This window comes from Streptomyces sp. NPDC032472, from assembly GCF_040636955.1.
Lineage (GTDB): Bacteria > Actinomycetota > Actinomycetes > Streptomycetales > Streptomycetaceae > Streptomyces.
The window spans coordinates 1-113,041 of record NZ_JBEZVK010000020.1 but is presented as its reverse complement, the minus strand read 5'-3'; the positions used below and the strand labels follow the sequence as shown (position 1 = coordinate 113,041).

Here is a 113,041-nt window from a genome sequence, read left to right as displayed (position 1 = left end):
GATGACAATCGGCTCATCGTGATGGTGATCGCGGCCGTGGCCCTAGCCGCACTCGTCGTCGCGCAGATCCTGGTCCGCCAGGTCCTCGCCGCCGGCGAGGGCACCGACAACATGAAGAAGATCGCCGCCGCCGTGCAGGAAGGCGCCAACGCCTATCTGGGCCGGCAGCTGCGCACCCTCGGCATCTTCGCCGTCGTCGTGTTCTTCCTGCTCTTCCTGCTCCCCGCGGACGACTGGAACCAGCGGGCGGGACGTTCCGCCTTCTTCCTCGTCGGCGCGCTCTTCTCGGCGACCACCGGCTACGTCGGCATGCGGCTCGCCGTCCGCGCCAACGTCCGCGTGGCCGCCGCAGCCCGCGAGGCCACCCCCGCCGAGGGCCAGCCCGCCAAGGACCTCACCGACGTCGCCCACAAGGCCATGCGGATCGCGTTCCGCACCGGCGGCGTCGTCGGCATGTTCACCGTCGGCCTCGGCCTGCTCGGCGCCTCCTGCGTCGTCCTGGTCTACGCCGCCGACGCCCCCAAGGTCCTGGAGGGCTTCGGCCTCGGCGCCGCCCTGATCGCGATGTTCATGCGCGTCGGCGGCGGCATCTTCACCAAGGCCGCCGACGTCGGCGCCGACCTGGTCGGCAAGGTCGAGCAGGGCATTCCGGAGGACGACCCGCGCAATGCCGCGACCATCGCCGACAACGTGGGCGACAACGTCGGCGACTGCGCCGGTATGGCGGCCGACCTCTTCGAGTCGTACGCCGTCACCCTCGTCGCCGCGCTCATCCTCGGCAAGGCCGCCTTCGGCGACCTCGGCCTGGCCTTCCCGCTCATCGTCCCCGCCATCGGCGTCGTCACCGCGATGATCGGCATCTTCGCCGTCTCCCCGCGGCGCAGCGACCGCAGCGGCATGACCGCCATCAACCGCGGCTTCTTCATCTCGGCCGTGATCTCGCTCGCGCTCGTCGCCGTCGCCGTCTTCGCGTACCTGCCGGCCACGTACAAGGAGCTCGTCGGCGTCGAGGACACGGCGATCACCGGGCACTCCGGGGACCCGCGGATCCTCGCCCTCGTCGCCGTCGCCATCGGCATCGTCCTCGCGGCCCTGATCCAGCAGCTCACCGGCTACTTCACCGAGACCAGCCGCCGCCCCGTCCGCGACATCGGCAAGAGCGCGCTGACCGGCCCGGCCACCGTGGTCCTCGCCGGCATCTCCGTCGGCCTGGAGTCCGCCGTCTACACGGCGCTCCTCATCGGCCTCGGCGTGTACGGGGCCTTCCTGCTCGGCGGCACCTCCATCATGCTCGCGCTCTTCGCGGTGGCCCTGGCCGGCACCGGCCTGCTCACCACCGTCGGCGTGATCGTCGCGATGGACACCTTCGGGCCCGTCTCCGACAACGCCCAGGGCATCGCCGAGATGTCCGGCGACGTCGAGGGCCCCGGCGCGCAGGTCCTGACCGACCTGGACGCCGTCGGCAACACCACCAAGGCCATCACCAAGGGCATCGCCATCGCCACCGCCGTGCTCGCCGCGGCCGCGCTGTTCGGCTCGTACAACGACGCCATCTCCAACGCGGTCAAGCAGGTCGGCGCCAAGGCCGGCGAGATGAACCTCAGCCTGGACATCGCCCAGCCCAACAACCTGGTCGGCCTCATCCTGGGCGCCGCGGTCGTCTTCCTGTTCTCCGGCCTCGCCATCAACGCGGTCTCCCGCTCCGCGGGCGCCGTGGTCTACGAGGTGCGCCGCCAGTTCCGCGAGCACCCCGGCATCATGGACTACACCGAGAAGCCCGAGTACGGGCGCGTCGTGGACATCTGCACCAAGGACGCGCTGCGCGAGCTCGCCACCCCCGGCCTGCTCGCCGTGATGGCGCCCATCGCGGTCGGCTTCACCCTCGGCGTGGGCGCGCTCGGCGCGTACCTCGCGGGCGCCATCGGCTGCGGCACGCTGATGGCCGTGTTCCTCGCCAACTCCGGCGGCGCGTGGGACAACGCGAAGAAGCTCGTCGAGGACGGCCACCACGGTGGCAAGGGCAGCGAGGCCCACGCCGCGACCGTCATCGGCGACACCGTCGGCGACCCGTTCAAGGACACCGCGGGCCCGGCGATCAACCCGCTGCTGAAGGTCATGAACCTCGTGGCGCTGCTCATCGCCCCGGCGGTCGTGCAGTTCAGCTACGGAGCCGACACCAGCGCGACGGTGCGCGCGATCGTCGCGGCCGTCGCCGTCATGGTCATCGTCGGTGCGGTGTACGTCTCCAAGCGGCGCGGCGTGGCCGTCGGCGGCGACGCCGACGGCGACGCGGGACCCGCCGAGCGGGTGGCGCAGTCGGCCGACCCCGCGGTGGTGTCCTGACCGGAGTCCTGACTCACGCGTCCCGACCGGGGTCCCGACTCCGGTTCGAGCACGCGGGGACAGGTCCGAACGGCGGACGGGCGGCGCGGACTGACGCGTCGTCCGTCCGCTTTTCCGCTTACCCGGATGGCGGGTTGGTATCTTCCCGGCCGAGAGCCTTCGAAGGGACCAATCCGGTGAACAAGAAGCTTGCGGCCGCGGTGTCCGGCAGCGCGGTACTGATGCTCGTGCTGTCCGGCTGCGGCGGTGACGAGGGTGACAAGAAGGCCAACGCCTGGGCCAAGCAGGTCTGCGACAAGTGGCAGCCCCAGCTGAAGAAGATCGAGACGGCCAACGCCGACATCAAGCGCGTGTCGGGCGAGAACAGCAAGCCGGACGACGTCCAGAAGACCGACTCGGCCGCGTTCCAGTCCCAGGCCGACGCGTACAAGGCGATGAGCGCCGCCGTCGCGCAGGCCGGGGTCCCGCCCACGAAGGACGGCCAGGCGACCAAGGACGCGGCGGTCAAGGGCTTCGACTCGGCCTCCAAGGCCTACACGGACCTCAAGGCGAAGATCGACTCGCTCGACCCCAAGGACCAGAGCAAGTTCGCCGACGGACTCAAGGAGCTCGCGCCCGGCATCACCGAGGCGCAGAAGGGCAGCGCGGACGCCTACGGCCAGTTGAAGGCGGCCGGCCTGGACCAGGCGATGAACAGCCAGAAGGGCTGCAAGGTCACCGTGGCACCCTCGGCGTCGCCCGCGAAGTGAGCCGTCGGCGCGTGCGCCCCGCCCGCGCCGGCGTCTTGGCGGCACACGGGCCGGCGGTACACGGGTCCGCGGCACACGGCTCCGCGGCACACGGCTCCGCGCCACAAGGGGCCGCGACACAAGGGGCCGCGGCACAAGGCTCCGCGGCGCACCGATCGGCGGCGGCAGCCGACACAATGGACGCGTGAGTACCACCAGTCTCCCCACGCCCGACCGCGCCGCCGAGCTCCGCACCGCCCTGCTCGCCGCCGGCTTCACCGCCGACGGGCTGCTCGACCTGCTCGGCGCCCCCGCCTACGCGGCCCTGGCCCGCAGCGAGACGGTCCCCGCGCTGCGCGCCACCCGCAGCCGCAGCAACGGCCCCCTCGCGAGCCTGGTCCGGCTGTTCCTGCTTCAGGAGCCGGAGCCGTATGTGCACGTCTCGTCCGCGCTGCCCGTCGAGGCCCTCATCGCCGACGGCTGGCTGCGCCGGGAGGGCGACGAGGTGCACGCCACCGTCGACGTGCGCCCGTACGGCGGCCCGGACGGCGAGGACTGGTTCATCGTCTCGGACCTCGGCTGCGCCGTCGGCGGGGCCGGCGGGATCGGCAGCCGCGAGGAGGGCGTCGTCCTCGGCGTCGGCGGCGCCTCCACCACCCTTGCCGGGATCACGGTGCGCCGCCCCGTCGCCAGCGCCCTCGACCTCGGCACCGGATCCGGCATCCAGGCCCTGCACGCCGCGCAGCACGCCACCCGGGTCACCGCCACCGACGTCAACCCGCGGGCCCTGGAATTCACCCGGCTGACCCTGGCGCTGTCCGGGGCCCCGGAGGCCGAACTGCTCCTCGGCTCGCTCTTCGAGCCGGTCGGCGACGCCACGTACGACCTGATCGTGTCGAACCCGCCGTTCGTGATCTCCCCCGGCGCCCGGCTGACGTACCGGGACGGCGGCATGGGCGGCGACGACCTGTGCCGGACCCTGGTCCAGGAGGCCGGCGCCCACCTCAACCCCGGCGGCTACGCGCAGTTCCTCGGCAACTGGCAGCACGTGGAGGGAGAGGACTGGCGCGAGCGGGTCCGCTCCTGGGTGCCGCGCGGCTGCGACGCCTGGATCGTGCAGCGCGACGTACAGGACATCACGCAGTACGCGGAGCTGTGGCTGCGCGACGCGGGCGACCACCGCACCGATCCCGCCGAGTACGCGCGCCGGTACGAGGACTGGCTGGACGAGTTCGAGGCCCGCAAGACCAAGGCCGTCGGCTTCGGCTGGATCACGCTGCGCAACAGCGGCGCCGACGAGCCGTCGGTCGTGATCGAGGAGTGGCCGCACTCGGTGGAGCAGCCCCTCGGCGACGCCGTCACCGCCCACTTCGCCCGCCAGGACTACCTGCGCGCCCACGACGACGCCTCGCTGCTGGAGGCCCGCTTCGCCCTGGTCGCCGAGGTGGTCCAGGAGCAGGTCGGCGCCCCCGGGGCCGAGGACCCCGAGCACGTGGTGCTCCGGCAGAACCGCGGCATGCGGCGCGCCACCAAGGTCGACACGGTCGGAGCGGGCTTCGCCGGCGTGTGCGACGGATCGCTCACCGCGGGCCGGATCCTCGACGCGATCGCGCAGCTGATGCAGGAGGACCCGGTCGTGCTGCGCGACCGGACGCCGGAGGCGATCCGGATGCTGGTGGAGCAGGGCTTCCTGGAGCCGGTGGAGGCCTGATCCGCGGGGCCGGCGGGGTGCCCCGCAGGCCTCCTGCGACAGGCTCCGCTTCCCCTCCGCCTCCCGCCGTCCGCTTCCCTCCGTCCGCCTCTCCCCAACGCTCTCCCCGTGATGTAACCCACGGTTCGCTTTCTGTTCCCCCTCGGCTGGCAGGCTGCTGGCCAAGGGGGAAAGCCAGGGGTGTCCGTGGGTGTCCGGGGGGATCCGGGGGGACCCGAGAGCGGCCCGGGGAACGAAGGGGAACGGTATGGAAAGCGGTCCGGCGATCTTCGCGGCGACCGTGTTCCTGCTGTTCGGGACCGCTCTGCTGGCCTGGACAGGGGCGCGCGCCCGCCACGGTGCGCCGGTGGCCGAGGGCGTGCGCCCCTCCGTGGCCGTACCGCTGGCGCTGCTCGCCGGCGCGGCGTCGCTGGCCCTCGGCGCGTGGTGCCTCGCGCGACTGTGACTTCCGCGCACCGTTCCGTGTAGGACCGGCCGCCCACAGGGAGCGGCCCCGCGAGGGAAACCGGACGTCAGGCGGGGTGCGGGGGAGCGGCCAGACGGCCCCCTGGCCACTCGGGCCAGTGATCGGGACGGGTCCGGCGGGGTATCCGGGCGGCAGAAATGGCACTTGTCGGGTTACCGTTCGAGTGGCCGTTGCGGACTTGTGCCGTTTGACACGGGGGCGGGTTGTACCGTCACACTCCGCAGCGTCGCCGTACTGCGACCGAGTGCCGACCGGAGAGAAGAGCCAAGTTGTCCCCGACTAGCGAGACCGCACAGGGCGGCCGCCGACTCGTCATCGTCGAGTCCCCTGCCAAGGCGAAGACGATCAAGGGCTACCTCGGCCCGGGATACGTCGTCGAGGCGAGCGTCGGGCACATCCGCGACCTCCCGAACGGCGCGGCCGAGGTCCCCGACAAGTACACGGGCGAGGTCCGCCGCCTCGGCGTGGACGTCGAGCACGATTTCCAGCCGATCTACGTCGTCAATGCGGACAAGAAGGCCCAGGTCAGGAAGCTCAAGGAGCTGCTGGCCGAATCCGACGAGCTCTTCCTCGCCACTGACGAGGACCGCGAGGGCGAAGCCATCGCGTGGCACCTGCAGGAAGTGCTCAAGCCCAAGGTCCCCGTCCACCGGATGGTCTTCCACGAGATCACCAAGGACGCGATCCGCGAGGCCGTCGCCAACCCGCGCGAGCTGAACCAGCGCATGGTCGACGCCCAGGAGACCCGCCGCATCCTCGACCGCCTCTACGGCTACGAGGTCTCGCCGGTCCTGTGGAAGAAGGTCATGCCGCGGCTGTCGGCCGGGCGCGTGCAGTCCGTCGCCACCCGTCTCGTCGTCGAGCGCGAGCGCGAGCGCATCGCCTTCCGCTCCGCCGAGTACTGGGACCTCACCGGCACCTTCTCCACCGGCCGGGCCGGCGACCCGTCCGACCCGTCCACGCTCGTCGCCCGCCTGAACACCGTCGACGGCAAGCGCGTCGCACAGGGCCGCGACTTCGGTGCGAACGGGCAGCTCAAGAACGCCGAGGTGCTCCACCTCGACGAGGCGAACGCCCGGGCGCTGGCCGCCGCGCTCGCCGACAGCTCCTTCGCCGTGCGCTCGGTCGAGTCCAAGCCGTACCGCCGCTCCCCGTACGCCCCGTTCCGTACGACGACGCTGCAGCAGGAGGCCTCGCGCAAGCTGGGCTTCGGCGCGAAGGCCACGATGCAGGTGGCGCAGAAGCTGTACGAGAACGGCTTCATCACCTACATGCGTACGGACTCCACGACCCTCTCGGACACCGCCGTGGCGGCCGCCCGGGCGCAGGTCACCCAGCTGTACGGGGCCGACTACCTGCCGGAGAAGGCCCGCGTCTACGCCGGCAAGGTCAAGAACGCGCAGGAGGCGCACGAGGCGATTCGCCCTTCGGGTGATCGTTTCCGCACGCCCGCCGAGACCGGTCTGACCGGCGACCAGTTCCGCCTGTACGAGCTGATCTGGAAGCGGACCGTCGCCTCCCAGATGAAGGACGCGACCGGCAACTCGGTGACCGTGAAGATCGGCGGCACGGCCGCGGACGGCCGCGACGCCGAGTTCACCGCGTCCGGCAAGACGATCACGTTCCACGGGTTCATGAAGGCGTACGTCGAGGGCGCGGACGACCCGAACGCCGAGCTCGACGACCGCGAGCGGCGCCTGCCGCAGGTCGCCGAGGGCGACGCGCTCGCCGCCGACGAGATCACCGCGGACGGCCACGCGACCAAGCCGCCGGCCCGCTACACCGAGGCCTCGCTGGTCAAGGAGCTGGAGGAGCGGGAGATCGGCCGCCCGTCGACGTACGCGTCGATCATCGGCACGATCCTGGACCGCGGGTACGTCTTCAAGAAGGGCACGGCGCTCGTGCCGTCCTTCCTGTCCTTCGCCGTGGTCAACCTGCTGGAGAAGCACTTCGGCCGGCTCGTCGACTACGACTTCACCGCCAAGATGGAGGACGACCTCGACCGCATCGCGCGGGGCGAGGCCCAGGCCGTGCCGTGGCTCAAGCGCTTCTACTTCGGCTCGGAGGACGCTTCGGCGGTCGTCCCTGCGGCCGACGGCGACCACCTCGGCGGCCTGAAGGAGCTCGTGACCGACCTGGGCGCGATCGACGCCCGCGAGATCTCCTCCTTCCCCGTCGGCGAGGGCATCGTGCTGCGCGTCGGCCGGTACGGGCCGTACGTGGAGCGCGGCGAGAAGGACGCGGAAGGCCACCAGCGGGCCGACGTGCCGGACGACCTGGCTCCGGACGAGCTGACGGTGGAGTACGCGGAGGAGCTGCTCGCCGCGCCGAGCGGTGATTTCCAGCTCGGCAAGGACCCCGTCAGCGGCAACGAGATCGTCGCCAAGGCCGGCCGCTACGGGCCGTACGTGACGGAGATCCTGCCCGAGGGCACGCCGAAGACCGGCAAGAACGCGGTCAAGGCGCGGACGGCCTCGCTGTTCAAGTCCATGTCGCTGGACACCGTCACCCTCGACGACGCGCTGAAGCTGATGTCGCTGCCGCGCGTGGTGGGCTCCGACGCCGAGGGCGTGGAGATCACCGCGCAGAACGGCCGCTACGGCCCGTACCTGAAGAAGGGCACGGACTCGCGGTCGCTGGAGTCGGAGGACCAGCTCTTCACCATCACGCTGGACGAGGCCCTGGCGATCTACGCCCAGCCGAAGGTCCGCGGCCGCGCGGCGGCCAAGCCGCCGCTGAAGGAGCTGGGCACCGACCCGGTCAGCGAGCGCCCGGTCGTGGTGAAGGACGGCCGCTTCGGCCCGTACGTGACGGACGGCGAGACGAACGCCACGCTGCGGCGGGACGACGACGTCGAGACGATCACGCCGGAGCGCGGCTACGAGCTGCTGGCGGAGAAGCGCGCGAAGGCCCCGGCGAAGAAGACGGCCAAGAAGGCCGCCGCGAAGAAGGCGCCGGCGAAGAAGGCAACGGCGGCGAAGAAGACGGCAGCCAAGAAGACGACGGCGGCCGCGAAGAAGACGACGGCGAAGAAGACGGCAGCCAAGAAGACGACCGCCACTCCGCCGACGGAGTAATCCAGGCCGCGCGGCGTTTGAGCGCACCGGGCGCGAAGCGCCCGGGTCTTTCAGCCCCGTCGGCGTTTGAGGCGAACGGGGTCCGGGGCGGAGCCCCGGATTCGGGAAGGGGCGGGGTGGGGAGCGGCTCCGCGCAGCGGCCGCCTGCCCTGCGCCCCGCCGCCTGGCCTGCCTCCCCGGGGCCTCGCCCACCCGGCCCCCGCTCACCCGGGGGCCCGGCCCACCCGGGGCCGGGCCGGGCCGGCGGCAGCGGCGGCGTCGCGCCGGGCCCGGGGCGCGGCGCCCGGGTTATCCACAGGGCAGCAGCAACCGCCAAGCGCAGCGGATAGGCTGGGCGGATGACGCGAGCCGAGCAGCCGACTGGCGTGACCGCCCCCCAGAACCCCACCTACGACGAAGCCCTCGCCGCGGATTCCCGCGAGCGGGCGGTGCGCGCCCTGCTGCGCACCCCCAGGCTGCGCCGCCTGTGGAGCGCCCAGCTCGTCAGCGGCATCGGCGACGCCCTCGCCCTGCTCGTCCTGGTCCTCCTGGTCTTCCAGACGGCCGTCGCCGAGGAGACCTTCGGCGGTGGCTACCGCGGCTGGGCCCTCGCCGTCGCGGCCGTCTTCGGGGTGCGGATCCTCGCCACCCTCCTCTTCGGCGCGGTGCTGCTCGGCCCCCTCGCCAAGCTCACCGCCCCCGGCGGCGCGCTCGACCGCCGCTGGACCATGGCCGCGGCCGACGGCATCCGCCTCGCGCTCTTCGTCGTCGCCCCGCTCTGGCTCGACTGGATCCCGGCGCACGCGCTGACCGCGCTGCTGGCCACCGTCTTCGTCTCCGGCGCCGCCGAGCGGCTGTGGACGCAGGCCAAGGACAGCGCCGCCCCCGCCCTGCTGCCCGCGCCGCCGCCGGAGGGGGCAGCCGTACGGCCGCTGCCCGACCAGCTCGACGCGCTGCGCCGGCTGAACCTGCGCACCTCCTTCGTCGCCATGCCCGCCGCCGCGGCCGCGCTGCTCGTCGCGACGCTGGTCGGCAAGGCCCTCGGCATCGGCATCGACTGGTTCGCCGCGAACCGGGCCGCCCTCGGCTCGTACGTGGCGGCCGGCTTGTTCGCCGCCTCGCTGTCGCTGCTGCTGCCGCTGGTCCTGCCCACCGGCAAGACCCCGCGCCCGCGCTCGCCGCTGGAGGGCCTGCGCCCCCCGAAGACGGGGGACCGGCCGGACAGGGGCCGCACCGGCGCCATCCCGCTGTTCGTGCTGGCCTGCGCCGCCGTCGCCGGAGCGGTGGCCTCCGCCGCCGCCGTGGCCGTGCTGCACGCCTATGACCTCGGCGGCGGCCCCGCGACCTTCGCCCTGCTCGTCCTGGCGCTGCTCGGCGGTACCGGCCTCGGCATCCGCGCCGCCCAGGCCGGCAAGGTGCTGCCCGCGCTGTCCCGGCGCCGGCTGCTCGCCCTGGCCACAGCGGTCACCGGGACCGCGCTGCTGCTGACCGGCCTGGTCACGGATGCCGCGACCGTGCTGTTCCTGTCGCTGCTGGCCGGCACTGCCGCGGGCGTGGCCGCCAACACCGGGCACACCCTGCTCGACCAGGAGACCGAGGAGCTGCGCCGGGCCCGGGTCACCGAGCACCTCCAGGCCGTCGTCCGCGTCGCGGTGGCCCTCGGCGCCGTGACCGCCCCGGTGGTGGCCGCCGCGATCGGCCCGCACCGGCTGGCCGGCGGGAACCTCGTCTTCGAGCACGGCGGCGCCGCGTTCACCCTGATGCTGGTCGGCGCGCTGCTGCTGCCGGCCGCCGTGGTGGTCCTCGCCAAGGCCGACGACCGCGGCGGCGTACCGCTGCGCCGCGACCTGCGGGAGGCGCTGCGCGGCGGGGAGCCGGTGCAGGTGGCGTCCGCGACCGGCTTCTTCATCGCCCTGGAGGGCGGCGACGGCGCCGGCAAGTCCACCCAGGTCCAGGCGCTGGCCGACTGGATCCGGGGCAAGGGCCACGAGGTCGTCGTGACGCGGGAGCCGGGCGCCACCCCGGTCGGCAAGCGGCTGCGCTCGATCCTGCTCGACGTCTCCTCGGCGGGACTCTCGCACCGCGCCGAGGCCCTGCTGTACGCGGCGGACCGCGCGGAGCACGTGGACACGGTGGTCCGGCCCGCCCTGGAGCGCGGCGCCGTCGTCATCACCGACCGCTACATCGACTCCTCCGTCGCCTACCAGGGGGCGGGGCGCGACCTGTCCCCGACCGAGATCGCCCGCATCTCGCGCTGGGCCACCGACGGACTCGTACCGAACCTGACCGTGCTGCTCGACGTGTCGCCTGAGACGGCGCGGGAGCGGTTCACGGAGGCGCCCGACCGGCTGGAGTCCGAGCCGGCCGAGTTCCACCAGCGCGTGCGGGCCGGGTTCCTGACCCTCGCCGCCGCCGACCCCGGCCGCTACCTGGTGGTCGACGCCGGGCAGGACCCGGAGTCCGTGACCACCGTCGTACGGCACCGGCTGGACCGGATGCTGCCGCTCTCCGAGGCGGAGCTGGCCGCGCAGGCCGAGGCCCGCCGCAAGGCCGAGGAGGAGGCGCGCCGCCGCGCCGAGGAGGAGGCCGCGCGCAAGGCGGAGGAGGAGCGGCTGCGCGCCGAGGAGGAGGCCCGCCGGGCCCGCGAGGCCGAGGAGGCCCGCCTCAAGGCGGAGGCGGAGGCCGCCGAGGCGCGTCGTCGGGCCGAGGAGGAGGCCGCCCGCCGGGCGGAGGAGGAGCGGCTGCGGGCCGAGGAGGAGGCGCGCGCCCGGGCCGAGGCCGAGCGGCTGCGCGCGGAGGCCGAGGCGAAGGCCCGTGAGGCCGAGCAGGAGCGGCTGCGCAAGGAGGCCGAGGAGGAGGCCCGGCTGCGCGCCGAGGCCGAGGAGCGGCGCCGGGAGAAGCAGCGGCGGGCCGAGGAGGCCCTGCTGAAGGCGGAGGAGGCGCGCCGGCTGGCGGAGGCCCAGGCGGCCGCGGCGGCCGCGGCGGCTTCGGCTGCTGCCGCGGCGGCGGCACAGGCGGCTCCTGCGGCTCCTGCGGCTCCGGCTGCTCAGGCTCAGCCGGCTCAGCCGGCCCCGAAGGTGTCGATGGCCAAGGAGCCGCTGCCGGACGACGCGGTGACGGTCGAGACCCCGATGGTCAGGCCGCCCGCGGACAAGCGGGTCGTCCGGCCGGACGACGTCACCCAGACGGTGCCCATGCCGAAGGTGGACCCGGCCGCGGAGACCTCCGTACTGCCGCCCGTCACGGGAGCCGGCCCGGCCGACGAGACGGCAGTGCTGCCGCCCGTACGCCCGCAGGCCGACGGGCAGCGGCAGGCCGGGCAGTCGCAGCAGTCCCAGCAGTCGCAGCAGGCCGGGCAGGCCGGGCAGGCGTACTCCGCGGTGCGCCCGACGGCCCGGCACTCGGACGAGGCCCCGGCCGACCGGGTGCCGCCGGGCATCTTCCGGGACGCCGCCGAGGACGTGACCCGCGAACTCCCCGTCCTCGACCTCGACGAGGAGGGCCGGCCGCGCAGGACCCGTCCCTCGTGGGCCGAGGAGACCCCGCTGGACGACCTGCCGAGCCTGGCGGACGAGCTCCTGGGCCCCCACCGGGACGAGGACGAGCAGGACGGCCGGGGCGGCGACTCCGGCCGGAACGGCGGGGGAGGCCCGCGCCGCCGCCGCTGACGGCGACGGCGACGGACGGGAGCCGGCGGGCCCGGGGCAGTACTGGATTGTCGGTGGCGCACGCCACACTGGTGGCGGCGCAGGCGTGAGAGCCCGAGCTCACGCAAGGGCAGGGGCGGCAAGGAAAGGCGGTGGGCGGGATGCCCGTGTGGGACGACCTGGTGGGCCAGGAGCGGGTGCAGGCGCAGCTGGCCGCCGCCGCCCGTGATGCGGACGCCCTCGTCACCGCCGTCGAGGCGGGGCAGGAGCCGCCCGCCGCGTCCAGGATGACGCACGCCTGGTTGTTCACCGGCCCGCCCGGCTCCGGCCGGGCCACTGCCGCCCGCGCCTTCGCCGCCGCCCTGCAGTGCACCAGCCCGGACCGTGCCCTCGGCGGCGAGCCGGGCTGCGGCTTCTGCGACGGCTGCCACACCACCATGGTCGGGACGCACGCGGACGTGGAGATCGTCCGCACCGACCTGCTGTCCATCGGCGTCAAGGAGACCCGCGACCTGGTCCGCCGGGCCCAGCTCTCCCCGGCCGTGGGCCGCTGGCAGGTCATCGTCCTGGAGGACTCCGACCGGCTGACCGAGGGCGCGGCCAACGTCCTTCTCAAGGCGGTGGAGGAGCCCGCTCCGCGGACCGTGTGGCTGCTGTGCGCGCCCTCCCTGGAGGACGTGCTGCCCACCATCCGCTCCCGCTGCCGCCACCTCACCCTGCGCACCCCGCCCGTGGCCGCCGTCGCCGACGTCCTGGTCCGGCGCGACGGCATCGAGCCGGGCGTCGCCGCGTTCGCCGCCCGCGCCACGCAGGGCCACCTCGACCGGGCACGCCGGCTCGCCCAGGACGAGGCGGCCCGGGCCCGGCGCACCTCCGTCCTGAAGCTCCCGCTCCGCATCGACGACGTGGGCGGCTGCCTCAAGGCCGCGCAGGAACTCGTCGACGCCGCCGCCGAGGACGCCAAGGCGCTCGCCGAGGAGGTCGAGGTCAAGGAGACCGAGGAGCTCAAGGCCGCGCTCGGTGCCGGCGCCGGTACCGGCGGCCGGATGCCGCGCGGCACCGCGGGCGTGATGAAGGAGCTGGAGGACCGGCAGAAGCGCCGCCGTACCCGCACCCAGCGCGACAGCCTCGACCTGGCGCTGACCGACCTCACCGGCTTCTACCGGGACGTCCTGGCCCTCCAGCTCGGCTCGGCGCTGGCCATCGCCAACGAGGACATGCGGCCCGACCTGGACCGGATCGCCCGCGCCGGCGGCCCCGAGCGGACACTGCGCCGCATCGAGGCCATCAGCGCCTGCCGCGAGGCCCTCGACCGCAACGTGGCCCCGCTCCTCGCGGTCGAGGCCATGACGATGGCCCTCCGCGCGGGCTGACCGGCAGGTCGGCCGCCGGGGCCGGCCGTTCCCCCCGTCTCACGCGTCTCACCCGTACGAGCGATCCACTGCAGGCCGGGACCGGGCCGCAGCACGTAGGCTCCCAGAATGGATACCAGTCGCCTGCTGCGCACCACCGGAACCGTGATCGCAGCCGCCGGGCTGCTGCTCTCCGGCTGCACCGCGGGGGGTGCGGCGGGCCCCAGGGACGCGGCCACCTCCTCCGCGGCCTCCGCCGCCGCCCGGGTCGCGGCGCCGCCCGCCGCGCCGCCGCAGATCCCGGCCGCGCTGCGCCCGTACTACGAGCAGAAGCCGGTCTGGCGCGACTGCGGTGTCCCCGGCTTCCAGTGCGCCACCATGAAGGCCCCACTCGACTACGCCCACCCCGACGCCGGCCAGGACGTCGACATCGCACTCGCCCGCCGCCCCGCCACCGGGCCCGGCAAGCGGCTCGGCTCCCTCGTGGTCAACCCGGGCGGGCCCGGCGGCTCCGGCATCGGCTACCTCCAGGCCTACGCGGGCATCGGCTACCCGGCGGCCGTGCGCGCCCAGTACGACATGGTCTCCTTCGACCCCCGCGGGGTGGACCGCAGCAGCCCCGTCGAGTGCCTGTCCGGCCCGGCGATGGACACGTACACGCAGGTGGACCAGACCCCCGACGACGCGGCGGAGCGGACCGCGCTGGTCGCGGCGTTCAAGGAGTTCGCGGCGGGCTGCCAGTCCCGCTCGCAGCGGATCCTCCCGCACGTCTCCACCATCGACGCCGCCCGCGACCTGGACCTCCTGCGCGGCGTCCTGGGCGACGAGAAGCTGACCTACGTCGGCGCCTCGTACGGCACCTTCCTCGGCGCGACGTACGCGGACCTCTTCCCCGGCCGGGTCGGCCGACTGGTCCTCGACGGCGCGATGGACCCCTCGCGCTCCGCCCTCGACCTGAACCGCGACCAGACCGAGGGCTTCGAGACGGCCTTCCGCTCCTTCGCCAAGGACTGCGCGAAGCAGCCCGACTGCCCGCTGGGCAAGGGCGGCCCCGACGCGGTCGCCACGCGCCTCGGCGCGTTCTTCCGGCAGCTCGACGCGAAGCCGGTCCCCAGCGGCGACCCGCAGCGGCCGCTCGGCGAGGCCCTCGCCACCACCGGGGTGATCGCGGCCCTGTACGACGAGAGTGCATGGCCGCAGCTGCGCGAGGCGCTCGCGACGGCGATGGACGGCGACGGCTCGGGCCTCCTCGCCCTCGCCGACAGCTACTACGAGCGCGAGCCGAACGGCAGGTACGCCAACCTGATGTCGGCGAACGCCGCGGTCAACTGCCTCGACCAGCCCCCCGCCTTCTCCGGCCCGGACGCGGTCGACGCCGCCCTGCCCTCGTTCCGCAAGGCCTCCCCGGTCTTCGGCTCGGGCCTGGCCTGGGCCTCGCTGAACTGCACGTACTGGCCGGTCAAGGCCACCGGCGCGGCCCGCCCCCTGACCGCGAAGGGCGCCCCGCCGATCGTGGTGGTCGGCACGGTCCGCGACCCGGCGACCCCGTACAAGTGGGCCCAGTCCCTGGCCCGCCAGCTGGACTCCGGCGTCCTGATGACCTACGACGGCGACGGCCACACGGCCTACGGCCGCGGCAGCACCTGCATCGACACCGCGATCAACACCTACCTGCTCCAGGGCAAGGCCCCCCAGAACGGCAAGAAGTGCACCTGACCCCCCACCCCCGCGAAACCTGGTTCGGGGCACCCCGTTCGAGCCTGTAGACTAGGCGCCGCTGCTGATGAGCGCTCCCTCCCGAGGGAACACTTGTCTCCCGGCGGTGCCGCCTTAGCTCAGTTGGCCAGAGCAACGCACTCGTAATGCGTAGGTCTCGGGTTCGAATCCCGAAGGCGGCTCCAGTGAAACCCCAGCCCAGACCTCGTCTGAGCTGGGGTTTTTTGTGTCTGGGGACAGGCAGCGGTCGCCGGGGGGTGGGGTGCGGGCTACGTTGGGAAGGCTGGACCTGAGCGTCGCGTGGCAGGAGGCCAGGCATGACGAAACGGTTGCGCAGAGCGGCGGTGGGGGCGGCAGCAGTAGGGCTGGTGGTGGTTCCACTGGCGGCGGGTACGGGGTACGCCTCGCACGCGCCGGCGCAGCCGGCGGCCTCGGTCGCGGCGCCCGTCCGGGCCGATGACGCCTTCGTGCAGCTCACCCCCGCCGTGGCCGAGCAGTTGGACGCCGCGGTGCGGAAGGTGCTCGCCGAGGCCAAGGTGCCCGGTGTCGTCGTGGCCGTCTCGGCGCCCGGCAAGGGGGAGTACGTCCGGTCCTTCGGCGTGGCCGACAAGTCCACCGGTGCGCCGATGACCACCGGCATGAACATCCGGATCGGCAGCGAGACCAAGACCTTCACCGTCACCGCCCTGCTGGAGCTGGTGGACCAGGGCAAGGTCGGGCTCGACGATCCCATCGGGAAGTACATCAAGGGTGTTCCCAACGGGGATCGGATCACCCTGCGCGAGCTCGCCGGCATGCGCAGCGGTCTGTTCAGCTACTCCCAGGACCCTGACTTCTTCAAGGCCCTGACCACGAACCCGACGCGGCCGTTCACCCCGCAGGAGCTGCTCGCGTATGCGTTCAAGCACCCGGTGATGTTCGAGCCGGACGCGAAGTTCTACTACTCCAACACCAATCTGATCCTGCTCGGTCTGGTGATCGAGAAGGTCACCGGGCAGAAGCTCGGGGACTACATCCACCAGAACGTGGTCGTGCCCGCCGGGCTGAAGCACACGGTCTTCCCGACCGGCGCCGAGTTCCCCAAGCCGCACCCGCAGGGCTACACCGACCAGACCGCCAGTGGAAAGGTCGAGAACTCGACCGACTGGAACCCCTCTTGGGGATGGGCCGCCGGTGCGATGATCTCCGACCTTCCGGATCTGCGGACGTGGGCCAAGGTCCTGGCCACGGGCGAGCTGCTCAAGCCGGCCACGCAGGCCGAGCGGCTGAAGGTGGAGCCGGCCGGCAACGCGCCCGACACCGGGTACGGGCTGGGCATCTTCAAGGACGGGGGCTGGATCGGCCACAACGGGTCCCTGCCCGGTTACGAGGTCGTGGTGATGTACCTGCCCGAGGCGCAGGCCACGATGGTCATCATGCTCAACACCGACATCTCCGCCCAGGGCGAGGAGCCGAGCACGCTGTTCGGGCGGGCGGTCACGCAGATCGTCTCGCCGAAGCACGTGTACTGGCTGGAGCCTCAGAAGTCCTGAGCGGGGGGTTGCCCGAACTCCGTCCGTTGTGTGAGGTGCGATGTCCCGTCTGGAGAATGGGGCTTCGTGTCAGGCAGGCGGGCGGAGGAAGGGGAAGTGGGCGTGGGTGACGTGCGGGTGCGGGTGGCCGGCGAGGGGGACCTTGATGCGGCTGTGGCGCTGTTTCGGGGGTACCTCCGTTTTTATCGGGTCGACGTTGCGGATGCTGAGCAGCCCCGCGCCTTTCTTGCCGAGCGGCTGCGGAACGGCGACTCGTTGATCCTGCTCGCCGAGGGCGCCGAGGGCGCCGAGGGCGCCGAGGTCGAGGTGGTCGGGTTCGCGCAGGTGTACCGGACCTTCGCCTCGCTGCTGATGCGGCCGAGCTGGATCCTGCACGACCTGTACGTCGACCCCTCCGCGCGGCGTACCGGCGCCGGGCGGGCCCTGCTGCGCGAGGTGCTGCGCCGGGCCCGGGAGGCCGGGGTCGCCGGGGTGCAGCTGGACACGGCGTACGACAACCACGTCGCGCAGGCGCTGTACGAGGCGGAGGGGTTCGAGAGGGAGGAGTTCCATCTCTACTTTCACGGGCTCCACGGGCTGTAGTCACTTGGCGTCCGCGTAGCACTCGACCACGGCCGTGGTGAACGGGAAGCGGACCGGGGTCTCGCCGAAGGCGATGCGGGCCGCGCGGTCGGCGGCGGCGCGGATCGCCTCGGCCACGGCCGCGGCCTCCTCGGCCGGGCAGTGCACTATCACCTCGTCGTGCTGGAAGAACACCAGCTCGGCCCGCATCCCGGCCGCGTCGATGGCCTGCCGCAGGGCCGCGAGGAGCAGCAGCGCCCAGTCGGCGGCGCTGCCCTGGACGACGAAGTTGCGGGTGAAGCGGCCGCGGGCGCGGGAGTTGGTGGAGGCGTAGCTCGGGGTCCAGGCGTCGTCCCGGTCCGCGCGGTCCGGGCGGTCCGGGGGGTCCTGCGGGATGCCGGCCTCCTCGTCGGCGTCGGCGGCGCGGGCCGGGGGCGGGCAGGTGCGGCCCAGCCAGGTCCGTACGAGGCGGCCCTCCTCGCCCGCGCGGGCGGCATCGTCCACGTACGCCACGGCACGGGGGAAGCGGCGGCGCAGCGCGGCCAGGTTCTTCAGGCCGTCGCCGGAGGTCTGCCCGTACACGGCGCCCAGGACGGCCAGCTTGGCCTGGTCGCGGTCGCCGGAGAAGCCGTGGCGGGAGATGGACGTGTACAGGTCCTCGGGGCGGCCGGCCACCTCCATGAAGGCCGGGTCGCGGGAGATCGCGGCCAGGACCCGCGGCTCCATCTGGTCGGCGTCGGCGACGACCAGGCGCCAGCCGGGGTCGGCGACGACGGCCCGCCGGATCACCTTCGGGATCTGCAGGGCGCCGCCGCCGTTGGTGACCCAGCGGCCGGTCAGGGTGCCGCCGGGGACGAACTCCGGGCGGAAGCGGCCGTCGCGGACCCAGTCCTGCAGCCAGCTCCAGCCGTGGGCCGTGTAGATCCGGTACAGCTTCTTGTACGCGAGGAGCGGCGCGACCGCGGGGTGGTCCAGGCCCTGGATCTCCCAGCGGCGGGTGGAGGTGAGCCGGATCCCGGCCTCGGCGAAGGCCTTGACCACGTCGGCCGGCAGGTCGGGGCGCACGCGGCGGCCGAAGGCGGCGGAGATCTCGTCGGCCAGCTCGGCGAGGCGGCGGGGCTCGCCGCCGCCGGCGTAGCGCTCGCCGAGGAGCTCGGTCAGCAGGGCGCGGTGGACGTCCGCCCGCCAGGGCATGCCGGCGTGGTGCATCTCGGCGGCGATGAGGAACGCGGCCGACTCCGCGGCGGTGAGCAGCCGCATGCGGTCGGGGTGGGCGGTGGCGTCGTGCCGGCGGGCCTGGTCCTCGTAGACGGCGATCAGCGCGTCGAGGGGCAGGGGGGCGGGCTGTGGGTCGAAGAGGGAATCCTGTGCGCCGGGCGCGGCGGAACGCGCCGGGGGGTCCGGCGGGACCGGGGTGTTCGTGAGGCGGGCCCAGGCGGCCGCGGCCGAGCGGGGTTCGCCGGAGCGGCCTTCGTGGGCGAGGAGGAGCGGTTCGGCGGCCTCGATGTCGTAGCAGCGCTCGATGCGGATGCCGGCGGAGAGGAGGCGGGGGTAGACGGCGGCCGTGGAGCGCCAGATCCAGCGGGTGGGGGCGGGGGCCATGCGGATCGCTTCCGCGGGGTCGGTGACGGTGATGCGGCGGGGGGCCGGGGGCCGGGCTGTGGCTGTGGCTGCGGTGGTGAGCTCGGCTGCGTGCCAGTGGCCTTCGGCGTCCTCGGCCAGGGCCCAGCGGGGCGCATGCTCGCTCATGCATGCGAGTGTCCCACTGGGGTCTGACACCGCCGGGCTGCCGCACCGGCCGGGCTCGCAGCCCTGGCCCGGCGGGCCCCGGCCCCCTGGCCCCGCCCCGTTGCCGAGGCTCGGCGCCTCGTGGCCGGCGCCTGCGGCGCGGGGCCGCCTTGGGTGGTGCCGGTCGGCGGACCCGGCCTCGCCGTCATCTGGCGCGGGGCCCATGCAACCCGGCTCCGCCGGGCACCCGGCTCCGCCCGGACCCTCCCCCAGACTTCGTCCGGGGGGACCCCCACTCAAACGCCGGCGGGGCTGAGTGTGCGGCGCGGCGCTGCGAAGGCTGCGGTAAGCGAGGTTGGTTGGGCCGGCGGGCCGGGAGTCGCTGGGGCTCCGCCCCAGGCCCCGCGCCTCAAGCGCCGGCGGGGCTGGATTTGCTGGGGCGGGCTTCGACGGCGGAGTCGGGTTCCTTGGGGGCTCCGCCCCCAGGCCCCGGGTCTCAAAGCGCCGGCGGGGCTGGATGTGCTGGGCCGGGCTTCGACGGCGGAGTCGGGTTCCTTGGGGGCTCCGCCCCAGGCCCCGGGTCTCAAGCGCCGACGGGGCTGGGATTGGCGGGACCGGCTCTGGGGGTGGGGCGTGGGAAGCTTGGGGGGTGGTGGATGTGGTGGGGCGGGCCTGTGAGGTTGCGCTTTATGGGGATGGCGATGCCGGGCTGGATGCCGGGGCTTCCATGCTCGCGGCCGATGGCGGGGCCTGGGGCGAGGTGGCCCGGGGGCTGCTCGCGCGCGGGGAGGCGTACGTACGGCAGGCCTGGGAGCGGGGCTGGCAGCCGGCCGACGTGCAGCGTCTCGTGCGGCGGGATCTCGGCGAGCGGCACGTGCGGGTGTTCGGGGATCTGGTTGCCGGTGAGGCCCGGCGGTATGCGCGGGTGCCCGAGCGGTGGGGCGATGCCTGTGTGTGGTGGGGGGACGATGATGCCGCCTACGGGGAGCAGCTCGCCCAGCGGGAGCGGGCGGACCGGTTCGCCCTGGCCACCGCCGTGCTGGAGCTGTTCCGGCTGCTGATCCGGCTGCCGGGGATCGAGCCGGTGGGGCCCGTTCCGGGGGATCCCGCGGCCGATGCGCTGCAGCACGCGCACATCGAGCCCCGCATGCTGGGCCGGATCCGCGCGCTGCTCGCGAAGGCCGAGGCGACGACGTACCCGGAGGAGGCGGAGGCGCTCAGCGCCAAGGCCCAGGAGCTGATGGCCCGGCACACCGTGGACGAGGCGCTGCTCGCCGCCAGTGGGAAACGGGCGGCCCAGGCGCCGACGGCCTGCCGGATCGGGGTCGAGCCGCCGTACGAAGAGGCCAAGGCGGTGCTGCTCGATGCGGTGGCCACCGCGAACCGTTGTCGGGCCGTCTGGAACGGTGCTTTCGGGTTTTCCACCGTCGTGGGGTTCGAGAGTGATCTCGAGGCCGTCGAGCTGCTCTACACCTCGCTGCTGGTGCAGGGTACGGCCGCCATGACCCGGGCCGAGGCCGGCCAGCGGGCGGGCGGCCGCAAGCGGACCAAGACGTTCCGGCAGTCGTTCCTGCTCGCTTACGCCAGCCGGCTCGGCCAGCGCCTCGCCGAGACGGCCGAGCACACCGCGGCCGAGACCCCGGACCACCTGCCGGCCCTGGTGGCCCGCGATGTCGCCGTCACCGCCCGGGCGGACGAGATGTTCCCCAGGACGACCACCACCCGGCTGCGCGGGGCCAGCGACCTCGCCGGGTGGAACGACGGGACCGCTGCCGCCGATCGGGCCCATGTGGGGCGCGGCCAGGGGCGCAGGCCGCTGCCGCGGTAGGGCGCCGGCCGTACGCTCGGGCCATGAGCTGGCCGAAGGCGCTGAAGGACAGCGTCCGGACGGGGATGTCCGTCGAGCGGACCGGTCTCGAGCCGCTCGCCGCCCTGCGGTCCGCCGTCGGGCTCGCGCTCGTGATCGGGGCCGGGCTCGCCTTCCTCGGGCCGGGTGCGGCGGCCAGTTCCGCGTTCGGGGCCTTCATGGCGGCCATCGCCGCCTTCCAGCAGAGCTGGCGCCCGCGGCCGGTGCTCGCCCTCGCCTCCGGTCTGACCCTGGCCGGGTCCACGTTCGTCGGCTATCTGGTGGGGGCCGCGAACCTCGCCGCGTTCCTCGTCCTGCTCGCCGCCTGGACCTTTCTCGCCGGGCTGCTGTGGGCGGCCGGGCCCACGGCCGGGATCATCGCCTCCGGCAACGTCGCGATCATGCTGGTCACCGTCACGCTGCCCACCTCCGTCCCGCAGGCCGCCGGCCATGCCGCGATGATCGCCGCGGGCGGGGTGGTCCAGGCTGCGCTCATCGTCCTCTTCCCGATCCGGCGCTGGGGGGCCCAGCGCGATGCCCTCGCCGGTGCGCTCGCCGCCGAGGCCGACTACGCCCGCCGGCTGCGCGAGGACCCGCTCGCACCCTTCGACGCGCAGCCCCTGATGACCGCCCGGGACGCCGCGGCCGTCACCCCGCGCCAGGCCCGCCGGCGCCCCGCCGAGCTGCACGGGGCGCGCGGGCTGGCGGAGCGGATCCGGCCGGTGCTGGCCTCGCTCGCCGATCCGGTGGTGGGCGCCCCCGCCGCGGGGCCGGCCCGGGAGCGGGTGCGGGAGCTGCTCGCCGCGGCCGGGTCGGTGCTGGACGCCGCCGCGCACGCCATCCGCCACGGCGAGCCCGTTCGCCTGCCCGCACCCGACCTGGCCGTCCTGAAGTCCCCCGACAACCCCGACCTCCTGCACGGGGCGCCGCTGCGGGCCGCGCACCGGCTCGCCGCCCTGCTGGACGACGTACTGGAGACGGCCGAGCCCGGATCCGGTCGCACCGCCGCCCCCGGCGAGTCGAGGCTGCGGCCCACCCTGCCCGCCCTCGTGCCGGGGGTCCTGCGGGCCGTGCGGGCCGAGCTGCGCCCCGGCTCGCCCGTCCTGCGGCACGCCGTGCGCGTCACCGCCGCCGCCTCGGCCGGCTACCTGATCGGCCGCGCGCTGCCCTTCGGGCACGCCTACTGGGCGCCGATGGCCGCCGTCATGGTGATGCGGCCCGACTTCAGCCAGACCTACGCCCGGGCCGTCGCCCGCTTCTGCGGCACCCTGGCCGGGGTCGCCGTCGCCACGGCCGTCGTCCAGCTCGCCCAGCCGGGCATGTACCTGTCGGGGCTGCTCGCGGTCGTCAGCGCCGGGCTGATGTACGCGCTGCTGCGCACCGGGTACGCCGTCGCGCAGGCCTTCGTCTCCGCGTACGTCGTCTTCCTGCTCGGCATGGGCGGGACGCGCTGGGACCAGACCGTGCCCGACCGGGTCGCCCTCACGCTGGTCGGCGGGCTGCTGGCGATGGTCTCGTACGCCCTCTACCCGGCCTGGGAGACCCCGCGGCTGCGCACCCGCCTGGCCGACTGGCTCGCCGCCGACGGACGGTACGCGGCCGCGGTGCTGCGCCAGTACGCGGATCCGGCCGGGGCCCGGCGCGCGGACGTGCGCGAGGCGCTGCTGGCCGCCCGCGACGCCCGGATCGCCTGGCAGGAGGCGCTGGCCCGGGCCGAGGGGGAACCGGTGCGCCACCGCGGGCTGTCGCGGGCGGCGGCCGACGGGGCGGCCGAGGCGCTGGTCGGGCTGGGCCGCAGCGCCATGCTGCTGGAGGCCCACCTGCCCGACCGCGCCCATCCGCCGGTGCCGGGCGCGGCCGAGCTCGCCCGCGCCCTGCGGACCGCCACGGAGGCGGGGGCCAGAGCGGTGCGCGAGCGCCGGGTCCCCGAGTGGGACGCGGTACGGGTGCTGCTCGCGAACCCGGGCCCGGACGCCCGCCCCGACCCCGGGCCTGCCGCCGCCCCCGGCGCCCGCGTGCTGCGCGGTGCCGCCGCACAGCTGCTGACCTCCCTGGACGAGGTCTCAGCAGCGCTGCGGCCCTGATTGCCCCGGTCCGCCCCTCACAGTGATCAAGGAAGCACCCTCCGCGTGCACGTGCATCTGCCCATGCGGGTGCACCTGAACACAGCTATGATCCGGTGGAGTTGACATCTGCACTATCGGGGGCTTCCTGTGGACCACGCGTACAACGGGATGGCAGCTGCAGAACTCGACGGGGTGACCTGGCAGAAGAGCAGGCACAGCAACTCGCAGGGTTCCTGCGTGGAGTTCGCGAAACTGCCCGGAGGCGCTGTCGCCGTACGCAACTCGCGCTTTCCTGACGGACCGGCACTCGTCTACACGCCGGCCGAGATCGAGGCGCTGCTGCTGGGCGTCAAGGACGGCGAGTTCGACCACCTGATCAGCTGAGGAGCGGAAGGGGAGCGGGCTCGCATCCACTCAGGAACCGTGCCACTGATCAAGCCATGCACGTGCACTGGCCGGGACCGATCACACAGATCGGTCCCGGCCAGTCGTCGTGTTCCCGGCGTGCGTCGGCGTGCGTCCGGCGGGCGTCCGGCGTCCGTCCGCCGCCGTCGCCCGCTCAGTCGTGGAGCATGAACAGCGCCCAGACGACCTTGCCGGTCAGCCGCCCCGCGAGCGGGTGCCAGCCCCAGCTGTCGCTGTACGCGTCCACGAGGAAGAGCCCGCGCCCCGACTCCAGGTCGCAGTTCTCCTGCGTCCGCTCCGGTTCGAACGATCCGCCCGGTCGGTCTTCGCTGGGGTCGCGCACCGCGCACACCAGGCGGGAGCTCCACCGCATCAGATGCAGCCGCACGGTGGCCTCCGGCTCCCCGCTCCCCGGCCCCGCACCCGCCCCGGACCGCGGCGCCTCACCCGGCAGGGCGTGGCGCAGCGCGTTGGTGACGAGCTCGGAGACGACCAGGGCCACATCGTCGAAGCGGCCGTCCAGGCCCCACTGGGCCAGGGTCGACCGGGTGAACGAGCGGGCGCCTCGCACCGCCTCGAAGCGGGCGGGCAGGGCGCAGGAGGCAGACCCGGACACAGCCGTGGGGTCGACCGGGGGCAGCCCCTGCCGTAACGGCTCGAGCATGGTCGATCCATTCGTCCCCATGCGAGGCACTCCCGGGATTCGCGGACGGAGCGGCGGTGTGCGTCCAGAAAGAACAGCGGGGTGGGTCCGGCGCCGGCGCGAAGAGCACGCAGGTGCGCGGCACCATCGTTCCGAATGCAGAAGCTGGATGCAAGGGCAGATGCACGTGCACGCGCCGGACCTGTCCCCTCCCGTGATGGTTCTTGCTCATTTCTTCCTACGCACGCTTACGGACTTCTTTTGCGGCCGCCCGGATTCCGTTACAGAACGAGTACGGGCCGATGCGTTTTGGTGGCAGACTGCGGGGCCTGGGGTTCGGGGGCCCAGCGACGCAGCACACGCGCAGACCACGCGTATCCATGGCGATGGGGAGGGCAGGACAAGTGACCGCAGAAGCAGGCGGTTCCGTGGTGCGCCGCATCCTCCTGGGCTCACAGCTCAGGCGACTCCGAGAATCCCGCGGCATCACCCGTGAAGCGGCCGGCTACTCGATCCGCGCATCCGAATCGAAGATCAGCCGCTTGGAGTTGGGAAGGGTGAGCTTCAAGGCACGAGACGTGGAGGACCTCCTCACGCTCTACGGAGTCACGGACGGCACGGAGCGGGAGTCCCTCCTGGGGCTCGTCCGCGAGGCCAACGCCGCGGGTTGGTGGCACAGTTACGGCGACGTGCTGCCGGGCTGGTTCCAGACGTACATCGGGCTGGAGGGCGCCGCCTCGCTCATCCGGATCTACGAAGTCCAGTTCGTCCACGGCCTCTTGCAGACCGAGGCCTACGCCCAAGCGGTCGTCAGCCGCGGCATGCCCGGGGCCTCCCAGGCCGAGATCGACCGCCGCGTCGCGCTGCGCCTGGAGCGGCAGAAGGTGCTCGTCTCCGAGAGCGCCCCGGTCTTCCACGCCGTCCTCGACGAGGCGGCCCTGCGCCGCCCGTACGGCGACCGCGACGTGATGCGCGGCCAGCTGGAGCACCTGATCGAGGTCTCCCAGCGGCCCAACGTGCAGCTCCAGGTGATGCCGTTCTCCTTCGGCGGCCACGCCGGCGAGAGCGGGGCGTTCACCCTGCTGCGCTTCCCCGAGTCCGACCTGCAGGACATCGTCTATCTGGAACAGCTCACCAGCGCCCTCTACCTGGACAAGGACGAGGAAGTGGCACAGTACGAGCGGGCGATGGCGCGTCTCCAGGCCGACTGCCCCGACCCCGGCCAGACCCGGGATCTTCTCCGCGGTCTCCTTCAACTGTCTTGAATCGCACGTAGTATGACGTCTGATCAGTGCATGACCGATCGGTCTCCGGTGCAGCGCACGGGTGCGCGCTCGCAGTAAGGGATGGCATGTCCATATTCGAGGACCTGGCTCACCAGTACATCGACGGCAAATGGCTGGCCGGCACCGGATCGTGGGACATCATCGACGTCAACCCGTACAACGGGGAGAAGCTCGCGGCCATCACCGTGGCCACCGTCGAGCAGGTGGACGAGGCCTACCGCGCGGCCGAGCGGGCCCAGAGAGAGTGGGCCGCGACCAGCCCCTACGCCAGACGCGCCGTCCTGGAGCGGGCCCTGCGGATCACCGAGGAGCGCGAGAAGGAACTCGTCGAGGCGATGATCGACGAGCTCGGCGGGACCCGGTCCAAGGCCGAGTACGAGATCTACCTCGCCAAGGAGTTCCTGCGCGAGTCGATGCAGCTCGCGGTGCGCCCCGAGGGCCGGATCATGGTCTCGCCGACCCCGGGCAAGGAGAGCCGCGTCCAGCGGCTCCCGGTCGGCGTCGTGACCGTGATCAGCCCCTTCAACTTCCCGTTCCTGGTCACGCTGAAGTCGGTCGCCCCGGCCCTCGCCCTCGGCAACGCCGTCGTGATCAAGCCGAACCAGAACGCACCCGTGATCGGCGGCGGGGTCATCGCCAAGATCTTCGAGGACGCGGGCCTGCCGGCCGGGCTGCTCGGCGTCCTGGTCACCGACATAGCCGAGATAGGCGACGCGCTCCTGACGCACCCCGTCCCCAAGGTCATCTCCTTCGCCGGCTCCGACCGCGTCGGCCGCCACGTCGGTGCGGTCGCGGCCCGGCACTTCAAGCGGACCGTCCTGGAGCTCAGCGGCAACAGCGCCCTCGTCGTCCTCGACGACGCCGACATCGACTACGCCGTCGACGCGGCCGTCTTCAGCCGCTTCGTCTACCAGGGGCAGGTCTGCATGGCCGCCAACCGGATCCTGGTCGACGCCTCCGTCGCGGAGGAGTTCACCGAGAAGTTCACCGCACGCGTCCGGGCCCTGAGGACCGGCGACCCCCGCGAGGCCGACACCCACATCGGCCCGCTGATCAACTCCTTCCAGGCCGATGCCCTGACCGCCCTCGTGGACCAGGCCGTGGCCGCCGGCGCGCAGGCCCTCGTACGGGGCTCCACGCGCGGCAACCTCGTCGAGCCGACCGTGCTGGCGGGGATCCCCGAGGACTCCCCGCTCCTGGGGCAGGAGATCTTCGGCCCGGTCGCCCTGCTGATGGTCTTCGACGGCGAGGAGGAGGCCGTACGGATGGCCAACGCGACCCCGTACGGGCTCAGCGGCGCCGTCCACACCCGCGACGTGGAGCGCGGCGTCCGCTTCGCCCAGCGCATCGACACCGGGATGATGCACGTCAACGACTCCACCATCGGCGACGAGCCGCTGGCCGCGTTCGGCGGGGAGAAGGCCTCGGGGCTGGGCCGGCTCAACGGCGAGGCGACCGTGGAGGCCTTCACCACCCAGAAGTGGATCTCCGTCCAGCACGGCCGGAGCAACTTCCCGTTCTGACCGCTTCCGGGACCGTTCCGCTTCCCCCTCCGCGCGCCTCCGGGACCGTTCCGCTTCCCCCCTCCGCCCGCCTCCGTCCGCCCGTCGCTCTAGACTCGGCGGAGTCGGCGGCGGGCAGCGCTTCGGGGGAGTTTTCGAGTTGAGCAACATTCCGGAGACGGGGCGCACGCCCCGGGTCCAGAACCGCCTGGTGGTCATCCAGGTGGTCGTCTTCTCGCTGCTGCTCACCCTGGGCGGACGCCTGTGGTACCTGCAGATCCGCAACGGCCAGGAGTACACGGACGAGGCCAAGAACAACCACGTCCAGCAGGTGGTCCAGCCGGCCGTGCGCGGCTCCATCCTCGACGCCCGCGGGGTTCCGCTCGCGGACAACGAGACGCGCATGGTGGTCTCCGCGAGCCGCACCGACCTCAGCAAGATGAAGGACAAGGGCAAGGACGTCCTCACCCGCCTCGCCGGAGTCCTCGGACTCAAGGCGGAGGACGTCGTCAACAGCGTCCGGCTGTGCGACGCCAAGACCCCCAAGCCCTGCTGGAACGGCTCCCCGTACCAGCCGATCCCCATCACCGACGAGGCCACCACCGACCAGGTCCTGGAGATAAGGGAGCACTCCGAGCGGTTCCCCGGCATCACCGCCGAGCCGACCGCCCTGCGCCGCTACCCCGCGCCGGAGCAGGCCAACACCTCCCAGGTCCTCGGCTACCTCTCGCCGGTCACCGACGCGGAGATCGCCAAGGCGAAGAAGACCGACTCGCCCTACCTGCGCTCCGACCAGGTGGGCCGCTCCGGCCTGGAGCGCACGTACGACAAGGAGCTGCGCGGCAAGGCCGGCATCACCCGCTACGAGGTGGACAACCTCGGGCGGGTCATCGGCCAGGCCCAGGGGGACAAGCCCACCCCCGGCGCGAACGTCGTCACCTCGATCGACGCCCGCGTGCAGGCGGTCGCCGAGCGCGAGCTGAACAACGCGATGGTCGAGGCCCGCAAGGGCTACGACAAGAACACGCACCGCAACTACGAGGCCGACGCGGGCGCGGTCGTCGTCATGGAGGCCAAGACCGGCCGGGTCGTCGCCATGGCCTCGAACCCGACCTACGACCCCAACACCTGGGTCGGCGGCATCTCCGCCAAGGACTACGCCGCCCTCACCGCCAAGGACTCCAACTACCCGCTGCTCAACCGGGCCATCCAGGGCCAGGCCGCCCCCGGATCGATCTTCAAGGTCGTCTCCTCGACGGCCGCGGTCAACGCGGGCTACCCCTTCAACGGCCGCTACGGCTGCCCCAGCTCGTACTCGGTCGGCCGCCAGACCTTCACCAACTTCGAGTCCCAGGGCTACGGCGACATCACCATCGGCCGCGCCCTGGAGGTCTCCTGCGACACGGTCTACTACGCCATCGCCGACCAGGAGTGGAAGAAGGACGGCGGCATCAACCCCAAGAAGGAACCCGCCGACTGGTTCCTCAAGACCGCGCACGCCTTCGGCCTCGGCAAGGCCACCGGCATCGACCTGCCCAACGAGGTGAACGGCCGGGTCCCCGACCGCCAGTGGAAGAAGGACTTCTTCGAGGCCAACAAGGCCGCCTGGTGCCGCGACGGCAAGCAGAACGGCAGCTACGCCGAGAGGATCGCGTACGAGAACTGCCGCCAGGGCAACCAGCTGCGCGAGGGCGACGCGATCAACTACTCCATCGGCCAGGGCGACACCCTCGTCACCCCGATCCAGATGGCCTCGATCTACGCCGCCATCGCCAACGGCGGCATGCTGCACCAGCCCAGCATCGGCAAGGCGCTCATCAGCGCGGACGGCACGTCGGTCAAGGAGATCGCCCCCAAGGAGCAGGGCCGGCTGCCCATGGACGCGGAGCTGCGCGACGACATCGACGCCGCGCTCGCCTCCGTGGTCACCTCCGGCAGCGCCGCCTGGCGCTTCGGCGGCTGGCCGCAGAAGCAGATCCCGATGCACGCCAAGACCGGCACCGCCGAGGTCCAGGGCAAGCAGACCACCTCGTGGTTCGCCTCGTACACCGAGGACTACGCCATCGTCATGACGATCTCCCAGGGCGGCACCGGCTCGGGCGCCTCCGGGCCCGCCGTCCGCCACATCTACGAGGCGATGTACGGGCTCGACGAGAAGGGCGCCCAGGACCTCTCCAAGGCCCTGCTGCCCAAGCCGATGACGCAGCTCCCGGCTGTCCGCCCGGACAGTCAGAACTGACCGCGCCCGAAGGGGATTTAGGACAGGCGCTGACCGCAATCCTCCGTAGTGTGGTTCCTGTCAGCACGAGGACCCCCAGAAAAGGCGGTTGGTCATGGCTCACCTCTCCGAAGAGATCCCGGGCGACGAGCGCGGCACGCTTCTGCTCTTCGTCGAAGCCCAGCGCACGGCGATCCGCGAATCGCTGGCCGGACTCACCGAGGAGCAGGCGGCGAGCCGCCCCAGCGCCAGTGAGCTCTCCCTGTCCGGGCTGCTCAAGCACGTCGCCGAGGTCGAGCTGAGCTGGCTGCGGATGGCGCAGCAGCGGCCGAACGAGATCCAGCGCACCGCCGAGACCTGGGGCGATTCCTTCCGCCTCGTCGAGGACGAGACCATCCCGGCCGTCCAGGCCTTCTGGGAGGGGGTCACGGCGGAGCTGACGGCCTTCGTCCGGGCACTGCCCAGCCTGGACGAGACGTTCCCGCTGCCCGAGGCACCCTGGTTCCCCAAGGGCGCCAAGGTCTCGATGCGCTGGATGCTGCTGCACCTGGTGGAGGAGTTCGCGCGCCACGCGGGCCACGCGGACGTCATCCGCGAGTCCCTGGACGGCACCAAGGCCATGGGATAGCTCCGGCGGACGACTTGCACCTCACGCGGCGTGAGGCAGCAGAGTCGGTGCCGTACCGAGAAGAAGGGGCGGAAGCCATGAGCTACTCCGTGGGACAGGTCGCCGGTTTCGCCAAGGTGACGGTGCGCACCTTGCACCACTACGACGAGATCGGCCTGCTCTCCCCGAGCAGCCGCAGCCAGGCGGGGCACCGGCGTTACGACGACGCCGATCTCGACCGGCTGCAGCAGATCCTGTTCTACCGGGAGCTCGGCTTCCCCCTCGAAGAGGTCGCAGCCCTGCTGGACGACCCGGATGCGGACCCGAGGGAGCACCTGCGCCGGCAGCACGCCCTCCTGTCCGACCGGATCGACCGGCTCCAGCAGATGGCCAAGGCCGTGGAGCACGCCATGGAGGCACACAAGATGGGCATCAACCTCACGCCCGAGGAGAAGTTCGAGGTCTTCGGCGACTTCGACCCCGACCAGTACGCGGCGGAGGCCGAGGAGCGCTGGGGCGGTACCGAGGAGTACAAGGAGTCCGCCCGCCGGTCGGCCTCGTACACCAAGGAGGACTGGCAGCGGATCACGGAGGAGGCCAACGGGATCCACGGCCGCCTTGCGGCCCTGATGGACTCCGGGGCCGCCGCCGGTTCCGAGGCGGCCATGGACCTCGCCGAGGAGCACCGCGGCTGGCTCAACCAGAACCACTACACCTGCGCGTACGAGCTGCACACCTGCCTCGGCGAGATGTACGTGTCGGACGAGCGGTTCACGGCCTACTACGAGGCCATCCACCCGGGCCTCGCGGTGTTCCTGCGGGACGCGATCGTGGCGAACGCCGCCCGCAACGCCTAGCACGGGGCCTCCCGGGCCCTTGCGGCCCGGCGGTCCCCCTTCGGCCGCCATCCGGTACCTGGAACCGGGTGGTGGCCGAGTGCGTTGATAATTGAGACGATCCTCTTCGTCCGCCCCACCCCCCTCCACCCCCGCGGACGCCCCCCGATCCAGGAGAGACCCGCACCCGTGTACACGCTTGCGCTCGGCCCTGAATGGCTGTCCCCGGACTATCTGATCTCGCACTTCGGCCTGGTCGGCATCCTGGTCATCGTTTTCGCGGAATCGGGCCTCTTCGCCTTCCTCCCCGGCGACTCGCTGCTGTTCACGGCCGGTCTGCTGGTCGCCAACGGCGAGTACATCAAGCAGCCGCTGGCGGTGGTGTGCGCCCTGATCGCGGCCGCCGCGATCATCGGTGACCAGGTCGGCTACATGATCGGCAAGTTCTTCGGGCCGAAGCTGTTCAACCGGCCGAACTCGAAGCTCTTCAAGCGGGAGAACCTGGACAAGGCGCACGAGTTCATGGACAAGCACGGCCCGAAGGCCATCGTGCTCGCCCGCTTCGTGCCGATCATCCGCACCTTCGCCCCGATGGTCGCGGGCGCGGGCTCGATGAAGTACCGCACGTTCCTGACGTACAACATCATCGGCGGCGTCGCCTGGGGCGGCGGCATCACGCTCGCCGGCTACTGGCTCGGCCAGATCACCTTCATCAAGAACAACGTCGAGGCGATCCTCGTCCTGATCGTCCTGCTGTCGCTGATCCCGGTGGCCTTCGAGGTCCTCAAGGCCCGCAAGGAGGCCAGGGCCGCCGAGGCCGGCGCCGGCGGGGTCCCGGCCCCGGGCGAGCGCCGCCGCCACGCCAAGCGCTGACCGGCCTCCCGAGCCCGTACGCACGCCCCCTGCGCCCCGCCGGACCCGCTGCGGTCCGGCGGGGCGCAGGCATGTCCGGGGCCGGTCGTCAGCGGGGCAGGCCGTTCCGTGCGCGCAGGGCCGCCTCCAGCCGGGCGATGTCCTCGGCGTCCTTCGGCCGGCGCGGCAGTCCCGGCACCCAGACCGGGGTCATCCGCTTGATCTCGATCTGCGCGGCGGGGCTGACGATCGGGCACCGCACCGCCCCGAGGGAGGCGGGCGGGGCATCGAGCATGCCGTCGGGCCAGGGCTCTCCGGCCCAGGGGCCGCCGGCGACCACGACCCGGCCGGCGCGGTCGCGGTCGAGCAGGGCGAATTGGCTCTCCACGCCGTCCCGGACGAAGTCGAGCTGCCGGTCCGGCGGCGGACCGGGCAGCGGCCGGTGGCCACGGCGCAGCAGCTCCGCCGCCAGCCGCGACGCGTCCGCGGCCCAGGTGAACCAGTCGAGGTCCTCGTGGTCGCGCGTGGGCCTGCCGAGGAAGAAGTCCATGGCCCAGCCCCCGCGGAGCCAGACCTGCGCCCCGGCGGCTTCGGCGGCCTCCACCGTGTCGGCGATGAGCCGCAGCTGCAGTGCGGTGCGCTCGGTGTCCATGGGGGTGGAGGCTACGCGGCAGCCGCGGGCCGGGCATCCGCATTTCGCCCCGGCCGGCGCCGGCTGAGCGGTCCCGGCTGCGGTTCTAGTAGCCGCGGGTGCGCTTGGCGGCGGCGCGGCGGCTGGCGGCGGTCGCGGCTCCCGGGATCTTCATGAACAGCCGCGAGGCCTCCTGCCCGAGGTTGACGCCGATGGCGATGGCCAGGGCGATAGCGGCGGCGTTGGTCAGGGAGCCGAGACCCTTGTTGAGCTGGTTCTCGGCGATCAGGAGCAGCCCGTAGTACGTCGCCGAGCCGGGCAGCAGCGGGCCGATGGCGGCGGTGACGTACGGCAGCGCGGACGCGAAGCGGTAGCGGGAGAAGAGCTGGCCGAACAGGCCGACGAGCCCGGCGGCGATGGCCGTGGAGGGCACCGGCGGGATGCCGCCCGCGTAGTGCAGGGCCCCGAAGGTCACCCAGGCGACCCCGCCGTTCAACGTCACGATCCACACGGTGGACCGCTCCTGCTGGAGCAGGATCGCGAACGTGAACACCAGCACCATCGAGGCGGCGATCTGGATCAGCGGCCGCTGGGTGATCTGGAGGGCCTCCTCGGGCCGCGGCGCGGCGCCGAGCTGGAGCCCGAGGTAGAGCACCACCAGGACGCCCATGATGATGCCGATGAAGAGGTACATGACCTCCAGCAGGCGGGCCGAGGCGGTGATGTAGAAGCCGGTCAGGCCGTCCTGTACGGCCGCGACCAGGGCCCGCCCGGGCAGCAGCGCGAACAGCCCGCCGGTGATCACCGCGGAGGCGAGGGCGTTGATGTCGGACAGCGACAGGGCCACGCCGATCGCGGCGGGCGGCATGGCGGCGACCACGAACTGGTAGAACTCCGGCAGCCCGCGCCCGGCGCACAGCCAGGCCAGCCGGTCGCCGAGCATGGCCCCGATCGCGGCTGCGAAGAAGACGACCACGCCGCCGCCGACGAGGATCGAGGCGGCACCGGCGAGCAGTCCGGTGGCCGCCGTGAGGACCCAGGTCGGGTACGGGTGCCGGTTGCGCCGGATGACGGCGAGCCGCCGGTAGGCCTCCTCGAGCGTGACCTCGACCTCGGGGGCGCTGATGTCGTCCACCAGCCGGAAGACGGCCGCCAGACGGGTGTAGTCGGTGCCGCGGCGGCGCACGGTCCGGTTCGCCGACACGGGGTCGTCCACCAGGGAGGGCTGGTGGGTGATCGACAGCATGGTGAAGGTGACCGTGGGCTCGCAGCGGTCCAGCCCGTAGGAGCGGGCCACGGCGAACATCGCGGCCTCCACGTCCTCGGCGCCCTCGCCGCCCGCGAGCAGCAGCTCGCCGATGCGCAGGGTCAGGTCGAGGACGCGGCCCACGGCAGGTCCGGCCTCGCCGTGCTTCTGCACCGGCTCGGGCACCGGCCGGACGTCCACCGGCATGCGCAGCATGGTGCGCATGCGGTCCTGCCAGGGGGAGTCCGTCAGCGGGGAGAGGGGCAGGCCGTGGCCGGGCAGGTGGGCGGGCGGCGAGTGCTGGGCACTGTAGGTGGCCGGGAGTGTGAACGCGGAGCCCTCCGGCTCCGGACCGGACAGCACCGGGAGCCCCTGCGGCACCGTGAACTCCGAGGTCGGCTGCTCGTCCCCGCCGGCCTCCGGCTCCATCCCGGGCGGCGGCGTGAAGGCGCTGTGCGCCTCGTCGGATATCGGCTTCCGGTCCTCCGTGCCGCCGGATTCCCCGTCCTCCGCCACGCGTCCTCCCGTCCCTGACCGGCCCGGGTATCAGTATGCGGAATCGTTTCATCCACGGCGACCAAGGCCCCGGAGGCCGGTGAGGGGGCCCGTACGAACGCGAGCGGGCGGCACCCCGCTGGGGGGTGCCGCCCGCTCGGCGGTACAGGCTCAGGCGCTCAGGCGCTCAGGCGCTCAGCGGCCGACGAGCCCGGGCGCTCAGTGGCCGCCCTGCTCCTGCAGACGCTTGAAGGAGCGCTCGATCTCGGCCTCGGCCTCGGTGCGGCCGACCCAGTCGGCGCCCTCGACCGACTTGCCCGGCTCCAGGTCCTTGTAGACCTCGAAGAAGTGCTGGATCTCGAGGCGGTCGAACTCCGAGATGTGGTGGATGTCGCGCAGGTGCTCGACACGCGGGTCGGAGGCCGGCACGCACAGCAGCTTGTCGTCGCCGCCCGCCTCGTCCGTCATGCGGAACATGCCGATGGCGCGGCACTTGATCAGGCAGCCCGGGAAGGTGGGCTCGTCCAGGATGACCAGCGCGTCCAGCGGGTCGCCGTCCTCGCCGAGGGTGTTCTCGACGAAGCCGTAGTCCGTCGGGTAGCTGGTGGAGGTGAACAGACGACGGTCCAGACGGATCCGGCCGGTCTCGTGGTCCACCTCGTACTTGTTCCGCGAACCCTTGGGGATCTCGATGGTGACGTCGAACTCCACGTCCTGCTCCTCCATGATCAGCTCCGGCCCTGTGCCGGAGCTTGATGTGTTCCGAGTGATAGCGCGTCCGGCCCACCGCCCCCGGCTACCGCTGGGAGGTACCCCCAGCCGGGTGGGGTGCCATGCTCGCGGCAAGACGCAGTGGTTAAGTGTCCCTCACGCATGTGTGTGATCGCGAAAGGGGCTGGTCCGAGGTGCCATTGGTCAAGACGTGGCAGCTCATCGCGGGGTCGACCGTTGCCGGTCTCGCCCTGTCGGTGGCGGCGGTTTCCGCCGCCGGTCCTTGGGACTCCGGCCAGCGTAAGGCCGAGCGGGACCGGGCCGCCTCCTGGGGCCTGACGGGTGGCGCAGATCACGGCGCCGGCCCGCTGCCGCAGGCCGCGCCGAGCGCTCCCGGCGTGCTCGCCGGGATCGGTCCCGGCGCGCCGCGCCAGGCCGCGGCCGCCGACGGAGCTGCCGGTTCCGCGAAGCTCGCCGAGCTGCTGCGCCCCCTGCTGGCCGATCCCGCGCTCGGCAGCGTCCGTACGGCCTCGGTCGTGGACGCCGCCACCGGGCAGGTGCTGTACGAGTCCGGGCCGCGCGAGCCGATGACCCCGGCCTCCACGATCAAAATCGCCACCGCGGCGGCCGCCCTCGCCGCCCTCGGCCCCGAGCACCGCATCCGCACCACCGTGGCGGCCGGCCCGGAGCCCGGGCAGATCGTCCTGGTCGGCGGCGGCGACCCGTCCCTGACCGCCAAGAAGAAGAGCCCCGCGGGATCCGGCGGCAGCCTCGTCGCGCTCGCCGCCGACACCGCCCAGGCCCTCAAAGCCGCCGGCACCGACACCGTCACCCTCGGCTACGACGACTCCCTCTACACCGGAGCCGCCCGCCACCCGATCGGCGTCAACGCCAACATCGCCCTCGTCACGGCCCTGGCCGCCGACGAGGGCCGCCCCGACGACTCCACCTCCGGCCCCGTGGACCGGGTCGAGGACCCGGCCGCCGAGACCGCCGGCGCTTTCGCCGCCCTGCTGAAGGGGTTCGGCATCAAGGTCACCGCCGACCCGGTGCGGGCCAAGCCCGCCCCGGGCGCCCCGCCGCTCGCCGCCACCCTGTCCACGCCGGTCGGCGGCCTCGTCGAGCGGATGCTGACCAACAGCGACAACGACATCGCCGAGGCCCTCGCCCGGCAGACCGCCCTCGCCTCCGGGCAGCCCGCCAGCTTCGAGGGCGCCGAGAAGGCCGTCACCGACCGCATCGCCGCCCTCGGCATCGACGTGGCCGGCTCCCGCTTCGCCGACGGCAGCGGCCTCAACCGCGCCGACAAGGTCAGCAGCGGCCTGCTCACCGGCCTCCTGGCCCGGGCCGCCGACCCCCGCCACCCCGAGCTGCGGCCCGTCCTCACCGGGCTGCCCGTCGCCGGCTTCACCGGGACCCTGCGCGCCCGCAACGCCGGCAGTTCCCCGGCCGCCGGCCTGGTCCGGGCCAAGACGGGCACCCTGACCGGGGTGAACTCCCTCTCCGGCACGGTCGTGGACCCCTCCGGGCGACTGCTCGCCTTCGCCTTCCTGACCGCGAACGCACCCGACGGCGGGGCCGCGGAGAAGGGGCTGGACAAGCTCGCGGCCGCCGTGGCCGGCGCGCCGCGGTGAGGCGCGGGCCCACCGGGGCGTCCACAGGGGATCCGCATCCGCGCTGGTCCACGTACCGTTGACGCATGACGAGCATCGGTGGTGCGGAGATGGTCGACTGGAACCTCGCGGTGGCGACCGCGATCCGGCTGGTCCGGCCGGGTCCGGAGGTCAGCCGCGACGAGGCCCGGGCCGTGGTCGCGGAGCTGCGCAGGCATGCGAGAACCTCCGAGCGCCACGTCCGCGAGTTCACCCGGATGATCCCCGACGGCGCCGCCGTCGCCGACACGCCCGTCCTCGTCGTCGACCGGCCCGGCTGGGTCCGGGCCAACGTGGCCGGGTTCCGCGAGCTCCTCGCGCCGTTGCTCGGCAAGATGCAGGAGCGCCGCGCGGGCACCCCCGGCGCCGCCGTCCTCGGCGCGGTCGGCGGCAAGGTCACCGGCGTCGAGCTCGGCATGCTGCTGAGCTTCCTGGCCTCCCGCGTGCTCGGCCAGTACGAGACCTTCGCCCCGCTCGGCCGCGACCTGCCGGGCCCGCCCGCGGGCGGCGGCCGGCTGCTGCTCGTCGCGCCCAACATCGTCCACGTCGAGCGCGAGCTGGAGGTCCACCCCCACGACTTCCGGCTGTGGGTCTGCCTCCACGAGGAGACCCACCGCACCCAGTTCACCGCCGTCCCGTGGCTGCGCGACCACCTGGAGGGCGAGATCCAGACCTTCCTCGGCGCCACCGAGATGGACCCGGTGACCATCCTCGAACGCCTGCGCGAGGCCGCCCAGTCCTTCGTCGGCGCCCGCCCCGACTCCGAGCACGGAGACGAGGGCCGCTCCCTCGTCGAGCTCGTCCAGACCCCCGAGCAGCGCGAGGTCCTCGGCCGCCTCACCGCCGTCATGTCCCTGCTCGAAGGCCACGCCGACTTCGTGATGGACGGCGTCGGCCCCGAGGTCGTGCCCTCCGTCGCCGAGATCCGCGAGAAGTTCCAGCAGCGCCGGGCCAGCGGCGCGGGCCGCCTCGACGCCGTCCTGCGCAAGCTGCTCGGCCTCGATGCCAAGCTGCGCCAGTACCGCGACGGCGAGCGCTTCGTGCGCGCCGTCGTCGGCCAAGTCGGCATGGAGGGCTTCAACCGGGTGTGGACGTCCCCGAACACGCTGCCCACCAAGGCCGAGATCGCGCGCCCCGCGGACTGGGTGGCCCGCGTTCACCGCAGGGGGAGCGAACCGAGCGAAGGGGAGTGACCCAGGGGGCGTAAACCTGTCTCCCTGGGGGAAGAAGCGTCACCCGTCCGAGGGACCGTGGGGCGTGGAAGGGCGTGCGATGCTCAGGGAACGGCTCGGTTCTGTCACCATCGACGCACTCTGAGTGACAACCCCCTCTCGCGGGGGCTGTGCCGAGCCTCCGAAGCCTTCAGAGGCATCCGAACTCCACCGAAGGGCACCGGACATGGGTCCCCATCCTGCGGTCGCGGCGATACGCCTGGCGGTTCGCCGCGTTCTCCACGACGTCCTGACCGACCTCACCGAACGACCCGCCGCCGAACGGCCCGCCGCCGGCCGCGGCGCCGCTGCCGAAGGGGCCCCGCCGCTGGTCCTCGTCGCCTGCTCCGGCGGTGCGGACTCCATGGCCCTCGCCTCCGCCCTCGCCTTCGAGGCGCCCAAGCTCGGCATCCGGGCCGGCGGCATCACGGTCGACCACGGCCTCCAGGAGGGCTCCGAGCTGCGCGCCGCCGAGGTCGTCGCCCGCATGACCGCGCTCCGCCTCGACCCGGTGGAGTCCGTCGCCGTGCGCGTCGGCCGCGAGGGCGGACCCGAGGCCGCCGCCCGTGACGCCCGCTACGCCGCCCTGGACGAGGCCGCCGACCGGCTCGGCGCCGCGGCCGTGCTGCTCGGCCACACCCGGGACGATCAAGCGGAAACCGTCCTGCTGGGCCTCGCCCGCGGCTCCGGCATCCGCTCCCTGTCCGGCATGGCCGAAGTTTCCGGCGCCACCGGGCGCACCCACCGCTACCGCCGCCCTTTCCTCCAGGTCGACCGGCAGACCGCCCGCAAGGCCTGCATGGTCCAGTCCCTGCCCGTCTGGGACGACCCGCACAACATCGACCCCGCCTACACCCGCTCCCGGCTCCGCCACGAGGGACTGCCCGCCCTCGAGAAGGCGCTGGGCAAGGGGGTCGTCGAGGCACTGGCCCGCACCGCCCGGCTCTCCCGCGACGACGCCGACGCCCTCGACGCCTGGGCCGCCGAGGCCGAGGCCGGCGTGACGGACGCGGACGGCCGCCTGGAGTGCGCCAAGCTCTACGCCCTGCCCCCCGCCGTCCGCCGGCGCGTCCTGCGCCGCGCCGTCATCGCCGCAGGCTCCCCCGCAGGCTCCCTCTTCGCCCGCCACATCGAGGAAGTCGACCGGCTCATCACCGGATGGCGCGGTCAGGGGGCCATCAACCTGCCCGGCCGGGTCGAGGCCCAGCGCCAGGGTGGCAGACTTGTCATCCGGCAGGGCTGATTGGTGCTGAAACACGGCTGAGTCCTCCGGGGGCACCCCCGGAGTCCCGGCCGACAACGAAAGTGATGCGGGTGGACGAGAAGGACATGGGCAACGACCTGGCGTCGGTGCTCATCACCAAGGAAGAGATCGACGCGAAGCTGGCCGAGCTGGCCGCGAAGATCGACGCGGAGTACGCGGGCAAGGACCTGCTCATCGTCGGTGTCCTCAAGGGCGCCGTGATGGTGATGGCGGACCTGGCGCGCGCCTTGTCCACCCCGCTCACCATGGACTGGATGGCGGTGTCCTCGTACGGCGCCGGGACCCAGTCCTCCGGCGTGGTGCGGATCCTCAAGGACCTCGACACCGACATCAAGGACAAGCACGTCCTGATCGTCGAGGACATCATCGACTCGGGCCTGACCCTGTCCTGGCTGCTGTCGAACCTGGGCTCCCGCCAGCCGGCCTCCCTCGAGGTCGTCACGCTGCTGCGCAAGCCCGACGCCGCGAAGGTCGCCATCGAGGTGAAGTGGGTCGGCTTCGACATCCCGAACGAGTTCGTCGTGGGCTACGGCCTCGACTACGCGGAGAAGTACCGCAACCTGCCGTTCGTCGGCACCCTCGCCCCGCACGTCTACGGCGGCTGACGCACGCCGTGCCCGGGGGTCCCGATCGGGGCCCCCGCAGGGGAACTCTGGAACGCTTCCCGCCGTTGGAGCAGGGGAAAGCAGTTCTGTCAGCCGTCCCACCGGGCCGCGGGTGACAATACAGGGGTAGATTCCCAAGAACAGTCCGAAGAACAGTCTTTACTCGCAGCAGCATTTACCTACGGGCAGGAGGGACGGGGCGCCCGGCGCCCCGTATGGATGGACGTGAAGCGATACTTCCGTGGGCCGGTCATGTGGATCGTGCTGGCCGTCCTCGCCGTGGTCGTGTTGATGAATGTCGTCGGCGGTGGCGGCGGCTACAAGTCGGTGGACACCAGCGAGGTCATCAAGGCGATCAACAGTGGCCAGGTCGAGCAGGCGCGCCTGACCACCGGCGACAGCCAGATGATCAAGATTGACCTCAAGAAGAACGAGAAGCTCGGCGAGAAGTCCGGCTCGAAGTTCCAGGCCAACTACATCGGGGACCAGGGCGTCCAGCTCGCCCAGAACCTCCAGACCAAGTACGAGTCCGGCCAGATCCCCGGCGGGTACGAGGTCGCCCCGGACAAGACCAGCCCGTTCCTGAGCGTGCTGCTCTCTCTCCTGCCCTTCGTCCTCATCGTGGTCGTCTTCCTGTTCCTGATGAACCAGATGCAGGGCGGCGGCTCCCGGGTGATGAACTTCGGCAAGTCCAAGGCCAAGCTCATCACCAAGGACACGCCGAAGACGACGTTCGCCGACGTCGCCGGCTCGGACGAGGCCGTCGAGGAGCTCCACGAGATCAAGGAGTTCCTCCAGGAGCCGGCGAAGTTCCAGGCCGTGGGCGCCAAGATCCCCAAGGGCGTGCTCCTGTACGGTCCGCCCGGCACCGGCAAGACCCTGCTGGCGCGCGCCGTCGCCGGCGAGGCCGGCGTCCCGTTCTACTCGATCTCCGGTTCCGACTTCGTCGAGATGTTCGTCGGTGTCGGCGCCTCCCGCGTCCGCGACCTGTTCGAGCAGGCCAAGGCCAACGCCCCGGCGATCGTCTTCGTCGACGAGATCGACGCCGTCGGCCGGCACCGCGGTGCGGGCCTCGGTGGCGGGCACGACGAGCGCGAGCAGACCCTGAACCAGCTCCTCGTCGAGATGGACGGCTTCGACGTGAAGGGCGGCGTCATCCTGATCGCCGCCACGAACCGCCCCGACATCCTCGACCCGGCGCTGCTGCGCCCGGGCCGCTTCGACCGGCAGATCGCGGTCGACCGCCCGGACATGCAGGGCCGTCTGGAGATCCTCAAGGTCCACCAGAAGGGCAAGCCGGTCGCCCCGGACGTCGACCTGGCGGCCGTCGCCCGGCGCACCCCCGGCTTCACCGGCGCCGATCTGTCCAACGTGCTGAACGAGGCGGCCCTGCTGACCGCCCGCTCGGACCGGAAGCTGATCGACAACCACATGCTCGACGAGGCGATCGACCGCGTCGTGGCGGGCCCGCAGAAGCGGACCCGGATCATGTCGGACCGCGAGAAGAAGATCACCGCGTACCACGAGGGCGGCCACGCCCTGGTCGCGGCGGCCTCGCCGAACTCGGACCCGGTCCACAAGATCACGATCCTTTCCCGCGGCCGGGCCCTGGGCTACACCATGGTCCTGCCCGACGAGGACAAGTACTCGACCACGCGCAACGAGATGCTCGACCAGCTCGCGTACATGCTGGGCGGCCGCGCGGCCGAGGAACTGGTCTTCCACGACCCGACCACGGGCGCCGCGAACGACATCGAGAAGGCCACGGCCACGGCCCGCGCGATGGTCACGCAGTACGGCATGACCGAGCGCCTCGGCGCGATCAAGTTCGGCGGGGACAACACCGAGCCGTTCCTGGGCCGCGAGATGTCGCACCCGCGGGACTACTCGGAAGAGGTCGCGGCACTGGTCGACGAAGAGGTCAAGAAGCTCATCGAGACCGCGCACAACGAGGCCTGGGAGATCCTGGTCGAGAACCGGGACGTGCTCGACAACCTGGTCCTGGCCCTCCTGGAGAAGGAGACGCTGGGCAAGGAGGAGATCGCCGAGATCTTCTCGACGGTCGTCAAGCGCCCGGCCCGCCCCGCGTGGACCGGCTCCGCGCACCGCACCCCGTCGACCCGCCCGCCGGTGCTCTCGCCCAAGGAGCTCCAGCTGACGAACTCGGCGAACGGCACCTCCGCGGCCGCCGCGTCGGCCGTGTCGGTGGAGAAGGACCCCACCCCGGAGGACCGCGCCGAGTAGCGGGCGGCCGTACCGGGCCCGGAATGAATGCCGTGCCCCCCAGGTTCTAGCCTGGGGGGCACGGCATTTTCGTATGCCCGGGTGATCGAAAACAGGAACGAGGCACAGATGACCGACCCAGTGACCCTGGACGGCGAGGGCACGATCGGCGTGTTCGACGAGAAGCGGGCCGAGGCCGCCGTGCGAGAGCTCCTCATCGCGGTCGGCGAGGACCCGGACCGCGAGGGCCTGCTGGAGACGCCGGCGCGCGTGGCCCGGGCGTACCGGGAGATCCTCGCGGGGCTGTGGCAGAAGCCCGAGGACGTCCTGACGACGACGTTCGACCTCGGCCACGACGAGATGGTCCTCGTGAAGGACATCGAGATCGTGAGCCTCTGTGAGCACCACCTGCTCCCGTTCCACGGGGTCGCCCACGTCGGGTACATCCCGGCGGAGAGCGGCAAGATCACCGGGCTGTCGAAGCTGGCCCGCCTGGTCGAGGTGTTCGCGCGGCGCCCGCAGGTCCAGGAGCGGTTGACGACGCAGATCGCCGACTCCCTGATGGAGATCCTGGAGGCGCGCGGCGCGATCGTCGTCATCGAGGCCGAGCACATGTGCATGTCGGTCCGCGGGATCCGCAAGCCGGGTGCGAAGACCACCACCTCGGCGGTGCGGGGTCAGCTGCGTGCCACGGCCACCCGCAACGAGGCGATGAGCCTGATAATGGCCCGCTGACGGTGGCCGCGGAGGGGCCCTCGGAGAGCGCCGCCCCGGACAGGACGGGGGCCGGGCCGGTCTGGGAACCGCTGAGCGAGGACGTGCGCCGCACCCTGGAGCGGGTCCTGCGCGAGGACACCGAGGCCCACCGCGCCTACCGGGCGCAGCTGCCGTACACGCGGATGGCACCGGGCTGCACCTGCCCGTGCGGCAGCGTGTACCTGGAGGTGGACGACGAGGCCGCCCCGCCGGCGCCGCCCGGCGGGGACGACCCGGTGGTGGCGTCCCGGCTGGTGCGGGCGCCCTCGGGCCGGCTGCTCGGCGAGGCCTTGGTCTTCGCCTGGGGCGGGAAGTACCTGACCGAGTTGGAGCTCGCCCTGTGGGAGGACGCGAACCTGCTGGAGCACCCGCTCTGGCAGCAGCTCCTCCCCGACGGCGAAGAACCTGCCTCGACCTAGTAGTAGGTCCGCCTCGGCCCTTCAGGCGGCTGATGCAGCGCTCCAGGGTGTTCCGCTGTGGGTGAGCCTCGCGGAAGCCTGGCGGACGGCCGCCTCGGCGCTCGTCGGGCCGGTCCTGCCAGGGCGAGTGAGCGCGGCACTTCCGGGCGATGGCCTCGAGGGCGCGGCGGTGGTAGGCCCTGTCGACTCCTGCGCCTGCTTCAGCAGTCCCTTGACGGACACTGCCGATTCGACGGAAAAGTAACCGAGGCCGTACCTATCGGCCTCTCGCCTCACTTCTTCCTGGTCCAGGCCCTTGTATATGCCGTAGACCGATTTACCTCCCTTGTTTTTCTGGAAGTTGAATGAGGAAATGAAGACAGTCGGATCCTCTACCGGCGACCAGAAGGCTGCAACATACCGCTGTTTGCGGGTGATGTTGACCAAGTTGTTGTTGTAGCGCACCCGGCCGTGGTATATGACATGCTCACCGCATTCATCGGGTGGACAATAATATTTTCCTTCTTTCGCGATCCAGGACATCCTCGCGTCCGTAAATCTATCGTCGATCTTTCCGCGATCCTGCCTCAGTGCGGTGAATTGAAGCGTGGCGTTCAGTGTCTCGTACGCTGTGTTCTTGGGAAGCGTGACGATCCTCTCCATGCTGAATTCTTCCCCCATGTCCAGAATCGATCCCGGGCCCTGGAACTGCCCGGATGCAACGACATCCGGCTTCACGCCTTCCATGAAGGCCTCCGCCTCGGGAGTCCACCACCCGCCCTCCTCGGTGCCGCGCCATTTCTCCAGCCCTTTGCCGGACTTGGAGAACTCGGTCGAGATTCCCCAAACCGTGTAGTCATCCACGACGATATAGACCGGAATCCCTCCGTCGTTCTTCGCGTAGAGCCTGAGGGGGACGTGTATATACGGTGAATCGGCGTCCGCCTGCGGCGTCCCGAATGTCGCTCTCAAAACGAAGTGGTAGGGCGCGACAAGCGGTTTGTATATACTTGAATATCCCAGGCTGACTGCCGTCAAGAGTGCTGTGAAGGTAACGCCGGCGGCGAATCTCCTGGGGTGTGGTATCCCTCTCCATACTCGTTCGCGGATCAGGATGCACAGGGCCCACAAGGACCAGAACCACAAAGCGAGAAAAAGCAGGACGGCGACTATGAATTCCCGTTCCTCGAGCCACAGGAAGAGGAGAAGGGTCGTGGTGGCCACCGTTATAAGCACGCCCAGAAGGACCACCGCTCCGGAATACCTGACCTGCCTGCGGCCCCAGTAGTCGACGACCGCAGGCAACGCGACGGCCTGAACGACACCCGCCAACAGGAACAGGACTCCGACCAGACGTTGCGCGAAGGTCAGTGCTCCCAGGGCGTCGGCCCAGCCGATGACGGCGTGCAGAGCCAGCGAGCCCATCAGCCCGAGAAGCATGAGGGCGATGACCACACGGCGCCTGAGGCCTCTGTCATCCGGCCAGACACCGCTGTCGCCGCCGCGCCAGCAGATGCGCGAGCGGTCATCGAGGTCCATGTCGTCGGGATAGCCGAGGCGGCGAAGCACCTTCCGAAACTCGCGGAGGGACCAGGCGCTGCCGACCGTCTTGTCCTGAATGGTGATCCGGCGCAGGCCACGCCGGTCAGGTGGCTCGACGACGACCCATGGTTCTATGCCCATGGGGCCAGGCTCGGCGTCCCGCCCGGCATGTGCACGCAGTGCTGCTGCGTTCGGCTGAACCGGAGGTCATGGACACCGGTCCTCCCCGGTGGGGAGACGCGAAGGGCCAGTGGTCGCTTGCTCGCGCGGCACATCCGGTCACGAACCAGCCCCGCCAAAGAGACGCGCTCTCAGGCGCGGGCCGGGGACTGGGGGGTGGTGTCGTCGTCTTCCGGGAGTTTCAGGACGTGTTCCAGGAAGAGGGCGGCGGCGATGACCGCCGCGCCTGCCAGGACCGAGAAGGCGGCGTACCAGGCCTGGTCGCGGCGGGCCGGTACCTCCAGGCCGTCGGTCAGCAGGAAGACGCCCACGCCGCCGTAGAGCCCCGCCACGAGGGCCGCGACCAGGGCGCTGGACTGGGCGAAGACGACCGCGCGGGCCGCCATCAGCGGCTCCACGCCCTTGGCCCCGGGTCGCCGCTCGCGCTGGGCCTTGAGGCGGGCGCGCAGCGAGAGGGCCGTGGCCAGCAGGACGACCGCGATGGCGCCCAGCACGACGGGCGCGAACAGCGGGACGCCCGGCAGCGTCCCGTACGCGTTCCACAGGCGGGCCCCCGCCCAGGACAGCACTCCGGCCACGGCGAAGATCCCGGCCAGGACCGCCGGCCTCAGTTGCTTCACGTCCCCGTTCCCCGCTTCCTGCATCGTGTGTGGTCCGCAGACCACACGCTAACGATTACTCGGGGAGGCGGAGTTCCAGGTCCGGGCGCGGCGTGACGCCGGCGAGGCCGATTCCGGCCAGGAGGGTGGCGACGGGGCCGCGGCCGGGGATCCGGGCCTCGGGGTCCACGTCGTGCCAGGGGGCCAGCACGAAGGCGCGCTCGTGGGCCCGGGGGTGCGGGAGGGTGAGGACCGGGTCGGCCGAGACCACGTCGGCGTACGACACGATGTCGACGTCGATGGTGCGCGGGCCCCAGCGCTCCTCGCGGACGCGGTCGAAGGCCTCCTCGATGGCGTGGCCGCGCTCCAGCAGGGAGGACGGCGGCAGGGTGGTCTTCACCAGCGCCACCGCGTTGAGGTACGAGGGCTGCGAGCCGGGCTCGACGCCCCACGGCTCGGTCTCGTAGACCGGGGAGACGGCCTTGACCCGCACGCCGGGGGTGTCGCCGAGGGCGTCGACGGCGCCCTGGAGGGTCTCCATGCGGTTGCCGAGGTTCGAGCCGAGGGCGATCACGGCCCACTTGGGGTTGGAGAGGGTGACGTCGGCCGCGTCGACCGCCTCGACGACGGACGCGGGGACGGGCTGGACGGTGGGGTCGCTCTGGGCGTTCTGTCCGTGGTTCACGCGCGGCTCCGGGTGATCGTGATGGTCACGTCGTCGAAGGGGACGGTGATGGGGGCGTCCGGCTTGTGCACGACGACCTCCACCTCGGCGACCGCTTCGTGCTTCAGGCACTGCTGGGCGATCCGCTCGGCCAGGGTCTCGATCAGGTCCACGGGCTCGCCCTGCACCACGTCCACGACCTCCTCGGCGACGACGCCGTAGTGGACGGTCTTCGCCAGGTCGTCGTCCGCGGCGGCGGGGCGCGAGTCGATGTGCAGCACGAGGTCGACGATGAAAGTCTGGCCCTCCTCGCGCTCCCGGGGGAAGACGCCGTGGTGCCCGCGAGCCTTGAGGCCGCGCAGCGCGACACGATCCACGCGAATCACTCCTGCTTTCGTAGGTGCATCCGGTCCGGGACTCCCCGGATCCATGGTCCTGCGCCGAGTGCGGTCGGCGTCGTCCGTCTTCGAATCTACCTGCGAAAGGGGCCGGATCTCGTCGGAGGGGTCAGCCGGAGGCCTCTTCCTCGTCCTCGTCGGACTCGGTCAGCACAGGAGAACCGTGGTGGGACCACAGGCGCCAGCCGTCGGATGTGCGGATGAACACATTCGTGGCGACGACCAGCTGGCCGACGAGCGGGCCGAGCTCTCCGCCGTCCTCGGCGGGGCCCCCGCTGAGGATGTTCTCGGTGCACGTGACCAGGGCGGTGTCGCCGAGGACGCTGACTTTCGTGTCGGTCAGGAAGAACTGGATGTAGTCGGTGTGGGACATGATCAGCGCGTATGAGCGCAGTACCTCGCCGCGGCCCGAGAGCACGGGCCAGCCGGGGTGCACGCAGGAGATCTCGTCCTCGAGCCAGAGCGCCGACAGCGCGTCGAAGTCCCCCCGCTCCATGGCCTCGTAGAAGGCCGTGTTGGCCCCTTCGACGGCTTCGATGTCGGTTCGGCTCACCATGCCCCTTCCCTGGCGGTACGGGCCCGGCATGCGGGCCGGGTCACAGAGCCCCTTCCACCGCGCGGGCCACCCGAACCGCGTCGGCCGTGGCCCGTACCTCGTGGACCCGTACGGCCCAGGCGCCCTGGTGGGCGGCGATGGCGGAGACGGCGGCGGTGGCGGCGTCGCGCTCGCGGGCCGGCGGGAGGGTGGCGGCTGCGCCGCCGGCCAGGACCCGGCCGAGGAAGCGCTTGCGGGAGGCGGCGACCAGCAGCGGGAAGCCGAGGGCGCGCAGCTCGGGGAGGCGGGCGACCAGGGCGAGGTCGTGCTCGGCGTTCTTGGCGAAGCCGAGGCCGGGGTCGACGATGATGCGCTCGGGGGCGATCCCGCCGGCGGTGACGGCGTCGATGCGGGTGCGGAGCTCGGCGGTGACCTCGGCGAGGACGTCGCCGTAGACGGCGAGGCGGTTCATGTCGGCGCTGAAGCCGCGCCAGTGCATCACCACGAACGGGACCTCGGCGGCGGCCACGGCCGGGATCATGCCGGGGTCGGCGAGCCCGCCGCTGACGTCGTTGACCAGGGCGGCTCCGGCGGCGACCGCCTGTGCGGCGACGGAGGCGCGCATGGTGTCGACGGAGACGGTGACGCCCTCGGAGGCCAGGCCCCGGACCACGGGGACGACGCGGCGCAGCTCCTCCTCCTCGTCGACGCGGGTGGCGCCGGGGCGGGTGGACTCGCCGCCGACGTCGACGAGGTCGGCGCCCTGGGCGACGAGGTCGAGGCCGCGCTTGACGGCGGCGGTGGTGTCGAACCAGCGGCCCCCGTCGGAGAAGGAGTCGGGCGTGACGTTGACGACGCCCATGACCCCGCAGCGGTCCCATTCCGGCAGGCCTGCGACCCGGCCCCTGCCGGCGGCCCCGTGCGTGTTGTTCATGGTCCCAGGGTAGGGCTGCCGGATACGGCAGGGCCCCGGCGGCCTGTCGGCTGCCGGGGCCCTGCGCGGCGCGTGCGTACGCCGTGTCCGGTGGCGCGCCCGGTCAGGCGGCGCGGACCTCGCGCTGCTCGGCCTTCGCCTGGGCCGGCACGGCGGTGCTCAGGTGGGCGTGGGCGCAGGCGCGCTCCGGGCGGGGGCCGCGGCGGCCGGCGAACAGCCGGGGCAGGGCCAGGGTGACGAAGCCCTCGGCCTGCATGACGGCGAAGCCGATGCGGGGCAGGTCGCGGGTGGTGCGGTAGACCATGAAGCGGGGCTCCCAGCGGGGGCGGAACTTCGCGTTGAACTTGTACAGCGACTCGATCTGGAACCAGCGGGACAGGAAGACCAGCAGGCTGCGCCAGGCGCGCAGGACCGGGCCGGCGCCGATCCGCTCGCCGCGGGCGAGGGCGGAGCGGAACATCGCGAAGTTCAGCGAGACGTGCTCGATGGCCAGGGCGGGGGCGGCCTCCAGGGAGGCGACGATCAGCAGCTCGTTCATGCCGGGGTCGGCGGCGCGGTCGCGGCGCATCAGCTCCAGCGACATGCCGTCCTTGCCCCAGGGCACGAAGTGCTGGATGGCCTTGAGGTCGCCGAAGGGGCTGGTGTCGCCCTCCTCGGTGCGGTGGGCCGTGGCGATGATGCAGTCGCCGTCGTCGGGGTCGCCGACGCGGCCCAGGGCCATGGAGAAGCCGCGCTCGGTGTCGGTGCCGCGCCAGGCCTCGGCGGCGCCGCGGACCTGCTCCAGCTCCTCCTCGGTCAGGTCGGCGACGCGGCGGACCTTGGTGGTGTAGCCGTTGCGCTCGATGCGCTTGACCATCTGGCGGACGTTCCGCATGGGGCGGCCGGTCAGCGAGAAGTCTTTGACGTCGACGATCGCCTCGTCGCCGAGCTCGAGGGCGTCCAGGCCGGTCTCGCGGGTCCAGACCTCGCCGCCGGTCTCGCTGCAGCCCACGACGGCCGGGGTCCAGGAGTGGGCCTTGGCCTCGGCCATGAACCGCTCGATGGCGCCGGGCCAGGCCTCGACGTCGCCGATCGGGTCGCCGGAGGCGAGCATCACGCCGGAGATCACGCGGTAGGTGACGGCGGCCTTGCCGCTGGGGGAGAAGACGACGGCCTTGTCGCGGCGCAGCGCGAAGTGGCCGAGGGAGTCGCGGCCGCCGTGCTTGGCGAGCAGCTCGCGCAGCTTGCCCTCGTCGTCGACGGTGAGGCGGGCGGCCGGGTGCTCGGGGCGCAGCGCCAGGTAGATGGTGGTGAGCGCGGTCAGCAGGCCGAGGGCGCCGAGGGAGTAGCCGACGGTCCAGGACACCCGTCCGGCGTAGTCGACCGGGCCCTCGAAGCCGAAGAGGCCGTACACGACGTGGGTGATCTGCTCGTAAATACCCGGATGGCCGACGACACGCCCCGGGTGGGAGTTGACGATGACCAGGCCGAGGCCGATTGAGCCGGCGCTCATCAGCACGAAGTTGGCGAGGGCCTTCCAGCGGCTGCGCGGGTCGGGCAGCGCCTTGAACTCGCCGTGGTGGCGGACGAGCAGGGCGAGCAGGAGGGCGGCGATGACCACGCCGATGACGGAGTGCCGGTACGTGAACTGCGCCACCGCGCCCGCGGGCAGCAGGACGACGGCGGCCCGCCAGGCGCGGCGCTTGCGGCGCTTGAGGCCGTGGGCGAGCAGGAGCAGCAGGACGCCCGCGCTGATCGACAGGGCGGCCGCGAAGGGGCCCAGCGAGCCGGGCAGCACCTCGGTCAGGGCGTGGATCCGGCTGTGCCGGAAGCGCGGGAACACGCCCGCCGCGACGTCGAGGAGGCCGACGACCGTGACGGCCGTGCCGACCAGGGTCGGCACCGACTCCGGTCGTGGTCCTCGGAAGAATCGGCGCACCCCGCTCGGAACCTGTCCCGACTTATCGCCATCTATCCTGCTAGACATCGCTTTCCCGTTGCTCCGCGAGAGATCATGTGGCCGAAGGCCGCGACAGCCTCCGGAGTGTGGTGCGTCCACTAGGACGACACCGGGGCCGAGCGGGTTCACTCTTCCGCCCAGAAAAACTAGCCCTGCCATCAGAAAGTCGACTGACTGCTCATGGGTCTCACCAGTAATACGGTTCTGGCGCTGGCCGTCGCCGCCGGTGTGCTGCTGTTCGCAGCCACGGTGTGGCTGTGGCCCCGGCTCTCGGGCCGCACCTGGCGTGCGCTGCTCGGCCGGATCGGCCTCCTGCTCGCGACCCAGCTGGCGGTCTTCGCAGCAGTGGGGCTGGCGGCGAACCAGTCGTTCTCCTTCTACGGCTCATGGGCAGACCTGTTCGGCCAGGAGACGTCGGTCGGCAAGGTCGTCGACCACTCGATGAGCAGCAAGGACATCAAGGTCGTCGACAAGCAGAAGCTCGACGTTCCGGGCGGTGCCCAGCCCCAGGTGGGCGGGCAGATCCTGAAGGTTGCCATAACCGGCGAGAAGTCGAAAATAACGAGCCCCGGCTACGTGTGGCTGCCGCCGGAGTACTTCCAGCCCCAGCACAAGGACAAGACGTTCCCGGCGTCGATCGTGCTGACCGGCTACCCGGGCACCGCGGAGAACCTGATCAAAGGGCTGAACTACCCGATGACGGCCTTCAAGCAGGCCAAGGCGGGCAAGATGAAGCCGATGATCCTGGTCATGCTGCGCCCGACGATCGCGCCGCCGCGCGACACCGAGTGCGTGGACATACCCGGCGGTCCGCAGACCGAGACCTTCTTCGCGCAGGACCTGCCGCAGGCCATCCAGAACACGTTCCGCGTCGGCAAGAAGGCCCAGAACATGGGCTTCATCGGCAACTCCACGGGCGGCTACTGCGCCCTGAAGATCGCCGCGCACTACCCGCAGACCTTCGGCGCCGCCGTGGGTCTGTCGGCGTACTTCGACGCCGCGAACGACGCCACGACGGGCAACCTGTTCCAGGGCGACGACAAGCTGAAGAAGCGCGCCGACGTCCTGTACAGCATGGAGCACAAGAAGCCGAGCGGCACCTCGTTCCTGGTGACCAGCAGCGAGAAGGGCGAGCCGAACATCACGGACACCCGCAAGTTCATCAAGCTGGTCAAGGGACCGGACCGGGTCTCGTCGATCATCCTCGACAGCGGCGGCCACAACTTCAACACCTGGCGCCGCGAGATCCCTCCGATGCTGGTGTGGATGAGCAACCGCATCCAGGCCTGACCCGCGACAGCGCGAGCACGACCACGAGTGGCCGGCCCCCGACGGGGCCGGCCACTCGCCTTTCTGCCGACCGGTGTTCCGTGGCCGCCGGTTGCCTCAGACCCGGCGTTCCTGTTGCCTCAGACCCGGTGTTCCTGCGCCCGCCGCAGCGCCCGGTGCACGCCCTCCGGGGTCAGCACGCCGGCCAGCGCGCCGGAGTCGGGGTCCGTGACCCCGATCCGCCCGGAGTCCTCCTGGAGCAGCGTCGCCAGGGCCTCGCGCAGGGAGGCGCCGAGCGGCACCGACACCGCCGGCGGCGCCCCGCCGGCGTCGGCCGCGGCGAGGTCGGCGGCCTCGACGGGGGTGACGGCGAGGCGCTTGAGCCCGCGGTCGGCGCCGACGAAGGAGGCGACGTAGTCGGTGGCCGGCGCGCCGAGCACCTCGGCCGGGCGGGCGAACTGCTCGAGGGTGCCCTCGCCGTAGACGGCGATGCGGTCGCCGAGCCGGATCGCCTCGTCCAGGTCGTGGGTGACGAGCAGGATCGTCTTGCGCACGGTCCGCTGGAGCGCGAGGAACTCGTTCTGCAGCCGCTCGCGCACCACCGGGTCGACGGCGCCGAAGGGCTCGTCCATCAGCAGCACCGGCGGATCGGCGGCCAGCGCGCGGGCCACGCCGACGCGCTGGCGCTGCCCGCCGGAGAGCTGCTGCGGGTAGCGGCCCCCGTACACGGCCGGGTCCAGTCCGACGAGCTCCAGCAGTTCGCCGGCGCGGGCGCGGGCCGCGGCCTTGGAGGTGCCCAGCAGCCGGGGGACGGTCGCGGTGTTCTCCAGGACGGTCTTGTGCGGGAACAGCCCGACCTGCTGGATGACGTACCCGATGCGCCGGCGCAGGGCGACGGGGTCGGCGGCGGCGATGTCCTCGCCGTCGAGCAGGATGCGGCCGGAGGTCGGCTCGATGAGCCGGTTGACCATCTTCATCGTGGTGGTCTTGCCGCAGCCGGACGGGCCGACGAGCGTGACCAGCTCGCCCTCCGCCACCTCGAAGGACAGGTCGTCGACGGCCGTCGTCCCGTCGGGGTAGCGCTTGGTCACATGCTCGAATCGGATCACACCGCCATCCTTCCCTACCCGCGACGCGGAAGTGTGAAGGGTGTGTTGCCCGACTGCGAAGGATTCCGGCCATGGCGGCCGGCGGGGGTTATGGTCGCTCCTGAGAGTGTGTTGTCGGATGCGTGTGCGAACGGACGGCGGGGGGTGGGGACATGGCCGGGCAGAACTGCCTGGTGGCGAACGACTGGCTGTGCTGGCAGTACGTCACCTCCCGCTCCCAGGAGCTGACCGACGCCACCGTCGAGCACGTCTGGATCACCGCCGTCTCGGTGCTCATCGGCCTCGCCGTGTCCCTGCCGCTGGCCCTGCTGGCCCGCCGCGGCCGGCGCTGGGCCGCTCCCGTCCTCGGCGCCACCACGCTCCTCTACACGATCCCCTCGCTCGCCATGTTCTCCCTACTGCTGCCGCTGTTCGGGCTGTCGGCCTCCCTGGTGGTCACCGGCCTGGTGCTGTACTCGCTGACCATCCTGGTCCGCAATGCGATGGCCGGCCTGGACGCGGTCCCCGAGGAGGTGCGCGAGGCCGCGCGCGGCATGGGGTACGGGCCCGGGCGGCTGCTGTGGCAGGTCGAACTGCCCCTGGCACTGCCCGCGCTGCTCGCCGGGGTGCGGATCGCGACCGTCTCCACGGTGGCGCTGACCACCGTCGGCTCCATCGTCGGCAAGGGCGGCCTCGGCAACCTGATCGCCCCCGGCGTGAACAGCTCCTTCAAGGCCCAGGTGCTCACGGCCTCCGTGCTGTGCGTGCTGCTCGCGCTGGTCGCGGACCTGCTGCTGCTCGGCCTGCAGCGGCTGCTCACGCCGTGGACGCGCGCCGCGGCGGCGGGGGCGGGTGGCTGAGCGATGGGCATGGCGGGCGTACTGGGCGGGGCCGGCGACTGGCTGGCGGACGGGGCCAACTGGTCCGGGGAGAACGGGGTGTGGCACCGCCTCGGCGAGCACGTGTACGTCAGCGGCATCGCCCTCGCGATCGCCTGCGCCGTGGCGCTGCCGGCCGGCCTGTGGCTCGGGCACATCGGCCGCGGCGGCGCACTCGCCGTGAACCTCTCCAACGCCGGGCGGGCGGTGCCGGTCTTCGCGGTGCTGGCCCTGTTCATGGTCTCGCCGCTGCGCAGCGCCGGCTACCTGCCCACCGTGGCCGCGCTGGTGCTCTTCGCGCTGCCGCCGCTGCTGACGAACGCGTACGTCGGCATGCGCGAGGTCGACCGCTCCGTGGTGGAGGCCGCCCGCGGCATGGGCATGTCCGGCGGGCAGCTCTTCCTGCAGGTCGAACTGCCGCTGGCGCGGCCGCTGGTGATGACCGGGCTGCGGTCGGCCGCCGTGCAGGTCATCGCCACGGCCACGATCGCGGCCATGGTCGGCCAGGGCGGCCTCGGCCGGATCATCACCGCCGGCTTCAACACGTACAACACGCCGCAGGTCGTCGCGGGCGCCCTGCTCGTGGCGGCGCTGGCCCTGCTGGTCGAGGGGGTCCTCGTGGCGGCGGGCCGGCTCTTCCCCCGCCCGGCGGCGCGCTGAGCCCATCCACCCCGCCGGCCGGCCCGCGGTCGTCCCCCGTTCGCTTCCACTCCTCCGGAGGAGCACAACATGATCACGTCCACGCGCGCCCTCGGTGCGGCCCTGGGGGCTCTGGCCCTCGCCGCCTCGCTCACCGCCTGCGGCGGCGACAGCCTGGAGAAGAGCAAGGACGCCGGGGCCTCCGCCCCCGCGGACTCCGGCTCCGGACCCGGCAAGGACAGGCTGGTGATCGGCGCGGCCGGGTTCACCGAGTCCAACGTGCTGGCCGAGCTGTACGCGCAGGTGCTGAAGGACGCGGGCTACAGCACCTCGATCACGACGGTCAACAACCGGGAGCTGTACGAGCCCTCGCTGGAGAAGGGCGAGATCGACATCGTCCCGGAGTACGCGGCGACCCTCGCGGAGTTCCTGAACGCCAAGGTCAACGGGCCGAAGGCGCCGGAGGAGAAGCCGGTGGCCTCCGGCGACGTCGCGGCGACGGTGGCGGGGCTGGAGAAGCTGGCGGGCCCGCTGGGCCTGAAGGCGCTGCCGGCGGGCGCCGCCGTCGACCAGAACGCCTTCGCGGTCTCGAAGGAGTTCGCGCAGAAGAACAACATCAAGACCCTTTCCGATCTCGGCAGGTCGGGGCTGAAGGTGAAGATCGCGGCGGGCGACGAATGCGCCGTACGGCCCTTCTGCGCCCCGGGGTTGAAGAAGACGTACGGAATCGACGTCTCCGGCATCGACCCCAAGGGCGTCGGCACCCCGCAGGCCAAGCAGGCCGTCAAGGACGGCGTCGACCAGCTGGTCCTCACCACGACCACCGACGCGACCCTGGAATCCTTCGGGCTGGTCCTGCTGGAGGACGACAAGAAGCTCCAGAACGCCGACAACGTCCTGCCGGTCGTCAACGCCAAGGACGCGGCCGCCCCGGAGATCGCAGCCGCCCTGGACAAGCTGACCAAGGCGCTCACCACGGCGGACCTGATCGATCTGAACCACCGGGTGGACGCCCTGCGCGAGAAGCCGGCGGACGCCGCGAAGGCCTATCTGAAGGGGAAGAGCCTCCTGAAGCAGTAGAGGTGTCGGGTTTGGTGGAGAAACGGCGGGTAACTGCCCGGGAACAGATTGCCGGGCGGCCATCCCATACGACCCCCACGCCCTGTAAATTTCTGGCCATGCCCCGTGGACGCCACCGCAATCCCGAGCCCCTGCACCGGCTGCTCCTTCCGACGGCCGTCGCCGGTGTTTCCGTCACCAGCGCGGCCGCGGCCTGGCTGCTCGCGGAACCCGTCCCGCTGCGGCTGCTCGTGGCCGTCACGGCGGCCGCCGGCGTCGCGGGGGCCGTCGTCATGCGCGCCTGGGACCGGGCGGCCGGGCGGCGCGTCGCGGAGCTCGCGCGCGAGCGGGTCAAGGACGAGTGGCGGACCGAGGAGCGGGTGGCCGAGCTCGAGTCCGACCTCGAAGAGGCCCGGGCGCTGCGCGCCAAGCTCGACGCCAAGCTGCGGGCCAAGCGGGTCGAACTCGCCGGGCTCCGCGGCGAGCACGCCGCCCTGCTGCGGCGGTACGCGACCGCCGAGACCGAGCGGGCCAGCGCCCTGGAGGGCCGCCGCCTGCTCGCCATCGAGGCCTCCGCGGCGCCGGCGGCCGCCGGCCCGAAGGAGCTTCCGGCGGTGAGCGAGGAGCGCACCTCCAGCGGCGCGCCCACGTCGGTCGGCTACGCCCGGGCCCACGCGGCCCTGGTCGCGCTGGCGGACAAGGCCGCGGCCGGGGCGGCGCAGCCGGCCGCTCCCGCAGCTTCCGCGCCGTCGCAGGCTCCGGTGTCGTCCCGGCCGGCGGCCGCAGCCGCCGCTGCCGCGGGATCCGCGCAGCGCCGGGCCCTGGAGGGACCCACCGGTGGGCCGACCGGTGGACCGGGCGTCCCGCAGCACCGCCGCCCCGGTGACGGGCCGGTGCCCGCTGCCACCGCCACCACCGACACCGGATCCGGGCTTCCGGCGCGTCGTCCGGCCGCGCCCGTGGCCCCGTACCAGGCGGCCCGTCGGTCGGCCTCCCGTACCGTCGGCGGCTTCGACTTCTTCGGGACGAAGAGCGCCGAGCGGGCCCGCGCGGTGATCGAGTCCGTCCAGAACGAGGACCTGGCCGACGTGGTCGGCGCCGAGGCCCTCGCGGTCCACAAGGCCGAGTCCGAGGACCGGGCCGCCGCCGAGCCGGAGTTCAAGCCGGCCACCCCGGAGCAGCGCGCCGTGGGCCAGGTCATCGACCTGACGGCGCACGACGAGACCGAGCCGATCGACGTCGGCCGCCTGCGCAGCGCCATCTCGTAAACGTCCCCGCGCCGGCACACCGGTGCCAGCGGGAACGGAAGGGGCGCTGCTCAGAGGGCGTTGCGCAGCGACTGCACCGTACGGGCCAGGTCGGGCTCCGAGTTGGCGGTGTTCAGGGCGGAGCTGAGGACCTCGGCGTAGGTGGAGCGCGCCGCGCTGTACGTGCGCCGGCCCTCCTCGGTGATGACGGCGTACACGCCGCGCTTGTCGGCGGGGCACAGGTCCTTGTACGCGTAGCCCGCCGAGTCCAGCCGGCCCACCAGGCGGGTCACCGAGCTCTGGCCCAGCCCCACGCGGTCGGCCAGCTCCTGCATGCGCAGCTCGCCGTCGGACGCCTGGGAGAGGTCCTCCAGGGCCCGGTACTCCGACAGTCCTATGCCGTGGTGGCGCTGGAGGGCCTGGGCGAGCCGGCGCTCCACCCGCGAGTGCAGGGTGAGGACGCGGGCCCACATCGCCTGGTCGGAGGAGGCGGGAGGGGCGGTGGTGGGCGAGGTCATGGCGACGCGGCTCCTCGTCTGTCGTCGGTTGACAACAACATACATGCTCAAGCAAGCTTATCGCCTCGCCGCTGATCCCGTCCGGGGAAAAGTGCGGGCCATAAATTCATGCACGTACAAGCAAATATCTGGGGGTTCTTGTGTCTGCCACCGCGACGGGCAACTCCGTGTCCAAGGGCTGGGCCTGGCTGCTCTTCTCGTCCCTGTTCGAGATCACCTTCGCGCTCAGCACCAACGCGACCGACGGATTCACCAAGCTCGGCCCCTCGCTCCTGACGGCCGCCGCCGCGGCCTGCGGCATCTACACCCTGTCCCAGGCGCTCAAGACCATCGACGTCGGCGTCGGCTACACCGTCTGGTCCGGCATCGGCGCCGTCGGCACCGTCGTCCTCGGCACCCTCGTCTACGGCGAGTCGATGACCGTCTGGAAGGTCCTCGCCTTCGTCCTCATCATCGGCGGCGCCCTCGGCCTGCGGATCTCCGACACCGTCGCGGCCAAGAAGGCCGCCGCAGCCGCGGCCGTCCCGGAGCCGGTCGCCGCGGGCGCCCCGCTCGCCCGGCCCGTCGCCTGACGGCCCCGTACCGCTCGCACACCCACATCCGCCCGGCACCCTCTTCGCAGAAGGACACCTGCCCGCCATGACCTGGGTCTTCCTCGGTATCGCCATCCTCTTCGAGATCGCTTTCGCGCTCGGTACCAACGCCACCAAGGGCTTCACCCGCCTCTGGCCGTCCGTGCTCACCCTCGGCGCCGCCGCCGGCGGCATCTACACCCTGTCGCTGGCCCTGCGGGAGCTGGACGTCAGCGTCGGCTACACCATCTGGACCGGCATCGGCGGCGTCGGCACCGTCGTCCTCGGCTCGATCATCTTCAAGGAGAAGATCACCCTCGCCCGCCTGCTCTCCTTCGCCTCGATCATCGGCGGCGCGCTCCTGCTGCGCCTGACCTCCGTCTGAGCGGGACGACGTCCGCGAACGTCTCCGACACCACCCTCACCCGGCACGTCGAGGAGGCGGTCCGCCTCACCGCGAGCACGTCGACAGGGGCGGGATCCCCTTCTCCGGCCCGGCGGTGGGCGGCGGCCGCGTCCTCGGCACGGGCTTCAGCCGCGTCCGTGAGGACATGCGGCCGCCCACGGGAAGGCGGCCGAGTACACCCGCGCGTCCTGCGGGCGTTCTTCCAGGAGAACCGCGACATCGGCGAACTCGACGTGCTCGCCGACATCGCGGCGGAACCGGGGCTGGACGCCGCCGGCACCGCGAGACGCACCGGGTCTCCGTCGCCCCGACGATCCTGATCGGGGACGAGCGCCGGATCGAGGGGGTCCCGACCGCGCCCGGATCCGCAAGGCGGTCCTGGAGAGCCCGGCCCGGCGGGCCGAGAGCCGGGGCGCCGCATGCGGCATCGAGGGCTGCTGACGTGACGACGCTCGGCGAGGCCGCCACGGCGGCCTCCGCGGTGGCCGGACCCTGCTCCCCTGCCCAACCGGTTCGCGGTCGCCCCGATGCCCCGGGTCTCCGTCGCCGCCGAGGGCCTGGCCACCGAGGAGATGGCCGTTGTACTACGAGGAGTTCGCGCGCGGCGGCTTCGGCCTCGCCCTCACCGAGGGGACGTACACCGACACCGCCCACAGCCAGGGCTGCCTCCACCAGCCCGGCATCGCCGACGCGGAGCAGGCCGCCGCCTGGCGGTCGGTCGCCGAGCGGGTGCACGGGGCGGGGGCCCGCAGGTGATGCAGCTGATGCACGCCGGGGCGCCGGCGCAGGGCAACCGCTTCCGCCCCGTCCCGGCGGGCCCCTCCGCGGTCCGGCCGCGCGGGCAGCAGCTGCCGGTGTACGGGGGCGGCGGCCCCCGGCCGGCCCCGTCCCGCTGACCGGGCGGGAGATCGCCGAGGCCGGCGACGGCTTCGCGGCCTCGGCCGTGCGGGCGCGGGACGCCGGCTTCGACGGGGTCGAGGTCCATGCGGCCAACGGCTACCTGCTGCACCAGTTCCTCGGGGCGCACACGAACGTCCGCAGCGACGGCTACGGCGGGCCGATCGAGGGCCGCGTCCGGCTGGCTCCTGAGGGAAGTCGTCGGGGCGGTCCGCGGCGCGGTCGGCCCCGTTTCACGGTGGGCGTGCGCCTGTCGCAGTCCATGGCCAACGACCTGGGCCACCGCTGGACCGGCGGTGTCCGCGAAGCACGGACCGTGCTCGCGGCCGCGGCCGCGGCGGAGGGCGGGGCGGACCACTCGTACATCGCCATCACCGGCCGGGACTGGTTCGCGGAGGCGGCCCTCGACCCGGCCGCCGCCGACACGGACGCGGAGCCGGGCGCGGACCGGGGCGCCGAGGCGGCACGGCGCTCGCTCCCGGCTCTCGCTCGCGCGGCCACCGGGCTGCCGGTGATCGCCAACGGCTGCCGGCACGATCCCGAGACCGTCCGGCGGGTGCTGGAGGAGGGCCACGCCGATCTGCTGTCGGTGGCCCCGGGCGCCATCGTCCACCCCGACCTGCCGCGCCGGCCGGCCGCCGGTCCGGCCCCGGCCCCCTTCGGCCCGGCGGTGCTCCGGCCCCTGGCCACGCCGGCCAACACCCGCCGGGTGCCGGTCCGGCCGCGGGGATGAGGTCCGCCCGGTCGTCAGACTGCGTACGCGGCCACCAGGCGGCCGAGGTGGCGGCCCGCCAGCAGCAGTGGGGTGCGGCTCCGGGTGACCTGGGCGGTCATCTCGGCGCCTTCCAAGGTGGCGATGGCGGTCACCGCCAGGCCGCGGGCCTCCGGTTCCGGGATGCCCGAGGCCAGGAGCTTCGCCGCAACGAGCTCCTGCCAATCGACGAAGGCCCGGGCGCAGGCGGCCTGGAGTTCCGGGAGGCGGCCGATGGTCTCCAGGGCCGTCGCGGTCACGGGGCAGCCGTCCCGCCAGTCGGAGGCCTCCAGCGCGTCGGCGAGCAGGAGGGTGAGTGCCTCCAGGGCGCGGGCGGGGTCGGGGTCGGAGTCGAGCCCGGTGCGCAGCTGCTCGGCGAACTCCTCGTTGCCGAAGTGGACGGCGGCCACCGCCAGCTCCTGCTTGCCGCCGGGGAAGAAGTGGTACAGCGAGCCGAGAGTGGCCTCGGCCTCGCGGACGAGCTGCTTGACCGGGGTGTTCTCGTAGCCGCCGTGTTGCATGAGGCGGGAGGCGGTGCGGACCAGCCGCTCGCGCGTCCCGGGTGCGGTCGTGCCCGTCTTCGTCGTCGTCGCCCTCTGCGCTGCTGATGCCGTGGCTGCCATGCCGGGATCCTACCCCGGTAACTGGATAGAGCGCTCGTTCTAGTGCGTGATACGGTCTCCCAGACTCTGGATAGAGCGTTCGTTCTAGTCCTTCGACCGGGGAGAACTCCGTCATGCAGCAGCACCGTGCCATCACCGTCCTCGGCCTCGGACCCATGGGCCGGGCCATGGCCGCCGCCTACCTCGACGCGGGCTACGAGGTGACCGTCTGGAACCGGAGCGCGGGCAAGGACGCCGACCTCGTCGCGCGGGGCGCCCGCCGGGCCGGCTCCGCCGCCGACGCCGTCCGCGCGAGCGAGCTCACCGTCGTCAGCCTCACCGACGTCGACGCCCTGTTCACCACCCTCGCGGACGCCGACCTCGCCGGCCGGACGCTGGCCAACCTGTCCTCCGACGTCCCCGAGCAGGCGCGCAAAGCGGCCCGCTGGGCCGGGTCCCGCGGTGCCGGATACCTGACCGGCGGGGTCAACGTCCCGCCGTCCGGCATCGGCAAGCCCGACTCGTCGATCTTCATCAGCGGCCCCGAGGCGCTCCACTCGGCGCACCGCGCCGCCCTCGACGTCCTCGGCACCACCGACTTCCGCGGCACCGACCCCGGCCATGCGCAGCTGTACTACCAGCTCAACATGATCATGTTCTGGACCGCGATGACCGGCTTCCACCAGGCCGTCGCCCTCGCCCGGGCCAACGGCCTGACCGCCGCCGACATCCGCCCGTACGCCGCCTCGACCACCGACAGCATGCGCGGCTTCCTCGACTTCTACACCCCGCGCATCGACGCGGACGACCACACCGGCACCGTCGACCGGCTCGCCATGTGCGCCGCGAGCGTCGAGCACGTCCTGCACACGGCCGCGGGCTCCGGCATCGACACGGGCATCCTCGCCGCCCACGCCGAGCTGTACCGGCGCGGGGTCGAGGCCGGATTCGGCGCGGACAGCAGCAGCCGGCTCGTCGAACTGCTCGCCCCGGCGGGACAGTCCGCGGCCTGAGGGCCGGCCGCACCCCGGGCCGCGCGGGGCCTCAGGGGTACGCGCACACCAGGACCACGGCCGCCGCCTCCAGCAGCAGCTGCGCCGTCAGCGCCGCGGACTGGTACTTGCGCGGCGCGGTCATCACCACGGCCGCGGCGGCCAGGACCGCGATGCACACCGCCCCGAACAGGGTGAAGGGGAAGGGCCGGCAGCCGCCGTACATCAGGCACCGGCTGCCCGTCTCCGACATCAGCACGGCGACCTTCGCGGCGACCAGGGCGGGCAGCAGCAGAACGCCGGCGATGCCCGAGCTCCGGCGCATCCCCATCGACGGGCTGTCGGGCCGCGCCGCGGCGGCGGTGGGAGCGGCGGCGGTGGTGTCGTACGGCTGGTTCCAGGTCATGGAGCCATCGTGGCCCGCCCGGCCAGGTCGGCGGATGCGCGGAGCTACTCAGCCGGACGGTCCGCCGTACTCAACTCCGCCGGCCCGTTGCTCAGAAGAGGGGCAGCTGCCCAGGCAGTTCGGACAGGACGAACCCGTCCAGCGTCGGGGCCGAGGCGCCGAGCACCACCCGCGCCCGGGATCCCGAACAGGACACCAGTCCGGCCCGCTCCCGCCCGGACGGCGGATCGTGCCGGGCGATCCGGCCGGCGGTCACGGCGCAGTCGCGCCCGCACACGGGGCAGGAACGTCGGGGTGAATGGGCCATGCCCCCAGTGTGCCCGCCCCCACCGACAGAACCCCGGCCGGCCCCGTGGCATCATCTGCGGCAGTCGACGGAGGGGGGCCCGGGATGGGATGGCGACTGTGGGCGGCCGCGCCGATCGCGGTGATGGCGCTGCTGCTCCTGTGCTCGGGCGCCGCCGCGCTCACCCGGGGCTGGATGCCGCGCCGGCAGCGCGGACTGGTCCGCCGGCCCGGCCTGTTCGGCTGGGCCCAAGTGGTCGCCGGCCTCGCGCTGGGGGTCCAACTGGCCGCGCTCCTCGCGGTGGAGGCCGCGTACAGCGCGGCCCTGGCGGCGCCGGCGGTCACCGTCATGCTGCTCGCCCTGGCGCTGATCCCGTACTCGCACCGCCCGCCCCGCGCGCCGGGCAGGATCCCGGGCAGGTAGCGCCTCCGGGTGGCGGGGCGGCTACTCCCGCTCCGCCTTCGCGCCCTCCCGGGAGGCCAGCCAGGCCTCGTGGGCCGTGACCACCCGGGACCACAGGGCCTCCCGGTCGGCTGCCGTCAGGTCGTCCAGGGTCCGGCCGAAGACGCCGCCGACCACCGAGAAGAACTCCCCGGGCGTGTCCAGGACCCGCTCGGTCGTGCCCTTCAGCGGGTCGATCCGGCTGAGCACCCGGCCCCGCAGGGTGTCGACCCCGTCCGGGTCGCGCCGCAGCAGGGCCAGGGTGCGGACGAAGCCGGAGTCCGGCGAGGTCGACAGCCGCTCGTGCTCCGCCTCGAAGTCGGCCGTCGCGGCGGGCGCCGACAGGATGTTGACCACGGGGCAGGGGGCCAGCTCGTTCACGAACCGCCAGCCGGGCGCCTCCCCTTCCAGCGGGGCCAGTTCGTAGGTGAAAGCCCCTTGCCGGTGGGTCCCGGCGCGCAGCGGCAGCGGCTCGTGCGGCCCGTCGCCGAGCCCGGCGTCGACGAAGTACTCCTCGCCCTCCACCTTCACCGTCAGCGCGAGGTGGTCGCCGCTCACATCGCGCCGCTCGCGGTCCGCCGGCCCGAGCACGCCCGCGAGGTGCCGTGTCACCTCGTACCCGAGGGACTCCAGGAGCAGCGCGAAGGCCCCGTTGAGGTGGAAGCAGTAGCCGCCGTGCCCGGCGGCGAAGCGGCGCACCGACAGCTCGGGCGCGATGCCGGCCGGCCGGCCGAGCTGGATGTCGACGTTCTCGTACGGAATGCGCTCGAGGTGGGCGCGCTGGAGGGCGAAGAGCGCCTCGGCGGTCGGCCGGGGCGGCCGTGCGAATCCGAGCCGCCGGAGGTAGCCGTGGAATCCTTCGAAGCCGTCGCCTATGCGTGGGGTCATCCCCGCACCCTAGGCGCAAACCGCCTTCCGGCTCCTCGGAGTTGTCACTTGTCGATGTCGCCGACGACGAAGAACAGCGAGCCGAGGATCGCCACCATGTCCGCGACCAGCGTGCCCGGCAGCAGCACCGACAGCGCCTGGATGTTGTTGTACGAGGCCGAGCGCAGCTTCAGCCGGTACGGGGTCTTTTCGCCCTTGGACACCAGGTAGTAGCCGTTGATGCCGAGCGGGTTCTCGGTCCAGGCGTACGTGGCGCCCTCGGGCGCCTTCAGCACCTTCGGCAGGCGCTGGTTGATCGGCCCGGGCGGCAGCTGCGCCATCCGGTCCAGGCAGGCCTCGGCGAGGTCGAGGGAGTTGTGGGTCTGGTCGAGCAGGCACTCGAAGCGGGCCAGGCAGTCGCCCTCCTTGCGGGTGACGACCTTCAGGACGTCCTGCAGCTCGCCGTAGGCCAGGTACGGCTCGTCGCGGCGCAGGTCGAAGTCGACGCCGGAGGCGCGGGCGATCGGGCCGGAGACCCCGTACGCGTGCACCGCCTCCGCCGACAGGACGCCGACGCCGCGGGTGCGGCCGCGGAAGATCTCGTTGCCGTGGACCAGCTTGTCGTACACGTCCATGCGGGTGCGGACGTCGGCGATCGCGGCGCGCGCCCGGCCGAGCCAGCCGGCCGGCAGGTCCTCCTTGAGGCCGCCGACGCGGTTGAACATGTAGTGCATGCGGCCGCCGGAGATCTCCTCCATGACCGCCTGGAGCTCCTCGCGCTCGCGGAACGCGTGGAAGATCGGGGTGATTCCGCCCAGTTCGAGGGGGTACGACCCGAGGAACATCAGGTGGTTCAGCACCCGGTTCAGCTCGGCGAGCAGGGTCCGCATCCACACGGCCCGCTCGGGGACCTCCATGCCGAGCATCCGCTCGACCGCCATGACCACGCCGAGCTCGTTGGAGAACGCCGACAGCCAGTCGTGGCGGTTGGCCAGCATCACGATCTGCCGGTAGTCCCGGGCCTCGAACAGCTTCTCCGCGCCGCGGTGCATGTAGCCGACCACCGGCTCGGCGCTGACGATCCGCTCCCCGTCCAGGACGAGGCGCAGGCGCAGCACGCCGTGCGTGGAAGGGTGCTGCGGTCCGATGTTGAGCACCATGTCCGTGCTCTCCGCCGCGCCGCCGATTCCGACCGTGGTCTCCGTCATGCGGGCATTCTCGCAGCCCTAGGGTGGGGGCATGGAAACGGGGACGAAGGGTGAGACGAGCCACCCCGAGTGGGTGCGGCTGCCCGGCGGACTGCTGCGGCTGAGGCGACTGCTGCTGGTGCTGTGGACGGTGCCGCTCACCGCCGTCACCGCCCTCGTGCCCGGGCTGCTGGCCGGCCCCGCCTGGGCGGCCTGCGGGCTCCTCTGGCTCGCCGTCCTGGCCTGGGGGTGGGTGCTGCTCGGCCGGAACTGGCGGTCCTGGCGGTACGCCGAGCGCGCCGACGACCTGCTGATCAGCCGGGGCGTGCTGTGGCAGGAGCAGACCGTGGTCCCGTACGGGAGGATGCAGCTGGTCGAGGTGGCCTCGGGCCCGCTGGAGCGGCGCTTCGGGCTGGCCTCCGTACAGCTGCACACGGCGGCCGCGGCGACCGACGCGAAGATCCCCGGTCTCGCGCCCGCCGAGGCCGAGCGGCTGCGGGACCGGCTGACGGAGCTGGGCGAGGCAAGGTCGGCGGGCCTGTGACCGCAGACCCCCTCGACAGCGGCGCCGGCGCTGCACATGCCGCCTTGGGCGCCGGCACCGATACCGGCACCGGCACCGATACCGGCACCGGCACCGCCGCCGAGCGGCGGCTGCACGTGCTCACCCCGCTGCGCCGCGCCTGGGTGCCGATCGCCGCGACCGGCGGCGCGGTCGTCCAGCAGGGCGAGCGGCTCTCCGAGTGGATCGGCGGCCTGACCCCCGCCCTGCAGCTGCTCTCCCTGGCCGCGCTCGTCCTGCTCTTCGGCCTCTACGGGTTCCTGAGCTGGTGGTCCACCCGTTACGCCGTCACCGACACCGAGCTGCGCATCCGCAGCGGCCTGGTCTTCCGGCGCACCGCGCACATCCGCCTGGACCGCATCCAGGCCATCGACGTCACCCGCCCGCTGCTGGCCCGGATCGCCGGGGTCGCCGCCCTCCGGCTCGACGTCATCGGCACCGAGGACAAGGACGAGCTGGCCTTCCTCGGCGAGCGGGAGGCCGCCGCCCTGCGCGCCGAGTTGCTGGCCCGGGCCGCCGGCTTCTCCCCGGAGCAGGCGGCGGCCGTCGGCGAGGCCCCGCAGCGGGAGCTGCTGCGGGTGCGCCCGCGCGACCTCGCCGTCTCCCTCGCGCTGACCCTGTCCGCCTGGTCGGCGCTGCCCGTGGTGGCCGCCGCCCCTGTGGTGGTCTGGTGGCTCAGCGACAACCCGTGGGCCGCCCTCGGCATCCTGCTGCCGCTCCTCGGCGGGGCCTGGGCGGGCACCGCCGGCCGCTTCATGGAGGAGTACGACTGGCGCGTCGCGGAGTCCCCTGACGGGCTGCGCCTGGACCACGGGCTGCTGGACCGGGCCCACGAGACGGTGCCGCCGGGGCGCGTGCAGTCCGTACGGATCGTGGAGCCGCTGCTGTGGCGGCGCCGCGGCTGGGTCCGCATCGAGCTGTCGGTGGCCGGCTCGAAGAACGGGGTGCTGGCCCCGGTGGCCCCGCGGGCCGAGGCGCAGGCGCTGATCGCCCGGGTCCTGCCGGGCGCCGACCGGGCCGCCCTGGTCTTCGCCCCGTCGCCGCGCCGCGGGGCGCGCTGGGTGGTGCCGCTGTGGTGGAGGGGCTACGGCCTGGCCGTCTCGCCGGAGGTGTTCGCGACCCGGCGCGGCCTGCTGTGCCGCCGCACGGAGATCGTCCCGCACGCCAAGGTGCAGAGCGTCCGCCTGACCCGGGGCCCGTGGCAGCGGGCCCGCGGCGTGGCCGACGTCCACGTGGACACCGGGGCCGACGCCACCGTCACCGCCCGGCTGCGGGCCGCCGACGAGGCCGCCGCCCTGCTGCACGCCCAGGCGGACCGCTCCCGCACCTCCCGTGCAGACGCCCGCCCGGACCGCTGGATGACGGGCCCGGGGGCCTGAACGCCCACCCCAGGGCTGCCCGCTAGCCGGCCCCGCCGCCCGCCCTGACCAGGCCGGACTCGTACGCGAGCACGACCACCTGCACGCGGTCGCGCAGGCTCAGCTTGGTCAGGATGCGGCCCACGTGTGTTTTGACCGTGGCCTCCGACAGGACCAGCCGGGCCGCGATCTCGCCGTTCGACAGCCCCTGCGCCACCAGCAGCATGACCTCGCGCTCGCGCTCCGTCAGCCGCTCGATCTCCTTGTTCTGCGGCTCCTGCGTGCTGGTCGGCAGCATCGGGGCGAACCGGTCCAGCAGCCGCCGCGTCGTGGACGGGGCCACCACCGCGTCACCGCTGTGCACCGAGCGGATCGCCGCCAGCAGCTCGCCCGGCGGCACGTCCTTGAGCATGAACCCGCTCGCGCCCGCCTTCAGCCCGGAGAACGCGTACTCGTCCAGGTCGAAGGTGGTCAGGATGATCACCTTGGGGTGCTCGTCGGGCTCGCAGATCCGCCGCGTGGCCTCGACCCCGTCCAGCCGCGGCATGCGCACGTCCATCAGCACCACGTCCACCTTCGTGGCCCGCAGCACCTCCAGGGCCTCCAGGCCGTCGCCCGCCTCCGCGACGACCTCCATGTCCGGCTGGGCCGCGAGCACCATCCGGAACCCCGTGCGCAGCAGCACCTGGTCGTCGACCAGCATCACTCGGATGGACATCAGTTACCTCGACCTCGTCACTTCTTCTTGAGGGGGAGCAGAGCGCTGATCCTGAAGCCTCCGCCCGGACGCGGGCCCGCGTCCAGGGTTCCGCCGACCATACCGACCCGCTCCCGCATGCCGATCAGCCCGTGCCCGGCGCCGTCCGCGCCGCCGTCCTCGTACAGCTCGTGCGCCGCGCCCCGGCCGTCGTCCTCGACGAGCAGGCCGAGCCCGTCGTCGAAGTAGACCAGCCGGACGCTCGCCCTGGCGTCCGGACCGCCGTGCTTGCGCGTGTTCGTCAGCGCCTCCTGCACGATCCGGTACGCGGTCAGCTCGACGCCGCTGGGCAGTTTGCGGGGCGCGCCCTCGACCTCGAAGTCCACGGTGAGGCCGGCCGCCCGCACCTGCTCCACGAGCACCTCGATCTGCTCGACGTCGGGCTGCGGCACGTAGTCCTCCGACTCCTGCGGCTCCCCGGTGCGCAGCACGCCCAGCAGGCGGCGCATCTCGGCCAGCGCCTGCCTGCCGGTGCCGGAAATGGTCTGCAGGGCCTCCTTGGCCTGTTCCGGCGCCACGTCCATCACGTACGCGGCGCCGTCCGCCTGCACCACCATCACCGACACGTTGTGCGCGACCACGTCGTGCAGCTCGCGGGCGATCCGCGCGCGCTCGGCGGCGACGGCCACCTTGGCCTGCGCCTCGCGCTCCTTCTCCAGGCGCTGGTTGCGCTCCACGAGCTGGGCGTAGTACGCCCGGCGGGTGCGCAGGGAGTCGCCCAGCACCCAGGCCAGGGCGAAGGGGACGATCGCGAAGAGCGTGAAGAAGACGTTGTCCACGGTGTCGCCCTTGTCCACGTGGAAGCGCAAGGCGTACAGGGGGGAGGCGGTCATCCCGATGGCGAACGCGGTACGGGAGAACCTGCGCGAGACCTCGGCGGACGCCGCCACCGTGTAGAGGATCATCAGCATGCCGAAGTCGCCCGAGTGGATCTCGGTGCCCGTCAGCAGCTGGTAGACGCCGGTGCCCACCGCCGTCCAGAACATCGGCTGCGTCCACCTGCGGCGCAGCGAGACGACGGCGCCCATCGCGAGCACCGAAGGGACGGCGAGCAGCTTGGCCGCCGCGCCGTACGCGCTGCTGCCGGTGACCTCCAGCATCGCGATCCCGCACAGGAGGACAGCCCAGAAGGTGTCGACGCCCGTCGGGTGTCTGCGGAGGAAGTCGTAGAGACGCTGCACGTAACCCAGAGTAGGCAAGGGAGAAAGGTGCTGGAGTCAACCACAGGGGCGATCCGTGATCCGGGGCCGTACTCCGCAAGGTGGAGGGCGAGCTTAGCCTGTGGGGGATGAGCACGCAGGGCACTCAGGGTGAAGACGGAACGCCGGTCCGCTGGCGGGCCGCGATGGAGCGGGCGCTGTACGTGCCGGGCGGCTTCTACGTGCGCCCCGGCGGGCCGGGCCCCGCGGGGCACTTCCGCACGTCCGTGCACGCCTCGGCGCTGTACGCGGGCGCGGTGGCGCGGCTGCTGTGCCGGGTGGACGCGCAGCTCGGGCACCCGGAGGGGCTCGACTTCGTCGACGTCGGGGCCGGGCGCGGGGAGCTGGCCGCCGGGGTGCTGGCGGCGCTGCCGGCCGGGACGGCCGCGCGGGTGCGGGTGTACGCGGTGGAGAAGGCGGCGCGGCCGGACGGGCTGGACCCGCGGATCCGGTGGGTGGCCGAGCCGCCGGCGGGGGCGGTGGGGCTGCTGTTCGCGAACGAGTGGCTGGACAACGTGCCGCTGGACGTGGCGCAGGACGGGCGGTACGTGCTGGTCGCCGCGGACGGGAGCGAGAGCCCGGGCGGGGCGCTGGACGCGGGTGACCGGGCGTGGGTCGAGCGGTGGTGGCCCGGCGGGGGGCGGGTGGAGATCGGGAGGGCGCGGGACGAGGCGTGGGCGGCTGCCGTTGCGTGCCTTGCGGCGGGGGTTGCCGTTGCCGTGGACTACGCCCACACCCTGGCCGGCGGGCGGCCGGTGTACGGCACCCTGGCCGGGTTTCGGGAGGGGCGGGAGGTGGCGCCCGTGCCGGACGGGAGCTGTGACGTCACGGCGCACGTGGCGCTGGATTCCTGCGCGGGGGCCGGCGCCGTGCTGCTGACGCAGCGCGAGGCGTTGGCGCAGCTCGGCGTCTCGGGCGCCCGTCCGCCGCTGTCCCTCGCCGCGGCGGATCCCGCGGGCTACGTCCGCGCCCTCGCGTCGGCCGGCGAGGCCGCGGAGCTCACCGCCCGGGGCGGCCTGGGCGACTTCGTCTGGCTGGCCGAGGGCGTCGGCGGCATCCCCGCCTGGCCCCTCTGACCCGGGCGCCGCCGCCGGTTGCCGCCGGTTGCCGCTGCGCGGAGCCGGTTCCCCTCCCCGCCCCTTCCCGAAATGCTTCACACGCCGGCGGGGCTGACTTCAGCCCGCGCGGCGTTTGAGCGCACCGGGCGCGGAGCGCACGGAACGGGGTCCGGGGCGGAGCCCGCCACGCGGCGGAGCCGCACATCCGGCACAGCGGGAAGGGGCGGGTAGGGGACCGGCTCCGCGCAGCGGGAGCCAGGTGGCTACTCGGTGGCCTCGTGGGCGTGGCCCTCGCGGAGGCCGCCGCCGCTGCCGGCGGAGCCATCCGTCGGCGCGGAAGTGACCGGGCGGCTCAGCGGAGCCAGGTCGTACGCGTAGTGGCCCACCGCGTTCGCGATGACGTCGACGTTGATGTCCAGCGCCTTCTGGTTGATGTTCGCGATCGTGTCGCCCTTGCCGTGGTAGTTCACGTCGTACGCGACACCCGCCTCACCGCCGAACTTCACCGCCTGCGCGGCCGTCTTGATGCCCTCGGCCCCGGTGTCGGTGCCGCCCGACGGAATGCCCGCCTCGATGAACGGCCCGTAGTCGGAGCGGCCGGTGAAGTCCGAGCCCTCGTGCGGGATGCCCTGCGCGTCGAGGAAGTCGGTGATGCCCTTCTCCAGTTGGGCGGAGCCCTCGGGGCCGGGGCCCGAGCCGACGTGGTCGGAGTCGTCGCCGTCGTAGACGAAGTACGCCGCGTTCGGCGAGGCGATCATGTCGAAGTTCAGGTAGAGCTTGATCTGCTTCTTCTGCGCGTCCGTGAGCCCGCCCACGTACGCCTCGGAGCCGAGCAGGCCGAACTCCTCCGCCGACCACCAGGCGAACTTCACCTTGTTCTTGATCTTCTTCTGGTCGCCCGCGAGCCGCTGCGCGACCTGGAGGATGCCGGCCGAGCCCGAGCCGTTGTCGTTGATGCCGGGGCCGGCGGCCACCGAGTCCAGGTGCGAGCCGAGGAAGACCGTGTTGTTCTCGTCGCCGCCTTGCGTCTCCGCGATCACGTTGAACGTCTTGCGGTTCTCGCGGAACTCGCGGATGTCCAGGGTGACCTCGACCGGCCCGGCCGCGGCCTCGGCGGCGAGCTTCTCGCCCTCGGCCTTGGTGATGCCGCCGGTCGGGACCTTCCCGGCGTTGGCGTCGCCGAGGGTGCCGTTGAGGGCGCCGTCGGTGTTGTTGTAGATGACCGCCCCGACGGCGCCGGCCGCCGCCGCGTTGGCCTGCTTGACCGCGAAGGTGCAGCCGCCGCGCCGGATCAGCGCGATCTTCCCGGTGAAGGCGCCCGCGGCGAAGTCCTCGGGCTGGCAGCCGGTGGTGTTGTCCGCGTCGACCGGGACGGCGGCGATCCGGGCCGTCACCCCGTCCGCCGGGCCGCTCGCGGTGTACGTCATCAGCTTGATCGGGACGTCCCGCCCGCTCGCGCCGTTCACCTTCAGCGTCTCGGCGATGGTCTCCACGTACACGAACTCGAACTCGTTGCGCGAGACCTTGTACCCGGCGGCCTTCATCACCGCCTCGACGTACTGGGCGGACTGCACGTGGCCCTTCGAACCCGCCACGCGCGTGCCGTTGTTGTAGTCGGCGATGGACTGGAAGACCTTCAGGTGGTTGTTGGCGCCTTTGCCGGTGGAGTCCTTGACCAGCTTCCTGGCCAGGGCGTCGCCCCGGGCGGTATCGCTTGCCGGGCTGCCCGTGGCGCCGGCCGGTCCGGCCAGCATCAGCGGGGAGACGAGGGCGGCGGCCGCGAGAGCAGAGGTTGCGGCGGCTATACGGCGTGAGGGCATGAAGGTCCTTCCACGACAGGTGCGAGCTGGCAGACGGAAGCGATGCGCGGTACGTGGGGGGAGTGGTGGACGCACGGTATAGACCTGCGGGCGGATCTGGCCAGACCTTGAACTGATTCCGGTTCGTGAATTCCGTATATCGGTGCGTACGCGCCGTCGGAATCCGGCCGGCTCCGCTCTTCCCGCCTAGCGCAGGATGCCTTCGATGAAATCCGGGCCTATCCGGGCGACCACGCCCAGATCCAACTGGTGCTGGGCATAACGGCCCTGACGCCGCGTGTGCAGCAGGCCCGCCTTCTTCAGCGCCGACAGGTGCCGGGAGACCTCCGGCGGGGTGATCCCGTGGACGGTGGCCAGCTCGCTCGTGGTGTACGGCGCGCGGGCCAGGCTGCGGCACAGCATCATCCGCATCGGGTGGGCCAGGGCTTCCATCCGCCGCTGGAGCAGCTCGACCGAACCGGAAGACGGCAGTTCGGGGGAGCGCAGCGGGTAGTGGATCACCGGCCGCCAGCCGGGGGCGTGCAGCACCAGCAGGTGCGGCCAGCCGAAGTGCGTCGGCACGAAGACGAGGCCGGCGCCTATCTCGGGATCGGTCGCGGTGGCCTGCCCGGTGACCATCTTGTCGGCGGTGATGACGGTGCGCGCCTCGTCGACGCTGAGGGCGCCGGAGACCTCCCTCAGCACCGCGGGCAGCCCCTTGCGCCGCAGCACCTCGGTCTTGTGCCGGGCGTCGGCGGTCTGCTCGGGCTCGATGCGCCGCCAGGTCTCGCCGAAGAAGGCCTCGTCGCAGTCCTCCAGCAGCCGCCGCATCCACACCCGTACGGCCGCGGTGTCGTCCAGGAGCCGCCGGGAGAACTCCAGCCGGCCGGGCCCGCGGGCCGCCGCGGTCTCCAGCACCTTGGCGCGGGCGCCGGCATCGGTCAGCGGGGACGGCCCGCCGCCCTCGTTGTACAGGGCCAGCCAGCAGTGCTCCAGGGCGGCCATCACGAACCGCTCGTCGTCCAGCCGGTCGAGTACGTCGAGCTCCTCGGCCAGCGTCGCGGCGGGCCGGCCGGTGCCGCCGGGGACCCCGGCGAAGGGCATGAAGATGTCGGCGAAGGAGGAGCGCCACATGAAGTCGCCCTCCAGCAGCCGGTCCGCGAGGCACGGGTCGAGGGATGCCGCGGTGGCGGCGGTCCAGGAGGCGAGGCCGGGGTGGTGGGCGGGCTGCGAGAGCGCGTGCAGGGTCATGCAGAGCTCGGCGAGCGGAGAGGGGGCGAAGGTGATGCTCTCCTCGGGGAGCCCGGCGATGTCGATCGTGACGCTCATCGGGCCATTCTGGCCGGTCCACCCCGCCCCCGGGCGCACCGCGGCGCCCGCGGCGGGGCGCCCGCGGGCGGTGCCGCCCCGCCGGTGAGCCGGGCGACGGCGCCACCGCCCGGATCGGCGCGCCCGGGGCCCGCCTCCCGGGCTCCGGTGCCGCGGCTTCCGTGCTGGTCAGGACGTCGATTGACGGCGGGCGTCAATCGACGAGCGGGCCGGGCCGCAAGGGTTCAGGGTGGAGGGATGACAGCGATCGAGCAGTACCTCATCGACACCTACCGGGCGTCCCAGCACGGCGACCCCCTGCCCCCGCCGCCGGGCCGCGACGACGTCGCCGTCCTGCGCGCGGCCCGCACCTACGAGCAGTTCCGGGCGGTCCTGGACGGGCGGGCGGCGCACCACCCCTGGCGCGCCGCCCTCCGCCGCCTGCTCACCCGGCCCCGGCCCTGCTGAAAGGGCCCGGACCGGAGCACCTCAGGCGAAGTTCGGCGCGTTGCGCTCGTAGACCAGGCGCAGCCCGATCAGGGTGAGCCACGGCTCGTGGTCGTCTATCACCGACGACTCGCCCAGCACCATCGGCGCCAGACCGCCGGTGGCGATGACCCGGACGTCGTCCGGGTCGCCGTGCGGGCCGGCCAGCTCCCGCGCCATGCGGGTCACGACCCCGTCGACCTGCCCCGCGAACCCGTACACCACGCCCGACTGCATCGCCTCGACCGTCGACTTGCCGATCACGTGCCGCGGCCGGGCGAGCTCGATCTTGCGCAGCTGCGCGCCCCGTACGCCGAGGGCCTCCATCGAGATCTCGATGCCCGGGGAGATCACCCCGCCCACGTACTCGCCCTTCGCCGACACCGCGTCGAACGTGGTCGCCGTACCGAAGTCGACCACGATCGCCGGCCCGCCGTAGAGCTCGACCGCCGCGACCGCGTTGATGATGCGGTCCGCGCCGACCTCCTTGGGGTTGTCCATCAGGATCGGCACGCCCGTCTTGATGCCCGGCTCGACCAGCACCGCCGGCACGTCCCCGTAGTAGCGGCGCGTCACCTCGCGCAGCTCGTGCAGGACCGACGGCACCGTCGAGCAGATCGCGATGCCGTGGATGCCGTCGCCCAGCTCGCTGCCGAGCATCGGGTGCATGCCCATCAGGCCCTGCATCAGGACGGCCATCTCGTCGGCCGTGCGCCGCGGGTCGGTCGAGATGCGCCAGTGCTCGACGATCTCGGCGCCGTCGAACAGGCCGAGCACCGTGTGCGTGTTGCCGACGTCGATGGTGAGCAGCACCGGTTACACCGCCTCGCGCAGGTCGAGGCCGATGTCCAGGATGGGCGAGGAGTGGGTGAGCGCGCCGACGGCCAGGAAGTCCACGCCCGTCTCGGCGTACGCCCGCGCGGTCTCCAGGGTGAGCCGACCGGAGGACTCCAGCGCGGCCCGGCCGGCCACCAGCGTGACGGCCTCCTCGGTCTCCGGGACGGTGAAGTTGTCCAGCAGGATCAGGTCGGCACCCGCGTCGATGACCGCGCGGACCTGGTGCATCGTGTCGACCTCGACCTCGATCGGCAGCTCCGGGTACGCCTCGCGCACGGCCCGGAACGCCTCGGCGACCCCGCCCGCCGCGATGACGTGGTTGTCCTTGACCAGCGCCGCGTCCGACAGGGACATGCGGTGGTTCACGCCGCCGCCGCAGCGCACCGCGTACTTCTCCAGCGAGCGCAGGCCCGGAGTCGTCTTGCGGGTGTCGCGGACCTTGGCCTTGGTGCCCTCCAGCACGTCCGCCCAGCGGCGGGTCGCCGTCGCGATGCCGGACAGCCGGCACACGATGTTCAGCGCGCTGCGCTCGGCGGTCAGCAGGTCGCGGGTGCGGGCCCGCACCGACAGCAGCACATCGCCCTTCTTCACGCTGTCGCCGTCCTCGGCGTGCCGCTCCACCTCGAAGGCCTCGGTGCACACCACCGAGAACACGGCCTCGGCGATCCGCAGACCGGCCACGACGCCGTCCTCGCGGGCGACGAAGTCCGCGATGGCCTCGGCCTCCTCGGGGACCGTCGCGACCGTGGTCACGTCCTCCCCGCCGTCGAGGTCCTCGGCCAGCGCCATGTGCGCGATGTCCTCGACCTCGACGGGGTCGAGGCCGGCGTCGGTCAGCAGCTGGGCGAGGGCCGGGTCCAGGCCGCTCTGCTCGCCGTCGCCGCAGCCGCAGTCGTCGCCGCAGCCGCCTTCGTTCTGGTCGATCAGGGGGAGTTCGGGGGTGCTCACGATGACTGCTCCTGGCTCAGGGGGTGCTGTACGGACGGGAGGTCCGCGGAGTCGGTGGGGGTGACGACCAGGGCCCGCCTCTCGGTGGCGGACAGCCGGACGACGAGGTGGCGGCGCCAGGCGGCGTCGTCGCGGTCGGGGAAGTCCTCGCGCCAGTGGCAGCCGCGGGTCTCCTCGCGCCGCAGGGCGGCGGCGACCAGCACCCGGGCCACGCACAGCAGGTTGGTGGCCTCCCAGGTCTCGGTGCCCGGCACGGCCGTCTTGCCCTCGGTCTCCAGGGCGGTGAGGGCGGTCGCGTACAGGTCCTCCAGGGCGGCCGCGGCCTCCTGCAGGGACGCGGCCGAGCGGAGCACGCCCGCGCCCTGCGTCATGATGCGCTGGACCTCGTACCGCGCCTCGGCGGGCTGCAGCGGGCCGGTCGACGGCACCGGTATGCCCGGCCCGCTGCCCGAGGCGGCGCTGCGGACGATGTCCGCGGCGATCCGCTCGGCGAAGACCAGGCCCTCCAGCAGGGAGTTGGACGCCAGCCGGTTCGCGCCGTGCACACCGGTGCAGGCGACCTCGCCGCACGCGTACAGGCCGGGAACCGTGGTCCGCCCGTGCAGGTCGGTGCGGACACCGCCGGACGCGTAGTGCGCGGCCGGGGCCACCGGGATCGGCTCGGTCACCGGGTCGATGCCGTGCGCCCGGCAGGCGGCCAGGATGGTCGGGAAGCGCTGCTCCCACATCTCGGCGCCGAAGTGCCGGGCGTCGAGGTACATGTGCTGCGCGCCCTGCTCCTGCATGCGGCGCATGATGCCCTTGGCGACGATGTCGCGCGGCGCCAGCTCGGCCAGCTCGTGCGCGCCCAGCATGAAGCGGACGCCGTCCGCGTCGACCAGGTGCGCGCCCTCGCCGCGGACCGCCTCCGACACCAGCGGCTGCTGGCCCTCCGCCTCCGGGCCGAGGAACAGCACCGTCGGGTGGAACTGCACGAACTCCAGGTCCGAGACCTCGGCCCCGGCGCGCAGCGCGAGCGCCACGCCGTCGCCGGTGGACACCGACGGGTTCGTGGTCGCGGAGAACACCTGCCCCATGCCGCCGGTCGCCAGGATCACGGCCGGCGCGTGGACGGCGCCGACGCCGTCGTGCTGGCCCTCGCCCATCACGTGCAGGGTGACGCCGGCCGTACGGCCCTCGGCGTCCTGCAGCAGGTCCAGGACCAGCGCGTTCTCCACCGTACGGATACCGGCGGCCTGCACCGCCTCGACCAGCGCGCGGGAGATCTCCGCGCCCGTCGCGTCGCCGCCGGCGTGCGCGATGCGGCGCCGGTGGTGGCCGCCCTCGCGGGTCAGCTCGATCTCGCCGGTCTCGGCGGAGGTGTCGAAGACGGCCCCCGTCTCGATCAGCCGGCGCACCGCGTCCGGCCCCTCGGTCACCAGCAGCCGGACCGCCGCCTCGTCGCACAGGCCGGCGCCCGCGACCAGGGTGTCGTCCAGGTGCTGCTCGGGGGTGTCGCCCTCGCCGAGGGCCGCGGCGATCCCGCCCTGCGCCCAGCGCGTCGAGCCGTCGTCCAGCCGGGCCTTGGTGACCACGACCGTACGGCGGCCCGCGGCGGCGCAGCGCAGCGCGGCGGTCAGGCCCGCCACGCCGGAGCCGACGACCACGACGTCGGCCTCGACGGCCCAGCCGGGGGCGGGGGCGTGCAGCCGTATGCCGGTACCGGCGGGGCCTGTGCCTGGGGTGCTCACGAGTGTGCTCCGAACTCCAATGGGATGTTGTCGATCAGCCGCGTCGAGCCGACCTTCGCGGCGACGGCCAGCACGGCCCGTCCGGTGAAGTCGGGGCCGACGTCGGTGAAGTCCTGCGGGTCCACCAGGGCCAGGTAGTCCAGGACCAGCGGCGGCTCGTGCCGGCCCGCCTCCTCCAGGACGTGCCGGGCCGCGGCCCGTACGGCGTCCGGCAGCCCGGTCCCGGCGGCGGACACGGCGTGCGCGTCCGCCGAGGCCCGGATCTCCCCGAGCCGCGCCAGGGCGGTCGCCCGCTCGTCGCTGGCCGGGTTGGCCTCGGCGCGGGCCCGCAGCGCGGCCTGCGCGGCGAGCCGGTCCCGGCCCGCGAACAGGGCGCGCGACAGGGCCAGCGCGGTGCGCCGCTCCGGGGTGGACAGGTAGCGGTTGCGGGAGGACAGCGCGAGACCGTCCTCCTCGCGGACGGTCGGTACGCCGACCACCTCGACCGGGAAGTTCAGGTCGGTCACCATCCGCCGGATCAGCGCCAGCTGCTGGGCGTCCTTCTGCCCGAACAGCGCCACGTCGGGCCGGGTGAGGTGGAGCAGCTTGGCGACGACGGTCAGCATCCCGTCGAAGTGCCCGGGCCGGGTCGCGCCCTCCAGGCGGCCGCCCATCGGGCCGGCGCTGATGCGGACCTGCGGGTCGCCGCCGGGGTACACCTCCTCGACGGCCGGCGCGAACACGGCGTCGGCGCCCGCCGCACGGGCGATCTCCAGGTCGGCGTCGAGGGTGCGCGGGTAGCGGTCGAGGTCCTCGTTCGCCCCGAACTGCAGCGGGTTGACGAACACGGTCACCACGACCTGCCCCGTGGGGCCGGCCTGCGCCCGCGCCGCCCGGACCAGCGTGGCGTGCCCCTCGTGCAGGGCGCCCATCGTCATCACGACGGCGCGCGGACCGGAACCCGAGCGCGGGAGTTTGGCCAGCTCCTCCGCGGTGTCGATCAGCAGCAGCTCGTGGCTCACCGGCCGTCGCTCCTTCCGGCGCCGTCCGCGCCGCCGTCTCCGGGCGCGGTGTCCACGCCGTCCGCAGTGTCCGCCAGGACCCCGAGGAGGTCCTCGGCGAGCTCCGGCTTGAGCAGGCCGTGCGCGAGGGCCCGGTCCGCGGTGGTACGGGCCATCGCCAGATAGCCGGCGACCGTGCCCGGCGCGTGCTTGCGCAGCTCCGACACGTGTGCCGCGACCGTGCCCGCGTCGCCGCGGGCCACCGGGCCGGTCAGCGCCGCGTCACCCGAGCGCAGGGCGTTGTCCAGGGCCGCGCCCAGCAGCGGGCCGAGCATCCGGTCGGGGTGCCCCACGCCCGCCTTGTGCAGCAGCTCCATCGCCTGGGCGACCAGGGTGACCAGGTGGTTCGCGCCGAGCGCCAGGGCCGCGTGGTACAGCGGGCGGGCGCCCTCGGCGATCCACTCGGGCTCCCCGCCCATCTCGATGACCAGCGCCTCCGCGGCCAGCCGGAGCTCCTCGGGGGCCGTCACGCCGAAGGAGCAGCCGGCCAGGCGCTGCACGTCGACCTCGGTGCCGGTGAACGTCATCGCGGGGTGCAGCGCCAGCGGCAGCGCGCCCGCCCGCCGAGCCGGGTCGAGCACCCCGGCCCCGTACCGGCCGGAGGTGTGCACGAGCAGCTGCCCGGGCCGCACCGCCCCCGTGTCGGCGAGCCCCTGCACCAGCGCGGGCAGCGCGTCGTCGGGCACGGTCAGCAGCACCAGGTCGGCCCGTTCGAGCACCTGCGCCGGGGTGACGAGCGGCACGTCGGGCAGCATCCGTTCCGCGCGCCGGCGGGAGGCGTCGGAGACGCCGGAGACGGCCACCGGGCGGTGGCCGGCCAGCTGCAGGGCGCGCGCCAGCGCGGGGCCGACCCGGCCGGCCCCGACGACGCCGACGGTCAGCCGGGCGGGTCGGGCGGACGGATCCCGGGGTTCCGTCTGATGGGGTGCGTTCACGCGGGTAGGGCCTTCCGTTCCAGTCCGCGGGGGGTACCGGACGATACGCCGCCATGCTAGCCCCTGGGCGAAGACGGCGATCAGCGATGATCTGGGTCATGACGGACGACATCGAACGGGCGAACCGGCTGGTGGAGGCGGCCCGCAGGGCCGAGCGCACCCTGTGGCGCGGCGTGCGCGAGGCCACCGTCGGCGAGCTGCTCGCGGGACTGGCCGCACCCGATCCCGACGAGCCGGCCGACCTGTACGGCGACGGCATCGTGACCCGGCTCGAGGAGCGGGTCGCCGAGCTGCTGGGCACGCAGGACGCCGCCTTCTTCCCCTCGGGCACCATGGCCCAGCAGATCGCCCTGCGCTGCTGGGCCGGCCGCACCGGGAACCCGCTGGTCGCCCTGCATCCGCGCAGCCACCCCGAGCTGTGGGAGGGCGGCGCGCTGCCCGTGGTCTCCGGCCTGCGCACGGTCCACCCGACGCGGGAGCCGCGCCAGCCGACGCCCGAGGAGATCGCGGAGCTGGCCGAGCCCTTCGGCACCCTGATGCTGGAGCTCCCGCTGCGCGACGCGGGCTTCCTCCTGCCCTCGTGGGAGGAGCTGGAGCAGCTCGTCGCGGCGGCCCGGGACCGCGACGCGGTGGTCCACTTCGACGGGGCCCGGCTGTGGGAGTCCACCGTCCACTTCGGCCGGAGCCTGCCGGAGATCGCCGGGCTCGCGGACTCCGTCTACGTCTCGTTCTACAAGTCGCTCGGCGGCCTCAGCGGGGCCGCCCTGGCCGGACCGTCCGCCCTGGTCGAGGAGGCCAGGGTCTGGCGGCACCGCTACGGCGGCCAGGTCTTCCGCCAGTTCCCGCAGGCCCTGTCGGCGCTGGCCGGGCTGGAGCGGGAGCTGCCGCTGCTGCCCTCGTACGTGGCGCACGCGCGGGTGGTGGCGGACGCCCTGGCCGAGGGCTTCGCCGCGGCCGGGATCCCGTGGTCCCGGATCCACCCGGGGGTCCCGCACACGCACCAGTTCCAGGTGTGGCTGCCGTACGAGCCGGCCCGGCTGACCGAGGCCGGGATCCGGCTCGCGGAGGAGACCGGCACCGTCCTGTTCCGCACCTGGTCGCCGGGCCCCGTCCCGGGCCTGGCGGTCACCGAGGTCACGGTCGCCGAGCCGGCCCTGACCTGGACCGCCGAGGACGTCGTGAAGTCCGTGGCGGCCTTCTTGGCCCGCCTGTAGCGCCCGCCCCGACGCACCGAATTCGGCCGAAGTGGCCGACTCCCAGGCGCCTCGGGGTTACCGTCCCACCACGGGAAGTACCAACCCGTCCCTCGGAGGAGAGACACCATGACCGCTCACCCCGCCTGGAAGAAGTCCTCGTACTGCCTCGAGGGCGACGCCTGCGTCTATGTGGCGGCGGCCCCCGGCCACCTGGTCCGAGTCGCCGACCGCGCCGACCCGGCCCACCTGATCCTGGCCACGACCCAAACGGCCTGGGCAGACTTCCTGGAAGCCGTAAAGAAATCCGGCTGACGCCTGACGGCTCGCCCAATCCGGCCCCGCCCAATCAGCCCCGCCGGCGTTTGAGGCACCCTCCCGGCCCCGCGGGCGAGGCGACCCTCCCAGCCCCGCCGGCGTTTGAGGCGAACGGGGTCCGGGGCGGAGTCCCGGGATACGGAGAAAGGGCGGGGCGGGGAGCAGCTCCGCGCAGCGGCAAGCGCCACCCGGCAACCGCACCCCACACCCCACACCCCGCACCACCAGGCACACCCCCGCCGCGCCGGTAACGCCACGGTCAGGGAATTTTGTCCGATTAGCGCGTATCTTCGGCGCATGCCCACGCCATACGGATCCCGCGGCGGCATGGCGTTCAGCGCCGCCGAACTGCGCGTGCTCAGGCGCACCCTCGCCGCCGCCCTCCAGTCCTCCACGGCCCCCCTGACGGCCGCAGAGGTCCAGGACTGCCTGCACCTCGCCCAGTCCGTGGACGACGCGGCCCAGGAGGCGGCACGGCTCAGAGCGTTCCTCCTCGCCGACCTCGCCCGCTACCGCAGCGCCCTGCCCGGCAGCCTCGCCGGCTACCTGGAGCTGTTCCAGGACGCCCTGGCCGCCGGCTACGAGCCCGCGCCCGACGACCTGGCGGCGCTGCGCGCCCTGCGCGCGAACCCGGTCGCGGCGGCGCTGCTGGAACGGGCCCAGGCCCTGGCCGAACGCTCCCTCAGACGCCGCCTGGCAGTCGGCCGCGTGGGCGCCGGCGCCGCCCGGCCGGCAGCCTGCCCCCCGCCTCCCCGCACCCGCCTGCTGGCCCTGCCCGGCGGCCGCGAGGAGCCACGCACCGGCCAGGCCGGCCACCCCGTCGGCCGCATCCCCTCCGCGGCGGCGGCCGCCGGCCCCGAGCGCCGCCCGGCCCCGGGCCCCACCGGCCCGAACCCGGGCCGCACCCCCTCCCCGAAGCAGCCCCAGGCCCCGACCCCGAAGCCGGCCCCGGCCCCGGCCCCGGCGCCGGCACCCTCCCGCCCCGTCCCGACCCCCGGCGAGGTGTTCCCGCCGCGCCGCAAGCCGGCCCCGCCCCCGGCGGCCGGGCTGGCGGCCGGGTAGCTACGCTGTGGGCATGGACTACGTTTCCGCGCTCGTTCCCCCCGTCGTGATGGCCGCGTTCTTCATCGGCCTCGTCGTGACGATCGTGAAGAGCCAGGGCGGCGCCAACAAGGCCAAGGAGGACGCGGCGGTCGACGCCGTGCTCTCCCGCGCCGAGGCCACCCGGCAGAGCACGCCCCGCTCCTGACGGGGCAATGCCCGACGGGCGTGCGGCTTTCGAGCCGTACGCCCGATTTTTGTTGCGCGTTGCCGACCGATGAGCCGGGCAATTCGGCACAACCGGCACTATCGTGCTGTTTGTGCCTCGCCCCTTGGGAGAACTCGAAGACGCCGTCATGACGCGGGTGTGGCAGTGGAACCGCCCGGTCACCGTTCGGGAAGTCCTGGAAGACCTCCAGCAGGAACGGTCCATCGCCTACACGACGGTCATGACGGTTATGGACAATCTCCATCAGAAGGGCTGGGTCCGCCGGGAAGCCGAAGGCCGGGCCTATCGATATACGGCGGTCTCCACCCGCGCCGCCTACTCGGCCGCACTGATGAACGAAGCCTGGTCGACGAGCGACAACCCGGCGGCCGCCCTCGTGGCCTTCTTCGGCATGATGTCCGCGGAACAGCGCGAAGCCCTTCGCGACGCCATCCGCATCGTCCAGCACGACGACGAGTCATCACCCGACTCCGCACCGTCCGCGGAAGCCACTTCTCCCGAAGCGGCCCCTGAAGCGGCCCCTGAACCGGCCTCCGAAGCCGGCCCGGAAGCAGCTCCGGAAGCCCCGGCCGGGAGCCCTCCCCCGGAAGGGGACTCCGCCGGGCGAGGGCCCGGACCGGGGCGATAGCGTCCGGGCATGGCCGAGATTTCCGCTGCACCTGCAAAAACGGTGACCATCCGCCGTGCCCGTACCGGTGATGTTCGCGAGCTCCGCCGCCTGCTCGACCAGTACGTGCAGCAGCGGATCCTCCTCGACAAAGCCCCCGTGACCCTTTACGAGGACATCCAGGAGTTCTGGGTCGCGGAACGGGACTCCGACGGCCAGGTGGTGGGCTGCGGAGCTCTCCACGTGATGTGGGAAGACCTCGCCGAAGTCCGCACTCTCGCCGTCGACCGCGAGTTGAAGGGCGCGGGAGTCGGCCATCAGCTCCTGCGCCAGTTGTTGGCCACCGCCCGCGAGCTCGGGGTCCGCAGGGTTTTCTGCCTGACCTTCGAAGTGGACTTCTTCGCGAAGCACGGCTTCGTCGAGATCGGCGAGACCCCGGTCGAGACCGATGTGTACATGGAGCTCCTGCGTTCCTATGACGAGGGCGTCGCCGAGTTCCTCGGTCTCGAACGAGTGAAGCCGAACACCTTGGGCAACAGCCGGATGCTTCTGCACCTCTGAACGATCACGGCGGCTTTTCCCGGGCTCCACGCACCTGTGGCCTATGTCCGAATCGCGCACGTTTCCCTCCTCGTTGCGGTCCTGAACCTCTCCCGGGGGGTTTGTGTTTTCCAGGCAAAAGCGGTTTCCTTTCCGCGTACTGCTTTTCGATGAAAGGAAATCCGGTGGCACAGAAGGTTCAGGTCCTTCTTGTCGACGACCTCGACGGTGGCGAGGCGGACGAGACCGTGACGTTCGCTCTGGATGGCAAGACCTACGAGATCGACCTCACCACCGCCAACGCGGAAAAGCTCCGTGGTCTGCTCGAGCCGTACACCAAGGGCGGCCGCCGCACCGGTGGCCGTGCCGCCGCGGGCCGTGCCAAGGGCCGCGCCGCTGCGAGCTCCGGCAACCCGGACACCGCCGAGATCCGCGCGTGGGCCAAGGCGCAGGGGATGAACGTCAACGACCGCGGGCGCGTCCCGGCGGAGATCCGCGAGGCCTACGAGAACGCCAAGGGCTGACCCCGCAGGGGTGTACGCCGCCTCAGGCGCGCCCGGTGGCACTCGGTGGCCGCCGCCGCGACCAGGCGTACGAGATCGGGCCCGACGGCCTCCCGTCGGGACCCGCCGCCCTGCCCGGGGCCGGGCAGGGCGGGCAGCAGCGCCTCGCACCCCGGCTCGGGGGGTCGCAGCCACACGGCGGCCCCCCGGGGACTTCCCTGCAGGTCCTCCCGGCCGGGAGGGACCGGGGCCGTGATCCGGCCGCCCTCGCCGGCGGCCGTGAGGTCCAGGGCGACCCCGCCCCATTCGAGCCAGTCGAGCAGCCCCGGCAGCTCCTCCGCGCTCCCCGCGGCCACCAGGAACCGCATCCTGCGCCCCATGACCGCCACCGGGCCCGTGGCGACGCGTCGGCGCATCAGGGCCGTGCCCGCGTCGGTCGGCAGCTCGAACACGTCGAACCGCGTCCCCGTGACCAGCTGCGGCGGCGGACCGCCCGCAACGGTCCAGCCGAGCACCTCCTCGTACCAGGACGCGTACGAACCTCCCGGTCCCCCGGAACCGGACCCCTCGACGGGGGCGCGGGGCGAGGGGAAGGTGACGGGTTCGGCGACAGTGGCGATGTCGAGGTCGATGTCGATGTCGGTGGCTGCCATGTCGGGAGCAACTCGGAACCGGCCTCCGAGTTACGCAGTGCACCCGACTCATTGCGGAACGTAAACGTCCGCCGCGGTGGAGTCCCACATTCGGGACGGAATCGTGTTCGCCCGTAGCGGAGGGAGGCGGTGCCGACGGCATGGACTGTCACTGCTTACGGGTAAGACATTCCTAGTGGATCGGGGCGACACGCTGATTTGAGCTGCTCCCGTTCGCCATCGGCGTACACGTGTGACGGGTATCTGCCTGGCCTGCGGGAACATCGTCTCGCACCATCGGGTTGGAGCAGTTGTCGGCTGTTGAAGCCGGTTTTCCCCACGGACATGGGGGTGAGCCGCGGACGGATGTCGGCAGTTGGAATGAGCTGTCCCGCCCCGCGGGACTAGCATGCGGAAGGACAGGGCGGGGACCGACCCCGAACTGCCCGACCGCTCTGAGGAGCGAATAACGATGTTCGAGAGGTTCACCGACCGCGCGCGGCGGGTTGTCGTCCTGGCTCAGGAAGAAGCCCGGATGCTCAACCACAACTACATCGGCACCGAGCACATCCTCCTGGGCTTGATCCACGAGGGTGAGGGTGTCGCCGCTAAGGCCCTGGAGAGCCTCGGGATTTCGCTCGAGGCTGTTCGCCAGCAGGTCGAGGAGATCATCGGCCAGGGCCAGCAGGCCCCGTCCGGCCACATCCCCTTCACCCCGCGGGCGAAGAAGGTCCTGGAGCTTTCGCTCCGAGAGGCCCTCCAGCTCGGCCACAACTACATCGGCACCGAGCACATCCTGCTCGGCCTGATCCGCGAGGGCGAGGGCGTCGCCGCCCAGGTCCTGGTGAAGCTGGGCGCCGATCTCAACCGGGTCCGTCAGCAGGTCATCCAGCTGCTCTCGGGCTACTCCGGCGGAGGCAAGGAGTCGGCCACGGCAGGCGGCCCGGCCGAGGGCACCCCCTCGACCTCGCTCGTCCTGGACCAGTTCGGCCGCAACCTCACCCAGGCGGCCCGCGAATCCAAGCTCGACCCGGTCATCGGGCGCGAGAAGGAGATCGAGCGGGTCATGCAGGTGCTGTCCCGCCGTACCAAGAACAACCCGGTCCTCATCGGCGAGCCCGGCGTCGGCAAGACCGCCGTCGTCGAGGGCCTGGCCCAGGCCATCGTCAAGGGCGAGGTGCCCGAGACCCTCAAGGACAAGCACCTCTACACCCTCGACCTGGGCGCGCTCGTCGCCGGTTCCCGCTACCGCGGTGACTTCGAGGAGCGCCTGAAGAAGGTCCTCAAGGAGATCCGCACCCGCGGCGACATCATCCTGTTCATCGACGAGCTCCACACGCTGGTCGGTGCGGGTGCCGCGGAAGGCGCCATCGACGCGGCCTCGATCCTGAAGCCGATGCTGGCCCGCGGCGAGCTCCAGACCATCGGTGCCACCACGCTGGACGAGTACCGCAAGCACCTGGAGAAGGACGCGGCCCTGGAGCGCCGCTTCCAGCCCATCCAGGTCGCCGAGCCCTCGCTCCCGCACACCATCGAGATCCTCAAGGGCCTGCGCGACCGCTACGAGGCCCACCACCGCGTCTCCATCACGGACGAGGCCCTCGTGCAGGCGGCCACCCTGGCCGACCGGTACATCTCGGACCGCTTCCTGCCGGACAAGGCGATCGACCTGATCGACGAGGCCGGCTCCCGGATGCGCATCCGCCGGATGACCGCTCCGCCGGACCTCCGCGAGTTCGACGAGAAGATCGCGGGCGTGCGCCGCGACAAGGAGTCGGCCATCGACTCCCAGGACTTCGAGAAGGCGGCTTCCCTCCGCGACACGGAGAAGCAGCTGCTGGCGGCGAAGGCCAAGCGCGAGAAGGAATGGAAGGCCGGCGACATGGACGTCGTCGCCGAGGTCGACGGCGAGCTCATCGCCGAGGTCCTCGCGACCGCGACCGGCATCCCGGTCTTCAAGCTGACCGAGGAGGAGTCCAGCCGACTGCTCCGCATGGAGGACGAGCTGCACAAGCGCGTCATCGGTCAGAAGGACGCCATCAAGGCCCTTTCCCAGGCCATCCGCCGTACGCGGGCCGGTCTGAAGGACCCGAAGCGCCCCGGTGGCTCGTTCATCTTCGCCGGCCCGTCCGGTGTCGGTAAGACCGAGCTCTCCAAGACGCTCGCCGAATTCCTCTTCGGCGACGAGGACGCGCTGATCTCCCTCGACATGTCGGAGTTCAGCGAGAAGCACACGGTTTCCCGCCTCTTCGGTTCGCCCCCCGGCTACGTGGGCTACGAAGAGGGCGGCCAGCTCACCGAGAAGGTGCGCCGCAAGCCGTTCTCCGTCGTCCTCTTCGACGAGGTCGAGAAGGCCCACCCGGATATCTTCAATTCCCTTCTCCAGATCCTGGAGGACGGTCGCCTGACCGACTCCCAGGGCCGGGTCGTGGACTTCAAGAACACGGTCATCATCATGACGACCAACCTGGGTACCCGGGACATCTCGAAGGGCTTCAACCTGGGCTTCGCCGCCCAGGGCGACGTCAAGACCGGCTACGAGCGGATGAAGGCCAAGGTCAACGAGGAGCTCAAGCAGCACTTCCGGCCGGAGTTCCTCAACCGCGTCGACGACACGGTCGTCTTCCACCAGCTGTCGCAGGAGGACATCATCCAGATCGTCGACCTGATGATCGCCAAGGTCGACGAGCGCCTGAAGGACCGCGACATGGGCATCGAGCTGAGCGGCGACGCCAAGCTCCTGCTCGCCAAGCGGGGCTACGACCCGATCCTGGGCGCCCGCCCGCTGCGCCGGACCATCCAGCGCGAGATCGAGGACATCCTGTCGGAGAAGATCCTCTTCGGCGAGCTGCGCCCCGGTCACATCGTGGTCGTCGGCAAGGAGGGTGAGGGCGAAGAGGCCAAGTTCACCTTCCGCGGCGAGGAGAAGTCGGCCCTGCCGGACATCCCGCCGATCGAGGCCTCGGGCTCTGGGCCGGACCTCAGCAAGGGTGCGTAAGGCCTGGCCGGTTTAGCCGGCATAGGCAAGGGGCGGCCCCGGAACCGTTTGGTTCCGGGGCCGCCCTTTTGCGCGGGTTGCTCCTTGCGTGGGCCGCCCCTTTGGGTTGGGTTGCTCCTTGCGTGGGCCGCCCCTTTGGGTTGGGTTGCCCCTTGCGTGGGCCGCCCCCTTTGGGTCGGGTTGCTCCTTGCGTGGGTCGCCCTTTTGCGTGGGTTGCTCCGGCTGCCCCGGGTGACAAGCCGCACAGGGCAAAACGGACCTCCTATGGGATTTCGTAGGCGGGATGTTCTTTTTGTCCGATTTTGGGGGTTGGAGGGGTGGGGGTGGGCGGTGGCCGTTGTGCCTGGTACCGGCCTGGGCGGGAGGGGGGCAACGGGGTGCGTCACACCGGCGTGGGCTACGAGGGGCGGTAGTAAACGGGAGGTTTGGGGATAGGCGGGGGCACGGGTTACCAAGGTTGGGCAAGCCCGGCATTCGCTCTCCAGCGTGCCGGGTGGCTTCCTGCCCGAGACCGGCGCACGAGGCCCTCAGCGCCCCTGTTCCCGGCCTCGGAGGTCCGTTCATGTCCGCGAAGCGCGTCACCGTCCGCACCCGCCGCACCCGTATCGCCATCGGCGCCACTGCCCTCGGCGCGGCCCTGGCTCTCGGGGCCGGGACGACCGCCGCCTTCGCCGACGAGGCCCCCCAGACCGTCCTGACCGGCACCGCCGAGCTGGTCGCCGCGCAGGCCGCCGCCCAGGCGTCCGCCGCGCAGGCTGCTGCCGAGCAGGCCGCCGCCAAGGCCGCCGCTGTGGCGTGGCAGAAGCCGGTCGCCGTGTACACGCTGTCGGCGACGTTCGGCAAGGGCGGCACCCTGTGGTCCCACAAGCACTCGGGCCAGGACTTCGCCTGCCCCGTGGGCACCCCGGTCAAGGCCGTGCACGACGGCGTCGTCGTCAAGGCCGGCCCCAATGGTGCGGGTGACGGTCCGGCGTACGGCAACGCCATCGTGATCAAGCACGCGGACAGCACGTACTCCCAGTACGCGCACCTGTCGAAGATCAAGGTCTCGATCGGCCAGAAGGTCGCCAAGGGCGCCCTGATCGGGCTGTCCGGCAACACCGGCAACTCGACCGGCCCCCACCTGCACTTCGAGATCAGGACCACCCCGAACTACGGGTCGGCCGTGAACCCGGTGACCTTCCTTCGGGCGGCTGGGGTCACCGTCTGAGTTGTCCGCCCCGTCTGGGGTGGTGCGGTTCGGTTTGCTCTGCAGGGGCGTGGCTGTTCAGCCACGCCCCTGTCGGTTCAGAAGAGCAGCCATGCTCCCGTCGGCTTCGTCGACGGGTCGACCTTGCCCGCCTTGAGGGCGTCGATCTGGGCCGGGGAGAGGGCCACGTCGTAGGTGTGGATGGTGTCCATGGCACCGCTCCACGCGGCGGTCCACTTGTCCTCGTGGCGGGAGCGGGCCAGCTGGAGCGGACCCTGCGCCTGGTAGACGCCCGAGACCGCGGTCTCGCCGGCCTTCTTGCCGTTCACGTACAGCGCGATGAGCTTGCGCTCGGCGTCGTACGTCGCCGTCAGCTCCGCGAACGTCTTCTCCATCTTGGGGCTCTCGCTGCTGACGACCTGCGTCGTCGCATCGGCGCCTTGGTCGCCGGTCTGGACGCGGAAGATCCAGGCCGGCTTTCCGTTCACCTGGTCCAGGCCCAGTTCGAACGAGAACGACTTCTCGCTGCCCTGGCTGACGGCGATCTGCCGGCCCTTGGGGGAGCGGTTCCAGACGCGGGCCGAGACGGTGAAGCTCTTGGACGTGTCGACCACGCGCTTCTCGGACTCGGCGTACGAGTTCTCGCTGCCCTTGGTGCGGATCTCGAAGCGCTTGTCGATCGGGAAGACCCCCGCGTCGGCGCCCATCTTCAGCGGCGCCTTGCCGGCGCGGTCGCGGATCTGGGTGGGGTCGTCCTTGACGGTCGGGGTGTTGTCGACCGGGGCCTTGCTCTTGGAGCCGCTGGGGGAGGGCGAGGCGGGGGAGGAGGACGGGGTGGTGGGCTTGTTCGCCTCGGTTTTGGTGTTGTCCTCGTCTCCGAGGAGGAAGAACGTTCCGCCTCCGGCGAGCAGCGCCAGGACCGTCACGCCGCCGGCGATCATCCAAAGCTTCTTCTTGCGCCGCTCGGCCGCCGAGCGGTCGGCCATGGCCTCCCAGTCGGGCTGGTCGGATGTGGGCGGGGGGAGGAAGGCGCCGGGGGGCTGGTTTCCGGGCAGGCCGTCCTGGACCGGGAGGCCGGCCGGGGGCCACTGGGCCGGGGGGACGTTCGGGTTCTGCTGGAAGGGGGCGGGGGGCGCGGGCGGGGTGCCGGGGGCGCCGGTGGCCGGGGGTGCGGCGGGGCCGGGGGTCGGGGCGCCCGGCGTCGGGGCGGCCGGGGCGGGGGTCGGGGCCGGGGTCGGGGCGGCCGGGGCGGCGGGGGTGCCCTGCTGGTACGGGTTCGGCTGGCCCGGCTGCGGGTAGCCGTAGCCGGGCTGGGCGGGGGCGGGCGGTGCGCCGGGTGCGCCGGGGGCGGGTGCGCCGGGAGCCGGGGTGCCGGGTGCGGGCGGGGTCGGGGTCGGGGTCGGGGCAGGGCCGAAGGCGCCGCCCGGGGCCGGGGTGCCGGGGTAGCCGTAGCCGCCGGGTGCCGGCGGGACCGGCGGGAACCCGTAGCCACCGTTCCCCGGGGCGGGCTCGGGCTGCGGGCTGGTCGGGGGATTCTTACCGTCGGTCATGTCACGGATGCTAAAACACCGGACCGCACGGCTGTACGGGCCGGTGCCGATCCGTGATCCTCGCCGGGCGGGATCGGGAGGTCTACGGGGGTTTCCCGGCAGCCCATTGTCCTTTCGGTTCGCACCGGCCCGTCAAGGGCGCTCCTGCGTCGCGTCGCTTCGCGATGGCCTTCGGCCACCCTTGACGGGCCGGCACGACCCGAAATGCCAACAGACTGCCGGGAAGCCCCCGAAGGATGGCCTGGGGGTCGTGTGCCCTCTTGGCCTTGTCCGAGATGCCGGGCTTGGTTCAGGGCGCCTCAGATCGCTACGTGGGCGTCCTGGGTTGGCGGCCTCGGGTTGGGTCGGGGCGCCTTCGATCGCTGCGTGGGTGTCTTGGGTTGGCGGACTCGGGTCGAATCAGATTTGGATGATCGGGAAGCTGCCCGTTGTCGTCGGGGCGTGTTCCGGGAGCCAGAGGACGGCCACGGCGCCTGCCGAGGCGGGTTCGCGGTCCGGGCCGGGTGGGGCTGCCACGTTGCGGAACGTCAGGCGGGCGCCCAGGACGCGGGCTTGGCCTTCGGCGATGGTGAGGCCGAGGCCGTGGCCGACTCCGGCGCGGTCGGTGGAGCCCGTACGGAAGCGGCTCGGGCCCTCGCGGAGGAGGGCTTCGGGGAAGCCGGGGCCGTGGTCGCGGACGCGGACGACGCGGCCCTCGATGTCGACCTGGACTGGGGGGTGGCCGTAGCGGGCGGCGTTGGCCAGGAGGTTGCCGAGGATGCGTTCGAGGCGGCGGGGGTCGGTGCTGACGATTTCGTCGGCGACGACGCGGACGGAGGCTTCGGGCATGAGGGCTGCCACGCGGCGGCTGACGAATTCGCCCAGGGCCACGTCCTGGAGTTCGGCTCGTTCCGATGCGCCGTCCAGGCGGGCCACTTCGAGGACGTCCTCGACCAGGACACGCATGGCCTGGGCGCGGTCGCGGACCAGTTCGGTGGGGCGGCCGGGAGGGAGGAGTTCCGCGGCGGTCAGGAGGCCCGTGACGGGGGTGCGCAGTTCGTGGGCGATGTCGGCGGTGACGCGGCGTTCGGCCTCCAGGCGTTGCTGGAGGGCGTCGGCCATGGCGTCCACGGCGCGGGCGAGGTCGTCCGTTTCGTCGCGGACGACGCCGCCGACGGCGTCGCGGACGCGGACGTCCGGGTCGCCGTGTGCGACGCGCTGGGCGGCGGCCGCGGCTTTGCGGAGGCGGCGGGAGATCTGGCCGCCGATCAGGACGCCGAAGGCTGCGCCCGTGACGACGGCCGAGAGCGAGCCCACCATGAGGGCGCGGTCCAGGTCGCGCATCAGTTTGGCGCTGTCCTTGAACGTGGTGTGGAGGGAGAGGACCTGGCCGTTGCCCAGGGGGACGGCGGCCCAGACCTCGGGGAGGCCCTTGGGGGACTCCTGGATGTACGTGCCGCGGCGGCCCGACTTCGCTTTTTCGCGGAGGTCGGTGGGGAGGTCGGGGTCGTTCAGCTTGGCGCCCATGGGCGGCCTGCGGCCGGCCTCGACGTTGCGGGAGATGAACTGCACCCGGTCGAGCTGCACCTCGCGGGCGCTGTCCAGCATCGACGTGCGGGCACCGCTGTGCACGACCAGGCTCAGCGCGACGACGACGAGCGCGGCGACGGAGGCGATGGCCGTGGCGATCTTCCAGCGGATGCCCGTGCGGAAGGTGAAGCGTCTCATCCCTTGAGCTTGTATCCGAAGCCCCGGACCGTTTCGATGCGGTCCTGTCCGATCTTGGTGCGCAGGCGCTGTACGTGGACGTCGACGACGCGGGTGTCGCCGCCCCAGTCGTAGTCCCAGACGCGTTCCAGGAGGCGGTCGCGGGAGAGCACCGTGTTGGGGGCCGAGGAGAATTCGAGGAGCAGGCGCATTTCCGTGGGGGTGAGGGCCACCGGGGCGCCGGACTTGCGGACCTCCATGCCTTCTGTGTCGACTTCCAGGTCGCCGAAGGTGAGGGTGCCTCGTTCCGTGGTGTCGTCGTCGGCTGGTTCGGTGTTGTTGCCCGCGTGGCCGAAGCGGCGCAGGACCGCGCGGATGCGGGCCACCAGGACGGAGCCGTCGAAGGGCTTGGTGACGTAGTCGTCCGCGCCGGCCTCCAGGCCGAGGACCACGTCGATGGAGTCGGCGCGGGCCGAGAGCATGATGACCGGGACGGTCGACTCGTCGCGGATGCGGCGGCACAGGCTCACGCCGTCCATGCCGGGGACCATCACGTCGAGCAGGGCGATGTCGGGCCGGTCGGCCCGGAAGGACTCCAGGCCGGAGAGGCCGTCGGGCATGGCGGTGACCTCGAACCCGTCGCGCTCCAGCGCCAGGGTCGTGGCCTCGCGGATGACGTCGTCGTCCTCCACGAACAGGACATGGGTCATGCGCAGGCCTCAGTTCCTCTGGCTGATCGCCGGTGCGGGCTGGGCCCCGCCGTCGATGTTGCTGTAGTCGGTGTGCACGCGGTCCTGTTCGGCGAACTTCTCGCCGTTCCAGTGGTAGGTGATCACGTCCTCGCCGGACGGGTAGGCGAGCGCGTCGCTCTTGCCGTAGACCGGCTTGGTGAGCACCAGGTCGCCCCGGTCGATCTCCGCGTAGACGGGCGGCTGCTCGTCCGAGAAGACATTCTCGTACCTGTTGTTGATGGATCGGTACACGTACGAGCCGCGTCCCAGCGCGTCGGCGCAGGACAGGACGTTGACGACGATGTCCGTGACGGTGTTGTCCGTCAGCTTTCCGTAGCTGACGTCCACCGGGTACTCCTTGCCCGTGCAGGGCTTGAGGTCCCGTTTGACCTCGGCTCCGACCTTCGGGTCCGCCATGAGGAGGGCGATCGGGTCGACCTTCTTGTACGGGCGGCTCTGGGTGGGGGAGGGGGGCGGGGTGCTCGCCCCGCCCGTTTTCGCCACCGCCTCCGTGCGGGCCGGGCCGCCGTCGCGCAGGCCCGTGCCGGTGGTCGAGCAACCGGCCGCGAACAGCACAGTGCCGACGAGGACGACCGTCCCCGCCGACATCAATACCAGCGGACCTCTGCCGCTCAAGGTTTGGCCATTCAGGCCGCGCACCGCTCACGCCCCTCGTACCTGGTGGTGTGTTCACCGCGCTCCAGCGCGCGCAGGTCCAGGTCCCGGCTCTCCAGTTCCTGCCGGAGACGGGCCAGCGCACGGTGCAGGGTGCTCTTCACGGTACCCGTAGACATGCCGAGAGCGGCAGCGGTCTCCTCCGTGCTCATCTGCTCCCAGTGCCGCAGGACCACCACGCTGCGCTGCTTCGGCGCGAGCACCTTGAGGATGTCCATCAGCAGGGCGCGGTCGGCGCGCTGCTCGGTGCCGTCCTCGACGGAGGCGTCCGGGAGCTGCTCGGTGGGGACCTCTTCGAGCTTGCGGGCGCGCCACCACTCCGTACGGGTGTTGATCATGACGCGGCGCAGGTAGGCGTCGGCGAGGGCCTTGTCGGCGATGCCGTCCCAGCGGCCGTAGGTGCGCACCAGGGCGGTCTGGAGGAGGTCCTGGGCGTCGGTGGGGTCCGGGACCAGGCGCCGGGCGCTGCGCAGCAGCGCGTCCTGCCGGCTGCGTACGTACTCTTCGAATCCGAGTACCTCGCCGTGCGCCATCTCTGACCGCCTCCGTTCCGTGCACTGCTCCTGCCCGACGGGAGACGACGGTACGGAGGCGTTGTCACGAGCCTGTGCGGGCCAGCCTGCGATGGGCGCACGGACACCCATAGGTTGTGTAACAGCGCCTGTGAGCTGCGGTTTCGGACGAGGAAGCGGAATGGATCAGTCAGCTTGGGGGCGGTGCTGCGGCAGGCGGTAGTTCCCGCCGGAGAGGGGCTCCACCAGCCCGTCGGACACCAGGCCGTCCAGGGCCCGGGCCCGCTGGAGGGGTTCGTCCCAGACGGTGTCGAGCACGGCCTGCGGAACCGGTCCGACCGCCTCGCGGAGCACGGCCAGCAGTTTGCCGCGGACCTGCCGGTCGGTGCCGGCGTACGTCTGCCCGCGGCGCGGCGGGCCGTCGTGCGCGGGCTTGCCCGCCAGCCGCCACGCGCACAGCGAGGCCACCGGGCAGCGCGTGCAGTCCGGGCTCTTGGCCGTGCACACCAGCGCCCCGAGCTCCATCGAGGCCGCCGCCCAGCGGGCGGCGGTCGTGTCGTCCTCGGGCAGCAGGGCCCGGGCCAGGCGCCGCTCGGCGGCCGTCGTGGCGTTGGGCGGGTACTCGACCCCGGTGGTGGTCCGCGCGAAGACCCGGCGGACGTTGGTGTCGAGCACCGCGTGCCGCTGCCCGTACGCGAACGAGGCCACCGCGGCCGCCGTGTACTCGCCGATCCCGGGCAGCGCCAGCAGCTGCGCGTGCTCGCGCGGCACGTCGCCCCCGTGCCGCTCCGTTATCGCGACGGCCGCGCCGTGCAGGCGCAGCGCCCGCCGCGGGTAGCCGAGCCGTCCCCAGGCGCGTACGGCCTCACCGGGCGCCTCGGCCGCCAGGTCGGCGGGCCGGGGCCAGCGGGCGAGCCACTGCTCGTACACGGGCAGGACCCGGCTCACGGGCGTCTGCTGGAGCATGAACTCGCTGACCATGACGCCCCAGGGCCCGGCCTCGGGGCGGCGCCAGGGCAGGTCGCGGGCGTGCTCCTCGAACCAGGCGATGACCGGGGAGTGCAGCGCGTGGGAGACGACGGCCGTGTCGGTGGGCTCGGAGGCCTCGGTCGTCTCGGGGGTCTCGTGGGATGTCCGGGATGCAGTCATGACATAGGAATCCTGGCACGTTTCAGGCGCGGTGCGCGGAGCCCGGCCCGGTGAACCACCGTGCCGCCGGGTTGTCGCTCGCCCGCATGGCGCCGGTGATCGTACTGGTCGGACCCGCCAGGGCGAGGACGGCGAGCGCGGCGACGATGCCGCCGGTCAGCAGGCCGATGCCCACGTCGTGCGGGTAGTGCACGCCGACGAAGACCCGGGAGTACGCCATCAGCAGCGCCAGCGGCACCGTCAGCAGCGCCAGCCGGCGCACCGCGAGGGCCAGGGCGACGGCCGCGGCGCCCGCGATCGCGGAGTGGTTGCTCGGGAAGGACCAGTCGCCGGGTGGCGGGCACGGTACGAGCGAGACGGCGGCCCGGGCGACCGCGCGGCACGGACGGTCCTCCTCCACAAAGGACTTCACCGCCTCCGAGGCCACGTACCCGAGGGCCGTGGCGAGCGGGGCGAGGACGGCCAGGGCGAGGGGGCGCGGGCCGCGGCGGCCGCGGGCCCGCCACCATACGGCGATGAACAGCAGCCCGAACAGCAGGAGGCCGTACTCGGTCCACGCCTCGAACGCCGACTGAACCCAGCCGGGCGCCTCGTGGGCGGAATCGGTGATGTCGCGGTAAAGACCGGAAGAATCCATGGTCACCGACCGTACTCAACGGGGCGGCGGTCTCGTGCGGGACCCCTGGCCGAATCTCGCCGGTCCGCCCCGCCAACCAAGATGATCATCGGCAAAACCCGTCGACTGCGCGGCATGTGGGGCACGGAACGGGCCGCCGGTTCTCGTAGAGTTCCGTCCGTGGGATCTATGCGCAATCCGGTCGGGCCGCTCCCCTCCTCCATCTACTGGCGACGGAGGGCCGTGCTGGCCTCCGTCGTCGCGCTCATCGCGCTGCTCGTCGTATGGGCCGTCAGTTCCGGTGGTGGCACGTCGAGTACGAACGGAAAGGGCCAGAAGGGACCCGACCCCGCTGCCTCGATCACCCCCGGACCCTCCGGCAGCGGCCCGGCGATCAGTCAGGCGCCCGGCGGGCGCGGCGACTCGGGCGGAGCGGCCGGCAAGAACGGTGATCCGGGCGCCGGTTCCGGTTCGGGCGGTAGTGCGGGCTCCGGTTCCGCGGCGGGCGCCGGGGGCGGCAGCGCCTCGGGCGGCAGCGGGGCCGGCGGCGCGGGCTCGGCCGGCGGCGCGGTCCCGATCCCGGCGGACTCCCCGCTGCCCACCTGCTCCACGAGCGGGCTGCAGTGGGAGGTCAGGAGCGTCAAGAACGAGTACGAGGCCAACGAGAAGCCCCGGCTGGAACTCATCGCCCGCAACGTCTCCGGCACCACCTGCAAGGTCGACCTCGGGCCGAAGCAGGCCGTGCTGACCATCCTCCAGGCCACCGGCAACAAGGCGGTGTGGTCCTCGGGGGACTGCCCCGCGGGCGCCGGCAGCGCCTTCTTCCGCGTCCCCGCGCAGGGCGAGACGAAGCAATCCCTGGAGTGGGACCGCAAGTTCAGCGCACCCGACCAGTGCCAGACGCCACCCGCGGGCACCGCCACCCCCGACACCTACGTGGTGGAGGTCAAGTCCCCCGGCATGCCGGTGGCGCGGACCTCCTTCGTGCTGAAGCACGACTAGGGACACGGCGAGGGCCCGGGTGCGCTGGTGCGCCCGGGCCCTCGTCTTGTCTTCGGGGTGCTGTTCTTAGACGTAGCGTTCCAGGATCGACGATTCCGCCAGCCGCGACAGGCCCTCGCGGACGCTGCGGGCGCGGGCCTCGCCGACGCCGTCCACCGTCTGCAGGTCGTCCACGCCGGCCGCCAGCAGCTTCTGCAGCCCGCCGAAGTGCTCCACCAGCCGCTCGATGATCGCCCCCGGCAGCCGCGGCACCTTCGCCAGCAGCCGGTAGCCGCGCGGGGACACCGCCGAGTCCAGGGTCTCCGGAGAGCCCGTGTACCCCAGCGCCTTCGCCACGATGCCCAGCTCCAGCAGCTCCGCGTGCGACAGCGCGTCCAGCGCCGGCAGCGCCTCGTCGACCGTCCGCGACCGCCTCGCGGTCGGCTCCGGCACGTAGTCCCGGATCACGAGCTCGCGCTCCTGCTCGATTCCGACCGTCAGCTCGTCCAGCTGCAGCGACAGCAGCCTGCCGTCCGTGCCCAGTTCGACCACGTACTCCGCGATTTCCGTGGCAATCCGGCGAACCATTTCCAGCCGCTGCGCGACCGCCGTCACGTCGCGCACCGTGACCAGATCCTCGATCTCCAGCGCCGACAGCGTGCCCGCGACCTCGTCGAGCCGCAGCTTGTACCGCTCCAGCGTGGCCAGCGCCTGGTTCGCCCGGGACAGGATCGCGCCCGACTCCTCCAGGACGCGGCGCTCCCCGTTCACGTACAGGGCGATCAGCCTCATCGACTGCGATACGGACACGACCGGGAAGCCGCACTGCTTGGACACCCGGTCCGCGGTGCGGTGCCGGGTGCCGGTCTCCTCCGTCGGGATCGAGGCGTCCGGCACCAGCTGCACGCCCGCCCGCAGGATCTTGGTGAGGTCCTTGTCGAGGATGAGGGCGCCGTCGAGCTTGCACAGCTCGCGCAGCCGGGTCGCGGTGAACTCGACATCCAGGACGAAACCGCCCGTGCACATCGCCTCGACGGTCTTGTCCATCCCGAGGACGATGAGGCCGCCGGTGTTGCCGCGGACGATCCTCTCCAAGCCGTCGCGCAGGGGCTGACCAGGTGCGACCGCGCTCAGCGAGGCACGCATCATGGCCTCCTGCCTGGAGCTCGCGCCCGACTTCCCGGATGCTGCTGCCCCGTCCTTGGCTGCCACTGCACTCCTCCGGTCGCGGGTTGCGCCGCCTGCACACGGCCGGGCGGACCAGCGCAAAGTCTACCGGCGTGCGCTGCGCGCCCGCCGTGGCTTGGCCAGGTGCACCCCCGGGGGACCCTGCGCGGGGCCCTCCCGCGGCTCCTGCGGGGCTACTGCGGAGCCTCCTCGCGGGCCGTCGGGCGGGACCGCCGCCGCGGCAGAACCCGCAGCGCATCGCCCATGTCCGCGACCTCCGTGACCTTCATGCCGGGCGGCACCTTCCCCGGGTCGACCGGCACCAGGGCGTGCGTGAAACCGAGCCGGTGCGCCTCCGCCAGGCGCCGCTGCACCCCGGTCACCCGGCGCACCTCGCCCGCGAGGCCGACCTCCCCGATCGCCACCAGGTTCTTCGGCAGCGGCACGTCGCTGGCGGCCGACGCCAGGGCCAGCGCGATGGCCAGGTCCGCGGCCGGCTCGGTCAGCTTCACCCCGCCCACGGTGGCGCTGTAGATGTCGCGCTTGCCGAGCGCGCTGATCCGCCCGCGCTGCTCCAGCACCGCCAGCATCATCGACACCCGGGAGGTCTCCAGGCCCGAGGTGGTCCGCCGCGGCGAGGGGATCTGCGAATCCACCGTCAGCGCCTGCACCTCGGCGACCAGCGGCCGCTTGCCCTCCAGCGTCACCGTCAGACAGGTCCCCGGGACCGGCTCGGCGCGCCGCGTCAGGAACAGCCCGCTCGGGTCGGCGAGCCCGGTGATCCCCTCGTCGTGCAGCTCGAAGCAGCCCACCTCGTCGGTGGCCCCGTACCGGTTCTTCACGCCGCGCACCAGGCGCAGACGCGCGTGCCGGTCGCCCTCGAAGCTGAGCACCACGTCCACCAGGTGCTCCAGCAGCCTCGGGCCCGCGATCGCCCCGTCCTTGGTGACGTGCCCGACGAGCAGGGTGGCCATCCCGCGCTCCTTGGAGGCCCGGATCAGCGCCCCGGCCACCTCCCGCACCTGGGCCATGCCGCCGGGGGCGCCGTCGATCTCGGGCGAGGCCACGGTCTGTACGGAGTCCAGGACCAGCAGGGAGGGCTTCACGGCGTCGAGGTGCCCGAGGACCGCCGACAGATCGGTCTCGGCGGCCAGGTACAGGTGGTCGCTGAGCGCGTTGATCCGGTCGGCCCGCAGCCGCACCTGGCTCGCCGACTCCTCGCCCGTCACGTACAGGGTGCGGTGGTCGCCGCTCGCGGCCTTCGCCGCCACGTCCAGCAGCAGCGTCGACTTGCCGACGCCCGGCTCGCCTGCCAGCAGCACCACCGCGCCGGGCACGAGCCCGCCGCCCAGGACCCGGTCCAGCTCGTCGACCCCCGTGCTGCGGGCGGTCGCCGTACGGCCGTCGACCTGGGCGATGGGGAGCGCGGCGGTGGAGACGCGGCCGGCCGCGGTGGTCCGCACGGCGGGCGCGCCCATCTCCTCGACGGTGCCCCAGGCCTGGCACTCGGGGCACCGCCCGAGCCATTTCGCGGTTGTCCAGCCGCACTCGGAGCAGCGGTAGGAGGGCCGGTCCTTGGCGGACGATCGGGATGTACGGGCAGCCATGCCGACCACGGTATCGGGCCCCGCCGACAGTCCCGCCCGCGCGGCTGCGCACCCGGCTGTGTACCGGCTGCGCCTCGGCTGTGCACCCGGCTGCGCACGCCACGCGTCAGGGCCGCGGTCAGCGCATGTTCGATCTCGTCACCCGTAAGGGCTAAAACAGCTGAAGGCTTCACGGCGTCCGCGGGACGGCCGCCTACCTTCGCCAGGGTGACCAGCCGCAACCAGGAAACCGCCGCCCGGAGCACCGGCGCACAACGGGCGCACGGGCGCACGCCCCCCGAGGGACCCGAAGGACAGCAGCCGCCCCCTTTCCGGCACGAGCCGTACCTGGACGGCCTGTTCACCTACTGCCTGTCGGTCCTGTGCGACCACGACACCGCCACCGACGTGCTGGCCGAGGTCCTCGCCGTCGCCGACCGCCACCCGGGCCGCTGCCCCGACGAGGGCGAACGGCGGGCCTGGCTGTACGCCCTCGCCCGCTGGGGCTGCCTGCGTCGGCTGACCGACCAGCGGCGCATCCGCCAGGGGGCGCATTCCGCCCGGCGCGCGCCCGCGCACACCGAAGCGGACCGCGCGGCTGAGGCACACCGCCCCCTTGATGTCAGCGCCTACCGCCGCACCGAGCTGGCCCGCCTCGCCTGGCCCGAGGCCGCCGGCACCACGCCCGAACAGCGCGAGGCCCTCGAACTCGCCGTCCGCCACCGGCTCGGCGTCCCCGAGCTCGCCGCCGTCCTCGGCACGCCCCCCGCCACCGCCCGCGAACTCCTCGCCGCCGCCGCCTGCGAGGTCGAGCGCACCCGCGCCGCCCTCGCCGTCGTCGAGACCGGCGGCTGCCCCTCGGTCTCCCGGCTCACCGCCGGCGACGGACAGGTCCTGCTCTCCACCACCCTGCGCGCCGAACTCGTCCGGCACGTCGACGACTGCCCCCGATGCCGCCGCGTCGCCGAACGCGTCGACGCCGCCGCACCCTGGCCCGGATCCTGCGGCGTCGACGCCGCCCTCCCCCTGGTCCAGGCCCCCCGCACCGCCGTCCACGCCGCCATGCAGCGCACCGGCCGCGGCCGCCGCCCCGCCCCGCGCTTCGACCGCACCGGCTTCCCGCTGGACCCCAGGGACCGCGCCGCCCGCCGCGACCGGCTGCGCGCCCGGGCCGTGACCACCACCGTCGTCGCCACCGTCGTCGCCGCCCCGGTCCTGGCTCTATGGGCCGCGTACCGGGGAGCGCCCAGCACCGGCGAGCCCGGCACCGACGGAGCCCGCATCTCCGCCAGCGAGTCCAGGCTCCCGCTGCCGCACCCCGGCGGCCGCCCGATGAGGACCTTCGAGAACGCCGGCACCACCGCCCACACCACCGGCACCCCCGGCTTCCCCACCGGGCATGCCGCGCCCCCCGCCGACGTCTCCGTCGAGGTGATCAGCGCCGGCCCGCCCGCCGCGCCCGGCCGGCCCGACCGGCCCGGCGCTCCCGGCCGCCTCACCGTCGCCGCCACCTCGTACGGGAACACCACCACGCTCACCCTCAGCGCCTCCGGCGGGGCCCCCGTGGACTGGCGGCTGTGGTCCGACGCCCCCTGGCTGCGCGCGAGCCGCACCGCCGGCACCCTGGCCCCCGGCGCATCGGTCACCGTGCGCATCGCGGTCGACCCGGACGAGGAGCCCGTCGGCGCCTGGACGGCCCGCGTCGGCGTGGACCCGGCCGGAGCCGTGATCGCCATCCGCGGCCGCGGCCGCCCCGCGCCCACGCCGACCCCGCCGGCGCAGTCCCCGCAGCCGACGCCGAGCCCCACCCCGCCGACGCAGCCCACCCCGACACCGACCCCCACGCCCACCGAGACCCCGACCCCCACGGAGCCCCCGGCGCCGACGCCCACCCCGACACCGACCGCATCCGGAGGAACGGTTTCCGCACCCCCCGACGGCACCCCTGCCGGCCCGTAGCCGTCACCCCACCCCGGTCACGACATGCGCATCGGGATCACCGCGGCCACCCTGGAGGGGTCGGGACCACCGAGGCCGAGGAGGCCGAGATGAGCATGCTGGACAAGCTCAAGCACATGCTGAAGGGCCACGAGTCCCAGGCGGACCAGGCCATCGACAAGGGCGGCGACAGGGTCGACGAGAAGACCCAGAGCAAGTACCAGACCCAGGTCGACATGGCCCAGGAGAAGCTCCGCCACCAGTTCGGCACCGGCCAGCAGCAGGACCGCGAGAACCCGCCCCAGCCCTAGGGACAGGCCCCAGCCCCCCGCCGGCTCTTCCGGGCGCACCCCACCCACCCCACGGACCGGCACGGCCCGGCCGCAGCCCTCGGGGCCGGCCGGGCCGCGCGCAGCCCGGGGACGGCCCGGTGGACCTCCCCCGGACCCGCCGCCCTACACCGGGTCCGCGGGGTGCGGGGCCATCGGCAGCAGCGAGGCCAGCCGCGCCTCGCAGTGCTTCACCAGCTCCGCGTACCCCTCCTTGCCCATCAGCTCCGTCAGCTCCGCCCGGTACGACACGTACACCGGCTCCCCTGCCCCGTGCGCCGAGGTCGCCGACGTGCACCACCAGTGCAGGTCGTGCCCGCCCGGCCCCCAGCCGCGCCGGTCGTACTCCCCGATCGACACCTGCAGCACCCGCGTGTCGTCCGGCCGGTCGATCCACTCGTACGTACGCCGGATCGGCAGCTGCCAGCACACGTCCGGCTTGGTCTCCAGCGGCTCACGCCCCTCGCGCAGCGCCAGGATGTGCAGCGAGCAGCCCGCCCCGGCCGGGAAGCCGGGCCGGTTCAGGAAGATGCAGGCCCCCTCGTAACGGCGGGTCTGCCGCTCGCCGTCCTCGTCCTTCTGCACCCACCCCGACTCGGTGCCCACGTCGTGGAACTGCCACAGCTCCGGCGACAGACGCGCCACGTGCTCGGCGACCCGCTTCTCGTCGTCCTCGTCGGAGAAGTGCGCGCCCAGCGTGCAGCAGCCGTCGTCCGCCCGCCCGGCCTGGATGCCCTGGCAGCCGCTCCCGAAGATGCACGTCCAGCGCGAGGTCAGCCACGTCAGGTCGCAGCGGAAGACCTGCTCGGCGTCGGCGGGGTCGGGGAACTCCACCCAGGCCCGGGCGAAGTCGATCCCCTTCTCGTCACCGGCGACTGCGGCCACGGCAGCCCGCCCCGCGGCACCCGCGGCATCCGCGGCGGCCTTGGCCTTCTTGGTGTTCTTGGACTTGTTGGCCTTCTTCGTATTTGGCACAAACCCAAGCCTAAGCGCCCCTTACGCCACCCATACTCCTGCCGCACAGTAGCGTTTCCTCGTATGAGACTCGGTGTCCTTGACGTGGGTTCCAACACGATCCATCTCCTCGTGGTGGACGCGCACCCCGGTGCGCGCCCGCTGCCCGCGCACTCCCACAAGGTGGAACTGCGCCTCGCGCAGCTGCTCGACGAGCACGGAGCGGTCACCCCTGAGGGCATAAAGCGCCTGCTCTCGGTGATCGCCGGCGCCGTTCAGGCCGCAGAGGACAAGGGCTGCGAGGACGTCCTGCCCTTCGCGACCAGCGCCGTGCGCGAGGCCACCAACGCCGACGAGGTCCTGTCCCGGGTCAAGGCGGAGACCGGCATCGACCTGCCCATCCTCAGCGGCGATGACGAGGCCCGGCTGACCTTCCTCGCCGCCCGCCGCTGGTTCGGCTGGTCCGCGGGCAAGCTGCTCGTCCTCGACATCGGCGGCGGCTCCCTGGAGATCGCGTACGGCATCGACGAAGACCCGGACGCGGCCGTCTCCCTCCCGCTGGGCGCCGGCCGCCTCACCTCGGGCTGGCTCCCCGGCGACCCGCCGGACCCGGCCGACGTGCGCGCGCTGCGCCGGCACGCCCGGGCCCAGATCGCCCGCACGGTCGGCGAGTTCGCCCGCTTCGGGCCGCCGAACCACGTCGTCGCCACCTCCAAGACGTTCAAGCAGCTGGCCCGCATCGCGGGCGCCGCCCGCTCCGCCGACGGGCTCTACGTCCAGCGCGACCTCAGCCGCAAGGACCTGGAGGAGTGGGTGCCGCGGCTCGCGGCGATGACCACCGCCCAGCGCTCCGCCCTGCCCGGCGTCTCCGAGGGGCGCGCCGCCCAGCTGCTGGCCGGGGCGCTGGTCGCCGAGGGCGCGATGGACCTGTTCGGCGTCGAGACGCTGGAGATCTGCCCGTGGGCCCTGCGCGAGGGCGTCATCCTGCGCCGCCTGGACCACCTGCCCAATGACACCCACCTCGCGACCTGACGCCCGGCCCGGCGGCCGGCCCGGCGCCCGGACGCCCGGAGAGCCCGGAGAGCCCGCCGGGCCCGGAGCCGGCCCGGCAGGCCATCGGTACCCTGTCCCCGTGGCAGAACCAGTCCGCATCCCGACCGCGAAAGTCGCCCTCTCCACCGCCTCCGTCTACCCGGAGTCCACGGCGACCGCCTTCGAGATCGCCGCACGCCTCGGCTACGACGGCGTCGAGGTCATGGTCTGGACGGACCCGGTCAGCCAGGACATCGACGCCCTGCGCCGCCTCTCCGACACCCACGGCATCCCGGTCCTCGCCATCCACGCACCCTGCCTGCTGATCACCCAGCGCGTCTGGTCCACCGACCCGTGGACCAAGCTCCAGCGCGCGCAGGCGGCCGCCGAACGGCTCGGCGCGAGCACCGTCGTCGTCCACCCGCCCTTTCGCTGGCAGCGCCAGTACGCCCGGGACTTCGTCACCGGCATCTGGCGGATGGCCGAGGAGACCGACGTCCGCTTCGCCGTGGAGAACATGTACCCCTGGCGCTACCGCGACCGCGAGATGCTCGCGTACGCCCCCGAATGGGACGTCACGAAGGACGACTACCGGCACTTCACGGTCGACCTCTCCCACACCGCGACCGCCCGCACCGACGCCACCGCCATGGTCGACCGCATGGGCGACCGGCTCGCCCACGTCCACCTCGCCGACGGCAACGGCTCCGCCAAGGACGAGCACCTCGTCCCGGGCCGCGGCACCCAGCCCTGCGCCGAGCTGCTGGAACGCCTCGCCGTGAACGGCTTCACCGGGCACGTCGTGATCGAGGTCAACACCCGCCGCGCCATGTCGTCGGCGGAGCGCGAGGCCGACCTCGCCGAGGCCCTGGCCTTCACCCGCCTCCACCTGGCCGCCTCCGCCTCCCGTACGACCCCGGCCCGACGCCCGTGACCGAGCCCGCCGCCGAGCCGCCCCAGCCCCCGAAGCCCGTCCGCCGCCGCCGCGGCCCCGGCCGGCCCCGCCAGGACGAGGCCGACGACGGCCCCGGCACCCAGGAGCGCATCCGCCTCGCCGCCCGCTCCGAGTTCGCCGCGCGCGGCTACGACAAGACCTCCGTCCGCGGCATCGCCAAGGCCGCCGGCGTCGACCCGGCCCTGGTCCACCACTACTTCGGCAGCAAGGACGAGCTCTTCGCCACCGCGATCGAGCTCAGCATGGAGCCCGCCCTCGTCGTCCCCGCCGTCCTCGGCGAAGGCCCCGACGGCATCGGCGAACGCCTGGCCCGCTACTTCCTCGGCATCTGGGAGAACCCCGTCACCCGGGCCCCGCTCCTCGCCGTGATCCGCTCGGCCCTCACCCACGAGGCCGCCGCCAAGGTGCTGCGCGGGCTGGTCCTGCGCCACGTCCTGGAGCGGGTCGCCGCCGACCTCGACGTCCCCGAGCCCACCTTCCGGGCCGAGCTGGCCGCCTCGCACATGGTCGGCATCGCGATCCTGCGGTACGTGGTCCAGGTCGAGCCGCTCGCCTCCGCCGACCCGGAGGAGATCGTCGCCCTGGTGGCCCCCACCCTGCAGCGGTACCTGACCGAAGACTGACCCTCCCGTCCCGACATCCGGACGAGCTGTCCGTATCCCGGGCCGGGGGCGTAGCCTCGTAACCGAGCCATATCCACAGTCGCGGCGGCGCGCAGACGCCACCGCACTCATGGGGAGTGAACCCGATGCCCGAGCTGAGGTCCCGCACTGTCACCCACGGCCGCAACATGGCGGGCGCCCGCGCCCTGATGCGCGCCTCGGGCGTAGCGAGCGAGGACATCGGCAAGCCGATCATCGCGGTCGCCAATTCCTTCACCGAGTTCGTCCCCGGCCACACCCACCTCGCCCCCGTCGGCCGGATCGTCTCCGACGCCATCCGCGCCGCCGGCGCCGTCCCGCGCGAGTTCAACACCATCGCGGTGGACGACGGCATCGCCATGGGCCACGCCGGCATGCTGTACTCGCTTCCCTCGCGCGACCTGATCGCGGACAGCGTCGAGTACATGGTCGAGGCCCACTGCGCCGACGCCCTGATCTGCATCTCCAACTGCGACAAGATCACCCCCGGCATGCTGATGGCCGCCATGCGCCTCAACATCCCGGTCGTCTTCGTCTCCGGCGGCCCCATGGAGGCCGGCCAGGCCACCCTCGTCGACGGCACCGTCCGCAAGCTCGACCTGATCGACGCCATGGTCGACGCGTCCAACGAGAACGTCTCCGACGAGGACGTCCTGCGCATCGAGGAGAACGCCTGCCCGACCTGCGGCTCCTGTTCCGGCATGTTCACCGCCAACTCGATGAACTGCCTCGCCGAGGCCATCGGTCTGGCCCTGCCCGGCAACGGCTCCGTCCTCGCCACGCACACCGCCCGCCGCGCCCTGTACGAGGAGGCCGGCCGGACGATCGTCGAGATCACCAAGCGCCACTACGAGCAGGACGACCACTCCGTCCTGCCCCGCAACATCGCCTCCCGTCAGGCCTTCGAGAACGCCATGGCCCTGGACATCGCGATGGGCGGCTCGACGAACACGATCCTGCACCTGCTGGCCGCCGCCCAGGAGGCGGGCCTGGACTACGACCTCAAGGACATCGACGAGGTCTCGCGCCGCGTCCCCTGCCTGGCGAAGGTCGCACCGAACGTCGCCCCCGGCGGCACGTACTACATGGAGGACGTGCACCGCGCCGGCGGCATCCCCGCCATCCTCGGCGAGCTCCACCGCGGCGGCCTTCTGAACAAGGACGTCACGACGGTCCACTCGGCCAACCTGGAGGACTGGCTCGGCACCTGGGACGCCCGCAGCGGCACCGCCTCCGCCGAAGCCATGGAGCTGTGGCACGCCGCCCCCGGCTGCAAGCGCTCCGCCACCGCCTTCTCCCAGTCCGAGCGGTGGGAATCCCTCGACCTCGACGCCGAGGGCGGCTGCATCCGCTCCGTCGAGCACGCGTACAGCAAGGACGGCGGCCTCGCCGTCCTCAAGGGCAACATCGCCGAAGACGGCTGCGTGGTGAAGACGGCCGGCGTGGACGAGTCCATCTGGACCTTCGAGGGCCCGGCGGTGGTCTGCGAATCGCAGGACGAGGCGGTGGAGAAGATCCTGTCGAAGCAGGTCCGGCCCGGCGACGTGGTCGTCATCCGCTACGAGGGCCCGCGCGGCGGCCCCGGCATGCAGGAGATGCTCTACCCGACCTCCTTCCTCAAGGGCCGCGGCCTCGGCAAGACCTGTGCGTTGATCACCGACGGCCGCTTCTCCGGCGGCACCTCGGGGCTGTCCATCGGCCACGCCTCGCCGGAGGCGGCGTCGGGCGGCACCATCGCCCTGGTCGAGGACGGCGACCGGATCCGGATCGACATCCCGAACCGCTCGATCGACCTCCTGGTCGACGAGGCCACGCTGGCGGCCCGCCGGGAGGCGCTGGGCGGCGTCTACGCCCCGAAGAACCGTGAGCGCCAGGTCTCGGCAGCCCTTCGCGCCTACGCGGCCATGGCCACAAGCGCCGACAAGGGCGCCGTCCGCGACGTCTCAAAGCTGGCCTGACCCGCCCCCGCCCGACCACCCCGGGCGGGGCACCCGGCTACCCCCGCTTTTCGCGGCGGGGCGGGGCTGATTCTTGCCGGTCTCTCGTCCCAGCCGTCGGCGGAGCCGGCTGGGAACCCGAACAGTCCCTCCGCTTTCGAAGCCGAGGGTCGGCCATTTCAGCTCCGTCGGCGTTTGAGGCGCGGGGTTTGGGGCGGGGCGCCAGGGATCCCGGCTTCGCCGGGTACCGGGCTCTGCCCGGGCCCGCGCCTCAGTCGCCGGCGGGGCTGGAGTCGCCGGGCTCCCGTCCAATGCGTCGGCGAAGCGGGTGTGGGCAATCCGTATCGGCCTCGGGCCTTCGCAGCGGGGGTCGGCCATTTCAGCCTCGCCGGCGTTTGAGGCGCGGGGTTTGGGGCGGAGCCCCAGGGAATCCGGCTCCGCCGGGCGCCGGGGGCGGCGACTTCAGCCGCTGCCCTGCCCCCGCCGGGCCCGGGGCTACCAGGCGGAGGGGTCGTGGGTCGGGACCGCGAAGACCGTGCCGTCGGGGGCCGAGGCGAAGACGCGGTCGGGGGCCGCGACCGGGGCCGGGAGGGTCGCGGTGAAGCCCCGGCCCGTCGTCATGCGGGGCGGGGTCTGGCCGATCAGGCGCCCCGCGGTGCCGTCCACCGCCAGCAGCCGCCCGTCCACGGCGGTGAGATACACCCGCCGGTCGGCGCCAAGGGCGGGCCGCGACGCCGCCGTCACCCCGGTCTGCAGCCGCCAGTCCTCCCGCTCCGCCCCCACCGCCACCAGCGCCCCCGACACCCCGAAGGCGTACACCGTGCCGTCCGCCCCCACGGCCGCCTGCGCCTGCAGCAGCGGCGCCGACAGCTTCACTGCCCGCACCGCCGCCCGCGACCCGAGGTCGACCCGCAGTACGGACCGGGTCATCGACTCCGCGTCGTTCTCCAGCAGGTACAGCCCGCCCCCCGCCACACCCACCGGCTCCGCGACCCCCGGCGTCCGGGCCAGCGCCCGCACCGCGCCCGAGACCGGGTCGACCTCCGATACCTGGGTGGACTTCCCGTCGGCGGCCGGCGTGGCCACGTACAGCGGCGGACTCGCGCCCCCGGCCGGCGCCTCGCCGGCCCGCCACACCGACCCCACCCCGCCGAACGGCTTGGTCCACTGCGCGACCCCGGTGGCCGCGTCCACGGAGATCGCCTTCCCGTCCGGCAGCGCGATCACCACCCGCGGCCCGGCCGGCACGACCCGCGACCCGGCGAGCAGCACCCGCTTCCACCGCTCCGCCCCGGTCGCCGGATCCAGCGCCTGCAGCGTCCGCCCGGCGGCCGACGTGGTCAGCACCAGCCCGGCGTCGTGCAGCGGAGCGGCGGTCTCCACCGTGCCGGGGGAGGCCTGCACGGACCACACCACCGAGCCGTCGGCCGGATCCAGCCGGGCCGCACCCAGCCCGTAGCCCGCGCAGTACAGCGCCCCCTCGGCCCAGGAGCACGCCGACGGCGCGGTCCCGGCCGACCCCGCGGCCCCGCCCGCCGGCCGCCCCAGCACCCGCGACCACGGCGCGAACGGCTTGGCCGCACCCGCACCCACGCCCGCAGCCGCCGTCCGCCCTGCCGGCGTCGTCCCGCCGGCGTCACCCCCACCCCACAGGTACCAGCAGCCACCCACCACCCCACCGAGCACCAGCAGCAGCCCCGCCCCCGCGGCCAGCGCCACCCTGGTCCGCCGCCCCCGTCCGGGCTCCGGCTCGGCGGGGACGCCCACCCGATCGCGCCGGTGCGTCGCAGCCTCGGCCGTCCCGAGCGTCGGCGACGGCGGCGCGGATACGGGCCGCCGCGGCCGCGGCACGAAGGTCTGGGTGTCCTCACCCGTCGGGTACGCCAGCGCCCGCATCGCCGAGATCAGCGCGTCGGCCGTGGGCCGCTCGGCCGGATCCTTCGCCAGGCACCGCGCCACGAGCGGCGCGAGCGGCGCCGGCAGCCCGGTCAGATCGGGCTCGCCGTGCACCACCTGGTAGGCCACCAGATAGTGGCTGTCGGAGTCGAAGGGTCCCCGCCCGGTGGCCGCGTGCACCAGAACGGCCCCCAGCGCGAACACGTCCGCGGCCGACCCGACCTCCCGCGGCCGCTGGAACTGCTCGGGCGCCATGAACGGCGGCGTCCCGATCAGCTTCCCCGTCTCGGTGCGCAGATCGCTGTCGGCGGGCCGGGAGATCCCGAAGTCGATCACCCGCACCCCGTCCGGCGCCATCAGCACATTGCTCGGCTTCAGGTCCCGGTGCACGACCCCGGCCCGGTGGATGTCGCGCAGCGCCTCCGCCAGCCCCGCCGCGAGCCGCATCAGTTCGGCCTCGTCCAGCACCCGTTCCCGTACGCGCTCGGACAGCGTCGGGGCGTCGATGAACAGCGTGGCCATCCAGGGCCGCTCCGCGTCGGGGTCGGCGTCCACGACGGGCGCAGTGAACGCCCCGCTGACCCGCCGCGCGGCGGTGACCTCCTGCCGGAACCGGGCGCGGAATTCCGGGTCGACCGCGTGCTGGGGGTGCACGATCTTGACGGCGAGTTTCAGCCCGGAGCCGGACGTGGCCAGATGGACGACACCCATGCCGCCGGATCCGAGCACGGACTCGAGCCGGTACTGGCCGGCGTATTCCGGAAAGCCCACGTAGTCCGCGCGCCGCGACTGCACCGCTCACCACCCCCGCGGGAGCCTAGTCGATGCCCCGTACGCATCTCCAAGGGCCTGCTAACCTGCGCGAGTTGCGCAGAGCAATGCCAAGGGGGGAGTTTCCGCATGTCGGCAGAGAACGAATCCAGCCAATTCCAGACCCTCGATTCCGGGTCCGGATTCCAGACGTTCCCGGTCGCCCCGGGCTATCGGGTGAACGTCCGCAGCGGTCCCGGCACCGCCTATTCCCTCGTCAGGGTCCTCCCGTACGGGGCGTCCGTCACGATCCGCTGCCAGACGGACGGCGAGAGGGTCAGCGGCCCGTACGGCACCACCGGCATCTGGGACTGCGTCGGCAACGGCGAGTTCGTCTCCGACGCCTACGTCCGCACCGGCAGCGACGGCTACGTCGCCTCCGCCTGCAGCTGACCCGCGGCGGAGCCCGGTCCGTCTGACACGTGAGACGGCCCGGGCCGCTGCGCGCCGGCGGGGGATAATCGCCGATGTGAGCGACGAGCAGCAGCAGACCCCCGCCGCGCCGGCCACCCCGGCCGCCGCCCCGGCCGCACCGGTCGGCCCCCAGCCGGAGCCGATCCGCTTCTTCGGCACCACCTGGGTGGCGCACGACGGCGGCTACGCCCTGCGCCGCGTCGCCCTCGCGGCCGGCTCGCTCGGCGCCGCCTTCGTCGCGGCCTACCTGCTGCGCATGGCCTACGAAGGCCTGGAGATCGGCAACGTCGGCCCGTTCCTCAGCATCTCCGTCGTCGTCCTCTTCGCGATCGCCAGCGCCATCGCCTTCGCCAAGACCTGGGAGTCCTTCGGCAGCCGCCCGCGGCCGTCCTCGGACGAGGCCGCCCTCAAGGGCCTGAAGACGATCGGTTTCATCGGCTCCCTCATCGCCTACTTCCTGCGCTGCCTCTCCGAGGCACCCGGCGAGAAGCTGCGCCGCACCGAGTACGAGCGCGCCAAGGCGGAGTACGACCGCCGCCGCAGCAGCCGCACGGGCAACCCGGCGGCGCGCCGCCCCAAGCGCAAGAAGTAACGCCCGAGCCGCCGGCCGGCCCTCGGCTCGGTCACCTCGCGGCCCCCAGCCTGTTGACGCCCCGGCACAGCCAGGAGCATTATTCATCACGTGATGAATAATGCAGAGCGGGGCGCCCCCGACGCGACCGCCGCCGCCGTCCACGCCCACGCCCTCACCGTCCGCCGCGGCACCGGCCGACACCCCCGCATCGTCCTCGACTCCCTCGCCTTCGACGTCCCCCGCGGCCGCATCACCGGCCTCCTCGGCCCCTCCGGCTGCGGCAAGTCCACCCTCATGCGCGCCGTCGTCGGCACCCAGGCCCACGTCACCGGCACCCTCGACGTCCTCGGCCGCCCCGCCGGCCACCCCGAGCTCCGCTCCCGCATCGGCTACGTCACCCAGGCGCCCTCCGTCTACGACGACCTCACCGTCCGCCAGAACCTCGACTACTTCGCCGCCGTCCTCGACCCCGGCCGCGCCGCCGCCGACCGCCGCCGCGCCGCCGTCACCCGCGCCATCGCCGACGTCGACCTCACCGGCCGCGCCGACGCCCTCGCCGGCGACCTCTCCGGCGGCCAGCGCAGCCGCGTCTCCCTCGCCGTCGCCCTGCTCGGCACCCCCGAACTCCTCGTCCTCGACGAACCCACCGTCGGCCTCGACCCCGTCCTGCGACGCGACCTGTGGAACCTCTTCCACGAGCTCGCCGCCGGCCGCGGCACCACGATCCTCGTCTCCTCCCACGTCATGGACGAGGCCGAGCGCTGCCACGACCTGCTCCTCATGCGCGAGGGCCGCCTCCTCGCCCAGGACACCCCCGACGCCCTGCGCACCCGCACCCACTCCGCCACCGTCGAGGAGGGCTTCCTCCGCCTCGTCGACGAGGCCGCCGCCCGCGCACCCCGACCCCAGGAGCAACCGCGATGACCACCACCCCGGCCACCCCCGCCACGCCGGCCATCCCCGCCACCCGGGCCATCAGCGCCGCCCGCACCACCGCCACCGCCGGCCGCGTCCTGCGCCAACTGCGCCACGACCCGCGCTCCATCGCCCTGATGCTGCTCGTTCCCGTACTGATGCTGACCCTGCTGCGCTACGTCTTCGACGGCAGCCCCCGCACCTTCGACAGCATCGGCGCATCCCTCCTCGGGATCTTCCCCCTCATCACCATGTTCCTGGTGACCTCCATCGCCACCCTGCGCGAACGCACCTCCGGCACCCTCGAACGCCTCCTCGCCATGCCGCTGGGCAAGGGCGACCTCATCGCCGGCTACGCCCTCGCCTTCGGCGCCGTCGCCGTCGTCCAGTCCCTCCTCGCCACCGGCCTCGCCCTGTGGCTCCTCGGCCTCGACGTCGTCGGCTCGCCCTGGCTGCTCCTGCTCGTCGCCCTCCTCGACGCCCTCCTCGGCACCGCGCTCGGCCTGTTCGTCTCCGCCTTCGCGGCCTCCGAGTTCCAGGCCGTCCAGTTCATGCCGGCCGTGATCTTCCCCCAGCTGCTGCTGTGCGGCCTCTTCGCGGCCCGCAACACCATGCAGCCCGCCCTCGAAGCCGTCTCCGACGTCCTGCCCATGTCGTACGCAGTCGACGGCATGACCCAGGTCCTCACCCACACCGACATGACCGCCGACTTCGTCCGCGACGCCGTGATCGTCGCCGCCTGCGCCCTGCTCGTCCTCGCCCTCGGCGCGGCCACCCTCCGCCGCCGCACCCCCTGACCACGGAGCGGACACCACGCCCCCCGCACCCCGCCCGAGTGCAAGGATGGCCGCGTACGACGTACGTCCGTCAGTTCGGCGAGGTGAATTCGGGCATGACCCAGACAGTCGCAGTCCTCGGTACCGGAAAGATCGGCGAGGCCCTGCTCAGCGGAATGATCCGCGGAGGCTGGCCCGCCGGAAAGCTCCTCGTCACCGCCCGTCGCGCCGAACGCGCCGAGGAGCTCCGCTCCCGCTACGGCGTCGAGGCCGTCAGCAACGCCGAAGCCGCCAAGCGCGCCGACACCCTCATCCTCACCGTCAAGCCGCAGGACATGGGCAAGCTCCTCGAAGAGCTCGCCCCGCACGTCCCCGCCGACCGCCTGGTCATCAGCGGCGCCGCCGGCATCCCCACCTCCTTCTTCGAGGAGCGGCTCGCCCCCGGCACCCCCGTCGTCCGCGTCATGACCAACACCCCCGCCCTCGTCGACGAGGCCATGTCCGTCATCTCGGCCGGCAGCCACGCCACCGCCGCGCACCTCGCCCACGCCGAGGAGATCTTCGGCGGCGTCGGCAAGACCCTGCGCGTCCCCGAGTCCCAGCAGGACGCCGCCACCGCCCTCTCCGGCTCCGGACCCGCCTACTTCTACTTCCTCGTGGAGGCGATGACCGACGCCGGCATCCTCCTCGGCCTGCCCCGCGCCCAGGCCCACGACCTCATCGTCCAGGCCGCGATCGGCGCCGCCGTGATGCTCCGCGACAGCGGCGAACACCCCGTCAAGCTCCGCGAGGCCGTCACCAGCCCCGCCGGCACCACCATCAACGCCATCGTCGAACTCGAACGCCACGGTGTGCGCGCCGCCCTCATCGCCGCCCTCGAAGCGGCCCGCGACCGCAGCCGCGAACTCGCCTCCGGCAGCAACTGACGTACGAGACCCACGAGCCGTACGAAGGGACGAGCGGCCCCCGCATGCGCGCGGGCCGCCCTGACCTCCACCGGTCCACCGGTTTCACGGGGCCAGCAGCCCGATCGCCTCGTACGCCCGGTCCACCACCGGCCGCGCGATGGCCCGCGCCCGCCCGGCCCCCTCCCGCAGCACCCGCTCCACCTCGCCGGGATCGGCCGCCAGCTCGGCGTGCCGCTCCTGCAGCGGACGCAGCAGCTCCACCACGGCGTCGGCGACGTCCCGCTTCAGCGGCCCGTACTGCGAGTACCCGTCGGCCAGCTTCTCCGGCTCCCCGCCCGTACAGGCGGCGAGGATGTCCAGCAGGTTCGCCACCCCGGGCCGCTCGGCCCGGTCGTAGACCACCCCGCCGTCCCCGCTGTCCGTCACGGCCCGCATCACCTTCTTGGTGATCACCGCCGGCTCGTCGAGCAGGTAGACGATCCCGGCGCCGTTCGCACTGGACTTGCCCATCTTCGAGCCCGGGTCCTGCAGGTCCATGACCCGCGCGCCCACGGCGGGCAGTGTCACCCTGGGCACGGTGAACGTGTGCCCGTACCGCTGGTTGAACCGCACCGCCAGATCCCGGGTCAGCTCCACGTGCTGCCGCTGGTCCTCGCCCACCGGCACCTCGTCCGCCGCGTAGGCCAGGATGTCGGCGGCCATCAGCACGGGATACGTCAGCAGCGACAGCCGTACGCCCTGACCCGCGGCCTCGGCCTTCGCCGCCTTCTCCCGGTACTGGATCATCCGCCGCAGCTCTCCGTCGGTGGCGGTGCACTCCAACAGGTAGGAGAGCCGGGTGTGCTCGCCGACGTGGCTCTGTACGAAGAGGGTGCACTGCCGCGGATCCAGCCCGGCGGCAAGGAAGAGCGTCGCGGCCTGCCGGCTGAGGCGCCGCACGCGTGCCGGATCGTGTTCGACGGTCAGGGCGTGCAGGTCGACCACGCAGAACAGGGCGTCCGCGGGTGCGTGCTCGGCCGCGACCCACTGCCGCAGGGCCCCGAGGTAGTTGCCCAGCGTCAGGTGCCCGGACGGCGTGATCCCGCTGAAGATCCTCGTCATGTCTGCTGCTCTCCCTGTGAGTGGTGGTGCGGGTCGGTGACGCGGCCACCGCGCCGGGCGACCGAGCCACTCCCTGAGGGAGAAACAGAAACGGCCGCCGAGGCGGCGGCCGTGAGCGCATGCGTGCTCGCGTGGAGGTCCGGCCGCCGTCAGGCGGCCCACCAGCGAAGGCTGAGCGTGAGCGCATGCGTAGTCATGGGGGCCAGGCTAGCCCTTCGGACGGCTCCTGTCCGGGAGTTCCGGAGGTTGACACACCAGTGCGCGATCCGTAAGGTTCTTCGAGTTGTCCGACGTGAGCGCCGACCTTGGTCGGTCCCCGGACAGCCATCCCGCACTACACACTCGAACGAACGGCGCACTCTGCCGTCTCGTTTTCATGCGTATTTGCGAATGAGGAATCCGCGTTCTAGGACGCAGTCGCCGATTAGGTTCGGGGGCAAGGAATCCGCTAATGTCTCACTCGTCGCGAAGGCCCAACGGCCGGAACGGCTAATCCCGCTGACCGGGAGTCAGGCCCGAAAGGATCTGATAGAGTCGGAACCGCCGAAAGGGAAAACGCGAAAGCGAAAGCCCGGAAGGCGGAGCGAGAAAGACTCTGATAGAGTCTGAACCGCAAGAAAGAAAAAACGAAGAACGAAAGCCCGGAGGAAAGCCCGAGAGGGTGAGTACAAAGGAAGCGTCCGTTCCTTGAGAACTCAACAGCGTGCCAAAAATCAACGCCAGAAGTTGATACCCCGTCCACTTCGGTGGAT

103 protein-coding genes, 1 tRNA gene and 2 pseudogenes (1 of these 106 cut by a window edge) are annotated in these 113,041 nt (G+C 72.7%); 64 read left to right on the top strand and 42 right to left on the bottom strand.

The window, feature by feature from the left end; all coding sequences use genetic code 11:
• From AB0F11_RS16310 to AB0F11_RS16260, 11 genes are all read left to right on the top strand, one after another.
• A protein-coding gene (locus AB0F11_RS16310; RefSeq protein WP_362173290.1) for a sodium-translocating pyrophosphatase crosses the window boundary here: on the top strand, positions 1 to 2,343 show its 3' portion. 66 nt of this gene lie to the left of the window's left edge; only the last 2,343 of its 2,409 coding nucleotides appear in the window; the start codon falls outside the window, past its left edge; the stop codon is at positions 2,341 to 2,343.
• Positions 2,344 to 2,519: 176 nt separating this feature from the next.
• Positions 2,520 to 3,092: a small secreted protein gene (locus tag AB0F11_RS16305; RefSeq protein WP_362173287.1), complete on the top strand. Its 573-nt coding sequence runs from the start codon at positions 2,520 to 2,522 to the stop codon at positions 3,090 to 3,092.
• 184 nt (positions 3,093 to 3,276) lie between these two features.
• The gene (locus AB0F11_RS16300) at positions 3,277 to 4,782 is read left to right on the top strand and encodes a class I SAM-dependent methyltransferase (protein ID WP_362173284.1); all 1,506 of its coding nucleotides are present in this window, start codon (positions 3,277 to 3,279) and stop codon (positions 4,780 to 4,782) included.
• A 247-nt stretch (positions 4,783 to 5,029) separates the two neighbouring features.
• A complete protein-coding gene (locus AB0F11_RS16295) occupies positions 5,030 to 5,227 on the top strand; it encodes a hypothetical protein (RefSeq protein ID WP_362173281.1) in 198 nt (65 codons plus the stop codon).
• Positions 5,228 to 5,517: 290 nt separating this feature from the next.
• Positions 5,518 to 8,325, top strand: coding sequence for a type I DNA topoisomerase (topA, locus tag AB0F11_RS16290; RefSeq protein WP_362173279.1), 2,808 nt, complete (start codon positions 5,518 to 5,520; stop codon positions 8,323 to 8,325).
• A 338-nt stretch (positions 8,326 to 8,663) separates the two neighbouring features.
• On the top strand, positions 8,664 to 11,972 hold the full coding sequence (gene tmk / locus AB0F11_RS16285) for a dTMP kinase (protein WP_362173276.1): 3,309 nt from the start codon (positions 8,664 to 8,666) through the stop codon (positions 11,970 to 11,972).
• Between the two features lie 140 nt (positions 11,973 to 12,112).
• Positions 12,113 to 13,324: a DNA polymerase III subunit delta' gene (locus tag AB0F11_RS16280; protein WP_362173371.1), complete on the top strand. Its 1,212-nt coding sequence runs from the start codon at positions 12,113 to 12,115 to the stop codon at positions 13,322 to 13,324.
• Between the two features lie 108 nt (positions 13,325 to 13,432).
• On the top strand, positions 13,433 to 15,019 hold the full coding sequence (locus tag AB0F11_RS16275; RefSeq protein WP_362173273.1) for an alpha/beta hydrolase: 1,587 nt from the start codon (positions 13,433 to 13,435) through the stop codon (positions 15,017 to 15,019).
• Between the two features lie 108 nt (positions 15,020 to 15,127).
• Positions 15,128 to 15,204, top strand: a tRNA-Thr gene (locus AB0F11_RS16270).
• Positions 15,205 to 15,336: 132 nt separating this feature from the next.
• Positions 15,337 to 16,551: a serine hydrolase domain-containing protein gene (locus tag AB0F11_RS16265; RefSeq protein WP_362173270.1), complete on the top strand. Its 1,215-nt coding sequence runs from the start codon at positions 15,337 to 15,339 to the stop codon at positions 16,549 to 16,551.
• Between the two features lie 102 nt (positions 16,552 to 16,653).
• Complete coding sequence (locus AB0F11_RS16260) at positions 16,654 to 17,133, top strand: GNAT family N-acetyltransferase (protein WP_362173267.1); 480 nt, start codon at positions 16,654 to 16,656, stop codon at positions 17,131 to 17,133.
• Here the strand turns inward: AB0F11_RS16260 and AB0F11_RS16255 are convergent, their stop codons facing one another.
• Positions 17,134 to 18,861 (bottom strand): bifunctional 3'-5' exonuclease/DNA polymerase, encoded by a 1,728-nt coding sequence (locus AB0F11_RS16255; RefSeq protein WP_362173264.1) that lies wholly within the window; start codon positions 18,859 to 18,861, stop codon positions 17,134 to 17,136.
• A gap of 628 nt (positions 18,862 to 19,489) precedes the next feature.
• On the opposite strand from AB0F11_RS16255, the gene AB0F11_RS16250 reads away from it, so the two are divergent.
• The 3 genes from AB0F11_RS16250 to AB0F11_RS16240 all read left to right on the top strand — a co-directional run bounded on the left by AB0F11_RS16250 (position 19,490) and on the right by AB0F11_RS16240 (position 23,136).
• Entirely contained in the window at positions 19,490 to 20,668 is a 1,179-nt protein-coding gene (locus AB0F11_RS16250; RefSeq protein ID WP_362173261.1) for a DUF2786 domain-containing protein, read from the top strand.
• A gap of 23 nt (positions 20,669 to 20,691) precedes the next feature.
• Complete coding sequence (locus tag AB0F11_RS16245; RefSeq protein ID WP_362173258.1) at positions 20,692 to 22,770, top strand: FUSC family protein; 2,079 nt, start codon at positions 20,692 to 20,694, stop codon at positions 22,768 to 22,770.
• Between the two features lie 150 nt (positions 22,771 to 22,920).
• The gene (locus AB0F11_RS16240) at positions 22,921 to 23,136 is read left to right on the top strand and encodes a DUF397 domain-containing protein (RefSeq protein WP_360631634.1); all 216 of its coding nucleotides are present in this window, start codon (positions 22,921 to 22,923) and stop codon (positions 23,134 to 23,136) included.
• A 175-nt stretch (positions 23,137 to 23,311) separates the two neighbouring features.
• Here the strand turns inward: AB0F11_RS16240 and AB0F11_RS16235 are convergent, their stop codons facing one another.
• A complete protein-coding gene (locus tag AB0F11_RS16235; RefSeq protein WP_362173255.1) occupies positions 23,312 to 23,842 on the bottom strand; it encodes an ATP-binding protein in 531 nt (176 codons plus the stop codon).
• A 344-nt stretch (positions 23,843 to 24,186) separates the two neighbouring features.
• Between AB0F11_RS16235 and AB0F11_RS16230 the strand changes: the two genes are divergently transcribed.
• From AB0F11_RS16230 to AB0F11_RS16205, 6 genes and pseudogenes are all read left to right on the top strand, one after another.
• Positions 24,187 to 25,065, top strand: coding sequence for a helix-turn-helix transcriptional regulator (locus AB0F11_RS16230; RefSeq protein WP_362173368.1), 879 nt, complete (start codon positions 24,187 to 24,189; stop codon positions 25,063 to 25,065).
• An 86-nt stretch (positions 25,066 to 25,151) separates the two neighbouring features.
• Positions 25,152 to 26,609 carry an aldehyde dehydrogenase family protein gene (locus AB0F11_RS16225; RefSeq protein ID WP_362173251.1) on the top strand — a complete coding sequence of 486 codons (1,458 nt, stop codon included), beginning with the start codon at positions 25,152 to 25,154 and terminating at the stop codon, positions 26,607 to 26,609.
• A gap of 139 nt (positions 26,610 to 26,748) precedes the next feature.
• Positions 26,749 to 28,815 (top strand): annotated as a pseudogene (gene mrdA / locus AB0F11_RS16220) (penicillin-binding protein 2); the annotation flags it as partial.
• Positions 28,816 to 28,921: 106 nt separating this feature from the next.
• A complete protein-coding gene (locus tag AB0F11_RS16215; RefSeq protein WP_362173248.1) occupies positions 28,922 to 29,434 on the top strand; it encodes a DinB family protein in 513 nt (170 codons plus the stop codon).
• A gap of 77 nt (positions 29,435 to 29,511) precedes the next feature.
• A complete protein-coding gene (locus AB0F11_RS16210) occupies positions 29,512 to 30,270 on the top strand; it encodes a MerR family transcriptional regulator (protein ID WP_362173245.1) in 759 nt (252 codons plus the stop codon).
• 168 nt (positions 30,271 to 30,438) lie between these two features.
• A pseudogene (locus AB0F11_RS16205) lies at positions 30,439 to 31,071 on the top strand (VTT domain-containing protein); the annotation flags it as partial.
• A gap of 139 nt (positions 31,072 to 31,210) precedes the next feature.
• On the opposite strand, the gene AB0F11_RS16200 reads toward AB0F11_RS16205, so the two are convergent.
• The 3 genes from AB0F11_RS16200 to AB0F11_RS16190 form a co-directional block, all read right to left on the bottom strand.
• Entirely contained in the window at positions 31,211 to 31,753 is a 543-nt protein-coding gene (locus tag AB0F11_RS16200) for an aminoglycoside adenylyltransferase (RefSeq protein WP_362173242.1), read from the bottom strand.
• Between the two features lie 85 nt (positions 31,754 to 31,838).
• On the bottom strand, positions 31,839 to 33,494 hold the full coding sequence (locus AB0F11_RS16195) for a threonine/serine exporter family protein (RefSeq protein ID WP_362173239.1): 1,656 nt from the start codon (positions 33,492 to 33,494) through the stop codon (positions 31,839 to 31,841).
• Between the two features lie 198 nt (positions 33,495 to 33,692).
• On the bottom strand, positions 33,693 to 34,184 hold the full coding sequence (locus AB0F11_RS16190) for an inorganic diphosphatase (protein WP_226734267.1): 492 nt from the start codon (positions 34,182 to 34,184) through the stop codon (positions 33,693 to 33,695).
• A gap of 194 nt (positions 34,185 to 34,378) precedes the next feature.
• Between AB0F11_RS16190 and dacB the strand changes: the two genes are divergently transcribed.
• From dacB to AB0F11_RS16155, 7 genes are all read left to right on the top strand, one after another.
• The gene (gene dacB, locus AB0F11_RS16185) at positions 34,379 to 35,818 is read left to right on the top strand and encodes a D-alanyl-D-alanine carboxypeptidase/D-alanyl-D-alanine-endopeptidase (protein WP_362173236.1); all 1,440 of its coding nucleotides are present in this window, start codon (positions 34,379 to 34,381) and stop codon (positions 35,816 to 35,818) included.
• Between the two features lie 65 nt (positions 35,819 to 35,883).
• Positions 35,884 to 37,029: a zinc-dependent metalloprotease gene (locus AB0F11_RS16180; RefSeq protein WP_362173233.1), complete on the top strand. Its 1,146-nt coding sequence runs from the start codon at positions 35,884 to 35,886 to the stop codon at positions 37,027 to 37,029.
• Positions 37,030 to 37,234: 205 nt separating this feature from the next.
• Entirely contained in the window at positions 37,235 to 38,290 is a 1,056-nt protein-coding gene (gene tilS / locus AB0F11_RS16175; RefSeq protein WP_362173230.1) for a tRNA lysidine(34) synthetase TilS, read from the top strand.
• Between the two features lie 65 nt (positions 38,291 to 38,355).
• Positions 38,356 to 38,916 carry a hypoxanthine phosphoribosyltransferase gene (gene hpt, locus AB0F11_RS16170; protein WP_362173227.1) on the top strand — a complete coding sequence of 187 codons (561 nt, stop codon included), beginning with the start codon at positions 38,356 to 38,358 and terminating at the stop codon, positions 38,914 to 38,916.
• Positions 38,917 to 39,135: 219 nt separating this feature from the next.
• On the top strand, positions 39,136 to 41,160 hold the full coding sequence (gene ftsH / locus AB0F11_RS16165; protein ID WP_362173224.1) for an ATP-dependent zinc metalloprotease FtsH: 2,025 nt from the start codon (positions 39,136 to 39,138) through the stop codon (positions 41,158 to 41,160).
• A gap of 108 nt (positions 41,161 to 41,268) precedes the next feature.
• Positions 41,269 to 41,874, top strand: coding sequence for a GTP cyclohydrolase I FolE (folE, locus tag AB0F11_RS16160; RefSeq protein ID WP_362173221.1), 606 nt, complete (start codon positions 41,269 to 41,271; stop codon positions 41,872 to 41,874).
• A gap of 2 nt (positions 41,875 to 41,876) precedes the next feature.
• Complete coding sequence (locus tag AB0F11_RS16155; protein WP_362173218.1) at positions 41,877 to 42,314, top strand: hypothetical protein; 438 nt, start codon at positions 41,877 to 41,879, stop codon at positions 42,312 to 42,314.
• Between the two features lie 21 nt (positions 42,315 to 42,335).
• On the opposite strand, the gene AB0F11_RS16150 is transcribed toward AB0F11_RS16155, so the two are convergent.
• The 7 genes from AB0F11_RS16150 to AB0F11_RS16120 form a co-directional block, all read right to left on the bottom strand.
• Positions 42,336 to 43,976, bottom strand: a complete 1,641-nt coding sequence (locus tag AB0F11_RS16150; RefSeq protein WP_362173215.1) for a hypothetical protein — start codon at positions 43,974 to 43,976, stop codon at positions 42,336 to 42,338.
• Between the two features lie 170 nt (positions 43,977 to 44,146).
• Positions 44,147 to 44,635 (bottom strand): DUF3180 domain-containing protein, encoded by a 489-nt coding sequence (locus AB0F11_RS16145; RefSeq protein ID WP_362173212.1) that lies wholly within the window; start codon positions 44,633 to 44,635, stop codon positions 44,147 to 44,149.
• A gap of 55 nt (positions 44,636 to 44,690) precedes the next feature.
• Positions 44,691 to 45,299, bottom strand: a complete 609-nt coding sequence (gene folK, locus AB0F11_RS16140) for a 2-amino-4-hydroxy-6-hydroxymethyldihydropteridine diphosphokinase (RefSeq protein WP_362173209.1) — start codon at positions 45,297 to 45,299, stop codon at positions 44,691 to 44,693.
• Entirely contained in the window at positions 45,296 to 45,655 is a 360-nt protein-coding gene (folB, locus tag AB0F11_RS16135; protein WP_361909351.1) for a dihydroneopterin aldolase, read from the bottom strand. Before folB ends, folK begins: the two co-directional genes overlap by 4 nt.
• 130 nt (positions 45,656 to 45,785) lie before the next feature.
• A complete protein-coding gene (locus AB0F11_RS16130) occupies positions 45,786 to 46,232 on the bottom strand; it encodes a nuclear transport factor 2 family protein (protein ID WP_362173206.1) in 447 nt (148 codons plus the stop codon).
• A 40-nt stretch (positions 46,233 to 46,272) separates the two neighbouring features.
• Positions 46,273 to 47,073: a dihydropteroate synthase gene (folP, locus tag AB0F11_RS16125; protein ID WP_362173365.1), complete on the bottom strand. Its 801-nt coding sequence runs from the start codon at positions 47,071 to 47,073 to the stop codon at positions 46,273 to 46,275.
• 175 nt (positions 47,074 to 47,248) lie between these two features.
• A complete protein-coding gene (locus AB0F11_RS16120) occupies positions 47,249 to 49,111 on the bottom strand; it encodes a phosphatidylglycerol lysyltransferase domain-containing protein (protein WP_362173203.1) in 1,863 nt (620 codons plus the stop codon).
• Between the two features lie 153 nt (positions 49,112 to 49,264).
• On the opposite strand from AB0F11_RS16120, the gene AB0F11_RS16115 reads away from it, so the two are divergent.
• Positions 49,265 to 50,374, top strand: a complete 1,110-nt coding sequence (locus AB0F11_RS16115) for an alpha/beta hydrolase-fold protein (protein ID WP_362173201.1) — start codon at positions 49,265 to 49,267, stop codon at positions 50,372 to 50,374.
• 119 nt (positions 50,375 to 50,493) lie between these two features.
• Here the strand turns inward: AB0F11_RS16115 and AB0F11_RS16110 are convergent, their stop codons facing one another.
• Positions 50,494 to 51,462 carry an ATP-binding cassette domain-containing protein gene (locus tag AB0F11_RS16110; protein WP_362173198.1) on the bottom strand — a complete coding sequence of 323 codons (969 nt, stop codon included), beginning with the start codon at positions 51,460 to 51,462 and terminating at the stop codon, positions 50,494 to 50,496.
• A gap of 152 nt (positions 51,463 to 51,614) precedes the next feature.
• Between AB0F11_RS16110 and AB0F11_RS16105 the strand changes: the two genes are divergently transcribed.
• The 4 genes from AB0F11_RS16105 to AB0F11_RS16090 all read left to right on the top strand — a co-directional run bounded on the left by AB0F11_RS16105 (position 51,615) and on the right by AB0F11_RS16090 (position 55,285).
• Positions 51,615 to 52,301, top strand: coding sequence for an ABC transporter permease (locus AB0F11_RS16105; protein ID WP_362173195.1), 687 nt, complete (start codon positions 51,615 to 51,617; stop codon positions 52,299 to 52,301).
• A 3-nt stretch (positions 52,302 to 52,304) separates the two neighbouring features.
• Entirely contained in the window at positions 52,305 to 52,979 is a 675-nt protein-coding gene (locus tag AB0F11_RS16100) for an ABC transporter permease (RefSeq protein WP_362173192.1), read from the top strand.
• 69 nt (positions 52,980 to 53,048) lie between these two features.
• The gene (locus AB0F11_RS16095) at positions 53,049 to 54,038 is read left to right on the top strand and encodes an ABC transporter substrate-binding protein (RefSeq protein WP_362173189.1); all 990 of its coding nucleotides are present in this window, start codon (positions 53,049 to 53,051) and stop codon (positions 54,036 to 54,038) included.
• A gap of 98 nt (positions 54,039 to 54,136) precedes the next feature.
• The gene (locus AB0F11_RS16090) at positions 54,137 to 55,285 is read left to right on the top strand and encodes a hypothetical protein (protein ID WP_362173186.1); all 1,149 of its coding nucleotides are present in this window, start codon (positions 54,137 to 54,139) and stop codon (positions 55,283 to 55,285) included.
• Positions 55,286 to 55,335: 50 nt separating this feature from the next.
• On the opposite strand, the gene AB0F11_RS16085 is transcribed toward AB0F11_RS16090, so the two are convergent.
• A complete protein-coding gene (locus AB0F11_RS16085) occupies positions 55,336 to 55,782 on the bottom strand; it encodes a MarR family transcriptional regulator (protein WP_362173184.1) in 447 nt (148 codons plus the stop codon).
• Between the two features lie 140 nt (positions 55,783 to 55,922).
• Between AB0F11_RS16085 and AB0F11_RS16080 the strand changes: the two genes are divergently transcribed.
• The 5 genes from AB0F11_RS16080 (at position 55,923) to AB0F11_RS16060 (ending at position 58,390) form a co-directional block, all read left to right on the top strand.
• Positions 55,923 to 56,354, top strand: a complete 432-nt coding sequence (locus AB0F11_RS16080) for a multidrug efflux SMR transporter (RefSeq protein ID WP_362173181.1) — start codon at positions 55,923 to 55,925, stop codon at positions 56,352 to 56,354.
• A gap of 67 nt (positions 56,355 to 56,421) precedes the next feature.
• Positions 56,422 to 56,739, top strand: coding sequence for a multidrug efflux SMR transporter (locus AB0F11_RS16075; protein ID WP_362173178.1), 318 nt, complete (start codon positions 56,422 to 56,424; stop codon positions 56,737 to 56,739).
• A gap of 600 nt (positions 56,740 to 57,339) precedes the next feature.
• Positions 57,340 to 57,516, top strand: coding sequence for a hypothetical protein (locus AB0F11_RS16070; RefSeq protein ID WP_362173176.1), 177 nt, complete (start codon positions 57,340 to 57,342; stop codon positions 57,514 to 57,516).
• Complete coding sequence (locus AB0F11_RS16065; protein ID WP_362173173.1) at positions 57,516 to 57,656, top strand: hypothetical protein; 141 nt, start codon at positions 57,516 to 57,518, stop codon at positions 57,654 to 57,656. Before AB0F11_RS16070 ends, AB0F11_RS16065 begins: the two co-directional genes overlap by 1 nt.
• A 47-nt stretch (positions 57,657 to 57,703) precedes the next feature.
• On the top strand, positions 57,704 to 58,390 hold the full coding sequence (locus AB0F11_RS16060; protein WP_362173170.1) for a hypothetical protein: 687 nt from the start codon (positions 57,704 to 57,706) through the stop codon (positions 58,388 to 58,390).
• Between the two features lie 14 nt (positions 58,391 to 58,404).
• Here the strand turns inward: AB0F11_RS16060 and AB0F11_RS16055 are convergent, their stop codons facing one another.
• The gene (locus AB0F11_RS16055) at positions 58,405 to 59,031 is read right to left on the bottom strand and encodes a TetR/AcrR family transcriptional regulator (protein ID WP_362173167.1); all 627 of its coding nucleotides are present in this window, start codon (positions 59,029 to 59,031) and stop codon (positions 58,405 to 58,407) included.
• A gap of 113 nt (positions 59,032 to 59,144) precedes the next feature.
• On the opposite strand from AB0F11_RS16055, the gene AB0F11_RS16050 reads away from it, so the two are divergent.
• Complete coding sequence (locus AB0F11_RS16050) at positions 59,145 to 60,023, top strand: NAD(P)-binding domain-containing protein (RefSeq protein WP_362173164.1); 879 nt, start codon at positions 59,145 to 59,147, stop codon at positions 60,021 to 60,023.
• A 31-nt stretch (positions 60,024 to 60,054) separates the two neighbouring features.
• Here AB0F11_RS16050 and AB0F11_RS16045 read toward each other — a convergent pair whose 3' ends face one another.
• Both AB0F11_RS16045 and AB0F11_RS16040 read right to left on the bottom strand, forming a co-directional pair.
• Positions 60,055 to 60,408, bottom strand: coding sequence for a hypothetical protein (locus AB0F11_RS16045; RefSeq protein ID WP_362173161.1), 354 nt, complete (start codon positions 60,406 to 60,408; stop codon positions 60,055 to 60,057).
• Between the two features lie 91 nt (positions 60,409 to 60,499).
• Complete coding sequence (locus AB0F11_RS16040) at positions 60,500 to 60,715, bottom strand: hypothetical protein (protein ID WP_362173158.1); 216 nt, start codon at positions 60,713 to 60,715, stop codon at positions 60,500 to 60,502.
• An 84-nt stretch (positions 60,716 to 60,799) separates the two neighbouring features.
• Between AB0F11_RS16040 and AB0F11_RS16035 the strand changes: the two genes are divergently transcribed.
• On the top strand, positions 60,800 to 61,117 hold the full coding sequence (locus tag AB0F11_RS16035) for a hypothetical protein (RefSeq protein ID WP_362173155.1): 318 nt from the start codon (positions 60,800 to 60,802) through the stop codon (positions 61,115 to 61,117).
• Between the two features lie 21 nt (positions 61,118 to 61,138).
• Here AB0F11_RS16035 and AB0F11_RS16030 read toward each other — a convergent pair whose 3' ends face one another.
• A complete protein-coding gene (locus AB0F11_RS16030; RefSeq protein WP_362173153.1) occupies positions 61,139 to 62,023 on the bottom strand; it encodes an arylamine N-acetyltransferase in 885 nt (294 codons plus the stop codon).
• 44 nt (positions 62,024 to 62,067) lie between these two features.
• Positions 62,068 to 63,210 carry an NADH-quinone oxidoreductase subunit D gene (locus tag AB0F11_RS16025; RefSeq protein WP_362173150.1) on the bottom strand — a complete coding sequence of 381 codons (1,143 nt, stop codon included), beginning with the start codon at positions 63,208 to 63,210 and terminating at the stop codon, positions 62,068 to 62,070.
• Between the two features lie 31 nt (positions 63,211 to 63,241).
• On the opposite strand from AB0F11_RS16025, the gene AB0F11_RS16020 reads away from it, so the two are divergent.
• Both AB0F11_RS16020 and AB0F11_RS16015 read left to right on the top strand, forming a co-directional pair.
• Positions 63,242 to 63,733, top strand: coding sequence for a PH domain-containing protein (locus AB0F11_RS16020; RefSeq protein ID WP_362173147.1), 492 nt, complete (start codon positions 63,242 to 63,244; stop codon positions 63,731 to 63,733).
• Positions 63,734 to 63,777: 44 nt separating this feature from the next.
• Positions 63,778 to 65,130: a PH domain-containing protein gene (locus tag AB0F11_RS16015; protein ID WP_362173362.1), complete on the top strand. Its 1,353-nt coding sequence runs from the start codon at positions 63,778 to 63,780 to the stop codon at positions 65,128 to 65,130.
• A 22-nt stretch (positions 65,131 to 65,152) separates the two neighbouring features.
• Here AB0F11_RS16015 and AB0F11_RS16010 read toward each other — a convergent pair whose 3' ends face one another.
• Positions 65,153 to 65,827 carry a response regulator transcription factor gene (locus tag AB0F11_RS16010; RefSeq protein ID WP_362173144.1) on the bottom strand — a complete coding sequence of 225 codons (675 nt, stop codon included), beginning with the start codon at positions 65,825 to 65,827 and terminating at the stop codon, positions 65,153 to 65,155.
• Positions 65,828 to 65,844: 17 nt separating this feature from the next.
• Positions 65,845 to 67,047 carry a sensor histidine kinase gene (locus tag AB0F11_RS16005; protein WP_362173142.1) on the bottom strand — a complete coding sequence of 401 codons (1,203 nt, stop codon included), beginning with the start codon at positions 67,045 to 67,047 and terminating at the stop codon, positions 65,845 to 65,847.
• A gap of 107 nt (positions 67,048 to 67,154) precedes the next feature.
• On the opposite strand from AB0F11_RS16005, the gene AB0F11_RS16000 reads away from it, so the two are divergent.
• Positions 67,155 to 68,141 (top strand): SAM-dependent methyltransferase, encoded by a 987-nt coding sequence (locus tag AB0F11_RS16000; protein ID WP_362173140.1) that lies wholly within the window; start codon positions 67,155 to 67,157, stop codon positions 68,139 to 68,141.
• Between the two features lie 245 nt (positions 68,142 to 68,386).
• Here AB0F11_RS16000 and AB0F11_RS15995 read toward each other — a convergent pair whose 3' ends face one another.
• Together AB0F11_RS15995 and AB0F11_RS15990 are read right to left on the bottom strand one after the other, a co-directional pair.
• Positions 68,387 to 69,943: a M28 family metallopeptidase gene (locus tag AB0F11_RS15995; protein WP_362173137.1), complete on the bottom strand. Its 1,557-nt coding sequence runs from the start codon at positions 69,941 to 69,943 to the stop codon at positions 68,387 to 68,389.
• A 186-nt stretch (positions 69,944 to 70,129) separates the two neighbouring features.
• Positions 70,130 to 71,251: a DUF5937 family protein gene (locus tag AB0F11_RS15990; protein WP_362173134.1), complete on the bottom strand. Its 1,122-nt coding sequence runs from the start codon at positions 71,249 to 71,251 to the stop codon at positions 70,130 to 70,132.
• A 237-nt stretch (positions 71,252 to 71,488) separates the two neighbouring features.
• Here AB0F11_RS15990 and AB0F11_RS15985 point away from each other — a divergent pair, with 237 nt between their 5' ends.
• On the top strand, positions 71,489 to 71,698 hold the full coding sequence (locus tag AB0F11_RS15985) for a hypothetical protein (protein WP_362173131.1): 210 nt from the start codon (positions 71,489 to 71,491) through the stop codon (positions 71,696 to 71,698).
• 21 nt (positions 71,699 to 71,719) lie between these two features.
• On the opposite strand, the gene AB0F11_RS15980 is transcribed toward AB0F11_RS15985, so the two are convergent.
• From AB0F11_RS15980 to AB0F11_RS15960, 5 genes are read right to left on the bottom strand one after another with little or no spacing between them, the layout of a single operon-like run.
• Positions 71,720 to 72,529 (bottom strand): type III pantothenate kinase, encoded by an 810-nt coding sequence (locus AB0F11_RS15980; RefSeq protein WP_362173128.1) that lies wholly within the window; start codon positions 72,527 to 72,529, stop codon positions 71,720 to 71,722.
• Positions 72,530 to 72,532: 3 nt separating this feature from the next.
• Complete coding sequence (gene nadC / locus AB0F11_RS15975; RefSeq protein ID WP_362173125.1) at positions 72,533 to 73,501, bottom strand: carboxylating nicotinate-nucleotide diphosphorylase; 969 nt, start codon at positions 73,499 to 73,501, stop codon at positions 72,533 to 72,535.
• Positions 73,498 to 75,231 carry an L-aspartate oxidase gene (locus AB0F11_RS15970; RefSeq protein WP_362173122.1) on the bottom strand — a complete coding sequence of 578 codons (1,734 nt, stop codon included), beginning with the start codon at positions 75,229 to 75,231 and terminating at the stop codon, positions 73,498 to 73,500. Before AB0F11_RS15970 ends, nadC begins: the two co-directional genes overlap by 4 nt.
• Positions 75,228 to 76,232 (bottom strand): pantoate--beta-alanine ligase, encoded by a 1,005-nt coding sequence (gene panC, locus AB0F11_RS15965; protein WP_362173120.1) that lies wholly within the window; start codon positions 76,230 to 76,232, stop codon positions 75,228 to 75,230. The genes AB0F11_RS15970 and panC overlap by 4 nt, the downstream gene beginning before the upstream one ends.
• Positions 76,229 to 77,206, bottom strand: coding sequence for a DUF2520 domain-containing protein (locus tag AB0F11_RS15960; protein ID WP_362173117.1), 978 nt, complete (start codon positions 77,204 to 77,206; stop codon positions 76,229 to 76,231). Before AB0F11_RS15960 ends, panC begins: the two co-directional genes overlap by 4 nt.
• A 98-nt stretch (positions 77,207 to 77,304) precedes the next feature.
• Between AB0F11_RS15960 and AB0F11_RS15955 the strand changes: the two genes are divergently transcribed.
• The 7 genes from AB0F11_RS15955 (at position 77,305) to AB0F11_RS15925 (ending at position 81,658) form a co-directional block, all read left to right on the top strand.
• Positions 77,305 to 78,420, top strand: a complete 1,116-nt coding sequence (locus AB0F11_RS15955; protein WP_362173114.1) for a beta-eliminating lyase-related protein — start codon at positions 77,305 to 77,307, stop codon at positions 78,418 to 78,420.
• Positions 78,421 to 78,528: 108 nt separating this feature from the next.
• Positions 78,529 to 78,714, top strand: coding sequence for a DUF397 domain-containing protein (locus AB0F11_RS15950; RefSeq protein ID WP_362173111.1), 186 nt, complete (start codon positions 78,529 to 78,531; stop codon positions 78,712 to 78,714).
• Between the two features lie 300 nt (positions 78,715 to 79,014).
• Positions 79,015 to 79,779, top strand: coding sequence for a hypothetical protein (locus AB0F11_RS15945; RefSeq protein ID WP_362173108.1), 765 nt, complete (start codon positions 79,015 to 79,017; stop codon positions 79,777 to 79,779).
• A gap of 13 nt (positions 79,780 to 79,792) precedes the next feature.
• Positions 79,793 to 79,966 (top strand): hypothetical protein, encoded by a 174-nt coding sequence (locus tag AB0F11_RS15940; protein WP_362173106.1) that lies wholly within the window; start codon positions 79,793 to 79,795, stop codon positions 79,964 to 79,966.
• A 112-nt stretch (positions 79,967 to 80,078) separates the two neighbouring features.
• On the top strand, positions 80,079 to 80,615 hold the full coding sequence (locus AB0F11_RS15935) for a BlaI/MecI/CopY family transcriptional regulator (protein WP_362173103.1): 537 nt from the start codon (positions 80,079 to 80,081) through the stop codon (positions 80,613 to 80,615).
• A gap of 9 nt (positions 80,616 to 80,624) precedes the next feature.
• Entirely contained in the window at positions 80,625 to 81,155 is a 531-nt protein-coding gene (locus AB0F11_RS15930) for an amino-acid N-acetyltransferase (RefSeq protein ID WP_362173100.1), read from the top strand.
• A gap of 164 nt (positions 81,156 to 81,319) precedes the next feature.
• Positions 81,320 to 81,658 carry an Lsr2 family protein gene (locus tag AB0F11_RS15925; RefSeq protein WP_360639990.1) on the top strand — a complete coding sequence of 113 codons (339 nt, stop codon included), beginning with the start codon at positions 81,320 to 81,322 and terminating at the stop codon, positions 81,656 to 81,658.
• Here the strand turns inward: AB0F11_RS15925 and AB0F11_RS15920 are convergent.
• Complete coding sequence (locus AB0F11_RS15920; protein ID WP_362173097.1) at positions 81,637 to 82,290, bottom strand: SCO3374 family protein; 654 nt, start codon at positions 82,288 to 82,290, stop codon at positions 81,637 to 81,639. The genes AB0F11_RS15925 and AB0F11_RS15920 overlap by 22 nt on opposite strands.
• Before the next feature lie 451 nt (positions 82,291 to 82,741).
• Here AB0F11_RS15920 and AB0F11_RS15915 point away from each other — a divergent pair, with 451 nt between their 5' ends.
• Both AB0F11_RS15915 and AB0F11_RS15910 read left to right on the top strand, forming a co-directional pair.
• Positions 82,742 to 85,267: an ATP-dependent Clp protease ATP-binding subunit gene (locus AB0F11_RS15915; protein WP_362173095.1), complete on the top strand. Its 2,526-nt coding sequence runs from the start codon at positions 82,742 to 82,744 to the stop codon at positions 85,265 to 85,267.
• A 562-nt stretch (positions 85,268 to 85,829) separates the two neighbouring features.
• A complete protein-coding gene (locus AB0F11_RS15910; protein ID WP_362173093.1) occupies positions 85,830 to 86,477 on the top strand; it encodes a M23 family metallopeptidase in 648 nt (215 codons plus the stop codon).
• Between the two features lie 77 nt (positions 86,478 to 86,554).
• On the opposite strand, the gene AB0F11_RS15905 is transcribed toward AB0F11_RS15910, so the two are convergent.
• The 7 genes from AB0F11_RS15905 to AB0F11_RS15875 all read right to left on the bottom strand — a co-directional run bounded on the left by AB0F11_RS15905 (position 86,555) and on the right by AB0F11_RS15875 (position 93,396).
• Positions 86,555 to 88,006, bottom strand: a complete 1,452-nt coding sequence (locus tag AB0F11_RS15905) for a LamG-like jellyroll fold domain-containing protein (protein ID WP_362173090.1) — start codon at positions 88,004 to 88,006, stop codon at positions 86,555 to 86,557.
• Positions 88,007 to 88,405: 399 nt separating this feature from the next.
• Positions 88,406 to 89,713: a two-component system sensor histidine kinase CseC gene (gene cseC, locus AB0F11_RS15900; protein WP_362173087.1), complete on the bottom strand. Its 1,308-nt coding sequence runs from the start codon at positions 89,711 to 89,713 to the stop codon at positions 88,406 to 88,408.
• Positions 89,710 to 90,402, bottom strand: coding sequence for a two-component system response regulator CseB (cseB, locus tag AB0F11_RS15895; protein ID WP_362173084.1), 693 nt, complete (start codon positions 90,400 to 90,402; stop codon positions 89,710 to 89,712). The genes cseC and cseB overlap by 4 nt, the downstream gene beginning before the upstream one ends.
• A gap of 9 nt (positions 90,403 to 90,411) precedes the next feature.
• Positions 90,412 to 91,032: a hypothetical protein gene (locus tag AB0F11_RS15890; RefSeq protein WP_362173082.1), complete on the bottom strand. Its 621-nt coding sequence runs from the start codon at positions 91,030 to 91,032 to the stop codon at positions 90,412 to 90,414.
• A gap of 38 nt (positions 91,033 to 91,070) precedes the next feature.
• Positions 91,071 to 91,631 (bottom strand): SigE family RNA polymerase sigma factor, encoded by a 561-nt coding sequence (locus AB0F11_RS15885; RefSeq protein WP_362173079.1) that lies wholly within the window; start codon positions 91,629 to 91,631, stop codon positions 91,071 to 91,073.
• Between the two features lie 165 nt (positions 91,632 to 91,796).
• Positions 91,797 to 92,759 (bottom strand): A/G-specific adenine glycosylase, encoded by a 963-nt coding sequence (locus tag AB0F11_RS15880; protein WP_362173076.1) that lies wholly within the window; start codon positions 92,757 to 92,759, stop codon positions 91,797 to 91,799.
• Positions 92,760 to 92,781: 22 nt separating this feature from the next.
• On the bottom strand, positions 92,782 to 93,396 hold the full coding sequence (locus tag AB0F11_RS15875) for a phosphatase PAP2 family protein (protein WP_362173073.1): 615 nt from the start codon (positions 93,394 to 93,396) through the stop codon (positions 92,782 to 92,784).
• A 168-nt stretch (positions 93,397 to 93,564) separates the two neighbouring features.
• On the opposite strand from AB0F11_RS15875, the gene AB0F11_RS15870 reads away from it, so the two are divergent.
• On the top strand, positions 93,565 to 94,377 hold the full coding sequence (locus tag AB0F11_RS15870) for a hypothetical protein (RefSeq protein ID WP_362173358.1): 813 nt from the start codon (positions 93,565 to 93,567) through the stop codon (positions 94,375 to 94,377).
• A 66-nt stretch (positions 94,378 to 94,443) separates the two neighbouring features.
• Here the strand turns inward: AB0F11_RS15870 and disA are convergent, their stop codons facing one another.
• A complete protein-coding gene (gene disA, locus AB0F11_RS15865; protein ID WP_362173070.1) occupies positions 94,444 to 95,568 on the bottom strand; it encodes a DNA integrity scanning diadenylate cyclase DisA in 1,125 nt (374 codons plus the stop codon).
• Between the two features lie 149 nt (positions 95,569 to 95,717).
• A complete protein-coding gene (gene radA / locus AB0F11_RS15860; protein WP_362173066.1) occupies positions 95,718 to 97,130 on the bottom strand; it encodes a DNA repair protein RadA in 1,413 nt (470 codons plus the stop codon).
• 207 nt (positions 97,131 to 97,337) lie between these two features.
• Between radA and AB0F11_RS15855 the strand changes: the two genes are divergently transcribed.
• Positions 97,338 to 99,068 (top strand): hypothetical protein, encoded by a 1,731-nt coding sequence (locus AB0F11_RS15855; protein WP_362173064.1) that lies wholly within the window; start codon positions 97,338 to 97,340, stop codon positions 99,066 to 99,068.
• Positions 99,069 to 99,157: 89 nt separating this feature from the next.
• Positions 99,158 to 99,358: an antitoxin gene (locus AB0F11_RS15850; RefSeq protein WP_362173062.1), complete on the top strand. Its 201-nt coding sequence runs from the start codon at positions 99,158 to 99,160 to the stop codon at positions 99,356 to 99,358.
• 144 nt (positions 99,359 to 99,502) lie between these two features.
• Here the strand turns inward: AB0F11_RS15850 and AB0F11_RS15845 are convergent, their stop codons facing one another.
• On the bottom strand, positions 99,503 to 100,351 hold the full coding sequence (locus tag AB0F11_RS15845; protein ID WP_362173059.1) for a hypothetical protein: 849 nt from the start codon (positions 100,349 to 100,351) through the stop codon (positions 99,503 to 99,505).
• A gap of 63 nt (positions 100,352 to 100,414) precedes the next feature.
• On the opposite strand from AB0F11_RS15845, the gene AB0F11_RS15840 reads away from it, so the two are divergent.
• The 4 genes from AB0F11_RS15840 (at position 100,415) to ilvD (ending at position 104,916) form a co-directional block, all read left to right on the top strand.
• Positions 100,415 to 101,362, top strand: a complete 948-nt coding sequence (locus AB0F11_RS15840; RefSeq protein ID WP_362173056.1) for a Ppx/GppA phosphatase family protein — start codon at positions 100,415 to 100,417, stop codon at positions 101,360 to 101,362.
• 100 nt (positions 101,363 to 101,462) lie between these two features.
• Positions 101,463 to 102,296 (top strand): sugar phosphate isomerase/epimerase, encoded by an 834-nt coding sequence (locus AB0F11_RS15835; protein ID WP_362173053.1) that lies wholly within the window; start codon positions 101,463 to 101,465, stop codon positions 102,294 to 102,296.
• Positions 102,293 to 102,940: a TetR family transcriptional regulator gene (locus tag AB0F11_RS15830; RefSeq protein ID WP_362173051.1), complete on the top strand. Its 648-nt coding sequence runs from the start codon at positions 102,293 to 102,295 to the stop codon at positions 102,938 to 102,940. The genes AB0F11_RS15835 and AB0F11_RS15830 overlap by 4 nt, the downstream gene beginning before the upstream one ends.
• A gap of 125 nt (positions 102,941 to 103,065) precedes the next feature.
• On the top strand, positions 103,066 to 104,916 hold the full coding sequence (gene ilvD / locus AB0F11_RS15825; RefSeq protein ID WP_362173048.1) for a dihydroxy-acid dehydratase: 1,851 nt from the start codon (positions 103,066 to 103,068) through the stop codon (positions 104,914 to 104,916).
• Positions 104,917 to 105,390: 474 nt separating this feature from the next.
• On the opposite strand, the gene AB0F11_RS15820 is transcribed toward ilvD, so the two are convergent.
• Positions 105,391 to 107,586 carry a protein kinase gene (locus AB0F11_RS15820; RefSeq protein ID WP_362173045.1) on the bottom strand — a complete coding sequence of 732 codons (2,196 nt, stop codon included), beginning with the start codon at positions 107,584 to 107,586 and terminating at the stop codon, positions 105,391 to 105,393.
• 105 nt (positions 107,587 to 107,691) lie between these two features.
• Here AB0F11_RS15820 and AB0F11_RS15815 point away from each other — a divergent pair, with 105 nt between their 5' ends.
• From AB0F11_RS15815 to proC, 5 genes are all read left to right on the top strand, one after another.
• The gene (locus tag AB0F11_RS15815; protein ID WP_362173042.1) at positions 107,692 to 107,994 is read left to right on the top strand and encodes an SH3 domain-containing protein; all 303 of its coding nucleotides are present in this window, start codon (positions 107,692 to 107,694) and stop codon (positions 107,992 to 107,994) included.
• Positions 107,995 to 108,070: 76 nt separating this feature from the next.
• On the top strand, positions 108,071 to 108,607 hold the full coding sequence (locus tag AB0F11_RS15810; protein WP_362173039.1) for a hypothetical protein: 537 nt from the start codon (positions 108,071 to 108,073) through the stop codon (positions 108,605 to 108,607).
• Between the two features lie 93 nt (positions 108,608 to 108,700).
• A complete protein-coding gene (locus AB0F11_RS15805) occupies positions 108,701 to 109,513 on the top strand; it encodes an ABC transporter ATP-binding protein (RefSeq protein ID WP_362173355.1) in 813 nt (270 codons plus the stop codon).
• The gene (locus tag AB0F11_RS15800) at positions 109,510 to 110,301 is read left to right on the top strand and encodes an ABC transporter permease (protein WP_362173036.1); all 792 of its coding nucleotides are present in this window, start codon (positions 109,510 to 109,512) and stop codon (positions 110,299 to 110,301) included. The genes AB0F11_RS15805 and AB0F11_RS15800 overlap by 4 nt, the downstream gene beginning before the upstream one ends.
• Before the next feature lie 95 nt (positions 110,302 to 110,396).
• Entirely contained in the window at positions 110,397 to 111,206 is an 810-nt protein-coding gene (gene proC / locus AB0F11_RS15795; protein ID WP_362173033.1) for a pyrroline-5-carboxylate reductase, read from the top strand.
• Between the two features lie 84 nt (positions 111,207 to 111,290).
• Here the strand turns inward: proC and trpS are convergent, their stop codons facing one another.
• Entirely contained in the window at positions 111,291 to 112,289 is a 999-nt protein-coding gene (gene trpS / locus AB0F11_RS15790; protein ID WP_362173030.1) for a tryptophan--tRNA ligase, read from the bottom strand.
• A 489-nt stretch (positions 112,290 to 112,778) separates the two neighbouring features.
• Positions 112,779 to 113,041, bottom strand: a 263-nt coding sequence (locus AB0F11_RS15785) for a hypothetical protein (protein ID WP_362173027.1), incomplete at its 5' end; no start/stop codon positions are given.

Coding starts and splice junctions, on each gene's coding strand:
- AB0F11_RS16295 (WP_362173281.1), top strand. CDS start 5,030: ATGGAAAGCGGTCCGGCGATCTTCGCGGCGACCGTGTTCCTGCTGTTC.
- tmk (WP_362173276.1), top strand. CDS start 8,664: ATGACGCGAGCCGAGCAGCCGACTGGCGTGACCGCCCCCCAGAACCCC.
- AB0F11_RS16280 (WP_362173371.1), top strand. CDS start 12,113: ATGCCCGTGTGGGACGACCTGGTGGGCCAGGAGCGGGTGCAGGCGCAG.
- AB0F11_RS16275 (WP_362173273.1), top strand. CDS start 13,433: ATGGATACCAGTCGCCTGCTGCGCACCACCGGAACCGTGATCGCAGCC.
- AB0F11_RS16265 (WP_362173270.1), top strand. CDS start 15,337: ATGACGAAACGGTTGCGCAGAGCGGCGGTGGGGGCGGCAGCAGTAGGG.
- AB0F11_RS16255 (WP_362173264.1), bottom strand. CDS start 18,861: ATGAGCGAGCATGCGCCCCGCTGGGCCCTGGCCGAGGACGCCGAAGGC.
- AB0F11_RS16245 (WP_362173258.1), top strand. CDS start 20,692: ATGAGCTGGCCGAAGGCGCTGAAGGACAGCGTCCGGACGGGGATGTCC.
- AB0F11_RS16240 (WP_360631634.1), top strand. CDS start 22,921: ATGGCAGCTGCAGAACTCGACGGGGTGACCTGGCAGAAGAGCAGGCAC.
- AB0F11_RS16235 (WP_362173255.1), bottom strand. CDS start 23,842: ATGGGGACGAATGGATCGACCATGCTCGAGCCGTTACGGCAGGGGCTG.
- AB0F11_RS16230 (WP_362173368.1), top strand. CDS start 24,187: ATGGGGAGGGCAGGACAAGTGACCGCAGAAGCAGGCGGTTCCGTGGTG.
- AB0F11_RS16225 (WP_362173251.1), top strand. CDS start 25,152: ATGTCCATATTCGAGGACCTGGCTCACCAGTACATCGACGGCAAATGG.
- AB0F11_RS16215 (WP_362173248.1), top strand. CDS start 28,922: ATGGCTCACCTCTCCGAAGAGATCCCGGGCGACGAGCGCGGCACGCTT.
- AB0F11_RS16210 (WP_362173245.1), top strand. CDS start 29,512: ATGAGCTACTCCGTGGGACAGGTCGCCGGTTTCGCCAAGGTGACGGTG.
- AB0F11_RS16200 (WP_362173242.1), bottom strand. CDS start 31,753: ATGGACACCGAGCGCACCGCACTGCAGCTGCGGCTCATCGCCGACACG.
- AB0F11_RS16180 (WP_362173233.1), top strand. CDS start 35,884: ATGACGAGCATCGGTGGTGCGGAGATGGTCGACTGGAACCTCGCGGTG.
- tilS (WP_362173230.1), top strand. CDS start 37,235: ATGGGTCCCCATCCTGCGGTCGCGGCGATACGCCTGGCGGTTCGCCGC.
- hpt (WP_362173227.1), top strand. CDS start 38,356: ATGCGGGTGGACGAGAAGGACATGGGCAACGACCTGGCGTCGGTGCTC.
- ftsH (WP_362173224.1), top strand. CDS start 39,136: ATGGACGTGAAGCGATACTTCCGTGGGCCGGTCATGTGGATCGTGCTG.
- folE (WP_362173221.1), top strand. CDS start 41,269: ATGACCGACCCAGTGACCCTGGACGGCGAGGGCACGATCGGCGTGTTC.
- AB0F11_RS16150 (WP_362173215.1), bottom strand. CDS start 43,976: ATGGGCATAGAACCATGGGTCGTCGTCGAGCCACCTGACCGGCGTGGC.
- AB0F11_RS16130 (WP_362173206.1), bottom strand. CDS start 46,232: ATGGTGAGCCGAACCGACATCGAAGCCGTCGAAGGGGCCAACACGGCC.
- folP (WP_362173365.1), bottom strand. CDS start 47,073: ATGGGCGTCGTCAACGTCACGCCCGACTCCTTCTCCGACGGGGGCCGC.
- AB0F11_RS16120 (WP_362173203.1), bottom strand. CDS start 49,111: ATGTCTAGCAGGATAGATGGCGATAAGTCGGGACAGGTTCCGAGCGGG.
- AB0F11_RS16115 (WP_362173201.1), top strand. CDS start 49,265: ATGGGTCTCACCAGTAATACGGTTCTGGCGCTGGCCGTCGCCGCCGGT.
- AB0F11_RS16105 (WP_362173195.1), top strand. CDS start 51,615: ATGGCCGGGCAGAACTGCCTGGTGGCGAACGACTGGCTGTGCTGGCAG.
- AB0F11_RS16100 (WP_362173192.1), top strand. CDS start 52,305: ATGGGCATGGCGGGCGTACTGGGCGGGGCCGGCGACTGGCTGGCGGAC.
- AB0F11_RS16095 (WP_362173189.1), top strand. CDS start 53,049: ATGATCACGTCCACGCGCGCCCTCGGTGCGGCCCTGGGGGCTCTGGCC.
- AB0F11_RS16090 (WP_362173186.1), top strand. CDS start 54,137: ATGCCCCGTGGACGCCACCGCAATCCCGAGCCCCTGCACCGGCTGCTC.
- AB0F11_RS16085 (WP_362173184.1), bottom strand. CDS start 55,782: ATGACCTCGCCCACCACCGCCCCTCCCGCCTCCTCCGACCAGGCGATG.
- AB0F11_RS16075 (WP_362173178.1), top strand. CDS start 56,422: ATGACCTGGGTCTTCCTCGGTATCGCCATCCTCTTCGAGATCGCTTTC.
- AB0F11_RS16065 (WP_362173173.1), top strand. CDS start 57,516: ATGCAGCTGATGCACGCCGGGGCGCCGGCGCAGGGCAACCGCTTCCGC.
- AB0F11_RS16055 (WP_362173167.1), bottom strand. CDS start 59,031: ATGGCAGCCACGGCATCAGCAGCGCAGAGGGCGACGACGACGAAGACG.
- AB0F11_RS16050 (WP_362173164.1), top strand. CDS start 59,145: ATGCAGCAGCACCGTGCCATCACCGTCCTCGGCCTCGGACCCATGGGC.
- AB0F11_RS16045 (WP_362173161.1), bottom strand. CDS start 60,408: ATGACCTGGAACCAGCCGTACGACACCACCGCCGCCGCTCCCACCGCC.
- AB0F11_RS16040 (WP_362173158.1), bottom strand. CDS start 60,715: ATGGCCCATTCACCCCGACGTTCCTGCCCCGTGTGCGGGCGCGACTGC.
- AB0F11_RS16035 (WP_362173155.1), top strand. CDS start 60,800: ATGGGATGGCGACTGTGGGCGGCCGCGCCGATCGCGGTGATGGCGCTG.
- AB0F11_RS16030 (WP_362173153.1), bottom strand. CDS start 62,023: ATGACCCCACGCATAGGCGACGGCTTCGAAGGATTCCACGGCTACCTC.
- AB0F11_RS16025 (WP_362173150.1), bottom strand. CDS start 63,210: ATGACGGAGACCACGGTCGGAATCGGCGGCGCGGCGGAGAGCACGGAC.
- AB0F11_RS16020 (WP_362173147.1), top strand. CDS start 63,242: ATGGAAACGGGGACGAAGGGTGAGACGAGCCACCCCGAGTGGGTGCGG.
- AB0F11_RS16010 (WP_362173144.1), bottom strand. CDS start 65,827: ATGTCCATCCGAGTGATGCTGGTCGACGACCAGGTGCTGCTGCGCACG.
- AB0F11_RS16000 (WP_362173140.1), top strand. CDS start 67,155: ATGAGCACGCAGGGCACTCAGGGTGAAGACGGAACGCCGGTCCGCTGG.
- AB0F11_RS15995 (WP_362173137.1), bottom strand. CDS start 69,943: ATGCCCTCACGCCGTATAGCCGCCGCAACCTCTGCTCTCGCGGCCGCC.
- AB0F11_RS15990 (WP_362173134.1), bottom strand. CDS start 71,251: ATGAGCGTCACGATCGACATCGCCGGGCTCCCCGAGGAGAGCATCACC.
- AB0F11_RS15985 (WP_362173131.1), top strand. CDS start 71,489: ATGACAGCGATCGAGCAGTACCTCATCGACACCTACCGGGCGTCCCAG.
- AB0F11_RS15955 (WP_362173114.1), top strand. CDS start 77,305: ATGACGGACGACATCGAACGGGCGAACCGGCTGGTGGAGGCGGCCCGC.
- AB0F11_RS15950 (WP_362173111.1), top strand. CDS start 78,529: ATGACCGCTCACCCCGCCTGGAAGAAGTCCTCGTACTGCCTCGAGGGC.
- AB0F11_RS15945 (WP_362173108.1), top strand. CDS start 79,015: ATGCCCACGCCATACGGATCCCGCGGCGGCATGGCGTTCAGCGCCGCC.
- AB0F11_RS15940 (WP_362173106.1), top strand. CDS start 79,793: ATGGACTACGTTTCCGCGCTCGTTCCCCCCGTCGTGATGGCCGCGTTC.
- AB0F11_RS15930 (WP_362173100.1), top strand. CDS start 80,625: ATGGCCGAGATTTCCGCTGCACCTGCAAAAACGGTGACCATCCGCCGT.
- AB0F11_RS15920 (WP_362173097.1), bottom strand. CDS start 82,290: ATGGCAGCCACCGACATCGACATCGACCTCGACATCGCCACTGTCGCC.
- AB0F11_RS15915 (WP_362173095.1), top strand. CDS start 82,742: ATGTTCGAGAGGTTCACCGACCGCGCGCGGCGGGTTGTCGTCCTGGCT.
- AB0F11_RS15910 (WP_362173093.1), top strand. CDS start 85,830: ATGTCCGCGAAGCGCGTCACCGTCCGCACCCGCCGCACCCGTATCGCC.
- AB0F11_RS15905 (WP_362173090.1), bottom strand. CDS start 88,006: ATGACCGACGGTAAGAATCCCCCGACCAGCCCGCAGCCCGAGCCCGCC.
- cseC (WP_362173087.1), bottom strand. CDS start 89,713: ATGAGACGCTTCACCTTCCGCACGGGCATCCGCTGGAAGATCGCCACG.
- cseB (WP_362173084.1), bottom strand. CDS start 90,402: ATGACCCATGTCCTGTTCGTGGAGGACGACGACGTCATCCGCGAGGCC.
- AB0F11_RS15890 (WP_362173082.1), bottom strand. CDS start 91,032: ATGTCGGCGGGGACGGTCGTCCTCGTCGGCACTGTGCTGTTCGCGGCC.
- AB0F11_RS15885 (WP_362173079.1), bottom strand. CDS start 91,631: ATGGCGCACGGCGAGGTACTCGGATTCGAAGAGTACGTACGCAGCCGG.
- AB0F11_RS15880 (WP_362173076.1), bottom strand. CDS start 92,759: ATGACTGCATCCCGGACATCCCACGAGACCCCCGAGACGACCGAGGCC.
- AB0F11_RS15875 (WP_362173073.1), bottom strand. CDS start 93,396: ATGGATTCTTCCGGTCTTTACCGCGACATCACCGATTCCGCCCACGAG.
- AB0F11_RS15870 (WP_362173358.1), top strand. CDS start 93,565: ATGCGCAATCCGGTCGGGCCGCTCCCCTCCTCCATCTACTGGCGACGG.
- radA (WP_362173066.1), bottom strand. CDS start 97,130: ATGGCTGCCCGTACATCCCGATCGTCCGCCAAGGACCGGCCCTCCTAC.
- AB0F11_RS15850 (WP_362173062.1), top strand. CDS start 99,158: ATGAGCATGCTGGACAAGCTCAAGCACATGCTGAAGGGCCACGAGTCC.
- AB0F11_RS15840 (WP_362173056.1), top strand. CDS start 100,415: ATGAGACTCGGTGTCCTTGACGTGGGTTCCAACACGATCCATCTCCTC.
- ilvD (WP_362173048.1), top strand. CDS start 103,066: ATGCCCGAGCTGAGGTCCCGCACTGTCACCCACGGCCGCAACATGGCG.
- AB0F11_RS15815 (WP_362173042.1), top strand. CDS start 107,692: ATGTCGGCAGAGAACGAATCCAGCCAATTCCAGACCCTCGATTCCGGG.
- AB0F11_RS15805 (WP_362173355.1), top strand. CDS start 108,701: ATGAATAATGCAGAGCGGGGCGCCCCCGACGCGACCGCCGCCGCCGTC.
- AB0F11_RS15800 (WP_362173036.1), top strand. CDS start 109,510: ATGACCACCACCCCGGCCACCCCCGCCACGCCGGCCATCCCCGCCACC.
- proC (WP_362173033.1), top strand. CDS start 110,397: ATGACCCAGACAGTCGCAGTCCTCGGTACCGGAAAGATCGGCGAGGCC.
- trpS (WP_362173030.1), bottom strand. CDS start 112,289: ATGACGAGGATCTTCAGCGGGATCACGCCGTCCGGGCACCTGACGCTG.